Raw genomic sequence first — 114,586 nt, forward strand, 5'->3', positions numbered from 1 at the left:
GCTGATCGGACGTGAAATGTCCGCCGGTATCGTCGCGCTGGGCACAGATCACCCCGATCACCCTGTCCTGCACCACTATCGGTGACGCCAGAGTGCGTGTGGCCACATGCGGGACACCGCTGGAGGCAACCAGCCGGACCAGCTCGCCGTCATAGCTCGCTTCGGTCGAGCGCTCGTCGAGGATCGTGGCGGCGCCGTGCTCGTAGAAGGCGCGCACACCCCAGGATTCGTCGGCGGCTCTGGTGAGCAGCTGTACGCGGCGGGCCCCGGTGGTGTCGGCGACCGAGCCCAGAATGATGCGAGCCACACCATCGGCGGTCCGCGCCCCGGCCAGGGTCCGCAGCAACTGATGGGCGCTGACGGGGTCGATACCGACCGCACCCGGATGTACCAGGTCCCGGCTGAGCAGCCAGGGATGTTGCTGGGCAAGCCAGTCCGTGCGGATCGCCACCCCGAGACTGAGCCAGCGTTGGTAGGCCGAGCGCAACATGTGATCGCGCAGCGTCATTCGCCCGGTCTCGGCGTACAGCAACGCCGCCTCCTCGTGGGCACGGGCGCCGATCATGGGTAGCTGGTGTGTCTCGGCGAGCGCAATTGCCCGGTGCAGATGGCGCTCACCCTGGCCGTAGTGACCGCGGGCGCGCGCCCATGAGCCCTGGAGCAGCTCGTAGGCCGCCGCGTAGTTCTCCGGCGCGGTCTCGGCGCAGGTCCGGTGCAACTTCATCGCCTGGCGGACGAAGCGGGCGGTCGCGCGGTCGCGCGGCGCGTTCTGCATCAGGCTCAGCGCACCGATCAGGTAGACCAGCTGGGAGACGGAGGTGCCGACCAGGCCGTCGATGTGCTCGACGGCCTCCTCGGTGAACGGGATGGCGCCCGCGTGGTCGCCGGACCAGAAACACAAACCCTGCTTCATCGCCGCCACGATCCCCATGACGACCTCGTCGCCCTCACGCTGTGCCGCGGCCAGCACCTCCCGCTCGTCGTAGCCGCTCTCGCCGGCGAGCAGCAGCGGATCCTCGCACCTGCCCATCAGGTTCAGCGCCATCTGTTGTTGCGCCTGACAGAGCATGCTGGGTGCGCGTTGTGTACGGAACTGGGGGATCAGGGACTGTGCCAGTGCGTCGATCTCGGCGAGGGGTCGGCCCACCCAGAACGACTGGGAGATCAGGGTCGCGGCAAGAAATCCGGCATACTCCTGATCGCCCTGGTCGAGGGCCTCGGTGACGGCGCCGCGGAGCAGGCCGAGCCCGTCGCGCAGGGGATGACGCCAGTGGTGGATGAAGTTCAGATGCATGAACAGCGTCTGCGGCCTGGCCTCCCGGAATTCCGGCCGCTCGGCCAGCTGCAGCCCGACCTCCCCGAACCGCTGGGCGCCCGAACGATCACCGAGTATCACCAGCAAGAGCCCGTAGCTGGCCAAGACCAGGGGCGAGGACGGGGTATGGCCGTAGGCCAGGGTGAGTTCGAGCTGCTTGCGCACCAACAAGGGGAAGAGATTCGGCCGGACGATATAGGAGATGCTGCGCATCTCGGTGAGGATCCGCTGAACCTCGATGACGCGCGGATCCTGGCAGGACGGCAGGTCCAGCAGCCGGTCGTTGCTCCAACGGCGCATCGTCAGCCGCATCCGGACCATCGCATTGGCCATCCGTGGCTTGCCGGCCTGGGCAGGCAGCGGCTCGCCCAGCTCGTCGAGCGCGGCCAGCCCGATCTCGATCGCCTCACGCAACCGGTTCTGCGCGACGCGACCTTTGAGCCGCAGGTACGCGAGCCGGGCGCGGTCGGCCGGGTCGGACAACGCGTCGTCGGCCTCGTCGAGCAAGGCGAACAGCGCCGGGACATCGCCGACGAGCAGTGCGGCGTCCGCGGCGTCGAGGTGCAGTTCCCTGGCCAACGGGAAGTTCGTGGCCCAGCGCTGCGCGCCGAGCAGCCGCAGGGCATTGCGGCAGTACTCCAGCGCCAACGGGAATGATGCCTGGACCCGGGCTTTCCGGGCGGCGCGGTGAAGTACGTCGACGAAGCGGATTCGCTCGGCGCCGTCGGTGCCGGTCAGGCCGCCGATCCCGACGTGCCGCGCGGCTTCGAACAACCGCTCGTCGCCCAGTTCGATCAGCCGCCTGCCCAGCCGTAGGTGCACCTCGAGCTGTGCGTCGTCGGACAGATGGGCCCGGGCCGTTTCGGCGACCCGGTCGTGGCTGAAGCGGTAGCGCGCGTCACGGCTGATGGCGTTCGCGATGCGCCGGCCGCCGCTGTCGACCGCCTCGATGAGCCGCAGTTCCATACACGCCCAAAGGGCTTGTGCTGCAACGTCTGAGGGTTGTGCAGAGGCTACTGCGGCGTCGGCCAGGTCGAACTCGCCACCGATGCAGGACACCGAGCTCAACACCGCAAGATCGGATGGACGCAATTGGTTCAGGTAGCTGCCGAGAAATTCCGCCTCGGTGGCGGAGACCTCGATCGAGGACAGCGCGCGCAGGTCCCACACCGGGCTCTGTCCGTCGCCTGCCGGGTTCAGGGCTCCTTCGCGCTGCGCGCGGTACAGCAGTTGGCGGATCTGGAGGGGATTGCCCCCGGTGCGGTGTTGGAATTCGGCGGCCACTTCGGCCAGCTCAAGGCTCCGGCCGGTGACGTCGGTGAGCAGTTCCTCGACGTCCTCGGGGCCCAGCGTGCCCAGCTCCAGACTGCGTACGTGGGGCGAGGTGATGCCGGCTGCGCCGGCGTCGAACTCGCCTTCGCGGTACGCGCCGAGCACCAGGACACTGCGGGGTGCCACCGCGAGCAGTTCCGACAGCAGTAACAGCGAGTCCTGGTCCGCCCATTGCAGGTCATCGATGGCGAGCACGACCATCCGGTGGGCGGCGGTGATCGAAAGCAGACGGATGACGGCGCGGTGCAACCGGCGGCGGGTCTCGGCGGCATCGAGGTCGGCCACCGGTGCGGCCCCGCCGAGCGCGTCGGTCAGCTCTGGCACGAGATCCCCGAGAACGCCTGTCAGCGGCGAAGTCTCGACGCTGAGATCCGCGCGCCATTCGTCGCGCTCCGCCGGGGCGGCTGCCACCATGGAGTGGACCAGCGCGGTGAGTGCATCGCCTATCGCCGAATACGGGGCCGGAGCCCCGTCTCGACAGCGGCCGTAGGCGAACGTGCAGTTGCGATCTGCGAGTTCATCTCCGAAGGCCTGCAGGAGGGTCGACTTGCCCACACCGGGAACCCCGCTGATGAGCACGGATGTCCCGCCGTTCCGTTCGGCTGACGCCGCTGCGGCGCGAAGTTCGCCCAGCTCGCGTCGTCGGTCGACCACGCGGCCGCTGATGTCGAGCGTCGCCGATGTCACCGCACGTAGCGCCCCTCTCCGATTGGGCGGTCCGAGGCGAATTGACCGGATCGTCAGAGATAGCCAGGATCGCAGGAGCCCACCGTTTTCGGCGCGTTTTCACGGGTCTGGAACCGACCTGGGCCAGACATCGTGGAATAGAAGCGCCACCGGAGAAGCTGGAGAAGTCATGACCGAGATGGACAAGGGCAAGTTCTACACCGACACGGAATACCTCGATGACTTCAACCGCAACGTGGTCGAGGAATTCCGGGGGAACGGTGGCAAGGTCGGCGGCCCGTTCGAGCAGGCCGACCTGCTGTTGCTGCACACGACCGGCGCCAAGTCGGGCAAGCCACGGCTTTCGCCGCTGGCCTATCTGACCGTCGACGGCAAGATGCTCATCGTGGGGTCGTACGCAGGTGCGCCGAAAGACCCGGCATGGGTGCACAATCTGCGGGCCAATCCGAAGGTACGTATCGAGCTGGGCACCGACGCCTACGACGCAACGGCCCGGGAACTGCCCGATGCCGAGCGCGACGCCGCCTACCCGAAGATCACCGAGGTTGCGCCCGTGTTCGCCGAATACCAGGCCAACACCACTCGGTCCATCCCGTTGTTCGAAATCGTCCGCGCTTAGTCCCTCGGCGCCGAAACGGTATTCCAGCCGCCTGCGACTCGCACTTTCGCCGCTGGAATACCGTTTCGGCCGGGATCGGGCTACAGCCGTTCGATGATGGTGGCGTTGGCCATGCCGCCGCCCTCGCACATCGTCTGCAGGCCGTAGCGCCCGCCGCGCTGCTCGAGCGCATTGACCAGGGTGGTCATGATGCGTGCACCACTGGCTCCCAGCGGATGGCCGATGGCAATCGCGCCACCGTTGACGTTCGTCTTGCCCAGATCTGCACCTGTGTCATGCGCCCAGGCCAGCACGACCGGGGCGAACGCCTCGTTGACTTCGAACAGGTCGATGTCTGCCAGCGTCAGACCCGCACGCGCCAATACCTTTTCGGTGGCCGGGATGACGCCGGTCAGCATGTACAGCGGATCCGACCCGACCACGGTGGTGGTATGGATACGTGCCAGGGGCTTGAGCCCGAGCTTCCTGGCCGTCGCCCCGCTGGTGATCATCACCGCCGCGCTGCCGTCGGACAGCGGTGACGAGTTACCCGGGGTGATCTCCCAGTTGATCTGCGGGAAGCGGGCGGCATAGGCCTCGTTGTAGAACGCCGGCTTCAACCCGGACAGCGTGTCGACCGTCGTCCCCGGGCGGATGATCTCGTCGGTGCTCAGTCCGGCGATCGGCGCGAGTTCGGCCTCGAACAATCCGTCCTTGGTGGCCCGCGCCGCCTTCTCGTGGCTGCCCGCCGAGAACTCGTCGAGCTGGGCGCGGGAAAAGCCCCACTTGGCTGCGATCAACTCGGCGCTGATCCCTTGTGGGACAAGGCCTTCAGAGTAGCGCTCGGCGAAGGCCAGGCCGAACGGGTCGCTGCCCGGCAGTACCGAGCTGCCCATGGGCACCCGGGACATGGACTCCACACCCGCGGCGATCACGATGTCGTAGGCGCCGGCCAGCACGCCTTGCGCGGCGAAGCTGATCGCCTGCTGGCTACTGCCGCACTGTCGGTCCACCGTGGTCCCCGGAACGGTCTCCGGGAAGCCCGCGCCCAGCAGGGCATTGCGGGCGATGTTGACGGCCTGATCGCCGACCTGGGTCACGGCGCCCGCGATGACGTCGTCGACGAGTGCCGGGTCGACACCGGTGCGGGTGATCAGCTCCCGCAGGCTGTGGGCCAGCAGATCGGCCGGCAGGACGCCGTGCAGTGCGCCGTTGGCCTTGCCTTTGCCGATCGGGGTCCGGACCGCTCCGACGATGACTGCGTCCCGGTCTGCATATCCGGTCATCTGGGCCTCCTGATGCTCCACGCTGAGTATTGTGATGACTACCCAGGTATAACACCTGGGTATAGTGAGAACAACTCAGGGATGGGGTTTGATTCCGTGGGAATGCTGCAGGGCAAGCTCGCCGACCGGGACAGCTGGTCGGCAGTGGGTCATTGCCCGATCGAGAGGACCATGGCGTTCGCCGGCACCAAGTCGGCGATGCTGATCATGCGCGAGGCCTTCTACGGCACGACCCGCTTCGACGACTTCGCCCGCAGGGTCGGGATCACCAAGGCGGCAACCTCGGCACGGTTGTCCGACCTGGTGGCGGCCGGGCTGCTGGCAAAACGGCCCTATCGCGAGCCCGGTCAGCGGGAGCGCGACGAGTACGTGCTCACCGAATCCGGAACCGACTTCATGCCGGTGGTGTGGGCCATGTTCGAGTGGGGTCGCAAGCATCTCAACGACACCGGACTGCGGCTCGCACATGACGGGTGCGGTGCGCTGGCCGGAGTCGAAATCCGTTGTGACGAAGGACACCACGTGCCGGCCGACGAACTCGTCGTCCGCGTCGAGCGTCGCACGTCGTGACGGTGGGTGCGCGTGCGCTGGAGACGCTCGCCGAAGACGGCCGATGGCGTATCGAACCCGGACTCACCGAAGCCGAACTGAACGCCCTCGAGTCCCGGTTCTCTCTGCGGCTCAACACTGATCACCGTGACTTCCTGTCCGCCGGAGTGCCGGTGGGCTCCGGCTGGCCTGACTGGCGCAACGCCGACGAGGTGACCTTGCGGATGCACATCGGTCGGCCGGTTCGCGAGTTGCTGCATGCGGTGCGCGAAGGTCAACTGTGGCTTTCCGCCTGGGGCCACAACCCCGGTGGTGACGCGGCACTGAGGCTCGCCAGCGCGAAGCTCGCCGATCAGCCCAGGGTGGTACCGGTCTACGGCGTCGCGTTCCTCCGGCAGGGGCCCGACCTGGACCCGACCGTCTGGGCGATCCAGGACAACACTGTGGCCGCTGTGAGCGCGGACCTGACCGGGTTGGCCCGCGCCCTTACCGGCCGGGCCGTCGAAGCGTTCGCGCCGTCGTCCGCACGGCCGTTCCTTCCGGAATCCATTGCTACGGAACCTGTTCTGCCCCTTGCCCAGCCGCCCTTCAGGCCCGACCCGTCCGGCCCGCCACCAGCCGCGGTACGGCCGCCTACCGATCCGGCGGCCGCGCTGGCCTTGCTCGGCGTCCATCTCGGCGAACTGGAACGCCATGACGACGTGCTGGCCCACCGGGCACCCATGTGGTCGGTACCGGTGCCGCCCGGTGCACCCGCCGCCGCGGCATGGCTGGCAGTTCGTTCCCAGTTCCCGGCGACGGGCTTGTGGCCCGTGCTGCTCACCAAATCGGCCTGGCACCGGCTCGGGATGGACGGTATCGCCGATGACAGCCCCGTGCTTGCGGCCGAACTCGACGGAGTCCGCTGGCTGCAACGTGAATTCGAAGAGCGCACAGCCGAATACAACATCCCGAGACATCCGGCCGCCTTCGAGGCCGTCGACTCCGAAGACTGGCAACAGCAGTTCGCCGAGTTCGATTCTCGCAGTGAGTACACGCAGTTGGCCCTGGTGCCCACCCCTGCCGATTGGCTGGTACCCGGCCTGCTCCAATGGTCGGGCGCGATCAACTCGGACGTTCGCGGTGTCGAGCATGCAGCGATCCTGCGCCGCTGGTCAGACCGTTACGGGACCGAATTGCTCGCCCTCGACGACGAGTCACTACTGCTGACCGTCGACCAGCCGCCGCGTACCCGGCAGGAGGGTCTGGCGGCCGCGCTGGAGGCTTACCTGTACTGCGACGATTCGGTCAACACCCAGGCCGGCTCACTCGACGCGCTGGCGCGCATGCTGGCTCACCCCCTGTGGGCCTTCTGGTGGGACTGAAACCGCTAGTCTCGGCCGGTGCTGCACTTACGCGTCATAGCGCCGGCCGATCTGCGCGAGCCGATTCTCCGTGTCCTGCGAGAGCAGCCCGGCGTCGCCCACATCGTGTTGTTGGCCGGTGCCGCGGTTGATCCCGCCGGTGACCAGATCACCGCCGATGTCGCCCGGGAAGCGGCCGATGAGATTGTCCAGCGGTTGAAATCCCTTGATGTGCAGCACTTCGGCGCCATAACCCTCGAGCCGCTCGACACCGTGCTGTCGAGCGCGGCCTACCACGCCGAGGATGTCGCGGGCGGTGACGGAGCCGATGCGGTGATCTGGGATGAGCTGGTATCGCGGACCCGCGAGGAGTCCAGCCTCAGTGTCACGTTCCTGATGTTCCTGTGCATCGCGTGCCTGCTCGCGGCCATCGGAGTGGTGACCGACTCGGCGATCACCGTGGTCGGCGCCATGGTGGTGGGACCTGAGTTCGGACCGCTCGCGGCGCTCGCCGTCGCGCTCGTCCAACGCCGGGTCTCGCTGGCACGGCGGGCCGGCGCGGCGCTGCTGGTCGGATTCCCGGTGGCCATGGTCGTCACCGGGCTGGCAACACTCGGATTCGAAGCGCTCGGATGGGTGCAGCTGACCACGTTCAGCGAACTCACCCAGGTCGACTTCATCTTCCAGGTGGGACCGTTCTCATTCGTCGTCGCACTGCTGGCGGGCGCCGCCGGGATGCTGTCGCTCGTATCGTCGAAATCCGCCGCGCTGGTGGGTGTCTTCATCTCGGTGACGACCGTCCCCGCCGCGGGTTTCGCGGTGGTGGCCGCCACCGTCGGCGATTGGGATGTCGCCGCCGATTCGGTGCTGCAGCTGCTGGTGAACCTGCTGGGTATCACCATGGCCGGTGTGCTGACGCTCGCGGTCTACCGTCGCGCGAAAGTCGGCAGTCGCACGAAGGTTCGCCGCGCCGTCACAAGTGGCTGATGCCCGAGGCCAAGAAGAACACTCCGACCGCGCCGGCGATCACGGCCACCACCAGGCGATGGTGCCGGCCCATCCAGGCATACAGCCGCTCCACACCCGACCGGGTGGCCTCCGGCGCCACCCAGAAGCTGATGATCGGGATCAGCGCCGCCAGGAAACCGACGAGGTTGAACACGACCATTGCGGCCATCTGCTCGGCCAATGCGGCACCTGAGGTGAGGGCCGCAGCCATCGCGGCCAGGTAGTAGGGCGTGGGGAAACCGTTGATGAGGCCCAGCAGCGCGGCGGCCCACGGTGCCTCACCACGCAGGGCGGCCTGCATCCCCGCCGGCAGTTTCGACAGACCTGGCACCGCCTCCTCCGCGGGCGGCGTATCGGTGCCGTCACCCACTGCGACCGGTACGGCCCGTCGCGCGCGCACCCGGTTGACCAGGCGTTCGAGCTGTCCTGTCGCGGACAGGACAGCGATCACCAGCGCCACGGCGCCGATGCCGATCTCCAGTCCCGGCGGCATCGTGCTTCCGCCGTCGCCCGTGGCGTTCTTGAACACGAACACCACCGCGGCGCCCACTGCGACGTTGGCGGTGAAGGCGAAGAGAAAGAACGGGAGCAGCAAACGCAAGGGCCGTGACCGCGACAGCATGAAGGCAACGACCCCGATTCTCAGGGGATCGATTGCCGCCACGGCGGCCATCACCAGCACGGTGCTCCACATCGCGGGCGGCCACATCCCTTCACCTCAGTTACCTCACCGCTGAATTCAACCAGCGCTGACCGACTACGGCCGAATCCGGGCGCATCAACCGTGACCGCCCGCTGCACGCAGTGCGGGGGAGTTCGCCATGTGGTGGGATCTGTAGATGGGGATCAAAGTGGCGCTGGAGCATCGCACCAGCTACACCTTCGACCGGTTGGTGGAGCTGCATCCACACGTCATCCGGTTGCGCCCGGCGCCGCACTCTCGCACCCCCATCGAGGCGTACTCACTGACCGTCGAGCCGGCCGGCCATTTCATCAACTGGCAGCAGGACGCATTCGGTAACTTCCTGGCCCGCTTGGTGTTCCCGGACCGGACGCGCATGCTGACCATCACCGTCGGGCTCATCGCCGATCTCAAGGTGATCAACCCGTTCGACTTCTTCATCGAGGATTACGCAGAGAGCTTCGGCTTCGAGTACCCGAAAGCCCTGCTGGAGGATCTCAAGCCATACCTGCGCCCGGTCGACGAGGAGGCCGAGGGATCCGGTCCGGGCGAACTGGTGAAGGCGTGGGTGAGCAATTTCACCGTGCCGCCAGGCACCCGCACGATCGATTATCTGGTCGCGCTCAACCGTGCCGTCAATGCCGATATCGGCTACTCCGTCCGGATGGAACCCGGTGTGCAGACCCCGGACGTCACGCTGCGCACCGGAATCGGTTCGTGCCGCGACTCGGCGTGGCTGTTGGTGTCGATCCTGCGTCGGCTGGGGTTGGCGGCCCGGTTCGTCTCGGGTTACCTGGTCCAGCTGACCTCGGACGTAGAGGCCCTCGACGGACCGTCAGGCCCCGCCGCGGATTTCACCGACTTGCACGCCTGGGCCGAGGCATACATCCCGGGGGCCGGCTGGATCGGCCTGGACCCGACGTCGGGACTGTTCGCCGGGGAGGGCCACATCCCGCTCTCGGCGACCCCGCACCCGGAATCGGCGGCCCCGATCACCGGCGCCACCGGACCGTGCGAATCCGCGCTGGAGTACTCCAACGTGGTCACTCGGATCCACGAGGACCCGAGGGTGACGTTGCCGTACACCGACGCGGCCTGGACAGCGATCACGAAGCTGGGTGCCGAGGTGGATCAGCGCCTGGCCGACGGCGATGTGCGGCTCACCGTCGGGGGCGAGCCGACCTTTGTCTCGATCGACAATCAGGTCGATCCGGAATGGACCACCGACGCCGACGGCAAGCACAAGCGCGAACGAGCCTCGGTGCTCGCGGCGCGTCTCAAGGCGGTGTGGGCCCCGGCCGGGCTGATCCAGCGCAGCCAGGGCAAGTGGTATCCGGGCGAGCCCCTGCCGCGCTGGCAGATCGGCCTGGTCTGGCGTACCGACGATCAGCCACTGTGGAACGACGCGGCGCTGCTGGCCGATCCGTGGGGTGGTGCGGTGCCCGCCCTGGCCGACGACGCCGGTCAGCGCATCCTCGCAGCGGTCGCCGCCGACTTCGGGCTTCCCGCCGGTCAGGTTCGCCCGGCATATGAGGATGCGCTGAGCCGATTGGCGGCCGCCGCGCGGCAGCCGGCCGGCGAGCCGGTGGCCGCCGCCGACGACCTGGCCGATGACACCCCGGACGCCCGGGCCGAGCTGCTGGCCCGGCTCGATGCCCCGGTCGATCAGCCCGCCGCCTACGTCCTGCCCCTGCACCGCCGCGCCGACGGGTCCGGCTGGGCCAGCGCGGACTGGCAGCTGCGGCGTGGCCGGATCGTGCTCACGGAGGGTGATTCGCCGGCCGGGCTGCGGCTGCCGCTGAATGCGATCAGCTGGCATCCGCCGCGCCCGGCCTACGACGCCGACCCGCTGTCGCGGCGCACCGACGTGCGCGCCGAACCCGACGACGCCGCGCTCGAGCCCGCCGACGAAGCACCGACCACGGCGCTGGTCGCCGAGATCCGGTCCGGGTTCCTCTATATCTACCTGCCCCCGACCGAGGAGCTCGACGATTTCGTCGACCTCGTGGCCCGCGTCGAATCCGCAGCCGCCAAGTTGGACACGCCGGTGGTGATCGAGGGGTACGGGCCGCCGCCGGACCCTCGCATCGCGTCCATGTCGATCACCCCGGATCCGGGCGTCATCGAGGTCAACGTCGCACCGACCGCCGGCTTCGCCGAACAGAAGGCCCAACTGGAGACCCTCTACGAGCAGGCCCGGCAGGCCCGGCTGTCGACCGAATCGTTCGACGTGGACGGAACCCACGGCGGTACCGGCGGCGGCAACCACATCACCCTCGGCGGCATCACTCCGGCCGACTCACCGCTGTTACGCCGGCCCGATCTGCTGGTGTCGCTGCTCACCTACTGGCAGCGCCACCCCTCGTTGTCCTACCTGTTCGCCGGCCGGTTCATCGGCACCACCTCACAGGCGCCGAGGGTGGACGAGGGCCGGTCGGAAGCGCTCTACGAACTCGAGATCGCCTTCGCCGAGATCGCGCGGCTTTCCGCCGCAGGCGGCGCGTACGGCACGGTGGCCGGTTCCGCTAATCCCTGGGTCACCGACCGTGCCCTCCGGCATCTGCTCACCGACATCACCGGCAACACCCACCGTGCCGAATTCTGCATCGACAAGCTCTACAGCCCCGACAGCGCGCGGGGGCGCCTGGGGCTGTTGGAGTTGCGGGGTTTCGAGATGCCGCCACACTTCCAGATGGCGATGGTGCAGTCGCTGCTCGTGCGCGCGCTGGTCGCCAGGTTCTGGGAGGAGCCGTTGCGGGCTCCGTTGATCCGGCACGGTGCAAATCTGCACGGCCGATACCTGCTGCCGCACTTCCTGATTCATGACATCGCCGAGGTCGCGGCCGACCTGCGGGCGCATGGCATCAACTTCGACACCAGCTGGCTGGATCCGTTCACCGAGTTCCGGTTCCCGCGGGTGGGCACCACGGTCTGCGACGGCGTGGAGATCGAGCTGCGCGGCGCGATCGAACCGTGGAATGTGTTGGGGGAGGAGTCGACTGCCGGGGGCACCGCCCGTTACGTGGACTCGTCGGTGGAGCGGGTCCAGGTGCGGCTGGTCGGGGCCGACCGGCACCGCTACATCGTGACCGCCAATGGCTACCCGATCCCATTGCTGGCCACCGACAATCCCGACGTCCAGGTGGGCGGTGTGCGGTTCCGTGCCTGGCAGCCGCCCAGCGCACTGCACCCGACGATCACCGTGGACTCCCCGCTGCAGTTCGAACTGGTGGACGGCAGCACCGGGCAGTCCAAGGGCGGCTGCACGTACCACGTGGCACACCCGGGTGGACGGTCCTACGACACCCCACCGGTCAACGCGGTCGAGGCCGAGTCGCGGCGTGGCCGTCGATTCGAAGCGGCGGGATTCACCCCGGGCACCATCGACCTGGCGGATCTGAGGGAGAAGCAGGCACGCCAATCCACTGATGTCGGCGCGCCCGGAATTCTGGATCTACGTCGGGTGCGTACCGTTCTTAACTGATGGTTCTACGTGCGAACGGCTCACCGGAGTCAGCCCAAGCCACTGGTGTTGCCGCGGACACCGGTGTGGATGTTGACGGCGTACTGGCCGCCTATCGCAGTTCCCGGGCCCAGCAGGCGCTGTTCGACGTGCGCGACGACGGCGGCGGTGCCGGTTACGACGAGTTGGTCGATGCCTCGGGCGACGTCCGCCCGGCCTGGCGGGAGCTGGCCGAGGGCGTCGGCGAGCGGGGCCGTGACGGTCTGGACCGGCTCCGCGCCGTGGTGCGGGGCCTCGTCGACAACGACGGCATCACCTACATCCAGGTGGACCGTCACGGGGAGGTGGTCACCGACGGTGACGGCACCGCCGTACCCGGCCCCTGGCATCTTGATGCGTTGCCGCTGGTGATCTCGGCGCAGGACTGGGATTCGCTGGAATCGGGTCTGGTGCAGCGTTCCCGGCTGCTCGATGCGGTGCTCACCGATCTGTACGGTGCCCGCCGCTCGATCACCAGCGGGGTACTGCCCGCCCAGTTGCTGTTCGCCCATCCCGGATACGTGCGCGCCGCGCGTGGCGTCGTGGTGCCAGGACGCCATCAGTTGTTTCTGCACGGCTGCGACGTCAGCCGCGGCGACGACGGCTCCTTCATGGTGAATGCGGACTGGACGCAGGCACCCTCGGGCGCCGGCTACGCGTTGGCCGACCGCCGCGTCATCGCCCACGCGGCCCCCGACCTCTATGAGCGGATCGGCCCGCGGCCGGCCTCTCCGTGGGCGCAGGCGCTGCGCCTGGCCCTTCTGGACGCGGCGCCCGAGGCCGCCCAAGAGCCTGTGGTCGTGGTGCTCAGCCCCGGAATCCATTCTGAGACAGCCTTCGACCAGGCCTACCTGGCCGGTGTGCTCGGCTTCCCACTCGTGGAGAGCGCCGATCTGGTGGTCCGTGACGGCACGCTGTGGATGCGGTCGCTGGGCACCCTCAAACGCGTCGACGTGGTGTTGCGCCGTGTCGATGCCGATTACATGGATCCGCTGGATCTGCGCCCCGATTCCCGGCTCGGCGTGGTCGGCCTCGTCGAGGTGTTGCGCCGCGGCGCGGTGACGGTGGTCAACACGCTGGGCAGCGGGATTCTGGAAAGTCCGGGTCTGGCCCGATTTCTGCCGGAGTTGGCCGAGCTGCTGTTGGATGAGAAACCGCAACTGACGGCCGCTCCGATGTACTGGGGCGGCATCGACATCGAACGCTCCCATCTGCTCACCAAGCTGACCTCACTGTTGATCCGGCCCGTCAGCGGCGGTGAGATGATCGTCGGGCCGACGCTGTCGGCTGCAGATCGCGAGAATCTGGCGGCACGTATCGAGGCTGAACCGGTCGAGTGGGTGGGGCAGGAGTTACCTCAGTTCTCCACCGCACCAACCGATTATCGGGCCAAGGGGTTGTCGGCCGGAAATGTCGGCATGCGGTTGTTCACCGTGGCGCAACGCGGCGGGTATGCCCCGATGATCGGTGGGCTGGGCTACGTGGTCGCCCCGGGAAACTCTGCCTACCGGATGAACACGCTTGCCGCCAAGGATGTCTGGGTGCGGACCCCGCAGCGGGTCACAGCCGAGCGCGCCCCGGTGGTCTCGGTCGAATTGGTGGCGCCCGGCGCGATCCCCAGCTCTACCCGGGCGGTCAGTTCGCCGCGTGTCCTCTCCGACCTGTTCTGGATGGGGCGTTACGCCGAACGTGCCGAGAGCACGGCCCGGTTGCTCACCGTCACCCGAGAGCGCTACCACGAATTCCGCTATCGCCCGGATCTCGAAGAGAGCCAATGTGTTCCGGTGCTGTTGGCGGCGCTCGGATCGATCACGGGCACCGATACCGGCGATGCCGACGACGATCACGAGATGATCGCGATCGCCCCGGCCACACTGTGGTCGGCCACCGCGGACCGGCACCGGTCGGGCTCGCTCGCCCAATCGGTGGAGCGCCTCGCGCTGGCCGCCCGCTCGGTGCGTGACCAGATGTCCAACGACACCTGGATGGTGTTGGCCGGGGTCGAACGTGCCGTGCTGCGGCCATCGGCCGCTCCGCCCGAATCGCCCACCTCCGCGGACCTCTACCTCGCCAATGCGCACAGCCAGACCCTGGCCGGCATGCTGGCGTTGTCCGGGGTGGCGGCAGAGTCGATGGTGCAGGACATCGGCTGGACCATGATGGATCTCGGTAAGCGCATCGAGCGGGGCCTGGCGCTCACCGCGCTGCTGCGAGCCACCCTGACGACGATGCGCAGCGCGGAAGCCGAACGCGCGGTGACCGAGTCGGCCTTGGTCGCCTGCGAATCGTCGGTGATCTACCGACGGCGCAATCCCGGCCAGATCAAGATCGCAGCGATCGCGGAACTGGTGTTGTTCGATGCCGAGAACCCCAGATCGTTGATCTACCAGTTGGAGCGGATCCGATCCGGTCTCAAGACCCTGCCCGGATCGTCGGGCTCGTCGCGTTCAGAACGTCTGGTCGACGAACTGGCCACCCGGTTGCGCCGGCTCGACCCGGCCGACCTCGAGGAGGTCACCGGCGAGGGGACCCGCGCCGAGTTGGCTGCCCTGCTCGACGGCATGCATGCCGGCCTGCGGGACCTGTCCGGAGTGATCACCGCGGCCCACCTGTCGCTGCCCGGCGGCATGCAACCGTTGTGGGGACCTGACGAACGGCGGGTGGTGCCATGACCCAACCCGGCACCCGCTGCTACGACATCACCCATCGCACGGTCTATCGCTACTCCGACGACGTCACGAGCTCCTACGGCCGTGGTTTTCTCACGCCTCGTGACCTGGACTGGCAACGTTGCCTGTCCCACGAGCTGGTGCTCGAACCGGACGCGGCCGATCGTTCCACCAGCCGGGACGCCTACGGCAACATCAGCTCGTATTTCCACGTCACCGAACGCCACCGCACGCTGAGCATCACGAGCCACTCCGTGGTGGAGGTGGATCCGCATACACCCGAACGCTATTCCGGTGCTTCGGCCAGAGCGCCGTGGGAGCTGGCCCGCCCGGTCGGCGGCGACGGTGCGCTGGCCGCCGAGTTCACCCTGGACCTGTCGCCGCCGGAGATCACCGACGCGGTGCGCGAATATGCCTCACCGAGTTTCGTGCCCGGACGGCCGCTGATCGATGTGCTGCGGGACCTGACGTCGAGGATCTACTCCGACTTCACCTACCGGTCCGGCTCGACCACGGTGTCCACCCAGGTGGCCGAGGTGCTGGCGGCGCGCGAGGGGGTGTGCCAGGACTTCGCCCGGCTGGCCATCGCCTGCCTGCGCGCCAACGGTCTGGCCGCCAGTTATGTCTCCGGCTATCTGGCAACCGATCCGCCGCCGGGCAAGGAACGCATGATCGGGGTGGACGCGACACATGCCTGGGCGTCGGTGTGGACGCCGCAGAATGTCTGGCTGGGAATGGATCCGACCAATGATCAGATGGTCGACGAGCGCTACATCGTGGCCGGGTTCGGCCGCGACTACGCCGATGTACCCCCATTGCGCGGCATCATCTACACGGATTCGGACAGTAGTGTGATCGAGGTGTCCGTGGATGTGGCACCGCACCCGCCCGTTCGAGGGGGATCGCTGCGTGCGTGATTTCACCTGTCCGAACTGCGGCCAGCACCTGGCTTTCGAGAACTCTCTGTGCCTTTCGTGCGGCAGTGCCCTGGGATTCTCGCTCGACGACATGGCGCTGCTGGTGATCACCGACACCGATCATAACGGTCACGCCGGTGCCGTCGATGAGGGCCAGTACGAGCTGTGCGCGAATCTGCATCTGGCCGAATGCAATTGGCTGGTGCACATCGGGCAGGGCGGCCGGCTCTGCGCCTCGTGCGCACTCACCCGGACCCGGCCGGCCGACACCGATACCGCGGCGATGTCGTCGTTCGCCGAGGCGGAGCAGGCCAAGCGCCGGCTGATCGCCGAACTGCACGAACTGAAGCTGCCGATCGTCAGCCGCGACCAGGACCCCCAGTTCGGGCTGGCGTTCGACCTGCTTTCCAGCGAGTCCGAGAAGGTCTTCACCGGCCATCACAACGGCGTCATCACACTGGATCTCGCCGAAGGCGACGATGTGCACCGCGAGCAGCTCCGGATCGCGATGGACGAGCCGTATCGCACCTTGCTGGGCCACTTCCGCCACGAGATCGGCCACTACTACTTCTACCGGCTGGTTGCCCCGTCGGCGAGCTACTCCGCGCGGTTCCGTGAGTTGTTCGGGGATCCGGACGCCGACTATCAGGCCGCCCTGGACCGGCACTACCAGAGCGGTCCGCCCGCGGGCTGGGATGACGAATTCGTGTCGTCGTATGCCAGTATGCACGCGGCGGAAGACTGGGCCGAGACGTTCGCGCACTATCTGCACATCCGCGACACCCTGGATACTGCAGCGGCCTATGGATTTGCTCCGTCCGGGGCAACCTTCGAACGGAAAATACTGGGGCCCAGCGGTTTCGACACGATCATCGAGATGTGGCTGCCACTGGCATGGTCGCTGAACATGGTGAACCGGTCGATGGGACACGACGATCTCTACCCGTTCGTGTTGCCCCCGGCGGTGCTGGAGAAGATGCGGTTCGTTCACACCGTCATCGACGAGCTCACCGCCTAGACCCCCGGCGGACTACCGGGATCGAGAATCCCGTGGGCGAGCCGGGAGAGCGCGCCCTTGATCTGTTCGACGCTCAGTCCACGCGCGCGCTGGTGGGCGAAGCTCTCTGCCGCCAAGGGCGCCAGTAACACATCGACCAATGGATCCGGTTCAGCCGCACCGGCTTCCATCAACAGTGCGCGTACATGGGCGGTCCAGAAACCATATGCACCGGTGGTGAACCGCGCGCCCCCGGTCTCGGCGCCGAGCGCCAGATCGGCGTGCGTCTCCAGGAGTTCGATCATCGCCGCGTAGAACGCCGCGAGTCGCTCGGCCGGTGGCGCACCCGGGCCCAGCGGCGGCTCGCCGGACAATAGCTGCTGCTGTAGTGCGCGTTCGTGTTCGTCGAGCAGAGCCTCGGCTATGGCGCCGGTGCTCGGGTAACGGCGATAGAGCGTGCCACGCCCGACGCCGGCTGCCGTGGCGATGTGGTCCATCGTGACCGTTCGCGGATCGCGGCCGGCGAACACCGTGGCCGCCGCGGCAAGGATTTTCGCGCGGTTGCGGGCCGCATCGGCCCGCAGCGCGCCGACCCGTTCGGAGCCGGCGTCGTCGGACGCAAGGAGGTCTGCGCCGATGTCCATCACTGCACTGTAGCCGATCCGGGAAATAAATGGACGAAATGTCCGGTTACCTGCGATGCTGAACCGGACGTATTGTCCACTTAACTCGGAGGTAGGCATGACCACGCTTCTTCACATCGACGCGAGCGCCCGCAATCGGTCCGTCAGTCGTCAGATCGGCGCGGAGTTCGCCCGGTCCTGGCAGGCCGCACATCCGGACGGCCGATACCTCTACCGGGATGTCGCGGCCGATCCGGTGCCGTTCATCGGTGAGGGCTGGACCGAACTCTGTGACGCGGTACTGGCCGCAGGCAATACCGATCTGGACCGGCTCGAAGAGCTGGCGCGCACGCCGGAGCAGGCCGCGGCCTGGGCGATCGTGAAACCGCTGCTGGGTGAACTGCGCTCGGCCGACGTCGTGCTGATCGCCACGCCGATGTACAACTACTCCATCCCGGCCTCGCTCAAGGCCTGGCTGGACCAGGTGACCTTTCCGCGAATGTCCCTGGCGCCGAGACGATTCGTCGTGGCAACTGCCCGTGGTGGCGCATACTCACCCGGCTCGCCGAAAGCCGCGTTCGACTACCAGGAACGGTTCCTGCGGGATTTCGTCGCCGGGCACTACGGCGTGACCGACACCGTGTTCATCAATGCCGAGATGGCCAACGCCCGGGTAGATCCCGCGCTGGCGAAGTTTCGGTCGACACACGACGAATCGCTGGCGCAGGCCCTTGCAGTGGCCCGCACCCTGGCCGTGGAGTACGCGAAATGAGTTGGCTGATACTGGGTTTGGCGGGCCTGGTGGAGGTCGCTTGGTCGCAGAGCATCAAGCCGACCGAAGGATTCACCCGGCCACTGCCCACCGTGGTGTGCGTTGCGGTCGGTGCGCTGTCGGTGTACCTGCTGTCGTTGGCCATGCGCGGTCTGCCGGTCGGCACCGCGTACGCGGTCTTCACCGGCATCGGCGCGGTCGGTGCGATCGCTCTGGGTGTGCTCATCCACCGGGACCCGTTGAGCGCGGGGCGCGCCCTGGCGCTGTCGATGATCGTGGGAGGCATCGCGCTCGCCCGGTTCACGAATCCGGATTGACCCTGGTGGCCGCCAAGTAGGCACGCCCCCGTGGGGCGAGCCGGTAGCCGACGTCGAGGCTGATGGTCAGGCCCAGCCCCTTGAGCTGACGGACCCGTCGCTTGAACCGCGGCACTTCGAGGCCGACGCGCGCCGCAAGATCCGGTGCGCGGACGGCCTCGTTGGCCGCGATCATCGTCAGGTACCTGCGGGTCCACGCGCCGTCACCGCTGGCCGTGTCCCAGCGGTCCAGCCGGGCATCGATCAGCTGGATGTCGGCGTCGGTAAGTGTGTCGTCGGCGGCCAGATCGGGCCGCTCGTCCGGGCCCAGGTAGGAGACTGCGACGAGGTAGGTGTGCGCGGCGGGTCTCCGGTCGAGCTGGGCCTGCGCTGTTGCAGCATCCGGATATCCCGCGGCGCGGGCCTGCGCGGTGCTCACGCGGTAACCGCCCGGGTGTTCGGTGACCGACTCGATACGAATCGTGCCGGCCTGGGTCCGTTGGGTTCCGCCCGGTTTGGCCCGGGGCTTGTCCCAACGCCGTAGCACCAGCGAGATGGTCCCGTCGGCAATGCCATCGGCAGTCGGCCGATCTAACAGCACGATCACGATCGTATGTCGCAACCCTGCTTTCGCCGCAGGCGTTCCTAGGATCGCCGCGTGACTGATCGCTACGGTTCCGACATTCTGGCCCGAAATCCGCACACCCCGAAGCTGACTCGATCGAAGGAGCAGCCTGCGGAGAAGGGCCTGGTCGTCGAGGATGCCCAGAGCGGTTACGTGGGTGCGGTGGTGCGGATCGAGGGCGGCCGGGTCGAACTCGAAGACCGCCGGGGCAAGGTGCGGGCTTTCCCGATGGGGCCGGGGTTCCTGATCGACGGCAAGCCGGTGAGCCTCGTGGTGCCCAAGCGGACCACGGCGCCGGCACGCACGGCCTCGGGATCGGTCGCGGTGCCGAATGCCAAGGCGCGGGTCGCGCTGGCCAGCCGGATCTATGTGGAGGGCCGCCACGACGCCGAGCTCGTCGAGCAGGTCTGGGGCGCTGATCTACGTATCGAAGGTGTCGTCGTCGAATACCTCGGCGGCGTCGACGACCTGGCCGACATAGTGGCCGAGTTCGCGCCCGGACCGGGCTGCCGGCTGGGCGTGCTGGTCGATCACCTGGTGACCGGCTCCAAGGAGGCCCGCATCGCCGAGGCGGTGCGCCGCGGCCCCGGCGGTGAGCACACCCTGGTGGTCGGGCACCCGTTCGTCGACATCTGGCAGTCCGTCAAACCGGCCCGGCTCGGCATGAAGGCCTGGCCGACCATCCCGCGCAACGTGGAGTGGAAGCACGGCATCTGTGAGGCTCTGGGCTGGCCACACCAGGACCAGGCCGACATCGCGCGGGCGTGGCAGCGTATCCGCGGCCGGGTCCGGGACTGGAACGACCTGGAGCCCGCACTGATCGGCAGGGTCGAGGAACTGATCGACTTCGTCACCGCGCCGGCGTAGTCCGTCGTGCCGGCGTGGTAAGCAGAAGGCGTGTCAGACGGTTTGTTCGACGTGCCAGGTGACCCGGGGCCGGGTGACCCCGGCGCGCTTGCCGCACCCGGCACGGCGCCGCTGGCGGTGCGGATGCGCCCGGCGGGCCTCGACGAGGTCGTCGGCCAAACCCATCTGCTGCAGGCCGGTTCGCCGTTGCGCCGCCTGGTGGAGGGGTCTGGGGCGGCATCGGTCATCCTGTACGGCCCGCCCGGCACCGGCAAGACCACCCTGGCATCACTGATCTCGCAGGCCACCGGCCGCCGGTTCGAGGCGCTGTCGGCGTTGAGCGCGGGCGTCAAGGAGGTCCGCGCCGTGATCGATGTGGCACGGCGCGCGGCTGTCCACGGCGAACAGACCGTGCTGTTCATCGACGAGGTGCACCGTTTCTCCAAGACCCAGCAGGACGCGCTGCTGGCGGCGGTGGAGAACCGGGTCGTGCTGTTGGTGGCGGCCACCACGGAGAACCCGTCGTTCTCGGTGGTCGCGCCGCTGCTGTCACGGTCATTGATCCTGCAGTTGCAACCGCTGACCCCGCAGGACGTCGAGATCGTGCTGCGCCGCGCGATGACCGACCCGCGCGGTTTGGGTGGTGCTGTCGCGGTCACCGACGAGGCCGTCGACCTGCTGGTGCAGCTCTCGGCGGGTGACGCGCGGCGGGCGCTGACCGCGTTGGAAGTCGCTGCCGAACCCGGTGAACAGGTCACCGTGGAGATCATCGAGCAGTCGCTGGACAAGGCGGCCGTGCGCTACGACCGCGACGGCGATCAGCACTACGACGTCGTCAGCGCCTTCATCAAGTCGGTCCGCGGATCCGACGTCGACGCGGCCTTGCACTACCTGGCCCGGATGCTGGTGGCGGGGGAGGACCCACGCTTCGTGGCGCGCCGGCTGATGATCCTGGCCAGCGAGGACATCGGGATGGCCGACCCGACCGCGCTGCAGACCGCCGTAGCCGCAGCCCAGACCGTGCAGCTGATCGGGATGCCCGAGGCCCAGCTGACATTGGCTCATGCCACGGTGCATCTGGCCACCGCACCCAAGTCCAACGCGGTGACCACGGCGTTGGGTGCGGCGATGGGCGACATCAGGGCCGGCAAGGCCGGGTTGGTGCCCCCGCAGCTGCGGGACGGTCACTACTCGGGAGCGCAGAAACTCGGCAACGCCGTGGGCTACAAGTACGCCCATGATCATCCCGATGGTGTTGTGCCGCAACAGTATCCGCCAGACGATCTGGTGGGGGTGGACTACTACCAGCCGACCGGGCGCGGTTTCGAACGCGAGCTGGTCACCCGGGTGGACAAGCTACGGGCCATCATTCGCCGGCGACGCTGATACCGGCCGCGCCAAACGAAAACCGGGGCGGGTCAGGCCATCTCGGGCACTCGCAGGTGGGCGAGCACGAGTTCGAACTCTCCGACATCGATCTGATCGGCACTCAGGTCGCGGAGCCGGGCGGTGCGCAACGCCCGTGCCTCATCGCGGTTGCGGTCCATCGCTTCGGCGCTGTCGAAAGTGGCCGAGGACACCGCACGTCCCGTCCCGCGGTCGAGCATGAGGCTCGCGCTGCAGAAACCCTCGAGATCCTCCATCGCGGGCAACACCGAGGTGCGGTAGAAGTCCACGGCCCGGTCGAACAGTTCGGGGCGGGTTCGCAGCCACGTCGCCCGTACGCATGCGCCGGGTCGGGAGTACTGCTCGCGGTGCACCAGCGCGATCTCCCATTCGTCGACGGTGGCAGCGCCCTCGAATGCCTCCACCACTCGATGGCGCATCGGCCCTACCGCGTCGGCACTGGCATGCATGGCATCTTCAGACCGCCAGGCCGTGGTGAGGACACACTCGCCCGATTCCCGGTTCACCATCAGCGACAGGCCCACACAACCGTCGATGGTGTCGATGGCGGGCATGACCTCGTCGCGGACATGGGCGATACCGGCGTTGACGGCCCGGGTGCGCGCCGCAATCGTGGTTGAACGTGCGAACACGGTCCACCCCTTCCTGCCAGGGCGGCGCCCCGGTGGCGCCACCGGTTCCACTCCCAACCATCCTCCGGTGTGTCGCAGGTGGCAATGGTGTGGCGCGAGGCTCGTAGGCTGGGCCGATGGACACCGATGTGATCGACGTGGACACCTCACGGCGCCGCATCGTCGATCTCACCGACTCGGTACGCAGGTTCTGCGGCGCGCACCGCGATGGCCTGTGCAACGTGTTCGTCCCGCACGCGACGGCGGGTGTGGCCATCATCGAGACCGGCGCCGGCTCCGACGACGACCTGCTCGATACCCTGGAACGGTTGTTGCCGCGTGACGACCGCTACCGGCACAGCCACGGATCGTTCGGCCATGGCGCAGATCACGTGCTGCCCGCCCTGGTGTCGCCGTCGGTCACGCTGCCGGTCCAGGCGGGCCGACCGTTGCTGGGAACCTGGCAGAGTGTGGTGCTGGTCGATCTGAACCGCGACAACCCGCAGCGTTCGGTGCGGCTGAGCTTTCTGGGGGCGTGAGGCTTGTCGCCCTTTTCGGGGTGAACGCGCAGAACGGTAATGTAAAGCGGTCGAACTGGTGGTTGCCTGCGCAACCCCAGCCACCCACGAACACGAGGACACGAGCAACGTGCAGACACACGAGATCAGGAAGCGCTTCCTCGATCATTTCGTGAAGGCGGGCCACACTGAGGTGCCCAGTGCCTCGGTGATCCTCGACGACCCCAACCTGTTGTTCGTCAACGCCGGCATGGTGCAGTTCGTGCCCTACTTCCTCGGTGCGCGCACGCCGCCGTGGGACCGCGCCACCAGCGTCCAGAAGTGCATCCGCACGCCTGACATCGACGAGGTGGGCATCACCACCCGGCACAACACCTTCTTCCAGATGGCCGGCAACTTCTCGTTCGGCGACTACTTCAAGAAGGGCGCCATCGAGCTGGCCTGGACCCTGCTGACCAACCCGGTCAGCGAGGGCGGCTACGGATTCGACCCGGAAAGGCTGTGGGCAACGGTCTATCTGGACGACGACGAGGCCATCGCGCTGTGGCAGGAAGTCGCCGGGTTGCCGCTCGAGCGCATCCAGCGCCGCGGCATGGCCGACAACTACTGGTCGATGGGCATCCCCGGACCCTGCGGACCGTGCTCGGAGATCTACTACGACCGGGGGCCCGAATACGGCATCGAGGGCGGGCCCGAGGCCAACGAGGACCGCTACATCGAGATCTGGAATCTCGTGTTCATGCAGAACGAGCGCGGTGAGGGCACCTCGAAGGACGACTTCGAGATCCTCGGCCCGCTGCCGCGCAAGAACATCGACACCGGTATGGGCGTCGAGCGCATCGCCTGCCTGTTGCAGGACGTGGACAACGTCTACGAGACCGACCTGGTGCGTCCGGTGATCGACCTGGTGGCCGGGATCGCCCCCCGCGGATACGGCGCCGGCGACGACGAGGACGATGTCCGCTACCGCATCATCGGCGACCACAGCCGCACCGCGGCGATCATCATCGGCGACGGGGTCAGCCCCGGCAATGAAGGCCGCGGCTACGTGCTGCGGCGACTGCTGCGCCGCATCATCCGCTCCGCCAAACTGCTCGGCGTCGAGGAGCCGATCATGAGTCGGCTGATGTCCACGGTGCGCGACGAGATGGGCCCGTCCTACCCGGAACTGGTCACCGACTTCGAGCGCATCAACCGGATCGCCGTCGCCGAGGAGACCGCGTTCAATCGGACCCTGGTCGCCGGGTCGAAGCTGTTCGACGATGCCGCCGCCGCGACCAAGAAATCGGGCGCCACGGTGCTTTCCGGCGACGACGCATTTACGTTGCACGACACCTACGGCTTCCCGATCGACCTCACACTGGAGATGGCGGCCGAGGCCGGCCTCTGGGTCGACGAGGAGGGTTTCCGGACGCTGATGGCCGAGCAGCGTCGGCGCGCCAAGGCTGATGCCGCCGCGCGCAAGCAGGCCCACACCGATCTGTCCGCATACCGCGAGCTGGTCGACGCCGGGCCCACCGAGTTTACCGGCTTCGACGAATTGTCCACTGAAGCAAGGATTCTCGGCATCTTTGTGGACGGCAAGCGGGTGCCTGTGGTGACCCACGACGGCCTGGACGCCGATCGTGTGGAGCTGATCCTGGACCGCACCCCGTTCTACGCCGAGTCCGGCGGCCAGATCGCCGACGAAGGCGCGATTTCCGGTACCGGAGCCTCGGCTACCGCCAAGGCAGCCGTCACCGATGTGCAGAAGATCGCCAAGACCTTGTGGGCGCACCGGATCACCGTCGAGTCCGGCGAGTTCGTCGAGGGCGACACCGTCACCGCCGCAGTGGATCCCAAGTGGCGCCACGGCGCCACGCAGGGCCACTCCGGCACCCACATGGTGCATGCCGCACTGCGACAGGTGCTGGGCCCCACCGCCGTTCAGGCCGGTTCGCTGAACCGTCCGGGCTATCTGCGGTTCGATTTCAACTGGCAGGGCGCGCTCACCGACGATCAGCGCTCGCAGATCGAGGAAGTCACGAACGAGGCCGTCGAGGCCGACTACCAGGTGAACACCTTCGTCACCGCACTGGACCAGGCCAAGGCGATGGGCGCCATGGCGATGTTCGGCGAGAACTATCCCGACCAGGTTCGGGTGGTCGACATCGGCGGGCCGTTCTCGCTGGAACTCTGCGGTGGCACCCACGTGCGCAACTCGGCCCAGATCGGCCCGGTGACCATCCTCGGGGAGTCCTCGGTCGGATCCGGCATCCGCCGCGTGGAGGCCTACGTCGGTCTCGAATCCTTCCGCCACCTGGCCAAGGAACGCGCCCTGATGGCAGGCCTGGCCTCGTCGCTCAAGGTGCCTTCCGAAGAGGTGCCCGCCCGGGTGGCCAACCTGGTCGAGCGTCTCAAGGCCGCCGAGAAGGAACTGGACAAGGCCCGCCTGGCCAACGCCCGGGCCGCGGCGGCCAACGCGGCCGCCGGCGCCGAGACCATCGGCAAGGTCCGGGTCGTCGCCCAGCGGATGGCCGGCGGCATGTCGGGCGGTGATCTGCGCACCCTGGTCGGCGACATCAAGGGCAAGCTCGGCAGCGACCCGGCGGTGATCGCACTGATCGCCGAGGGCGAGGACGACGCGGTGCCCTTCGTGGTCGCGGTCAACCCGGCCGCTCAGGATCTGGGGCTGCGCGCCAATGAGCTGGTGAAACCGTTCAGCGCGGCAGTCAACGGCCGCGGCGGCGGCAAAGTGGACATGGCACAAGGTTCCGGTAAGGGGGCGGCGGGTATCGACGCGGCATTGGCCGCGCTGCGCGCCGAGATCGGCCGGGGCTAGCTTCGTGTCCGACACGGTCGACGACCGGCTACCGGACCGCCCAGGGGACGACGACCCCGGACGTGGGCGGCGCATCGGCATCGACGTCGGCACCGTCCGGATCGGCGTGGCCAGTTGCGATCCCGACGGGATACTGGCCACCCCGGTCGAGACCGTTCAGCGGGACAAGCGGGACCGTTCGGGCAAGCACCTGCGCAGACTGGTGAACCTGATCGGCGAGTACGAGGCGGTCGAGGTGGTCGTCGGGCTGCCGCGCACGCTCGCCGACCGGGCGGGCACCTCAGCAGTCGACGCCATCGAACTGGCCGATGTGCTGGCCCGCCGGATCGCCCCGATACCGGTGCGGTTGGCCGACGAGCGGCTCACTACTGTGTCGGCTCAACGGTCGTTGCGCGAAGCGGGGGTTCGGGCAAAGGGACAGAAAGCGATGATCGACCAGGCCGCTGCGGTTGGCATTCTGCAGAGCTGGCTGGATCAGCGACGTGCGGCTCTGGCTGCGCGCGGAGAGGGCATGGATGGCTGAGAAGTGGGGTGCCGACAAAGCGAAGCCCGAGGCGGTCGGACCACCGCGGCGCGGGCTGAGCAAGGCCGACCGGGCCCGCAAAGCCCGCAACGACCGCAAGCGACGCACCACCCGGGGCTTGTCCATCGCAGCGCTCATCGTGGTGGTGATCGGCGCGGTGTTCCTCGGCTCCAAGTTCTGGCACGGCATGTCCGGCACCGCCAACGACTACGCGGGTGACGGCGTGGCCGATGTCGTCGTCCAGGTCCACGACGGCGACTCCACTACGGCCATCGCCAAGACCCTGCAGGACAAGAAAGTGGTCGCCACGGTCAAGGCCTTCGTCGACGCGGCGCACGAGAACGAGGCGATCTCGGCGATCCAGCCCGGCTTCTACAAATTACGCACCGAGATCCCGGCCGCCAATGCCGTTGAGCGCCTGGCTGATCCGGAGAGCCGAGTGGGCAAGCTCACGATTCCGGAGGGGCGCCAGCTCGACGACACGGCCGATGTCAAGACCAAGGCCGTCACCGAAGGCGTCTTCACCCTGATCTCGCAGGCCTCCTGCGTCGAACTCGACGGCGAGAAGCGCTGCGTACCGGTCGACGCGCTCCGCGCGGCCGCGCAATCGACACCCGCCGCGGCGCTGGCCGTACCGGACTGGGCCGCCGCTCCCGTCGCGGCGATGCCCAACGACCACCGGCGGCTGGAGGGGCTGATCGCACCCGGCACCTGGAATGTCGATCCCGCAGGCGCCCCGCAGGACATCCTGTCCACCCTGATCGCCAGCAGCGCCACGCACTACACCCAGAGCGGTCTGCTCGACACCGCTGCGGCAATGCAGATGTCGCCGTATCAGATCCTCACCGTCGCATCCCTGGTACAACGCGAAGCCAAGCCACAGGACTTCGCCAAGGTCGCGCGGGTGATCTACAACCGGCTGGCCGAACACCGCAAGCTGGAGTTCGACTCGACCGTGAACTACCCCCTCGATCGTCAGGAAGTGGCGACCACCGACGATGACCGGGCCAGGACCACGCCGTGGAATACCTATATGAGTCAAGGGCTTCCACAGACTCCGATCTGCTCGCCCGGCACCGAAGCGCTGGCCGCCGCCGAGCGGCCGGCGGAGGGCGACTGGCTGTACTTCGTGACCATCGACCTACAGGGCACCACGCTGTTCACCCGCGACTACGACCAACACCTGGCCAACATCGAACTGGCGCAACACAACGGTGTCCTCGACAGTGCCAGATAGGCGGCCCGCCGCCGTGCCAGACAGGCCACCCGCCGCCGTGCCAGACAGGCCACCCCCCGCAGTGCCAAACAGCGGGCGCAAAGCCGCCGTTCTCGGCTCGCCGATCGCCCATTCGCGCTCGCCGCAGCTGCATCTGGCCGCCTACCGGGCACTCGGGCTGCCGTCGTGGACCTATGAACGCATCGAGTGCACGGCCGAACAACTGCCCGGCCTCGTCGGTGCCCTCGGCCCGGAATGGGTCGGACTGTCGGTCACCATGCCGGGCAAGTTCGCCGCACTGGAGTTCGCCGATCAGCGCACCGAACGCGCCGAGCTGGTGGGCTCGGCCAACACCCTGGTCCGGATGCCGACCGGTGGCTGGCGTGCCGACAACACCGACATCGACGGCGTGATCGGTGCGCTCGGCACGGCCGGTGACTCGGCGCTGGTGATCGGATCCGGCGGTACCGCCCCGGCCGCCGTGGTCGCCCTGGCCGAGCTCGGCGTGCAGCGGATCACCGTCGTGGCACGCGATGAGGGCAAGGCGTCACGGTTGGTGGAGTTGGCCGGGCGGTGCGGAGCGCAGGGCAGCTGGTGCGACATCGGCAGCACCGCGCTGACCGACGCGGTAGCCACCGCCGATGCGGCCGTCAGCACCATTCCGGCCGAGGCGGCCGCCGCCTATGCGGACACGCTGGCCGGGGTGCCACGCGTGCTCGACGCCATCTACGATCCGTGGCCGACACCGCTGGCCGAGGCCGTCCAGGCGGCGGGCGGTGAGGCGATCAACGGGCTGCAGATGCTGCTGAACCAGGCCTTCGCTCAGGTGGAGCAGTTCACCGGGATGCCCGCCCCGAAAGAGGCGATGCGCGCCGCGCTGGGCTGAGCCGTCACGGGACGAACGTTCCCAGGTGGTAGGAGCTGTAGAGGTATTCCTTGGATCCGACCAGGCGCGCCAGCGGGGTCTGGACGGGGAGCGCGTCGGGCGAAGACAGCGGCAGCGTCCGTCCGCAACTGCGCCAGTGTGCGCACAACACGACCGTGTCATACGGCCGCAAGCGATTTTCCAGGCGGCGCCGGGGTAACCGTAGGGTGGCGAACATGATCCGAACCGGCCACCCGCCCCGCGTCGGGGTGGTGTTTCGTCCCGACCGCTCACCCGAAGCCCTGCCCCGCAGTGCGGCAGCTGCGCAACGGGCGGGCGTCGACGAACTCTGGTTGTGGGAAGACTGTTTCCTGCAAGGCGGCATCGCGCAGGCGGCGGTTGCCTTGGCTGGTACCGAAACTCTCGCCGTCGGTATCGGTGTGCTCCCGGCGCCACTGCGCAATGTGGTGTCCACTGCGATGGAGATCGCGACCCTGGCCACGATGTTCCCCGGCCGGGTCCGGGTGGGAATCGGTCACGGTGTGCAGGCCTGGATGCGCCAGGCCGGGGCCGCCGTGCCCTCTCCGCTGACGCTGCTGCGTGAATACCACAGTGCGCTAAGGGAATTGCTGGTCGGCCGGACGGTCTCCACCGAAGGCAGGTTCGTGCGTCTTGATGGGGTGAAGCTGGACTGGGTGCCGCCCCAGCCCGTTCCGGTGCTCATCGGCGGGATCGGCGCGAAGACGCTGCGGCTCGCCGGTGAGATTGCCGACGGCGTGATCATCGACAGCGGGAACACCCCTGACTCCGTCCGCGCAGCGCTCGGACACGTGGCTGCCGGGCAGGCAGACCGGGTCGTCTCCGCACCATTTGAGTCGGTGCAGTACCTGGCGTGTGTACCCGGTGCGACCGGACGGCAGCGCCTCGACGATGTGGCCGCGGAACGCGGTTTGGCACCCGGCGGCTACGGCGTCAGCGGGACGGTCGACGAGATCGTCGCGGGACTCGCCGGCTATCCAGCTCAGACGCTGGTGCTCCAGCCGTTGGGGCCGGACGTAGATTTCGACGGATTCGCCGAAACGGCGGGTGCGGTGTCCGCTTCGCTGCGCGCGGGCCGACCCGCGAAACAGGCGCGTTCCCGCGCACCCGGCCGCGCTTAGCCTCGGTGGATGGGGCTGGGGGTGACCGTCGTCGTGTCCGCCTGGCTGCTGGCACTCAGCGGCTACGACATCGCCGAACGCAGGCTGCCGAATTGGCTGACGCTTCCGGGCGCGGTGCTGGTCTTGGTGGCGGCGGCGGTGGCCGGGCGCGGTCTCGCAGCGACAGTCGGGGCCTTGGCGTTGACGGCCGCGTACCTGGTGGTGCATCTGCTCTCCCCGCGGGCCCTGGGTGGCGGTGACGTCAAACTGGCCATTGGTTTGGGCGCGATGACCGGGGCGTTCGGTGCGGACGTCTGGCTGTTGGCGGCGCTGGCGGCACCGGTGTGCACCGCGGTGTTGGCGTTGGGTGCAGCCCTACGCGGGATTCGGACGGTGCCGCACGGCCCCTCGATGTGTGCGGCGAGTGCCGCCGCGGTGGCTTTGGTTCTGGTGTAGCCGAGTCGTGGTCGCGATTTTGGTGCGAAGGACCCGCGGAATCCGCGTTTACGCTCATCACCGGTAGCGATTCGTCCCGGGGGAGTCCGCATGTCACAACCGAATTGGCCGCAGGCCGCGCAGCAGTATCCGCCGCCGCCCGCGCAGCAGTATCCGCCGCCGCCCGCGGTTCCGGTTTTCCGGGTGGAGACGACTCGGCACACCGGCTTGCTGGTCTTGTGGTTCAACCAGACCCGTGTGGTGACCGGGACCGCCGAGCAGTGCGAGGCCGCTTTGACCAGCGCCCAGCGGCACAACCTCGTCCTGGGCTGGTGGAGCTTCCTGTCGATCCTGTTCATGAACTGGCTCTCGCTGCTGAGCAACGCGGGTGCGCGGGCCAAACTGCGCGAGGAAGTCGAGCAGGCGCGGGCCTACGCGCAGTGGTGGTATCAGTACGGTCAGCATCAGCAGGCGCCGCAGCAGCCTCAACAGCGCTAGCGTTCGTCACGATTGACCACGGATTTCGGGAGGCAAACCCCGACGTGGGAGAATGACACCCGTGTTGCGTTGGACCACAGCTGGTGAATCCCATGGCCGCGCCCTGGTGGCCATGCTCGAAGGGATGGTTGCCGGCGTGCCCATCACCTCCGACGAGATCGGGGTGCAGCTCAGACGTCGTCGTCTCGGCTACGGCCGGGGCGCCCGGATGAAGTTCGAACAGGACCAGGTCACCATGCTGGCCGGGGTGCGGCACGGCACCACCCTGGGCGGGCCGATCGCCATCGAGATCGGCAACACCGAATGGCCCAAGTGGGAGACCGTGATGTCTCCGGACCCGGTGGACCCGGCCGAACTCGATGTCGCCCGTAACGCCCCGCTGACTCGCCCCCGCCCGGGGCACGCGGACTACGCCGGCATGCTCAAGTACGGCTTCGACGATGCCCGCCCGGTGCTGGAACGTGCCAGCGCACGCGAGACGGCTGCACGGGTGGCGGCAGGCACCGTGGCCCGCGCCTTCCTGCGTGCTGCGCTCGGTGTGGAGGTCGTCTCGCACGTCATCTCCATCGGCGCGTCCAAGCCCTACGACGGTCCGCCGCCGCAGTTCTCCGACCTGGAGGCGATCGACGACAGCCCGGTGCGCGCCTTCGACAAGGACGCCGAGGCAGCGATGATCGCCGAGATCGAGGACGCCAAGAAGGACGGTGACACCCTCGGCGGTGTCGTCGAGGTCGTCGTCGCGGGTCTGCCGATCGGGTTGGGCTCGTTCACCAGTGGCGACAACCGCCTCGACAGCCAGCTCGCCGCCGCAGTCATGGGTATCCAGGCGATCAAGGGTGTCGAGATCGGCGACGGCTTCGAGACCGCGCGCCGTCGCGGCAGCGTCGCCCACGACGAGATGTACCCCGGCCCCGACGGAGTCCTGCGCTCGACCAACCGGGCCGGCGGCCTGGAAGGCGGCATGACCAACGGCCAGGCGCTGCGGGTCCGGGCCGCGATGAAGCCGATCTCGACCGTCCCGCGGGCGTTGGCCACCGTGGACATGGCAACCGGTGAGGAAGCCGTCGCCATCCACCAGCGCTCCGACGTGTGCGCGGTGCCGGCCGCCGGTGTGGTGGTGGAGACCATGGTCGCACTGGTGGTGGCCCGCGCCGTGCTGGAGAAGTTCGGTGGGGACTCGCTGGCGGAGACCCGGGCCAACATCGACGCCTACCTGCGGGCCGTCGCCGAGCGCGAGCCGGCGGGGCAGGCCCTGGGCTGATGGCCCCCAAGGCGGTACTGATCGGCCTGCCGGGTTCGGGCAAGTCGACCATCGGCCGCCGGCTGGCCAAAGCGCTGAACCTCACGATGCTCGACACCGACGCCGCGATCGAGGAGACCACCGGCCGCACGATCGCCGACATCTTCGCCACCGACGGCGAGGCGGAGTTCCGCCGGATCGAGGAAGAGGTCATCCGTTCGGCGCTGGCCACCCACGACGGCGTGCTGTCCCTGGGCGGCGGCGCGGTCACCACCCCTGGAGTGCGGGCCGCACTGGCCGGGCACACCGTCGTCTATCTGGAGATCAGTGCGGCCGAGGGGGTCCGCCGCACGGGCGGTTCCACGGTCCGGCCACTGCTGGCCGGGCCCGACCGGGCGGAGAAATTCCGTGCCCTGATGTCCGAACGGGTGCCGCTCTACCGTCGGGTCGCAACGATGCGGATCAACACCAACCGGCGCAATCCCGGTGCGGTGGTGCGCACGATCGTCACGCGACTGGAAAGCCCCCCGCCCCAGAAGCAGGCTCAGCAGCCGCGGGCGATCAAGCGGCGCCGGCGTCGCCCGCCGTGGCGGCGCGGTTCGGCCCCCGCACAGTCTTCCGGTTCGGAAGCCGAGGGCGGCAACACCGTCCCGGCCACCTCTGATGCCGAACCTACAGCCATACCCACCCCCGCGGCCCTGGCCGCTCGCAACGCGGAGCGTAATGATGACTGACCCGGTAATCGTCGAGGTACTGGTGGACCGGCCGTACCCGGTCATCATCGGAACCGGCCTGCTCGGCGAACTGGGCAATACGCTCGAGGGCCGGCACAAGGTGGCGATTCTGCATCAGCCGGTGCTGACGCAGACCGCCGAGGCTGTCCGGCAACACTTGGCCGACAAGGGAATTGAAGCCCACCGGGTCGAGATTCCGGATGCCGAGGCGGGCAAGGAGCTGCCCGTCGTCGGCTTCATATGGGAAGTGTTGGGGCGCATAGGTATTGGCCGGAAGGATGCTGTCGTCAGCCTGGGCGGGGGAGCGGCCACCGACGTAGCGGGCTTTGCCGCCGCCACCTGGCTGCGCGGCGTCGACATCGTGCACGTGCCAACCACCCTGTTGGGCATGGTGGACGCGGCGGTGGGTGGCAAGACCGGGATCAACACCGACGCCGGCAAGAACCTCGTCGGCGCCTTCCATCAGCCGGCTGCGGTGCTGGTGGACCTCGCTACCCTGGAAACGTTGCCGCGCAACGAGATTGTCGCCGGGATGGCGGAGATCGTGAAAGCCGGCTTCATCGCCGACCCGGTCATCCTCGACCTGATCGAGGCCGACCCGGAAGCAGCACTTGATCCCACCGGGACGGTCCTGCCCGAGCTCATCCGCCGCGCAATTGCGGTCAAGGCTGAGGTGGTTGCTGCTGACGAACGAGAGTCGCAGTTGCGTGAGATCCTCAACTACGGCCACACCCTTGCGCACGCCATCGAGCGTCGTGAACGCTACAAGTGGCGCCACGGCGCCGCGGTGTCGGTGGGCCTGGTGTTCGCGGCCGAACTGGGCCGGCTCGCGGGACGTCTCGACGACGAGACCGCCGACCGGCACCGCACAGTGCTGACCGCGCTCGGGCTGCCGGTCACCTACGACAGCGACGCGCTGCCCCAACTCATGGATTACATGGCAGGCGACAAGAAGAACCGTTCGGGAGTGTTGCGGTTCGTCGTGCTCGACGGGCTGGCGAAGCCGGGTCGTCTGGAAGGCCCGGATCCATCGCTGTTGGCGGCCGCATACGCAGAAGTGGCGCGGGCCTGACTGCCCGCGCCACTCGCGCCTGAATCTTCTGCCCTCCCGGGCAGGGGCCCGTTACTGCTTGGGTTGCTCGGGGTGGTCGACCGGGGTGGTCTGCTCGGTGTCTGCGTTCTCGGTGGCTCCATTGGCGGTCACGGCGGCGAACACATCGGTGTCGGCACGCTCGTCGGCCGCCAGGCCGTGGTGGCGTTGGCGGGGCATCGGCGGGGCGTGGCGGTCCACCAGCCAACGGCCGATGGTCACACCGGCGACCGCGAGCAGGAACACCAGCAGGGCGGTGAACGCCGCGAACGTGGTGACCTCGTTGAGCAGCGCATCGGTGTAGAGGCTCTTGTAGAACATCCCGATGAGCCACGCCACGGCGCCGCTGACGATGCCGGCGAACAGGCCGGCGATCAGCCAGGTCATCGCCATGTCGGCACGACGGTCCGGGTCCGGATTGGCACGTGCGTCATTCTGGCCGTCGAGTAGACCCCAGATCAGCACTCCGATACCGAACAACGTGACCAGCCCCAGGCTGAACCAGGTGGCATTACCCGGCGAGGCGTTGATCAGTGCTCCCTGCAGTAAGCGCACTATGACCATCGCTGTTGCGAACACCACTCCGCGCAGTAACCACTTGCTCATGGGGGCACACTGTAGCGAGTAGCGTCACAGACCGTGACTATTTCCCAGCGCAGGGATCGGCTGCGGCGTCGGATGACCGACTTGAGCCTGGACGCGATGCTGGTGACAGACCTGGTCAACGTGCGGTATCTGTCCGGATTCACCGGTTCGAACGCGGCGCTTCTGGTCCTCGCCGAGGATGCCACCCCGGTGCTGGCCACCGATGGGCGCTACCGCACCCAGGCCGCGCAGCAGTCCCCGGACGCCGAGGTGGTCATCGAGCGGGCCTGCGGGTCGCATCTGGCCGGGCGCGCGGCGCGTTGCGGGGCGCTGCGGCTGGGTTTCGAAAGCCACGTGGTGACCGTGGATTCCTTCGCCGCCCTGAAGAAGGCTGCCGGCGACACGGTCGAGTGGGTGCGCGCGGCGGGCACCGTGGAGGCCCTGCGCGAGATCAAGGACGCCGGGGAGATCGCGATGCTGCGGTTGGCCTGTGAGGCCGCCGACGCGGCGCTCACAGATCTGCTGGAGCTCGGTGGCCTGCGGCCGGGCCGCACCGAACGTCAGGTGCGGAACGAGCTGGAAGCCCTGATGCTCGATCACGGCGCCGACGGGCCGTCCTTCGAGACGATCGTGGCGACGGGCGCGAACTCGGCCATCCCGCACCACCGGCCCACGGATGCGGTGCTGGCCGCGGGGGACTTCGTGAAGATCGATTTCGGGGCCCTGGTGGAGGGCTACCACTCCGACATGACACGCACGTTCGTGCTGGGCCCGGCGGCACAGTGGCAGCGCGACATCTATGACCTGGTGGCCACCGCTCAGCAGGCCGGCTGCGAAGCGCTGGCCCCCGGGGTTTCGCTGAGCACGGTGGATGCCGCATCACGCCAGGTCATCGCCGATGCCGGCTACGGCGACAACTTCGGCCACGGCCTCGGACACGGAGTGGGGCTGCAGATCCACGAAGCGCCGGGAATCAATGCCGCTGCCGCCGGTACACTGCTTGCTGGCTCTGCGGTCACCGTTGAGCCAGGTGTCTACTTGCCCGATCGCGGCGGTGTCCGGATCGAGGACACCCTGGTCGTCGGAGAGGCGGCACCCGACCTGCTTACCCGGTTCCCCAAGGAACTGGCCATTTTGTGACAAAAGCTTAGGAGCTACACCCTCATGGCATCGACTGCCGACTTCAAGAACGGGCTCGTCCTGCAAATCGATGGACAGCTGTGGCAGATCGTCGAATTCCAGCACGTCAAGCCGGGCAAAGGGCCGGCCTTCGTGCGGACGAAGCTGAAGAACGTGGTGTCCGGCAAGGTCGTCGACAAGACCTACAACGCCGGTGTGAAGGTGGAGACCGCCACCGTGGACCGCCGTGACGCCACCTACCTGTACCGCGACGGCAACGACTTCGTCTTCATGGATTCCGAGGACTTCAATCAGCATCCGTTGTCCGAGGCGCTCGTCGGCCGCTTGGCCGACTTCCTGCTCGAGAGCCTGCCGGTGCAGATCGCCTTCCACGAGTCCGCGCCGCTGTACCTGGAACTTCCGGTGTCGGTCGAGCTCGAGGTTTCCCACACCGAGCCCGGCCTGCAGGGTGACCGCTCCAGCGCCGGCACCAAGCCCGCCACCATGGAGACCGGCGCCGAGATCCAGGTGCCGCTGTTCATCAACACCGGTGACAAGCTCAAGGTCGACACCCGCGACGGTAGCTACCTCGGCCGCGTGAATGGCTGACCATGCCTGACCGCCGTGGTGACCGGGGCCGTCACCAGGCCCGCAAGCGCGCCGTCGATCTGTTGTTCGAGGCTGAGGCGCGCGGTCTGACGCCGGAGGCGGTGGCCGATGGTCGTGCCGCGCTGGCCGAGGATCAGGCCGACGTCACGCCGCTCAACCCCTACACGGTGTCGGTGGCGCGCGGCGTCACCGAGCACTCTGCCCACATCGACGATCTCATCTCGGCGCACCTGCAGGGGTGGACGCTGGAGCGGCTGCCTGCCGTGGACCGGGCCATCCTCCGCGTGGCCGTCTGGGAACTGCTGCACGCCGAGGACGTCCCCGAACCCGTCGCTGTGGACGAGGCCGTCGAGCTCGCCAAAGAGCTGTCCACCGATGAGTCGCCCGGATTCGTCAACGGGGTGCTGGGCCAGGTGATGCTGGTGACCCCGCAGATCCGGGCCGCCGCCGCGGCCGTGCAGGGCGCGATCCAGGACCGCCCCGAACAGTAGGGACTGTCCCGGACATCGGGATCATCGATGCCGTTCGGTGCCACGATGTTGTTACGTGTGTTTTCACCCGTACCGACATCCGGAGGCCTTGATGGGACACGAGCCGAGAAGCATTGCGGACGTCGGCGAGGACGGCCTGCACCTGCACGCCTGCCCGCTGTGTGAGGCCATGTGCGGCTTGGAGATCCAGGTCTCCGGCGGCAAGGTGGCGAGCGTTCGGCCGAACAAGTCCGACCAGTGGAGTGCGGGGCACATCTGCCCGAAAGGCGCCTCGCTGGCAGCGCTGCACGACGATCCCGACCGGATCCGGCGGCCGATGATCAAGGTCGACGGCGAGTGGCACGAGGTCGACTGGGACACCGCGTTCCGTCGCTGCACCGAACTGCTCGCTCCCGTCATCGAGAAGCACGGTATCGGCGCGGTCGCGGCGTACACCGGAAATCCGCTGGCGCATTCGTTCTCGCTGTCCCGCTACTCGGCCATCCTGCTCGGCCTGTCCGGTATGCCGATCACCTACTCGCCGGGCACCATCGACCAGTGGCCGAAGAACCTGTCGTCGCACCTGATGTACGGCAGCTGGTGGGCCTTCCCGACACCGGACATCCAGCGCACCGACCTGCTGGTGGTGATGGGTGCCAACCCGGCGGCCTCGCAGGGATCGCTCTTGGCCGCCCCCGACGTGATGGGCATCATCGCCGGTATCCGTAAGCGCGGCAAGGTGATCGTCATCGACCCGGTGCGGACCCAGACCGCCGCCAAGGCCGACGAATGGCTGCCGATCACGCCGGGCACCGACGCGGCGCTGCTGCTCGGGATCGTCCACACCGTGTTCGACGAAGGGCTGGTCAATCTCGGCGAGCTGGAACAGCACCTCGACGGGGTGCCCGAGCTGCAGCAGGCTGTGGCCGATTGGTCACCCGAAAGGGTCGCTGCCGCAACGGGTATCGATGCGGAGCGCATTCGTGGCCTGGCTCGCGAGCTGGCCAGTACGCCGCGCGCGGTGGTCTACGGTCGGATCGGCACCTGCAATCAGGAGTTCGGCAGCCTGGCCAGTTGGCTGGTGGATGTGGTCAACATCGTCACCGGGCATTTCGACACCCCCGGCGGCGCGATGTTCGCCCGGCCGACGGCATGGACGATCACGAGCCAGCCGATCCCTGGGCTGGAGGACGGGGCGCCGAACTTCGGCCGTTACCGCACCCGGGTCCGCGGGGCCAAAGAGGTGCTCGGTCAGGTCCCGGTGTCATGCATGCTCGAAGAGATCACCACCCCCGGCGAAGGGCAGCTCAAAGCCCTGATCACCGTCGCGGGCAATCCGGTGCTCTCCACTCCCGGTGGCGACAAACTCGACGAGGCGCTGCCGCAGCTGGACGCGATGATCTCGGTGGACCTGTGGCTCAACGAGACAACCCGGCACGCCGATGTCATCCTGCCCGGTGCCTCGGCGCTCGAGCAGCCGCACTCCGCAGACCTGCTGCTGGGCGCGGCGATCAACAGCTTCGCCCGGTACTCGCCGCCGGTGTTCCACCGCGAGGATCCCGACGCACCGGAGGAATGGGAGATCCTGATCCGGCTGACCGGGCTGTGCACCGGAACCCCGGCCGAGGATGTCGACATCGCCGCGCTCGACGACGGTTGGTTCGACTACCTGTGCTTCACCCAGGGGCTCGACGGGGCCGAGATCCGTAAGCATTACGACCACGGCGGTCCCGAGCGGATGCTCGATCTGACACTGCGGACCGCCGCGTTCGGCGACCGGTACGGCGAGAATCCCGACGGTCTGACCCTGGACAAGCTCAAGGCCCAGCCGGACGGAATCACCTATGGGCCGATGGTGCCTCGGGTTCCAGAGGTGCTCGGCACCGCCGACCAGAAGATCCGGCTGGCCCCGCAGTATCTGCTCGACGACCTGCCGCGGCTGGCCGATCGTCTCGATCGCGCCCCCGACCAACTGGTACTGGTGAGCCGGCGGCATCTGCGGTCCAACAACTCCTGGCTCCACAACGTCGGCCCGTTGATGAAGGGACGCGACCGATGCACCCTGCTGATGCACAGCCAGGATGCGGCATTGCGGGGCATCGCCGATGGCGACAGCGCGGAAGTGGCCTCGGGCGCCGGGAAGATCGTGGTGCCGGTCGAGGTGACCGACGCGATCAAGCTCGGCGTGGTGTCGATGCCGCACGGCTGGGGCCATGGTCAGCCCGGCACGCGGCTCGGCGTCGCGAACGCGTCACCCGGGGTGAACACCAACATCTTGTCTTTGCCCGACTTCATCGATGAGCCGTCCGGAAACGGTGCGCTCAACGGCATCCCGGTCACGGTCAGCCGGACGACGATCTAGCGTTCACTACTCACGGAACATATCGAGTGCGCCCTGATGGGAGTCAATCACGTTGTATGACAGCGTGATTGCGATGAGGGCAGTGGGTCGCGGGTTGGTCCCGTCAACCACTTGGTTCCGGGGGAACGAGTAGTTCTTCTGGGTGGAAATGGTGGTTGAGGGTGTCTTGACCGGTGTTCATCAGGGGTGGTGGGTGCCAGTGGGTGCGGCCGGTGTTTGGGTCGATGGTGGTGGTCCAGCCGAGGCCGGCCAGGCGGTTGTCGGGTCCGCAGCTCAGTGCGAGGTCGGGGGCGTTGGTCTGTCCGCCGTGTTGCCAGTCGGTTTTGGCGTGGTGGACCTGGCAGTGGTCGGCTGGTGCGGTGCAGCCGGGGCGGGTGCAGCCGCGGTCCCGGTTGTAGAGCAGCAGTCGTTGGGCTTTGGTGGCCAATCGTTGGGTGCGGGCCAGGTACAGGGGTTCTGCGGTGTGGTGGGTGTAGACGGTGAGGTAGTGAAAGCTGTGGGATGCCAAGCGAATGAGGTCTTTCATCGGCATCCGGATGCCTGAGCCGGTGACGGCAATTCCGGCGCCGGCTTCGAGTTCGGCGAGTGTGGTGGAGACGACCACGGTGACCGGAAGGCCGCCGTGTTGGCCGAGTCGTTTGGACATCAGCAGTTCCCGCAATGCGACTTTGAGCGCGTCGTGATTGCGCTGGGCCTGGGTGCGGGTGTCACGGCGGGCCGCCTGCTCCTGCCGGGTTTGGGAGACGTCGAGTTCAGCCCCGGTGTCGGCCTGGGTGTCGGTGGCCTCGGGACCGTCGGGGGCCTGCGGGTCCTCGAGCGGGTTGGGCGAGGGGTTGTGGATCGGTTCGGGATCGGCGGGGTTGTTGATGCCCGGTGCGCCCCACACGCCGGTGACGGTGGTCAGGTATGCCGCGGTCTCGGGATCCAGCCAGCCCTGGACGTGTACCAGTCCGTCGGCGTCTTGTGTGCCGATCCGCAGCCCACGCAGGTGTGCTGCGACATCGGGTGAGTCGCCGTCTTGATTGAGCAGATACAGCAGTTTGTCAGCGGCGGCTTTCAGTGTTTCGGGGGTGTCGCGGGTCGCCGCGGTGACCAGGTCGGATTCGATCTGGGCGAGTTCGGCGGTGTTGACGTAGTGGGCCGCTTTGCCCAGGGTGTCGCCGATGATGGTGATGTGTTCGGTGTTGATCGTGCCGGCCAGCAGTGCTGTGGCGCAGGCGGGCAGTCGCGGTGCCAGTACCTCACCGCCGATGGCATAGCGCGGGCCCAGTTCGGCGGCGGCGGCCACGCGGCGTGTGGCTTGCTTGCCGCTGATCCGCATCCGGGTGGCCAGCACGTCCTTCCAGGACTTGCCGCCGATCTCGTGCGGGGCGGCCGCAGCCATCAGGGCGGCTTGGATCCGGTGATCGATCATCGCCTCGGTGCGGGCCTGCCGTTCCCGTTCGGACTGGAGCGCCAGCAACTCCGCGGTGGCGAACCCGGTGAAATCAGCATCGGCCAGCGCCGCGGTGGCGGCGCGGTGGCCGGCCTGGGCGGCCTGCACCACACCCCGGTCCTGCGCCAACCCGACTACCATGATTCGAACACTAGTTCGACACCCTGACAAGGATCCCCGAATTGGGACTCACGTGGTCAAAGTGGCCAAAGTTTTTCGGGCCCGCGTCGGGCTGACTCAATCGGATCTTGGCGACGTTTCGATCATCGCGATTTGTAAATTCTTGTCCGGGCCGAGGTGGCGCAATGCGAGCCGCAACGGCGGTTTCGCCAGGTACGGCTCGTCGGTCGGCGGCGCAATCAGTTAACCTGGGCAAACGGCAGATTCGCCGCACTGCGACACGCATGAATCGCCCCTTACCTTGAGTGCGTGTCGTCCCAGCCCGAAGCCCATCCTGTATCGCTGCCGAGTCGCCGTGCGCGTGCCGATCAGGCGCGCCAGGTGGCCGATGTACTGCGCCACCAGATCTACGAAGGCACGTATGACGGGGCCCTGCCGGCCGAGGCAGAGCTGGCCGCCGAGTTCTTCGTCTCCCGCAACACCATCCGTGAGGCTCTCGCCGTCCTCAAGACCGAAGGCTTGATCGACCGCGGCACCAAGGTGGGCACGCACGTAGCGGCCCGCAAGTACGACCACGGCCTCGACGCATTGGTGGGACTCAAGGAGACCTTCAAGGACTACGGCGACGTCCGCAATGAAGTCCGTGCCGTGCAGCGCCTCTCGGCCCCGCCCGCGGTGGCGCGCAAGCTCGCGCTGGAACCCGGCGCCCAGGTGGTGTTCATCGAGCGTCTGCGCTACCTCGCCGACCTACCGCTGTCGTTGGATCTGACCTACCTGACTCCCGAGATCGGCGAGCAGGTGATCGGTCATCCGCTGGAGAGCAATGACATCTTCGCGCTCATCGAACGCGTCAGTGGTCGCCGACTGGGTGGGGCAAGCCTTGCCCTGGAAGCGGTTTCGGCTGACCCGCATTCCGCCGCGACGCTGCAGGTACCGGCCGGATCGGCGCTGCTGATGGCCGAACGGCTCACGAGTCTGGACGACGGCACGCCCGTCGACTTGGAGTACATCAGGATGCGTGGTGACCGAATCACCATGCGCGGCAACCTCGTTAGGAGAGACGCATGACACTGGTCAATCAGCGCGCCGATGTCCCGGTGACCATCGACGAGTCACTGTGCATCGAGGGCTGCACATTGTGCGTCGACGTGTGTCCACTGGATTCGCTGGCCATCAATCCCGAGAACGGCAAGGCCTTCATGCACGTCGACGAGTGCTGGTACTGCGGCCCATGCGCGGCCCGCTGTCCCACCGGCGCCGTCACCGTCAACATGCCCTATCTCATCCGCTAGAGGACCCGATGTGAAAACAGCCCTGATCGCCCTCACCGCCGGTCTCACGCTCGCGACCGCCGGCTGCTCCCTGGACTCGGCGACGAAATCGGCCGACACCGTCGACGTCGTCGTCGGCTACCAGTCCAAGACCATCAACACCGTCACCGCCGGAACGTTGTTGCGCGCCCAGGGGTACCTGGAACGCCGTCTCGCTGACATCACGACCCGCACCGGCACCAAGTACAACGTGACGTGGCAGGACTACGACACCGGCGCGCCGATCACCGCGCAGATGGTGGCAGAGAAGATCGACATCGGCTCGATGGGCGACTATCCGATGCTCATCAACGGGTCCAAGACACAGCCCAACGAACGCGCCAAGACCGAGATCGTGTCGGTCACCGGGTACAACCCCAAGGGTGCGCTGAACATGGTTGTGGTGGCACCGGATTCGCCGGCCAAGTCGTTGACCGACCTGGCCGGCAAGAAGGTCTCGGCCAGCGTCGGATCGGCAGGCCACGGCATGCTGGTGCAGGCCCTCGGTAAGGGCGGGATCGACGCCAAGACCGGTGTGGAGGTGCTCAACCAGCAGCCTCAGGTCGGCGCGTCGTCGCTGGAATCCGGTCAGGTCCAGGCACTTTCGCAGTTCGTCGCCTGGCCGGGTCTATTGGTCCACCAGGGCAAGGCCAAGCTGCTCTACGACGGTGCCGAACTGAACTACCCGACCCTGCACGGTGTGGTGGTTCGCCGGGCGTATGCGGCTGAGCACCCTGAGGTGCTCGACGCGTTCCTGCAGGCGCAACTCGATGCCACCGACTTCCTCAACACGAAGCCGTTGGAGGCGGCCCGCCTGGTGGCCGAGGGCAGCGGGCTGCCGCAGGAGGTTGTGTACCTGTACAACGGGCCAGGCGGCACCTCGTTCGACACCACCCTCAAGCCGTCGCTGGTCGAGGCGCTCAAAGGCGATGTGCCCTACCTGAAGTCGATCGACAATTTCGCCGACCTCGATGTGACCGGTTTCGTGCAGGACGGACCCCTGCGGGCGGCGTACTCCGCGCGCGGTCAGGACTATGACAAGGCATTGAACTCGAACGCCAACCCGTCGGCGTTGGGCGGCACCGACCCGGTGTGCCACACCGCCGTCGACAATCCCGCCACGGCCGGCGAGCTCTGGCTCGACGGATCGGACACCACCACGGCGGCCGCGACGCCGGTCTGCCTGCTCAAGGCGATCCGGCAGGCGGAAGGCGAGGGCAAGAAGGTCCGCGCCGCCTATGTCTCCGACGCCGAGTTGGGCACCCGGTGGTTCGCCGACAAGTCCGTGTGGGTGCGGCTGCCCGCACCGGGCGCCGAGGGCTTCCTGCCGTTCGGAACCCAGGCCGGTGCCGAACGCTATACCGCTGCGCATCCCGGCGCTGCGATCGTCGACTACCGCCAAGCGCTGGCAGGTGCGGTGTGACCACCACCGATACCCCGCCCGTCACGGTCGGCGACCCTCCCGTCGACCCGGCGGAAACGCATCACCGCCGCACGCCTTCGGTCTGGCCGCATCGTCTGGTGCGGCTGGCCTCGGTGGTCGGCGCGGTCGTCCTCTGGCAGCTGCTGACCGCCAACAACGTGCGGGTGGGGCTGCGGTTCGACACTCTGCCGACCGTCACCGAAATCACCGCGGCCCTGGTGAACCGGCTGGGCACGCCGGAGTACTGGCTGGACCTCGGCCAGTCGCTGATCCGGATTCTCACCGGGTTCGGGATCGCCGCGGTGGTCGGTGTGATCACCGGAATCCTGCTGGGGCGCACCGCCTGGTTCGCCGACATCTTCGGTCCGCTCACCGAGTTGGCCCGGCCGATACCGGCGATCGCCATCGTGCCGGTGGCGATCCTGCTGTTCCCCAGCGATGAGGCGGGAATCGTGTTCATCACGTTCCTGGCCGCCTACTTCCCGATCATGGTCAGCGTCCGGCATGCGGTGCGTGCGCTTCCGACCATCTGGGAGGACTCGGTGCGCACCCTCGGTGGCGGTCGTCTCGACGTGCTGCGCCAGGTGGTGCTGCCGGGCATCCTGCCCGGACTGTTCGGCGGGCTCTCGGTCGGCATGGGGGTTGCCTGGATCTGCGTGATCTCGGCCGAGATGATCTCTGGCCGCCTCGGTGTGGGTTACCGCACCTGGCAGGCGTACACGGTGCTGAACTATCCCGACGTGTTCGTCGGCATCATCACGATCGGCGTACTCGGTTTCGTGACCGCCGCGGCGGTCGAGTTCATCGGCCGGCGGGCGACGCGTTGGTTGCCGCGCGGTGAGGAGGTGACGCGATGAGCCCCACCGACACCGCTACCCGGGCCGCCACCGGAATGCGATTGGAACTCGATCGAATCCGGTTGTCCTACACCGGCACTCCGGTGATCGACGATCTGAGCCTCACCGTCGAGCCCGGTGAGATCCTGGTGCTCACCGGTCCGTCGGGGTGCGGGAAGTCCACGGTGTTGCGCGCGTTGACCGGGCTGCTGCGGCCCGACGCCGGCCGGGTGCTGGCCGACGGCGATCCGGTCACCACCACCTCACGGGACCGCGGCATGGTGTTCCAGGACAGTGCGCTGCTGCCGTGGCGCACGGTGCGGTCCAACATCGAGCTGGCCCTGCAGCTGCGGGGTGAACCCAAGGCGGGTCGCCGCGAACGTGCCGACCGCTGGATCGCCGAGGTCGGCCTGTCCGGATTCGCCGAGTTCCTGCCGAAGAACCTGTCCGGCGGTATGCGGCAGCGGGTTCAACTCGCGCGCGGGCTGGCCGGTGCGCCCCGTGCGGTCATGATGGACGAACCGTTCGCCGCGCTGGACACCCAGACCCGGGCGGCTATGCAGCGGTTGCTGATCGACACCTGGCAGGCCCATCCGACCACGATCGTGTTCGTCACCCACGACGTCGACGAGGCGCTCACGCTCGGTGACCGCGTTGCGGTGCTCGGCCGTGCCGGACAGCCGCTGCGCACCCTCATCGAGGTGGCCCAGCCCCGAACCGACCATCCCGAACGATCCGCGCTGCGCGCCGAGATCATTGCCGCCCTGGAGCAACCGTGACCGAATTGACCCAGATTCCCGATATTTCAGACGCGATTCGAATCGACTGCGACGTGCTGGTGATAGGCGGTGGCACCGCGGGCACCATGGCGGCGTTGACCGCCGCCGAGAACGGCGCCCAGGTGCTGCTGCTGGAGAAGGCCCACGTGCGGCACTCCGGAGCGCTGGCCATGGGCATGGACGGCGTCAACAACGCCGTCATCCCCGGCAAGGCCGAGCCCGAGGACTATGTCGCCGAGATCACCCGGGCCAACGACGGAATCGTCAACCAGCGCACCGTCTATCAGACCGCGACCCGTGGGTTCGCGATGGTGCAGCGGCTCGAACGGTACGGGGTCAAGTTCGAGAAGGACGAGCACGGTGAGTACGCCGTGCGGCGTGTGCACCGTTCGGGCTCCTATGTGCTGCCGATGCCCGAGGGCAAGGACGTCAAGAAGGCGCTGTACCGGGTGCTGCGCCAACGCTCGATGCGCGAGAAGATCCGGATCGAGAACCGGCTCATGCCGGTTCGCGTGCTCACGCATGAGGGACGAGCGGTGGGTGCGGCCGCATTCAACACCCGCACAGGAGAATTCGTCACCGTCGCCGCCAAGGCGGTGATCCTGTCCACCGGCGCGTGTGGCCGCCTCGGGCTTCCGGCGTCGGGATATCTTTACGGCACCTACGAGAACCCCACCAACGCCGGCGACGGATACGCCATGGCCTACCACGCCGGCGCCGAACTGTCGGGAATCGAGTGCTTCCAGGTCAATCCGCTGATCAAGGACTACAACGGGCCGGCGTGCGCCTATGTGGCCAACCCATTCGGTGGCTATCAGGTCAATGCGCTGGGGGAGCGGTTCGTCGACTCCGACTACTGGTCCGGGCAGATGATGGCCGAGGTCAAGGAGGAGATCGAATCGGCCCGCGGGCCGATCTACCTCAAGGTCAGCCATCTGCCCGATGAAACACTGACCACGCTGGAGAGCATCCTGCACACCACGGAGCGACCCACCCGCGGAACGTTCCACGCCAATCGCGGACACGACTACCGCACCCACGACATCGAGATGCACATCTCCGAGATCGGGTTGTGCTCAGGGCATTCCGCCTCCGGAGTGTGGGTGGACGAGCATGCCCGCACGACGGTGCCCGGCCTGTACGCGGCCGGAGACCTGGCGTGCGTTCCGCACAACTACATGATCGGTGCCTTCGTATACGGCGATCTCGCCGGCGAGCATGCCGCCTCGACACTGTCGGATGTGGCTGCGCCGGTGGAGCTTCCGGACGATCAGGTGGCCCAGGCCCACGAGCTCATCTATCGTCCGCTGCGGCACCCGGACGGTCCGCCGCAGCCGCAGGTCGAGTTCAAGCTGCGGCGGTTCGTCAACGACTATGTGGCACCGCCCAAGACCGCCACCAAGTTGTCGATCGCGGTGCAGACCTTCGAGCGCATGACCACCGAGGTCGAGGGCATCGGGGCACGTACCCCGCACGAGTTGATGCGCGCCGCGGAGGTGTCCTTCATCCGGGACTGCGCGGAGATGGCGGCCCGGTCCTCGCTCACGCGCACCGAGTCACGCTGGGGGCTGTACCACGAGCGGGCCGATTTGCCGCAGCGCGACGATGCGCAGTGGCGCTACCACCTCAACCTCTACAAGGACGCCGACGGCGCCATGCAGTTCGTGAAGCGGCCGGTGGCACCGTATTTCGTCGCGGTGCCGGAGTTGGACCACCTGACTTCCCACGATCCGGTGACCACCGTCGAACAGCCCCACCTGCACGGCGGCCGGGCGCCTGCCGCCGAACGCTCCCGGGTGCGCCCGGCCGGATCCGCGCAACCGCCGTCACCACGTATCGCGGCGGTCCTGGCGTTGGAGGAGCCCTCCCTGGAGGATCTGACTGCCTACCTGGCAGATTCCGACCCCGGCGTGCGCAGAACCGCGGTCGCCACTCTCGTCGAGCATCTGCCCGACGGGTACCAGCCCGTGCTGGTTGCCGCACTGGCTGATGGCGACGCCGAGGTGCGACGGGAAACCGCGGATGCGGTACGTGAACTCGTCGAGGTCCTGCCCGACCCGGGCGCTTTCGCCGACCGGCTGGAGTCCGCGGACCCGGTGGTCCGTGCGGTCACGGTCTACCTGTTGAGTTCCCGGCGGGTCGGCGACGCCCAGGCGTACCGCCTCGCGTCGACCGATTCCGATCACCGGGTGCGGATCGAGGCGGTGCGGGCGCTGGTGTCGGTCGACGACCACACCGGGGTGGCGGCAGCCACCACCGACGAGAACCGGGAGGTCCGGATCGCCGCGGTAGGCGGACTGGCGACCCTGCGTGCCGGCGCCGATGCGGTGCGCGTGGCGCTCGATGACACCGATCCGCTGGTGCGGGCGGCGGCCCTGGCGGCACTCGGCGCGGTCGGCTGCACCGGGGACGACGTGGTCAGTGTCGAGAAGGCGTACACGGAGTCGGCCTGGCAGATCCGTCAGGGCGCGGCACGGGCGTTGGCCGGGGCCCTACCGGAAGTGGCGGTTCCCACCCTGTCGCGGGCGCTGAACGACCAGCATCTCGATGTCCGCAAGGCCGCTGTGCTGAGCCTGAGCCGGTGGGCGGGTTCGGAGTCGACGGCCCGTCAGGCACTCACCGTGGCCTTGGACGACAGTGATGCCGATGTGCGGGCCTATGCGCGTCAGGCGTTGGCGCGCACAGGCCCGCACGTTCCGGGCTAGAACTCTCCGCAGTTGGGAGCGGTGGGCACCCCGTTGAACCGGTCGGTGAGCCAGTCCATGGTTGGTTCGCCGTCGACGTACGGTTGCAACAAGCTGGTGGTGGCCATCTTGTTCAAGAACGGTGCCATTTCGTTGGTCCGGAACGTGACGTCGCCACCCTTCGCGCACCAGTCGTTCGCAGTGTCGACGGCCGACGCATAGGGCGCGAGGGAATCCCAGCGGTTGTGGGTGACCAGGACCGGGCCGGTGGGCTTGAGGCTGCCGATGCGTTGAGCCGCCAGCAGACTCCGGATCGGATCGTTGCCGACCAGGTCGTTCAGGTCGGTGTTGAACCACGGCTGCACGTGCCGGAAGGCGTAGTCGACACTGCCCTGGACCAGGCAGGTGTGGCCGCTCCAGTCCAGCATCTGCAGACCCCGCGGTGTCAGTGAGTTACGCAGTGGTTCTTCGGTTTGGGGGTAGGACGCGATGATGCCACGCAACATGTATCCGGTGAGCACTGCCAGGAAGTTGCCGTCGATAGCCGGAAGCGCTGCCGCGATATCAGTGACGGCCCCGGCGGCGTAGGTGCCCACAACCCGGAGTTCAGGCGCGTAGCTGCCGGCCAGTTCGGCGGCCGACATCGAGGCCTGTCCACCGGATGCCCAGCCCCAGAACGCCACCGGCCCATTAGGATTCAGCGACGTGTCGGGGAGTTTCATTGCCGCGCGGGCGGCGTCGAGCATCGCGGTACCGGCCGCGACTCTGTTGAGGAACTGCGGTGACTCCGAACCATGAACACCCATGCCGACGCCATCGGTGACCACGACGGCGAAGCCACGGGCCAGCAGGGTGGCGATGAACCCCTCTTCGTAGTTGAACATCAGGTCGAACCCCTGAGAGAAGTGGATGCCCTGGTTGAACAGTCGCGACGGCGCACACTGTTCACCTGTCCCATACGGCCCGGTCGCGTACGCGAGCAGCGGACGCGGGCCCTTGCCCGTCCATGGGGCGTCGGGTTCGATGTAGGTTCCGGTCACGGCGACCGGCTTTCCCTGAGCGTCAGTGCTGCGGTACATGATTCGCGTACCACCTCCCACGAACGCGCCGAGTTGACCCGAGGGTTCGAGCACCAAACGTGACGGTTCGCTACGGATGAGATCGCCTGGTCGGCTATCGGGCAGAGGCGTCGGCGGTGTGTAGAATTCTTCGTAGTGCTGGTCGTCGGCCCGGGCAACGGGGTTCATCAGCGTGGCCGGCCAAGCGGTCCACGCCAACGCCGCGATCACCAGAGCGGTTGCGAGTCGGGTTCTGGTGCGGCAGTGGGGGATTAGTGGCATGGGACGTCCTAGGTCGAAGTAAATGGGTGTGCGCAAGTGCTGGCGCCGCGCACCCGCGGCGTCAGTGAGTCAGTCAGTTGTGCGGTGAAGTGGAAGCGTCAGGTTCTGGACGCAGCAGCACGCGGTGCGCTGTGCCGGGCCCCTGTCTTGTCGTCGATCCGGCGGTGCAGCTTTCGGGTGGCGGCCCGGTAGGCGGCCGGCCTGATCGGCAACAGCCACTGCCGAAGCTGGGTCCACCGTCCGACGTTCACGCCGGCCTCATCAAGGATTTCGTCGATCTGGCGCACAGAGAACGGGATGATGTTGGTTCCGCGAGCGTGCTTGCCGTCGGTCCGTTCGATCATCCACTTCAGCCGGCGCTCGGCGAATGCGCGCTGCTGCTCGACCGGCGGCAGCTCGGCGTACCCGGCCAGATAGTTGACCACCCAGATCGCGGCGGCTTCGGCGCTGATCGGGCTCAACAACGACGACCCGTAGCCGACGAAGAACAGCCGGGGTACATCGACGGGCAGAATCTGGCGGTACAGCTGGAAATTGCCGTCCGCGTCGGTGATACGCGACTGTAGGTCCTCGGCCAGGAACGGTGTCCGCTGCTGGTAGCCGGTCGCACAAACCACGGCGTCGACGCGACGGGTGGTGCCGTCGGAGAACTCGACCGTCGGGGCGCCATCCTTGTCGTAGAGCCCGATGATCGACACGCCGCGACGAATGTCGATGACGCCGTCGCGAATCTTCTCGTAGAAGCCCTCGGTGGCCAGACTGACCGCATGCCGCACGATCCGTTCGAACGGACCCTCCGGCACCAGGCCGAGCCGGTCGAACATCAACTGGCGCCGAGCGACCCGTCCCACCATGCCGAGCATGGCATTGCGGGCGAACCGGCCGGGGCCGGTGATCATGCGGGCGATGCCGCGCTGGTCGAGGTGGTCGAACAGTCCCTCAGAGAGTCGGGTCAGCAACACGTACTTGTAGTTGATCACCCCACCGACCTTGCGGGGCATCTTCCAGGTGACCTCGCGGGCCGCGACGGTGGTGGACCGCGCCACGTCGCTGAGTGCCTCGGCGATATCGCATGACGACTTGCCGTAACCGATGACGACGATGTCCTTGTCGGCGGCGTCCTGCAGGTCGTTGAATTCCGAAGCGGCGCAGATGCGCCCGCCCGCCCGAGTGAAATCCTCGATGCCCGGGTAGTCCGGAATGAACGGGTCGCAGAAGATTCCGGTGGCCACGATCAGCTGATCGAATTCGGTCTGCTCGACCGTCCCGGTGATGAGGTCACGGGTGGTCAAGGTCCAGCACCCTGCTACCTCGTCGAGTTCGGCCGAGACCACCTCGGTGTTCAGCCGGACCAGGCGCTCCAGGTTGAAGTGCCGGGCGTACGCGGCGAGGTACTGCTGCACCTGCGCGCCGGTCGGCCACTCCGGATACGCCTTCGGCATCGGGAAGTCCGAAAAGGCATAGGTGTCCTTGCCGTTCTGCGTGGTCACTCCCGGGTACAGGCGGGTGTGGCTCCACACGCCGCCGACGTCGGGAACTTTGTCGAAAATAGTTACGTCGAAACCGAATTCCGTCAGCAGTTTGGCGGAGCACAGGCCGGCGACGCCAGCGCCGATGATGGCGATCTTCATCTGGGTGGTCCTTCGATCGTGTTCTAGACGGGGCTGAGTTCTGAAGTGGCGGTGTGGGATTGGCTGCGTTCGCGCTGGAGGTCGATGGCGATGTCGATGATCATGTCTTCCTGGCCACCCACGTAACGTCGTTCGCCGACGCGGTAGAGGATTTCGTGAGCGGGTACTCCGTAGCGTTGCGCGGCCCGTTCGGCATGCAGCAGGAAGCTGGAATAGACCCCGGCGAAGCCCTGCACGATAGACGACCGGTCCATCACCGGGAGCCGGGAAATATAGGGTTTGACAACATCTTCGGCGGCCGCCAGGAGCTGGTCTTTGTCGACTCCGGTGGCGATGCCCAGCCGATGGAACACGGTGGCCAGGACCTCGGTGGGCGAATTGCCTGCCCCGGCGCCGAGCGCTACCAGCGAACCGTCGATCTGGCGTGCGCCGGCGCGATAGGCGAGAACCGAGTTGGCAACGCCGAGGCTGAGATTCTGGTGGCCGTGGTAGCCGACCTCGGCGTCGTTGCCCAACTCCGCGACCAGGGCCGAGACTCGGTCGGTGACGTCGTCGAGGATAAGCGCTCCGGCCGAGTCCACCACATACACGCATTGGCATCCGGCGTCGGCCATGATCCGGGCCTGGCGGGCCAGATCCTCCGGGCTCGACATGTGCGAGAGCATCAGGAATCCGACGGTCTCCATACCCAGCTCGCGGGCAGCTCTGAAGTGCTGAATGGCGATGTCGGCCTCGGTGCAATGGGTGGCGATCCGCACCGCGCCGGCCCCCAGATCATGGGCGACCTTGAGGTCCCTGACGGTGCCTAGGCCGGGCAGCAACAGCACCGCGATCTTGGCCTGGCGGGCCTGGGCCACCGCTGCCGAGATGAGTTCGGTTTCGTCGACCAGCGAAAAGCCGTAGTTGAAGGTCGATCCGCCGAGTCCGTCGCCATGGGTGACTTCGATCATCGACACCCCGGCCGCATCGAGGGCGGCCACGGTGTCACGGACCTGGGCGATGGTGAAGCGGTGCGCCATCGCGTGGCTGCCGTCGCGCAGCGTGGTGTCGACGAGGCGTACATCGCGTGCCCCGGTGTCCCAATTGTTCATCGTGCTACCACCTGATCTTGTGCGGCCAGCAGTGACGCGGCGATCCGTTCGCCGGCCTCGGCGGCGGCTGCCGTCATGATGTCGAGGTTGCCCGCGTAGGGCGGCAGGTAATCTCCCGCTCCATGTACTTCCAGAAGCGTTGTCACACGCGCCTTTCCGTTCCAGTCCGGGCGGGGGTCGTCGAACTGCGGGTCGGCCTTGAGCGCGTAACCGGGTACGTAGGCGGAGACCGTGCGGACCATGTCGTGGATCGATTCGGCGATCCGGTCGCGATCGGCATCGGGATCGATGGCGCAGAAAACGGTGTCGCGCATGATCATCGGCGGATCGACCGGGTTGATGATGATGATCGCCCGGCCACGGGCCGACCCTCCGACATCCTCGATGGCCTTGGCGGTGGTTTCGGTGAATTCGTCGATGTTGGCTCGGGTTCCCGGGCCGGCCGACCGCGATGAGATCGACGCGACGATCTCGGCGTAACTCACCGGGGTTACCCGGTTCACCGCGTGCACGATGGGGATGGTGGCCTGGCCGCCGCAGGTGATCATGTTGACGTTGGGCGCCGTGGTGTTGATGTCGAGATTCACCGCTGGGCAGACGAACGGCCCGATCGCGGCGGGGGTGAGGTCGACGGCACGGATCCCCGCCTCGGCGTACCGGGGGGCGTTGGCGGCGTGCGCCTTCGCCGAGGTGGCCTCGAACACGATGTCGGGCAGATCATCCTGGGCGAGCAACCAGTCGACGCCACCGGCCGAAGTGGTGACCCCGCGGGCCGCGGCGCGCGCCAGCCCGTCCGATGCGGCGTCGACGCCGACCATGTAACGCACGGTTATCCGGTCACTGTTCGCCAGTTTGGCCAGCAGATCGGTGCCGATGTTGCCCGGCCCGACGATGGCGGCAGAAATTGTGGACATTGTCTCTCCTCTGGGTGTCGGAGTGCTCACTCGGCGGCGAAATGGGCTGTGACGCTGCCGAGTGCGGCGAATTCGACGTGGAAGCTGTCACCCGCCCGAACCGGCAGTGCCGCGGTCATGGAGCCGGGGATGACCGTCTCGCCCTCTTCGATCGCGACGCCGCGGGCGCCGAGGACGTTGGCCAGCCAGGCCAGCGCGTTGAGCGGAGAACCCAACACCGCAGCACCGGCGCCGGTGGCGACCAGTTCACCGTTGCGGTGCACCAGCACGCCCATCAGGCGCAGGTCCAGCTCGTCGAGCCGCCGTGCCGTGCCGCCGAGTACCACGCCACCCGAGGACGCGTTGTCGGCGATCGTGTCGATCAGGCGGATATCCCAGTCCCGGATTCGGGAATCGATGATTTCCACTGCGGGCAACACGACGTCGACCGCACGCGCCGCGTCGGCCACCGTCACACCCGGTCCGGCCAGGCGGCGGCCCATCACGAAGGCGATCTCCGGTTCCACCCGGGGCTGCAGGAATCGGTCGACGGGGATCGGAGTGCCTTCGGGCAGGAACATCGATGCGGTGAGCCGCCCGTAGTCGGGGCAGTCGACGCCGAGCTGGGACTGCATGGCCTTGGATGTCAGACCGACCTTGTGGCCACGGACGGGGTCCCCGGCCTGCATCCAAGCCGAAACCTGGTGCTGTTGAATCGCATACGCATCGTCGATGGTGAGGTCGGGTTTCTCGGCGGTGATCCGGCCGATCGGCGTTCCGTCGGTGTAGGCGGCCAACAGCTGGTCGGCCAGCTCGGTGTGCGCTGTCATGCGCTCGTGGCTTCGCGGAGGAACTGCGCCACCAGCTGCTGGAACCGTTGCGCGTGCTCGATCTGGGTCCAGTGCCCGCACCGACCGAACACATGCAGCTGGGCATTGGGGATCTGTTCGAACATGTGCTGGGATGCCCGCACGGGAACCACCCGGTCCTCGCGGCCGTGCAGGATCAAGACCTCGTGTTCGATGCGGGCCAGTGCCTCATCCGGCACGATCTGCGCATCCAACCAGCGCTGCCGCGGCGGCGGGAAGACCTTCTCGAAAACCTCTTGCGCGCCGGGGCGAATGGTGGCCCGATACCGCAGCTCGGCGAGTTCGTCGGTCACCAGCGACCGGTCGAAGGCCATGATGTCCATGACCTTCTTCATGTTGGCGACCGACGGGGTATAGCCCCACAGCTGGTCGAGCTCGTCGCTGAGCGGCATCGCCACCCCGCCGGGGCCCATCAGGGCGATCCGGTCGAGCCGGTCGGGGTGCCTGGTCGCCAAATGCAGCGCCAGCCCACCGCCGAAGGAGTTACCCACGATGTGGGCCTTCTCGATGCCCAAACCGTCCAACAGCGCCAGGATCTGGTCGATCCAGGTGTCGAAGATGGTGAACTGCAGGGAATCCGGAACCTCGGTGTATCCGAATCCCACCAGATCCGGTGCGATCACCCGGAAGTCCTGCGAGAGCACCGGGATGAGGCCGCGCCAGTTGGCCCACGCGGACACCCCGGCGCCGGATCCGTGCAGCAGCAGCACGGGCGCGCCGTCGCCCACATCGTGGTAGTTGGTGTCGTAGCCGCAGGTGTTCTGGGTGCGGCCGATCTCGGGATTGTCTGTCGACATGGTGGTCTCCTGATTGGTCGGTGTTACGGCAGGGCTGGGGTGACGGCGCTGAACAGGTCGTCCTGGACGAGCGCCGGCGGCGGGTAGGCCCGCTTGCTGTGGGTCAGTCCGGTCAGCACAAGCAGCTCGCACATCTTGTAAGCGATGACACCAGGGTTGATCACCGGGACATCGAGGGTCTTCTCCAGGTACGCGTGGGATTGATGCATGGTGGTGGACCCGAGAATGATCACGTCCGCACCGTCTTCCGCGATGGCAGCCCTGGCTTGGGCCTCCAGCGCCTCGAAGATGAAATCCTCCTTGCCGGCGAGTAATTCGCTGGCGTTGGGCGAGACGCCGACATCACGGACCGAGGCCAGCCGGGCGGTGAGGCCGTGCTCGCGCGCGGCCTTGTGGTAGAGCTCGTGCCATTGCGGCCACATGGTGATGACGGAGAACTTCTTGCCCAACAATGCGGCCGCCAACATCGACGCCTGATTCGGCGCGACCACCGGAATGCGCAGCCGGGAACGCAGTGCCGCCAGTGCCGAATCACTCATCGAATTGACACAGACCGCGGCATACCCCTGTTCCTCGGCGCGGCATCCGGCGTCGAGCACGAAGGCGTCGGCGAGGGTGGTCTCATACGCGCTGTCGAGGGTGGTGCCACCGGCGCGGGCGGACACGAAAACGTTCTCGAAGCCGGGGAACACTGCTGCGGCCGGAATCTGGGCCGCGAACGCGTCGAGTGCCGGTTGCGGCACCGGCACCGGCACGATGTTGAGGATCTTGCGGTGCCGTGTCACAGGTCGAGTTCCTCTCGGGTGCGGGTCAGGGTGTCTACGATCGCGTAGGCCACCGCGCGGGCGGCGGTCATCACATCGGTGACCGATGCGACACCCATTCCGCCGAGTCCCTCGTTGAGTTCCGCGGGGGCGGTGGCCGGTGGCCACGGGTATCCGATCCGGGCGGTGGGCACCCCGAGGCGGCGGATGAGGGTGCCGTCGGTCTGGCCACCCAGCATCGGGGTCGACTCATAGGGCCGACCCTCGACTTCTTCCCAACCGCGCCTGCAGGATTGGATGATCCAGTTGTCCGGGTCGGTCATGCCGCCGGGCAGCGAACCGTACATCTCCCAGTCCAGCTCGATGTCCGGTTCTGCAGCCCGGATTCCGGCGATCATCTCGGCGAACTGGTGGCGGACCTCGCCTGGGGTGGTTCGGGGGTTGACCCGGACGTCCAGGTAGATCTCAGTGGTGGCCGATGGGAAGGCCGGTTTGTCGGGGGAGCCCGAGCGGACCGCCGAAATCCAGCCTTCGGGGATGGTGGTTCCCGCTGTGTTGCGCGCGGTGTACTGCGGCAGCCACGCCTCGATGTGCTGGATCACCGTTGCGGCCGGCACGATCGATGACCGGAAACCCGGTGTGCCCCGGGCGATTCCGGCATAGCCATAGGTGCCCCGCACCGACACCTTGAACCAGCACATGCCCGGCTCTTCGGGGAAGACCGCCCACCAGGGTTTGAACACGATCGCGTGATCGGGCATGGCGCCGTGGGTCAGCAGATGGAAGATCCCGTTGCTCATTCCGGCCTGACCTCGACCGCTCATGCTGACTGGCATGCCGCCGCCGGCGAAACCGATTGCCAGATCGCCGATTAACGGTATTCCCGACTCGATGACCGCATGGGCAACCTCGGTCAGCCCGGCCACCATGCATTTGGGGTTCGAGGCGCCCAAGCCGATCACCAGATCGCCGTCGATCTGGGCCTGTGGCAGCATGTCCGGGCGTAGCCGGGGGCCGACCCAGGGCACATCGGACTCGGGATCGATGTGAGTGTCGATGGGGGCGTACAACAACAGCCTGCTGCCGCCGCCGCTGCCGAGCCGTTCACCGAATGCGTTGCCGCTGTGTTCGTTCATCGGCTGGTAGCCGGCTTCGATGCCCACGGTGTCGCGCAGATAACCGGCCATGAATTCCGACGCCGGGCGCTCCAACCCGGTCGGGCTGTGAATGTTGATCAGATTGACCAGGAGGTCGCGAAATCGGTCCGGATCCAACCGATCGCATACCGCTTCGTACATGGCGCGCCGGGTATCGGTTTCGGTTGTGCCCATCATGGCTCCTCGGGTAGTGCGCAGCGCGCGGTCAGGCCGGCGCGGTCGGTTAGGCAGGTGGCGATGCGGACCAGTGCGTGGTCGGCCTGCGGGGGCCCGACGATCTGCACGCCCAGCGGCAGTCCGGCTGCCCCGACGCCGACCGGCAGGCCGACCGCCGGCAGCCCGGTCACGCTGGCGAGCTTGTTGAACACCGGATCGCCGGTGTTGGTGAGACCTTCCGGGGCTTCCCCGGTCGCCGCCAGCGTGACGAGCACGTCGACGTGGTGCAGCGCCGCCGACACGAACCGGGTGCAGGCCTGTACCACCGCGCGCGCCTGCTGAAGATCGTTGGGAGTCGCCGTCCGGCCGGTGGCCAGGAACTCGGTCAGCTGGTCGCTGACCTGCCCGCGACCTTCGCGGTGCAGGCGTGGTTCGAGCGCGGTCGCCGCCTCGGCGGCCATGATCAGCGTGTGACCGTCGTCGAGATCGGCGAGTTTACTCGGGACTTCGATGTCGATGACCTGCGCGCCCAACCCTGCGAGCCCGGAGACGAAGCGATCCAGGGCCGCGGTTGCCGATGGCGTGGCCCGGTCGCGCCACGGCGGCCGCAGTACCCCGATCCGGAGCCTTTCGGTGGCCGGCAGGGCTGCCGCATCGGGACGGCGGGTCAGGACCGCGTCCAACTCGCCGAGCCACGCCGGGTGGCGCGCGAATGCACCCACGGTGTCGAAGCTCAACGCCACCGGTAGCACACCGTCGAACGGCCAGCGGCCGTACGTCGGCTTGAGGGTGAACACACCGCAAAAGGACCCCGGTCGCAGCACCGAGCCGGCCGTCTGTGTACCGAGTGCGATCGGAACCTGCCCGTCGGCCACGGCCGCTGCGGATCCGCTCGACGAGCCGCCAGGCGTGTGGCCGGGATTGTGCGGATTGCGGGTTGCACACGGCCGGTAGGTGGCGAACTCGGTGGTGGCGGTCTTGCCCAGGATCACCGCTCCGGCATCACGTAGCCGTGCGATGACATCGGCGTCGCGCACCGGGCGATGACCCGCCCACAACTCGCTGCCGTACCCGGTGGGCTGATCACCGGTGTCGATGATGTCCTTGACCCCGATCGGAACACCATGCAGGGCGGTGCGTGGTGACTCCGTGTCACGCGCACGAGCCTGCGCGCGCGCCAGCTCGGGATCCAGGTGCGCCCAGGCGCGGATCAGGTTGTCGCGCAGGCTGATCCGGTCCAGGTATCGCTGCAGGGTGGCAGCTGCGGTCGGCGGGGAGTCGTCGGGTGCGCTCAGCATCAGCCTGCCTTCTGCACAACGTGGCCCCAGCGGGCCGGGGCATCGTAGGTCTTCACCACCCAGTCATCACCGACGACGGCACCGCCCCAGCCGATCTCGATCCCGAACCCGGACGGCGTGGCCAGGTAGAACGAGGTGACGCCGTCATTGGTGTGTCGACCCAGCGTCATCTTGAGGTCGATGCCCGCACCACAGATCCGGTCGTAGGCACGCCCGACGTCATCGAGGGTCGCGGTTTCGATCATGAGGTGGTTGAAGTCGCCGCCGCGGAATCCGAAGCACTCGTTCATCAACGCCACGCTGTGGTGCCGCGGATTGCAATGTAGGAAGGTGGCGTCCGCGCCGTCCCAGACGATGTAGTCGGTCAGGCTGAAGCCCAGTACCCGGGTGTAGAAGTCCACCGAGGCCGGATAGTCCTTGCACATGTAGACGACATGGCCCAGGCCCAGGTCGCCGGTGACGAAGCCGCTGATCACCCCGCCCTGGGTGACGGGCGAGAGCTCGGAGACCGCCCCCACCACCACCTCGGTCGGGAAGCCGTCGGGGTCGTCGAATCGAAAGGCCGACTGCGCTTTAGGGGGTTCCGGGGTGTCCTCGTCGACCCAGTTGACCGCGATGATCTCCGCAGAAACCGTCTCGGCGAGCCGCTGCAGTTCGGCGGGTGTGTCGACCTCCCAGGTGACCCGACGGATCTCGTCGGTCGAGCCGGGATACAGCGCGATCCGGTGGTGCCGATCGTCGAGTCGGACCAGCAGCGGGTCCTGTGGGGCCGTGCGTGGGCGCACGTCCAGCTCGAGCAGGTCGACGAGCAGATGTTGCCAGGCGTCGATATCAGCGACGGTGGCGGCGAAGGCGCCAAGCCTCGAAATGCTCAATTTTGTTTCCAATCACTTTGTGAAAAGGGATTTTTCAGCTGGGAAGAAACTGCTCGGTGTGGATGTTTTCGCGCGGCAGGCCGAGCTCCTGTAACCGGGCGAAGGCGGCGTCGATCATGGCGGGCGGCCCGCACAGATACGCCGACGTCGCAGGGTCGCTGACATCGTCGGCGGTCAGGACGCTGACCGGATTGCCGACCAGCACGCCGGGCTGCTGATGCGGCTCGTCGGCGGTCACCCGCACCGACAGGTTCGTCATGAAGCTGGCCCGGCCCTCGAGCTCGTCGAGGTGAAAGAGGTCGCTGGTGCGGGTACATCCGAAGACCAGCCGGATCGGCTCCTTGCCCCGGGCGGACTGCAGCTTGTCGAGCATCGACAGCATCGGCGCCAGGCCGGTTCCGCCGGCCAGCATCAACACCGGGCCGGCGTCGGAGACCAACCCGAATGACCCCAACGGACCTTCCACGTCGATCTGCTCACCGATCGTGGCGCGGTCGCGCAGGTAGTCCGACATCGCCCCGGTAGGCAGCAGCCTGATGGTGAAGGTGAGCTGACGCTTCTGCCGTTCCCCGGATGCCATCGAATACGAACGCCACTCTTCGGTTCCCGGGACGCGCAGCCGCGCGTACTGTCCCGGGCGGAACGCGAATGACACCTGCTTGGGCAGTCGTACGGTGAGTTCGACGACGGTCTCGGCGAGCTGCTGCAGGCCGGTGACCTTGGCCGTGACCTGCCGCCGCGGGTAGTCGTCGAATACCGAAGCCGGATAATCCAACTCGACCTCGGTATCGGCCACCGCATGTGCCTGGCAGAGCAGACGATTGCCGTCGGCGATCTCGTCTTCGCTCAGTGGGTAGATCCGGTCGTCCGGCATGACGAGCGCCCCGTCCCGGACCCGCCCGACACAGGTGCCGCAGGTGCCGATGCCGCACTGGCTTGCCAGCCGGACGCCTGCGGCGGATGCCGCATCGAGCACCGACTGTCCTTCGGGAACCAGGACTTCCTTGGTGGTGTCGGTGTACTGCAGTCGCACACAGTGGGTGCGCGCAACGGCGCCGGAGTCGGGCTGACGATCGCTTGCGACGATGGTCATGACCTAGTCCTCGTCCTGGTAGGGCGACTCGAAGAAGCCCCGTAGATGGCGGGCTGCTACCTTGCGCCAGGCGATGATCGAGTAATCCATGTCGCAGAGCACCTCGTTGTTCCAGCCGTCGAAGCGGGTGTAGTGCTCTTCCGTCGCCTCACGAGCGAACACATCGCTGTTGTTGAATCCCTCGAGTGCAAGCGGTTTGAAGAAGTTTTCGTACTTGAACTCGAATTCGCGCCGGTCGGCGTCGTCGGTGACGCGGGTCGCCACCACCTCCCAGTACTCGTGATGGTGGTCGTCGATCGGGACGTAGAACTCGTACTGGACGTGATCGGTGATCGGCCAGTGCTCGACCATCAGCGTGCCCGGAACCCACAGCGACGTGCGGAAGTAGTGCGGCACCGACCCGCGTGCCTTGATGTCGACCTTGGGGTTCTCCAGCACCGGCTGGTAGAGATCCGGCCGGTCGTACCGATTCATCACGCCCTTCGGGCCGTCCGGGACATCGATCTCCTCGGTGGCCTCATTGGACAGCGCGTTGACACCAAGTGGCAGTGCGCGATCGAGCGCCACCAGGATCTGGTTGTCCCAGTGCACCAGCAGATGGCCGGGGTCCAAGCCGTTCTCGGCTGCCAGCCGCCAGTTGCCGACCAGCTTTCGGTGGATCCCGCGGATGATGATGCCCTCGTCGGCCAGGTGGGGCACCGGCTTGTCATTGGGGTCGTTGGTGACATGCGCCGGCAGGTCCGAGGCCAGCGGAGGAGGGGTTCCGTAGTCGGCGTCGCCGACGAAGACGAAGATCATTCCGTTGACCTCTTCGACCGGATAGGTGCGTACACCCACCCGCCCGATGAGCGAATCCTCCGGATTGCCAACGATTGTCGTCAGTTTGCCGTCGGAAACGTCATAGGTATAGCCGTGGTACCAACAGCTGACGGTCCCCTCGGACAGACACATCGGTTTCGCGGACAGTTTCACGCCGCGATGGATACACCGGTCCGACAGGGCGTAGACCTTGCCGGCCGAGCGACGCAACGCGATGTCGTGACCACCGATGGTGATGCCCTTGAGACCTCCGTCAGCAAGCTCGTGCGAGAACAACGCGGGGTACCAATGGTTCGCGTAGCCCCAGTTCGCCTGGACGTAGGGGGCGTAATGCCTGGTTACCGCGGACGAGTTTCCGCTGTGACTATCGACGGACATCAATGACCTCCATGGGGTATGGCTCGGCGCCGTCGGCGCGGCCGAGGTTGGTGAGGCAACCGGATCGACGAAAGACGCTGTCCGGAGGGCCCAGGGGTGAAACACGCTTACGTGTCTGCGGTCACAGTACCGATATTTGATGGAAAATCAATTGAGAATCCATAAATTAACAATGGTCCACGTTGCGGTCCGGTGCGGCGACGTGTTGAGTGGAGGCCGATGAGCGCTAGTGACGCACAGGCGGATACGGGGGCAAGCGCCGGTCAACCGCTGCCGCTTGAGCCGGAACGGCGTTGGCATCTGGCCCAGGATGGCTACGAAGAGGCCCTGACGGCTTTCGAATTCGCCCTATTGCAGGTTGACGGCGAGTTTCAGCGGTTCGCCGTTCACGCCATGCAGGTGGCCGGCGACCTCGACCTGACCGTCAACGAGGTCGTCGCGATGCACGTGGTGCGGATGCAGGAACGGCCCAAGGACACCGCCACGATCGCCCAGTTGACCAACCGCGAGGATCTGCCCAATCTGCAGTACAACCTGCGCAAGCTGGTGACGATGGGCTTGCTTGAGCGCACCAAGTCTGGGACGTCGGCGGTATTCCGGGTGACCGAGAAGGGCCGTGAGATCACCGATCGCTATGCGGCCCTCCGGCGTCAGATGCTGACGTCCAACCTGACCGAGCTGGCCGACGTCACCGCGAAACTGCAACACGCGGTGCGCTCAATGCACGTGCTGACCGGTCTGTACGCGGCCGCGAGCCGAGACCTGGCGACCATCAATCCGGCCGTCATGTTTCCGTCGGACGGTTCCGGCTCGTCGGCGCATGGCACCGCCGAGCCGTAACCGGATTGTCGGGCCGAACTACTCGTAGTCGGCCAGCAGGGCCTTCTTCTGCGTCTTGCCCATCGCGTTGCGCGGCAGCGCATCCACGAAGCGGATCTCCCGCGGGGCCGACATGACCAACGCCTTCTGAATATCGGTCCATATGGTGAACCGATGGACTATATTGCGGACCGCTGTAGGGCGTGCGTTCTATGCCGTCACGTGAGGTAAGGAAGTGGAACGGGCAGCGATGAACAGTGTGCTGACCGCCCTGCGGGTGTTTGAGGAGGTCGCCACTGCGCAACCGGTCGGGCTGAGCGAACTGGCCCGGCGGCTCGGTATTCCGAAGGCGACCGTGCAACGCAACCTAAAGACCCTGCACCACGCCGGCTGGATCAGGCCGGCGGCCGACAGTGGGCGTTGGGAGATGACAGGCTTGGCGTACCGGCTGGGTAGCTCGGTGGCCACAAAGCACAACCTTCGCGAGACGGCCCTGCCCGAATTGGCGGCGTTGCAGTCGATTACCGGGGAGACGATCCATCTTGCCGTTCCCGACGGTGATGAACTCGTGCTTGTCGAACGACTCGACAGTTCGCACCAGCTACGGGCGTTCCTACCATTGGGGACCCGGCTGCCGTTGCATGCTGCCGCGACCGGTAAGGCGTATCTGGCGACGCTGGACGACGACCGGATCGCCGGCTACCTCGCTGACGCGCCGGCCAAGGTCGCCGCCAACACGATCACTGACCCGGAATGGCTATGGGACGAGGTACGGGCCACGCGGGAGCGTGGCTACGCGATCATCGAGCCTGTGCTTGTTTCAGTATTTCGGGGCCATCGGCACGGATGACCGCCGATCGGCTAATTGAGTACGCGGAAGCGGCGCTGGAGGCTCAGGCGGCTATTGAACGTTCTCTGGACTGACGCCCGGCGTTGAGTCTGACCAGCCGTCCATTTTTATGGACGGCTGGTCATCGCGATGTCGTTCTCTAATTCGGCAGGTAGTCCTCACCTTGGCACTGGACGGCGATGCCGACGTGCGGGCCCATGCGCGTCAGGCCCTCGCCGGTTGAGCGCCACCGTCGCTGTGGCCGGCGACTCGCCGAGGAAGCGTCACTGCTTGAGTAACTGGGAAAGCTGGATGTATTCGTCGGCCGCGATCGAGGCCGGCCGTCCGGCGCATATCCCACCGTCGATGGCAATGTCTTGGCCATTGACGAAACTGGAGGCATCGCCGGCCAACCAGAGCAAGGCGGCGGCGACGTCGTCGGGCTGGCCGACCCGTTTCATCGGCTGCCACCTAGGCAAGGCCGCGGCGAACGCGGCTTGCAGCGCCGGGGCAGCCTGTTCGGCCGCGTCAGAGTCGAGACCAGTGGTCTTGAGCTGGATGCCGGTGGGGATGGGGCCAGGGGAGATGCTGTTGACCCGCACGCCCCGCTCGCCCAACTCGACAGCGGCGCATCGCGTCAGCTGCAGCACTGCGGCTTTGGCCACCGAGTAGTCCACCGGGGTCCACCCGGCAACATGTCCGCCGACGCTGGCCACATTGACAATGCTGCCCGTCCCTTGAGCGCTCATAGGTCTGGCTGCGTACTTGATCCCGGCGGCCATCGCCAGCACGTGCACCCGCAGGGTGTCCGCGAAGGCGTTCAGGTCGAGTTCCTCGATCGGGCCCAGAGTGCCTGAGTTACCCGCGTTGTTGATCAACACGTCGAGCCGGCCGAATCGCTCCAGCGCATGTTCGATCAACCCGCGCATTTGCGATTCGTCGGCGACGTCGGCGCGGTGAAACGCTACCGAGGACCCGAGCCGGGCAGCCAGCGATTCGCCGCGATCCACCTGACGCCCGCTGATGAGCACACGTGCGCCGTGAGTCGCGAAGACCTCCGCCGCCGCGGCGCCTAAGCCGCCGGTAGCGCCGGTCACGACAGCCACCTTCCCGGCCAGCGGCGAATCGATCTTAGGATCGGTCAGGTGGTGGACGGCCGGCGTCCGTCGCGGTTCTGTAAACACGTTGTCGAGGATCGCGTGACAACCGTGAGCGGGCAATTACCTGCCGGGTAACCGCTGCTGTGGCTGGTTGAGCGGCACCTTTGCCCGAACGGCAAGTTCCGTGCCTCAGCGCGCCAAAGCGCTGATACTGGGCACCGTGCACACAAGCCGGCAACGAAAGCACGACAACCCGCCGCCGCGTACTGCGAACAGCGAAGCCGAGGTCCTGCGGGGATTCCTCGAATACCTCCGTACCTCGATCGCCGCGAAGGTCGACGGCGCGCCCGAACCGATGGCACGGACGTTCTCAGTGCCGTCGGGCACCACGCTGCTCGGCCTGCTGAATCACCTGACCCACGTCGAACGGTGGATTTTTCTCGGGGAAGACGTCTCCAACTGGCAGGCGACGTTCACTGTCGAACCGACGGACAGCATCGCCGATGTGGTGGCCCGCTACCGAAATGCCGTCGGGCGCGCCAACGAGGTGCTCGACGACTGCACGGATCTCGGGGCGCCGTTACCTCGGTCGCGGCCGGGCAGGCCTGCGGCCAGCGTCCGTTGGTGCCTCACCCACATGATCGAAGAGACCGGCCGCCATGCAGGTCACGCCGACATTTTGCGTGAGCTGATCGACGGCACGACCGGTCGGTGACCACGCTCGGGCCGGTCCGGATTTCTGAAGGCATCGAAGTTTGTCGTTACCCGTGCTAACGACCTTGCCTCGGCTTACTCTCGTTGCGTGCGACTGGCCTGGCCGCTGACGGGGCGTTTGGAGGAGACCCGACTGATCGACGCCGCACTGGCCTCCACCGAACTGTCCGGGATCGTGATCTATGGAGCTGCCGGAGTCGGCAAGAGCCGTATCGCCCGTGAAGCACTCTCGACCGTGGGCGCCAACGGTCACGAAACCCGCTGGGCGGTGGGCACATCAGCTGCCCGAGCGCTACCGCTGGGGACATTCGCGCGGTGGGTGGGAACCTCTGACGCCGACAGCGTCGCGCTGGTCGGCCGGGTGATCGACGGTCTGACCGCCGCCTCGAACGGCCGGCCGGTGCTGGTGTGCGTCGATGACGCGCACCTGCTCGACGGGTTGTCGGGTTTCGTGTTGCAACAGATCGTGCAACGCGGTGCCGCCAAGCTACTGCTGACCGTGCGTACCGGTGCACCGGTACCCGCCGAGGTTCTGACGGCGTGTGACCGTGGCCGGTTCGAGCGACTGGACCTGCAGCCGCTGTCCCGGGACGAGTCGACCCGGTTGCTGACCGCCTCGCTCGGCGGCCCCCTCGATCCAGAAGCGGCACAACGGTTATGGCGGCTCACCCGCGGAAACGTGCTCTACCTGCGCAACATCGTCGAACAGGAAGTCACCCAGGGCCGGCTCGCCTGCGAGGAGGGCCGCTGGCGGTGGACCGGAGATCCGGTGATGCCGCCCGGGCTGGTCGAACTGATCGAGACGAGGATCGGCGCGCTACCGCCGGCGGTGAGTGAGGTCGTCGATGTACTGGCGGTGGCCGAGCCCATCCAGCTGGACCGGCTGACCGCGATCACCGATGCCGATTCGGTGGCTGCTGCCGAGACACGTGGCCTGATCACGATCGATGCCACCGACCGCGAGGTCCGCGTCGCCCACCCGCTCTACGCCGAGGTGCGACGCAACCGGGTGCCGGGTTCACGCTTGCGCCGGCTGCGCGGGATGGTGGCCACGGCGCTCGGTGACCGGGAGGACCGCGACGCCATGCGGGTGGTGGTGCGGCGGGCCGCGCTGATGCTCGATTCGGATCTGGCGCTGGATCCCGAGTTGTTGACCCGGGCCGCACAGGGCGCGGTGTGGATGTCCGATCTGTCGCTGGCCGACCGGTTGGCCCACGGGGCGATCGAGGCCGGAGCTGACGCGGAGGCGAAATTCATTCGCGCGCATGCCTTGTCGTGGCTCAGCCGGGGTGAGGAATCAGACGTCGTGCTCGACGCCATCGAGACCGCCGATCTCACCGACGACGGGCGGGCCCGGCTCGCCTTCCTGCGTGCTTCCAACATGCTGTGGTCGCTTGCCGATCCGGTCGGCGCCAAGCGGCATGTCGACGAGGCGGCGGTGGGCATCCCTGCGGAAGCCCGCGCCGCGATCGACGCGTTCTACACGGTGTACTGGGCCGCGATGGGCGATCCAGAGCGGGCCAGGGCCGCGTTCGGCGGCCTCGATCTGGACGCTCTGCCCGCCATCGTGGGCGCGGTGACCACGTGGGCGGTGGCCGCATCGTGCGGCGATGCCGGCCGGGCGGACGAGGCCGTCACAGCCGCCCATGTCGGTTACCGCATCACGGACGGTTCCTTCGATGCCGCGCACACGCGGTTCGTCATCGCCGACGCACACATCGGTGCGCTGTTGCTGGCCGGAAGGATCCGTGAGGCGCGCGAGGAGGCCGATCAGTTGAGCCGGCACGCCGCGAACCTGCCCGGCGCAGCCCAGTTGTTCGGCGCCGCGCTGACAGGTCGTGCCGCGGCGGGAGCCGGTCAGCTGGGCGTCGTGGCCGAACTGTTGGATCCGGTGGTCGAGATGATGCGGGCCGCGGGGGAGAGGAACGGGTTCGGCTACCGTTTCCACCTGCCCCGGGTCACGGCGCTGGCCATCCGGGGTATGGCCGACGACGGCACCCTGGCTGAACTCGACGAATACCGTCATGCCAGCTGGCGCTATCTCGCCTACGAACATGCCTTGGTGCGGGCCTGGGTCGCTGCGACCCAGGGCGCGGTATCGGAGGCCGTCGACATCGCGCTCGAGGCCGCCGACACCGCCGGGGCCAACGGGCAGTTGGCGGCCGAGGTGTGGTGCCTACAGACCGCGGCACAGTTCGGCGACCATTCCCGTACGCGCCGGCTCGACGAGTTGACCGGGATGGTCGAGGGACCGCGGGTCGGTGCCGCCGCCGCACTGTCCCTGGCCCTTGCCCGAGACGACGGTGACGGGTTGGCAAAGGTCTCAACCGCATTCGAGGAGTTCGGCGACCTGGTGGCGGCCGCCGACGCTGCTGCTCTGGCAGCGGTGGCGTACCGGCGCAAAGGCATGCGCGGATCGGCGATGGCGTCCGCGACCCGGGCCACGGCGCTGGCCGAGGCGTGCGGCGGTGCAACCACCCCGGCATTGGTCGCCACCGCCGAACGTCTGCCCCTGACCGACCGGGAGCGCGAGATCGCCATGCTGCTCGGCACCGGGGTGTCGAGCCGGGTGATCGCCGACCGGCTGCGGCTGTCGGTGCGCACCGTCGAGGGACATATCTACCGCGCGATGGCGAAAACCGGGGTGTCCACCCGGGCCGAACTGGTCGCGCTGCTACCCCTACGGCACCGCTGATTCGAGTATGGGGTTACTCGCTTCGGCTCGGCTGATCCATCGCATCCTGGATCGCATGGCCGACGAGGGCGAGAAACGCGAGCAGGCGCTACGCCAACTGCCATTGCCGTACTCGCTGGCATTGCGGTTGCGCGACGCCGGGGTTGCCCGCGAGGTCGTCTGTGAATACCTCAGTATCGAGGAGTCCGCACTCGACGGCCTCTACCGGATCGCCGAGGCGAAGCTGGCGGCAGCGTCTGCTCGCCGAGGTGCTTGGCGGGACCTCAGCCCACCGGCAACGGGTAGTCCGGCAGGTTGATCGAGTCGGCGGTGGTGAACCATTTTCGCTCGGCATACCGACGAAAAGGCCAGCGCTGCATCCATTTCATCATCTGAGCCATTACCGCTACGTCGCTGGACGACCTGGGGAGGTAGCCGTCGATACCCTGCGCCAGGGTCTGGCACCGGTCGATGTAAGGCCTCATCACCGCCTCATAGCGCATCAGCGCGCCTGGGATCCGTTTGGCATCAAGGGATTCAGCCGGGCCGAGTTCGCAGGCCAGGACGTAAGCGCCGACCAGCGCCAGGCTGGTGCCCATACCCGACAGCGGTGAGGCGCAGTAGCCGGCGTCGCCGACGAGCGTCACCCGACCGTTCGAGATCGTCGGCATGTGCACCTGCAGGAAGGCATCGAAATAGAAGTCGTCTGCATGTTCTGCCGCCGCCAGCAACGCCTCGCAGTGCCAGCCGGCGTCAGCGAAATACCTTGCCAGCAACGCCCGTTGCTCATCAGGGTCGCGGCGGTCGAACGACAGCGGCTCAGATCGGAACGCCAATCCGGCTTTGCAGAGCGCCGAGTCGTGTGCTGGGCGCATCGACGCGTTGAGCCCGGGCTTCTGATACATGAGATACCAGCCGTCCAGTCCGGCGGTGTCCGGGCCGGTGAACCAGGCGTTATAGCCGCCGAGCAGTTTGACGAATTGCTCCTCGGGACCGAACGCCAACCGGCGAACCGAGGAGTGTGGCCCGTCGGCCCCGACCACCAGATCCGCAGTCACCGTGGTGCCGTCGCTCAATACCGCCTCCATACCGCCGGGGCTTTGATGCAGCACGGTGATGCGGGTGCCGAATCGGTATTCGGCGCGCGCCCTGGTGGACTCGTACAGTGTGTCCACCAGATCACCGCGCAGGATCTCCAGCTTCGACACCACGCCGTTGCCGTGAAACGCCGTCACCGGCATCTCCGCGCGGCGGCTGCCGTCGGCGCGTACCCAGGCTATCCCTTGCTGGTCGATCAACCGGCGCTGCAGTTCGGCCATCAGACCCATCCGGGTCACCACGTCGCGACCGGCACCACGCAGGTCGACAGTCTGTCCGCCTGGCCGGATCCCTGGCGCGGATTCCACCACGATCACCCGGTATCCGAAATCGCTCAGCCAGTGGGCCAATGCAGGTCCGGCGATTCCGGCGCCGCTGACAAGAATGGTGGGCTGCTCCATGCGCCACAGCGTATGCGCCGCTGTGACGGTGAGCCGATCAGTCGCTCAGAGATCGAGCGCCTGATACGTGCGGCGGACGAATCGGGGTTGTGCGGTCTGCAGTTTGGCCGTTGAGGTGTTGCCGCTGACAGCGGCGGCGTCCACCGACAGATTCGGATGGTTCTGAACCAGATAGATCAGGATCAGATCCGCCGAAGGGTCGGCCTGCCACCAGGTTCCATAGGCGCCGGGCCAGCTGAATGTGCCCGGTCCGCCCGGCCCGAACAATTGGCGCGACTTCGCCGTGTCGGTCACCACCGAGAGGTTCAGGCCGAAGCCCCGGCCGACCCAGAACGGCGCCCCGAGGAACTGGAACTGCTTCTGTTCGGCGGTCAACCGGTCGGTACGCATCACCCGTACCGACTCCTCGGACAGCACGCGTACGCCGTCGGCCGTGCCGCCGCCCAACAACATCCGGGCGAACTTCAAATAGTCGTCGGCGGTGGAGAACAACCCCGCCCCGCCCGTGCAGAACGGGGGATCGGTGATCGGTGCCGGACCCATCACATCGTGGGTCAGGGTGTTGTCGGCGGTCAGTTGGTACATCGTCGCCGCCCGCCGCCGGCCGGCCGCGTCGACAGAGAAGCCAGTGTCGACCATGCCGAGCGGGGCGAAAATGCGCTCGGACAGCACCTGGGCCAACGGCTTGCCCTCGATCCGGGACAGCGCGATTCCCAGCACATCGGTGGAGTGACTGTAGGTGAGCCGGTCACCGGGCTGATGCGCCAGTGGCAGCTTGGCCACCTCGGCCAGCCAGCGGTCCTGGTCCTGGCGCAGCGACAACTTGCCGTATGCCGACGCCAGCGGACCCAGCACCGAGAACACATAGGCCAGGCCGCTGCGGTGGGTCATCAGATCATCGAAGGTGATGGGCCGGCGCGCGGGCTCGGTGCGGTCGAGCGGACCGCGCGGATCACGCAGCACACGCATGTCCGCCAGTTCGGGCAGCCATTTGGTCACCGGCTCGTTCAGGGCCAGCTTGCCCTCCTCAGCCAACGCCATCGCCGCGGCCACCGTCACAGGCTTTGTCATCGAGGCGATCCGGAAGACGGTGTCGCGCTGCATCGGCAGCCCTGCGTCGACGTCGCGGTGCCCCAGGGCGTTGACCTGCAGGACCTTGCCTGCCTGCCACACCAGCGTTACCGCGCCGGCCAGCAGTCCGGCGTCGATGGCCTCACGGATGGACGATTGGTTGCCGTCGAGGTTCACCCGGGCCACGTTAGCGGCCCCCTGGAAGGCTCGGCAGTCCAGTCTCCGGGCCCTGCCGGGCATTCCCCACAAGAATCGCCGCGGCTTGGGCGATACTTCCCTGGCGGATATGGCGTGAGAAGAGGCTGATGACCCAGCAGGACCAGATCGACGGCGACCCGAGCTCGGGCTCCACACCCGAGCCCCACCCCATGAAGCGGGTGGCATTCGCCAGCTTTGTCGGCACCGCGATCGAGTTCTACGACTTCTACATCTACGGCACCGCCGCGGCGCTGATCTTTCCTCACGTGTTCTTCCCGAACATGGGTCCCACGATGGCGACCATCTCCTCACTCGGCACGTTCGCGGTCGCGTTCCTGTCCCGCCCGATCGGTGCCGCGGTGTTCGGCCATTTCGGAGATCGACTGGGCCGCAAGAAGACTCTGATCGCGACGCTGTTGATCATGGGTCTGTCGACCATCTGCGTCGGGTTGGTGCCCAGCGCGGCGACGATCGGCGTCGCCGCGCCGATCATCCTGCTGGTGCTGCGACTGATGCAGGGCTTCGCCGTCGGCGGAGAATGGGCCGGGTCGGCGCTGCTGAGCGCCGAGTACGCGCCGGTCGGAAAGCGCGGCATGTACGGGATGTTCACCCAACTCGGTGCGGGCGCCGGGCTCGCGGTGAGCAACCTGGTGGTCTTCATCGTCAGCCTGACCGTCGGCGAGAAGAGCGCGGTGTTCCTGGACTGGGGCTGGCGGCTGCCGTTCCTGTTCAGCGCAGTATTGCTGATCGTGGCGCTGTACGTGCGGCTGAGCATCGACGAGACGCCGGTCTTCGCCCGCGAGCAGGTGACCGGCGGTGTGCCCAAGGCGCCGCTGAGCGAACTGTTCCGGACTCAGAGCCGACAGGTGGCGCTCGCGGCGGGCTGCATGGTCGGCATCTTCACCATGAGCTTCCTGGGCGGCACCTACCTGATGAGCTACGCCAGCACCCGCATCGGGCACCCGCGCAGCCTCATCCTCGGCGTCGGCGTGCTCGCCGGCGTCGCGCTGATGATCTTCTCGGCGATTTCGGCGGTGCTGTGCGACCGGTACGGCCGCCGGCGCGTCATTCTCGCCGGCTTCGGGCTGGCCCTGCCATGGGCGTTCGTGGTGATGCCGCTGATCGACTCCGGTTCACCGGTGGGCTTCGCGGTGGCGATCGCCGGCATCTTCTGCATCTTCGGCCTGTCCTACGGGCCGATCGGGTCGTTCCTGCCTGAGATCTTCGCCACGCGTTACCGCTACACCGGCGCGGGTCTCTCGTTCAACCTGGCCGGCATCGTCGGCGGGGCAATTCCACCGTTGGTCGCCGGAGTGCTGGTGGCCACGCTGGGTAGCTGGGCTGTCGGGGCGATGATGGCGGCTTTCGTCGTCGTCAGCATCGTCTCGACCGTGCTGCTGCCCGAGACAAAGGGAACCGAACTGGACGCCGTACCGAGTGACTCTGCGAGGTGACCGTGGCGGGCCGGGTGTTTGCGGCCTGCTAAGCTACCCCGCAGTTCGACGTCCTTTAACGATCCGTCCCGAGAGGCGGAGAAGGAGGTCAGGGTCACCTTATGGGCTCTTCAAGTGCCGACCGGGAATTGTTGTCTGCGGCGGACGTCGGCCGCACCATTTCCCGGATCGCCCATCAGATCATCGAAAAGACCGCTCTTGACGATCCCGCCGAACGTGAGCGGGTCGTTCTCCTCGGCATCCCCACGCGGGGCGTGACGCTGGCCACGCGCCTGGCCGCCAAGATCAATGAGTTCGCCGATGTGGCGTTGCCGGTCGGTGCCTTGGACATCACGCTCTACCGCGACGACCTCAACTTCAAGCCGCCGCGGCCATTGGCGGCAACGTCCATCCCGCCCGGCGGCATCGATGACGCCGTGGTGATCCTCGTCGACGACGTCCTGTACTCAGGGCGGTCGGTGCGCTCGGCGCTGGATGCCTTGCGCGACATCGGCCGTCCGCGGGTGGTGCAGCTCGCGGTACTGGTCGACCGCGGCCACCGGGAGCTGCCGATCCGCGCCGATTACGTCGGCAAGAACGTGCCGACGTCCCGCACCGAGAGTGTCCATGTGCTGCTGTCCGAGGATGATGACCGTGATGGGGTGGTGATTTCGAAATGACGACACGTCATCTCCTATCGGCGCAGGACCTCACCCGGGATGACGCGACGGCGATCCTCGATGACGCCGACCGCTTCCGTGAGGCGCTGCTGGGCCGTGAGGTCAAGAAGCTGCCGACATTGCGCGGCCGGACCGTCATCACGATGTTCTACGAGAACTCCACCCGGACCCGGGTGTCGTTCGAGGTCGCGGGCAAGTGGATGAGCGCCGACGTGATCAACGTCAGCTCCTCGGGATCCTCTGTGGCCAAAGGGGAGTCGCTGCGCGACACCGCGCTGACCCTGCGTGCGGCCGGGGCCGATGCCCTGATCATCCGCCACCCGGCCTCGGGTGCCGCTCAGCAGCTCGCCGAATGGACCGCCGAGGAGGGCGGCGGCGGACCCAGCGTGATCAACGCCGGCGACGGTACGCACGAGCATCCGACCCAGGCGTTGCTCGACGCCTTGACCATCCGCCAACGCCTGGGCTCCATCGAGGGCAAGCGTGTGGTGATCGTCGGCGACGTGCTGCACAGCAGGGTGGCCCGGTCGAACGTGTCGCTGCTGGCAACCCTGGGTGCCGAGGTGGTGCTGGTCGCGCCGCCGACGCTGCTGCCGGTCGGGGTGTCCGGGTGGCCGGTCACGGTGTCGCACGACCTCGATGCCGAACTGCCCGCCGCCGACGCGGTGTTGATGCTGCGGGTCCAGGCCGAGCGGATGAACGGTGCGTTCTTCCCGTCCGCACGTGAGTATTCGGTGCGCTACGGGCTGTCGGAGAAGCGTCAGGCCATGCTGCCCGGCAACGCCGTGGTGCTGCACCCGGGACCGATGCTGCGCGGCATGGAGATCGCGTTCCCGGTCGCCGATTCCTCGCAATCGGCTGTTCTGCAACAGGTTTCAAATGGTGTCCACGTGCGGATGGCGGTGCTGTTCCATCTGCTGGTGGGCGCGGATCGGGAGGCGATCAGCGTATGACGAAACACATCGCAGGCTCGAATCCGCCGGTCCTCATCCGCGGGGTCCGTCTCTACGGTGAGGGTGACGCGCTCGACGTGTTGATCGCCGATGGGCAGATCGCCGAGATCGGTTCGGCCCTCAAGGCTCCCGGGGATGCCGAGGTGATCGAAGCTGCCGGCCAGGTGCTGCTGCCGGGCTTCGTCGATCTGCACACCCATCTGCGCGAGCCCGGCCGCGAATACGCCGAGGACATCGAAACAGGTTCCGCCGCAGCGGCTCTGGGTGGCTACACCGCGGTGTTCGCGATGGCCAACACCGATCCGGTCGCCGATTCCGCGGTGGTCACCGACCACGTGTGGAACCGCGGCCAGCAGGTGGGCCTGGTCGATGTGCACCCGGTCGGTGCGGTCACGGTCGGCCTCAAAGGCAAGCAGCTCACCGAGATGGGCCTGATGGCCGATGGTGTCGGCCAGGTGCGGATGTTCTCCGACGACGGTTTGTGCGTCGACGATCCGCTGGTGATGCGGCGGGCGCTGGAGTACGCCACCGGCCTCGGCGTGCTCATCGCCCAGCACGCTGAAGAGCCGCGGCTGACCGTCGGCGCCGTCGCCCATGAGGGGCCGAACGCGGCCCGGCTGGGTTTGGCGGGTTGGCCACGCGCGGCCGAAGAGTCGATCGTGGCCCGGGACGCGATCCTGGCCCGTGACGCCGGCGCCCGGGTGCACATCTGCCATGCGTCCACCGCCGGCACCGTGGAGTTGCTGAAATGGGCCAAGGCACAAGGTATTTCCATCACCGCAGAGGTCACCCCGCATCATCTGCTGCTCGATGACGGCCGGTTGGCCAGCTATGACGGACGCAACCGCGTCAACCCGCCGCTGCGGGAATCCAGTGACGCCGTGGCGTTGCGTCAGGCCCTGGCTGACGGCGTCATCGACTGTGTGGCCACCGACCATGCCCCGCACGCCGAGCACGAGAAGTGCTGCGAGTTCTCGGTAGCCCGCCCGGGCATGCTCGGCCTGCAGACCGCGCTGTCCGTGGTGGCCGAAACCATGGTGCGTCCCGGCCTGCTGACCTGGCGCGGCGTCGCCAAGGTGATGAGCGAGGCGCCCGCTGCGATCGTCGGTCTGCCCGATCAGGGCCGGCCGCTGGAGGTGGGGGAGCCCGCCAACCTCACCGTGATCGATCCCGACGCGACCTGGACGGTGGAAGGCGACGAGCTGGCCAGCCGCTCGGACAACACGCCTTTCGAATCGATGACGCTGCCGGCGACCGTGACCGCCACGCTGCTGCGCGGCAAGATCACTGCCCTGGACGGGAAGTGTCCGCGTTGAACACTCCCACGCTGATCGCGTCGCTGGTGCTGGCCGCCGTGCTGGCCGTGCTGATCGCGTTCCTGATCCGGCAGATGATGCGCGGCTGGTTGCATCGTGCGCAGCGCCAGGCCGAGCTGATCGGCACGCTGCCGACGCTGCCCGACACCGTCGGTGCGGCGACGATCGCGGCCACCAAAGGGATGTACGTCGGCAGCACGCTGGTACCGCACTGGAACGACAAGGTCGCCGCGGGGGATCTGGGCTTTCGCACCAAGGCGGTGCTGACCCGCTATCCCGAGGGAATCATGATGCAGCGCAGCGGTGCCGGGCCGATCTGGATCCCTGCCGAGTCGGTCACCGCGATCAGGACTGAACGCGGAATCGCAGGCAAGGCACTGACTTACGACGGAATCCTGGCCATCAGGTGGCGGCTGCCCTCGGGCACCGAGATCGACACCGGGTTCCGCGCCGACAATCGCGCAGAGTACGACCGCTGGCTGGAGGAAGAGGCATGACGAGCAACAAGAGCAACGAAAAGGCGGTCCTGGTACTCGAGGACGGGCGCGTCTTCACCGGTACGACGTTCGGGGCGGTCGGGCAGACCCTCGGCGAGGCGGTGTTCTCCACCGGCATGTCGGGCTACCAGGAGACGCTCACCGATCCCAGCTACCACGGCCAGATCGTGGTCGCGACCGCTCCGCAGATCGGCAACACGGGCTGGAACACCGAGGACGGCGAAAGCCGTGACGACAAGATCTGGGTGGCCGGTTACGCCGTGCGCGACCCTTCGCCGCGCGCGTCGAACTGGCGGGCCAGCGGAACCCTCGACGACGAGTTGGTCCGGCAGGGCATCGTGGGCATCGCCGGGATCGACACCCGGGCGGTGGTGCGCCACCTGCGCACGCGCGGGTCGATGAAGGCCGGGGTGTTCTCCGGCGCCGCCTTGGCGGGGACCGACGAGCTGGTGGCCCGCGTTCTCGACCAGCCCTCGATGCTGGGCGCGGATCTGGCCGGTCAGGTCAGCACCGAGAGCTCCTACATCGTGGAACCCGAAGGCGGTCACCGGTTTACGGTCGCCGCGGTTGACCTGGGCATCAAGACCAACACCCCCCGCAACTTCGCCCGGCGCGGGATCCGCAGCCACGTCCTGCCGTCGTCGGTGACCTTCGATCAGATCGCCGACCTCAAACCCGACGGGGTGTTCCTGTCCAACGGCCCCGGTGACCCGGCCACCGCCGACCACATCGTCGCGGTGACCCGCGAGGTACTCAGTGCCGGAATCCCGTTGTTCGGCATCTGCTTCGGCAACCAGATCCTGGGCCGTGCGCTGGGCAGGTCCACCTACAAGATGGTGTTCGGCCACCGCGGCATCAACATCCCGGTGATCGACCACATCACCGGCCGGGTAGCGATCACCGCCCAGAACCACGGCTTCGCGCTCGAAGGCGAAGCGGGCGAGACCTTCGACACCCCCTTCGGCGCAGCCGAGGTCAGCCACACCTGTGCCAACGACGGTGTGGTGGAAGGGATCCGGCTGGTCGACGGCCGGGCGTTCTCAGTCCAGTACCACCCGGAGGCCGCGGCCGGACCACACGACGCGGAGTACCTGTTCGACCAGTTCGTCGACCTGATGGCAGGAGAGAAGTAGATGCCACGTCGCTCTGACCTCAACCACGTGCTGGTGATCGGGTCCGGCCCGATCGTCATCGGCCAAGCCTGCGAGTTCGACTACTCGGGCACCCAGGCCTGCCGGGTGCTGCGCTCCGAGGGCATCCAGGTCAGCCTGGTCAACTCGAACCCGGCGACGATCATGACCGACCCCGAGTACGCCGACAACACCTACGTCGAACCGATCACCTGGGACTTCGTCGAGAAGGTCATCGTTCAGCAGGCCGAGCGCGGCAACAAGATCGACGCCGTGCTGGCCACCCTCGGCGGGCAGACCGCGCTGAACACCGCGGTGGCCCTGCACGAGAACGGTGTGCTCGAGAAGTACGGGGTCGAACTCATCGGCGCCGACTTCGAGGCCATCCAACGCGGCGAGGACCGGCAGAAGTTCAAGGACATCGTCGCCAAGGTGGGTGGTGAATCCGCCCGCAGCCGTGTGTGTTTCACCATGGACGAGGTCCGCGACACCGTCGCCGAGCTTGGACTGCCCGTCGTCGTCCGCCCGTCGTTCACCATGGGTGGGCTGGGATCCGGCATGGCGTACTCGGCCGAGGACGTCGAGCGGATGGCCGGTGACGGCCTGGCCGCCTCGCCTTCGGCGAACGTGCTGATCGAGGAATCCATCTATGGGTGGAAGGAATTCGAGCTCGAGCTGATGCGCGACAGCCGCGACAACGTCGTGGTGGTCTGCTCGATCGAGAACTTCGACCCGATGGGCGTGCACACCGGTGATTCGGTGACCGTCGCGCCGGCGATGACACTGACCGACCGTGAATACCAGAAGATGCGCGACCTGGGTATCGCGATCCTGCGCGAGGTGGGCGTCGACACGGGCGGTTGCAACATCCAGTTCGCGATCGACCCCAGCGATGGCCGCCTGATCGTCATCGAGATGAACCCGCGGGTGTCGCGGTCCTCGGCGCTGGCATCGAAGGCCACGGGCTTCCCGATCGCCAAGATCGCGGCGAAGCTGGCCATCGGCTACACGCTCGACGAGATCATCAACGACATCACCAAGGAAACTCCGGCCTGCTTCGAACCCACGCTGGACTACGTCGTGGTCAAGGCACCGCGGTTCGCATTCGAGAAGTTCCCCGGCGCCGACGCCACGCTGACCACCACGATGAAGTCGGTCGGTGAGGCGATGTCGTTGGGCCGCAACTTCATCGAGGCCCTCGGCAAGGTGATGCGGTCGCTGGAGACCAGCCGGGCCGGGTTCTGGACCGGCCCGGACCCCGATGTCACGGTCGAGCAGTTGCTGACCGGTCTGCGCACCCCGGTGGACGGCCGGCTCTACGACATCGAGCACGCGTTGCGCCTGGGCGCCAGTGTCGAGCAGGTGGCCGAGGCCTCCGGTGTCGACCCGTGGTTCATCGAGCAGATCGCCGGTCTGGTCGCGCAGCGGGTCGAGCTGCTGGAAGCGCCGGTGCTCGACGCGGACCTGCTGCGGCGGGCCAAGCACAGCGGGCTCTCGGATCGCCAGATCGCCGCGCTGCGGCCGGAGCTGGCCGGCGAGTCGGGCGTGCGCGCGCTGCGCCGCCGCCTCGGTATCCACCCGGTGTACAAGACCGTCGACACCTGCGCTGCCGAGTTCGACGCCAAGACGCCGTACCACTACAGCAGCTACGAGCTCGACCCCGCCGCGGAGACCGAGGTCGCCCCGCAGACCGAGAAACCCAAGGTGCTGATCCTGGGTTCCGGCCCGAACCGGATCGGCCAGGGCATCGAATTCGACTACAGCTGCGTGCATGCCGCGACCACGTTGAGTTCGGTCGGGTTCGAGACCGTGATGGTCAACTGCAACCCCGAGACGGTCTCCACCGACTACGACACCGCCGACCGGCTGTACTTCGAGCCCCTCACATTCGAGGACGTGCTGGAGGTCTACTACGCCGAGGACGCCTCGGGTAAGGGTGAGGACGGGACCGGTCCCGGTGTCGTCGGTGTGATCGTGCAGCTCGGCGGACAGACCCCGCTCGGCCTGGCCAAGCGCCTGGAGGACGCCGGAGTCCCGATCGTGGGCACCGGACCCGAAGCGATCGACCTGGCCGAGGACCGCGGCCTGTTCGGTGAGGTTCTGGTCAACGCGGGCCTGCCGGCCCCGCGGTTCGGCACCGCCACGAGCTTCGAGCAGGCCCGGCGGATCGCGTCCGAGATCGGTTACCCGGTGCTGGTGCGTCCCTCCTACGTCCTGGGTGGGCGCGGCATGGAGATCGTCTACGACGAGGCGACCCTGGAGGGCTACATCGCCCGTGCCACCCAGCTGTCCCCGGAACACCCGGTGCTGGTCGACCGGTTCCTGGAGGACGCGATCGAGATCGACGTCGACGCGCTGTGCGACGGCAACGAGGTGTACATCGGCGGCATCATGGAGCACATTGAGGAGGCCGGTATCCACTCCGGTGACTCGGCTTGCGCATTGCCCCCGGTCACCTTGGGCCGCAGCGACATCGACGCGGTGCGCCGCGCCACCGAGGCCATCGCCCATGGAATCGGCGTGGTCGGACTGCTCAACGTCCAGTACGCGCTCAAGGACGACGTGCTCTACGTGCTGGAGGCCAACCCCCGCGCCAGCCGTACCGTGCCGTTCGTGTCCAAGGCCACCGCGGTGCCGCTGGCCAAAGCCTGTGCCCGGGTGATGCTGGGTGCCACCATCGCCGAGTTGCGTGCGGAAGGGCTGCTGAACAAGACCGGCGATGGGGCCAACATTGCCCGCAACGCTCCGGTGGCGGTCAAGGAAGCCGTGCTGCCGTTCCACCGGTTCCGCCGTGCCGACGGGGCTCAGGTCGATTCGTTGCTGGGACCGGAGATGAAGTCGACCGGCGAGGTGATGGGCATCGACCACGACTTCGGCACCGCCTTCGCCAAGAGCCAGACGGCGGCCTACGGGTCGCTGCCGGCCGAGGGCACCGTCTTCGTCTCGGTGGCGAACCGCGACAAGCGTTCGCTGGTGTTCCCGGTGAAGCGCCTGGCCGATCTCGGATTCCGGGTGCTGGCCACCGAGGGCACCGCAGAGATGCTGCGCCGCAACGGTATTCCCTGCGATGAGGTGCGCAAGCACTCTGAGCCACCCAGTGGAAGCCGCGATCTGCCGTCCGCGGTCGACGTCATCAAGGCCGGCGAGGTCGACATGGTCATCAACACGCCGTACGGAAATTCCGGGCCGCGCGTCGACGGGTACGAGATCCGTTCGGCCGCAGTATCGATGAACATTCCTTGCGTGACGACGGTGCAGGGCGCCTCGGCCGCGGTGCAGGGTATCGAGGCGGGTATCCGCGGCGATATCGGCGTGATGTCACTGCAGGAACTGCACAGCGAGCTGGAATCGCGCTGACCATGGAGGCTTTCGGGCAACGGCTCGCCGATGCGGTGTCCGAGCGGGGGCCGTTGTGTCCCGGCATCGACCCGCACCCCGGGCTGCTGCAGGCGTGGGGGCTGTCCGCCGACGCCGACGGTCTGGCCGCGTTCAGCGACATCTGCGTGACGGCATTCGCCGGCTTCGCGATGGTCAAGCCGCAGGTGGCGTTCTTCGAGGCCTACGGCTCGGCGGGTTTCGCGGTGCTGGAGCGCACGATGGCTGCCCTGCGCGAGGCCGGGGTGCTGGTGCTGGCCGATGCCAAGCGTGGGGACATCGGCTCGACCATGGCTGCCTATGCCGCGGCCTGGGCGGGTGACTCGCCGCTGGCGGCCGACGCGGTGACCGCATCGCCGTATCTGGGCTTCGGTTCATTGCAGCCGCTGCTGGACACCGCCGCGGCCCATGGCCGGGGCGTGTTCGTGTTGGCCGCCACCTCCAATCCGGAGGGGGCGAGCGTGCAGCGCGCCATGGCCGGGTCACGCACCGTGGCGCAGTCCGTCGTCGACGATGTGGCCGCGGTGAACCAGGCTGCCGGCCGGCCCATCGGCTCGGTGGGTGTGGTGGTCGGGGCGACGGTGACCGAACTGCCCGATCTCAGCGCGCTCGGTGGACCGGTGCTGGTGCCCGGCGTCGGAGCCCAGGGCGGGCGCGCCGATGCGCTGGGCGGATTCGGCGGGGCCCGGCTGGTGCTGCCCACGGTGTCGCGCGAGGTGCTGCGGGCGGGCCCGGCGGTGGCCGATCTGCGTGCGGCGGCCGAGCGCCTGCGCGACGAAGTTGCCTATCTCGCCTGACGGCGGCCGCCGACCCTCACCACCCGTACGACGACGGCCACGGCACCGATGCCGGCAGCCACCAGCAGGGCCAGGCCGGTGAGGTCGCCCCGATCCCGTTCGCGGTAGATCACGGCCCGGTAGTCGTCGTCCGCCGCGGCAGCGGCGAAGCCGTAGTCGCCGTCGATCGACGCGGGGGAGTCGATCGTGTCGGTCCAGCGCGTCAGGTAGTCGCCCGCTTCGAGATACGGGTCGAGCTCGCGCATCCGGCTCGAGATGCGTCCGGCGAACTGCAACTCGGGGTTGTGTCCGGAGACCGGGAGGGCGGTCGGATCCATCCGGTGGTCGGCCAACAGGTACAGGTCGACGGCGAGCGGAAGTTTCGCCGCGCGAGACAGGCGCATCGGGTAGATCACGGTGTCGGAGGCGAACGACAACCGTAATGGCTGCAGATTGCCGGTGAGGGACTGGCCGGCGGCGTCGGGAAACAGCTGAATCGCGACGATCTCCCAACCTCCGGCGACGTAGGGCGTGAGGTTGTCGGCCAGGCTGGGCGGCTGCGGAAAACCTTTCTCGGACAACCACGAGGCAAGAGCATGGGGATCGTCAGAGGCCAGCCGGGTGACGTTGAACGGCCCGAGTCGCTGCTGGCTGCGCACCGTCACCCCGTCGGGAGCGGCAGCGCTGACAAGGCCGCCGGCGCGCTGGGAGAACAACGTCGACAGCCAACCGAACCTCGGCCACCAGGAGTCGTGGTACTCGATACGTGGTGCCGACAGTGCGGACAATGCGCTGAAGACCGCCGGTTCGCCGAGCGTGACTTCGGCTTCCGACGGCACCGGCATGATCCAGGCCGCCTTCGATGAGCTGCCCCGCACGTTGAACGACATCAGGATGTCCTCGGTGACACCGTCCCACGCGACCAGGGCGCGCTCGTCGGCGACGCTGGCGCCCTCACGGTCGGGGATGTATGCGCCGCATCCACAAGCCCAGGCCGGGGCCGCGACGTTCGCTGTCAGCCCGATCAACAACAGGATGAGGACCGCACTGACAGACCGGATCACGGTCATATCGTATGGGGTCGCAAGGCATCAACAGAACGGAAAAAGCGGACCGCGTGGGTGGCGGTCCGCCTTTTCGTCAACACTGCACGGTTTGCCGCACTGGGCGGCCCGGTCCCTCCGACGAGAATTGCTCGGATACAACCGGTTTGGTCAGCGCGCTGCCAGATACGGTGCGGCGCACCGGGTCACAGTGGAATCCAGATCCCGAACAACCAGAAGCCCCAGTTGTTGAACTGCGGGTTGAAGAACGGTGACACCCAGTGGCCGTTGTAGTTGAACGGCTGGTGATCGAAGCGGCCCTGGTCGATCCCGCGCCAGGCCATGTCCGGCGGAGGTGGGGGCGGGTTGTCCCATGGGCCCGGCCCGCCGGGTCCACCGGGCCAGCCGGGTCCGCCCGGCCCGCCAGGCCCACCGGGCCAGCCGGGTCCGCCTGGACCTCCCGGTCGGTCGTGGCCGCCCGCTCCGCCCGGCCAGCCGGGTCCACCGGGGCCTCCCGGTCCACCCGGGCCGCCGGGTCCGCCGCCTGGGTGATCAGGTCCGCCTGGTCCATCTGGGCCGCCGGGACGATCGGGTCCTCCCGGTCCACCCGGTCCACCGGGACCGCCTGATCCACCCGGCCCGCCCGGCCCCTGGCAATTGCCGAAACTGCACGGCGGCCCGGGTTGGGCCGCTGCCACGCCGGCTCCCGCCGCCAAGGTGGCGGTTCCGAGCGCTACGACGAGGGCAGAAGCGCAGGTCAGACGCTTGATGTTCATATCCAGCTTCCCTTCGGGGGTCATGGATTCCCGACCCTGTGAAGGCTATTTAGCCAAGCTGTGTAATTGCTTTGTGGCAATTAGGCGCGGGCTAGGCGTTGTGAAATGCACCCACCCGACGTGCGCGTCACCGGCTCCGACACGCCCGACACGCCGTGACCAGCGAAAATTTTCTCGAATACCCGGCGGTAACCGGGTCCGGTGGTGTCGGAACCGGTACCGGGCGCCTGAGTAGTTAGCTGTCGATCGCTCGAAAACCATTGACTTGCAGGAATATCCGGCCCGATGTGGTGGCCGGGGCGATGCCAGACGGCGTTTTCGGACGGAAACGGGGTGTCGCGTGCGCGCACTACACGCTGGGCTTTTAGCGCCGTAACCAGGGGGTGGCGTTCGCTTTCGTCAGCCAGCGTGGGTAGGTTCGTCGTCGCTGGCTGGTTTGCACTCCAGCCGTAAAAAACAAGAGATGGCCGAAGAAGAATCGCCAGGAGACGGAGGAACCCGTGGCCCTTCCCCAGTTGACCGACGAACAGCGCGCGGCAGCGTTGGAGAAGGCTGCCGCCGCACGTCGAGCGCGAGCCGAGCTCAAAGATCGACTCAAGCGCGGCGGCACCAACCTCAAGCAGGTGCTCACCGACGCCGAGACCGATGAGGTCTTGGGCAAGATGAAGGTTTCCGCGCTGCTGGAGGCCCTGCCCAAGGTCGGCAAGGTCAAGGCGCAGGAGATCATGACCGAGCTGGAGATCGCCCCGACCCGCCGTCTGCGCGGCCTCGGTGATCGTCAGCGCAAGGCCCTCCTGGAGAAGTTCGACCAGTAGAGGCCCCCGCATTGACCGCTGGTAGAGGGGCTGGACAACACACAGCGACGGCTCCGGTCGTCGTGTTGTCCGGTCCCTCCGCCGTCGGGAAGTCCACCGTGGTCCGCTGTCTGCGGGAGCGGCTTCCCGACCTGTATTTCTCTGTCTCGGTCACGACCAGGGCACCACGGCCGGGAGAGGTCGACGGTGTCGACTACACATTCGTGTCCGCGGAACGATTCCAGCAGCTGATCGATGACGGTGAGCTGCTCGAATGGGCCGACATCCATGGCGGATTGCACCGCTCCGGAACGCCGGCCCAGCCTGTGCGCGACGCCACCCGGGCCGGGCGCCCGGTGCTCATCGAGGTAGATCTGGCCGGGGCGCGAGCCGTCAAGCAGGCCATGCCCGAGGTGATATCGGTGTTCCTGGCACCGCCGAGCTGGGACGAACTGGTCAGCCGATTGTCCGGCCGGGGCACCGAGACGCCCGAGGTGATGGCCAGGCGATTAGAGACGGCGCGGGCCGAAATGGCCGCGAAATCCGACTTTGACCAGGTAGTCGTAAACCGCCAGTTGGATACCGCATGCGCTGAATTGGTATCCTTGCTGGTGGACAGCCGATGACTCATCGTGCCGGGACCGACGCGATCGGGTCCGCGAGCCACCTGCACGCTGTCCACTAAACGCATTTTCGCTAACCGCCAGGAGACTTTTTCGTGAGCACCCCGCACGCCGACGCGCAGCTGGCCGCTGCGGACGACTTGGGTATCGATTCGTCCGCCGCCAGCGCCTATGACACACCGTTGGGCATCACCAACCCGCCCATCGACGAGTTGCTGTCCCGCGCGTCGAGCAAGTACGCGCTGGTGATCTACGCAGCCAAGCGCGCGCGTCAGATCAACGATTACTACAACCAGCTGGGTGACGGCATCCTTGAGTACGTCGGCCCGCTGGTCGAGCCCGGTCTGCAGGAGAAGCCGCTTTCCATCGCGATGCGGGAGATCCACGAGGACCTGCTCGAGCACACCGAGGGCGGCGAGTAGCCAGGCCAGGGCCGGGCACGTGAGCGCGCGCAAGCGAGTCGTCGTCGGTGTGGCCGGCGGCATTGCCGCCTACAAGGCGTGCACCCTGGTCCGTCAACTCACCGAGGCCGGTCATTCGGTGCGTGTGCTGCCCACCGAGTCGGCTCTGCGCTTCGTCGGAGCCGCCACGTTTGAGGCCCTGTCGGGCAATCCCGTGCACACCGGTGTGTTCACCGACGTGCACGAGGTTCCGCACGTCCGTATCGGCCAGGAGGCCGATCTCGTTGTCGTCGCACCCGCCACCGCCGATCTGCTGGCTCGCGCGGTGGCCGGCCGGGCTGACGACCTGCTGACCGCAACGCTCCTGACAGCGCGATGTCCGGTGCTGTTCGCCCCGGCCATGCACACCGAGATGTGGTTCCACCCGGCCACCGTCGACAACGTGGCCACTTTGCGCCGTCGGGGCGCGGTGGTGCTGGAACCCGCATCCGGCCGGCTCACAGGGGCCGACAGCGGCGCGGGGCGGCTACCCGAGGCCGAAGAGATCGTTACTTTCGCGCAGCTCCTGCTGGAGCGGGCCGACGCACTGCCCTACGACCTGAACGGGGTCAAGGCCCTGGTGACGGCCGGCGGTACGCGCGAACCGCTCGATCCGGTGCGGTTCATCGGCAACCGCAGCTCCGGCAAGCAGGGATATGCCGTGGCCCGGGTCCTGGCCCAGCGCGGCGCCGACGTGACGCTCGTCGCGGGTAACACCGCAGGTCTGATCGACCCGGCGGGTGTCGACGTGGTGCACATCGGCTCGGCCGCGCAATTGCGTGACGCGGTGACCAAGTACGCCCCGGAATCCAACGTCCTGGTGATGGCCGCGGCCGTCGCCGACTTCCGGCCCGCGCAGGTGGCCACCAGCAAGATCAAGAAGGGCGGCGCGTCCGAGCCCAGCTCCATCGACCTCGTCCGCAACGACGACGTGCTCGCCGGGGCGGTGCGGGCCCGCACCGATGGGCAGCTGCCGAACATGCGGGCCATCGTCGGTTTCGCTGCCGAGACCGGCGACGCCAACGGCGATGTGCTGTTCCATGCCAGGGCCAAACTCCAGCGCAAGGGATGCGACCTGTTGGTGGTCAACGCAGTGGGGGAGAACCGCGCGTTCGAGGTCGACCACAATGACGGTTGGTTGCTGAGCGCCGATGGTGCCGAGGTCGCACTCGAGCACGGTTCGAAGACTCTGATGGCCACCCGTATCGTGGACTCGATCGCGGCGTTTCTGGGCACGCACGACGGGTGATCCGACGTCCGTACCAAGATGCGGATAAGGGTTGCGCATTTGCGTCCCACGCGCTTGGGTGCAACAGGGCATAGATATTATTCGCCTAACTAAGTAGTTTTGAGACTGAGAACTTTTCAGATCGGCAAGGAAGGAAGCAGACCGTGAGCCAAGGTCGCCTGTTTACCAGTGAGTCGGTAACCGAAGGACACCCCGACAAGATCTGTGATGCGATCAGCGACTCGGTGCTCGACGCGCTGCTGGAGCAGGATCCCAAGTCGCGGGTCGCGGTGGAAACCCTCGTGACCACCGGCCAGGTGCATGTCGCCGGCGAGGTCACCACCTCCGCCTACGCCGACATTCCGAAGATCGTGCGTGACCGCATCCTCGAGATCGGCTACGACTCGTCGACCAAGGGTTTCGACGGTGCCTCGTGCGGTGTGAACATCGCCATCGGCGCCCAGTCGCCCGATATCGCCCAGGGTGTGGACACCGCTCACGAGGCGCGTGTCGAGGGCGCGGGGGATCCCCTGGACGCCCAGGGTGCCGGCGATCAGGGCTTGATGTTCGGGTACGCGATCAGCGACACCCCGGAGCTGATGCCGCTGCCGATCGCGCTGGCCCACCGCTTGGCGCGCCGGCTGACCGAGGTGCGCAAGGGCGGGGTGCTCGATTACCTGCGCCCGGACGGCAAGACCCAGGTCACGATCCAGTACGACGGTACGACACCGGTGCGCCTGGACACCGTGGTGCTGTCCACCCAGCACGCCGACGGGATCGACCTCGACGGTCAGCTGACCCCGGACATCCGGGAGAAGGTCGTCAACACCGTGCTGGCCGACCTCGGCCACGAGACCCTCGATACGTCGGACTACCGCCTGCTGGTCAACCCGACCGGCAAGTTCGTGCTCGGCGGGCCGATGGGTGACGCCGGTCTGACCGGCCGCAAGATCATCGTCGACACCTACGGTGGCTGGGCCCGCCACGGCGGCGGCGCCTTCTCCGGCAAGGATCCGTCAAAGGTGGACCGTTCGGCCGCGTACGCGACGCGCTGGGTGGCCAAGAACATCGTCGCCGCCGGGCTGGCGGAACGTGTCGAGGTGCAGGTGGCCTACGCGATCGGTAAGGCCGCCCCGGTCGGTCTGTTCGTCGAGACCTTCGGCACCGAGACCGTCGACCCGGCCCGCATCGAGAAGGCCATCAGCAGCGTGTTCGATCTGCGCCCCGGCGCGATCATCCGCGACCTGGACCTGCTGCGGCCGATCTACGCCCAGACGGCGGCGTACGGCCACTTCGGGCGTACCGACATCGAACTGCCGTGGGAGCAGCTGAACAAGGTCGACGAACTGAAGGCTTCGGTCTAGCCGCCTCTTTCGCAGAGCAGTAGCTCCTATGTCAAGCCGCCACTGACTGTGGCGGCTTGACTGCGTTTAGAGACCGGAACCACACGGGCGCAAGCAAACACGGATCTGACTCGACAGCTAGCTATACACGCGGTGACCGACAACGGCGTGCTCTACTCCAGCACCGCGAACTGGGCCTACTTCCTCCACGTCACCCGTGGCAGCACCAGCTGGAACCCGTTCGAGGGCACGCCACTCTTCCGCCGCAAGAGCTGGAGCCCTGGTGCGGTAGGCCCTACTCTCGGTCCCCGATCAGCGTTGCCACGTGATCATCGACATATCGGGCCAGGTCGCGCGACGGGCGTCGGTAATCACCGCTCTGCACGGGCCGTTCCGGCAGTGTCACCTGCGGCCGCTCTACGTCATGGTGGTCGATGGTGGACAGCAGATGCGCCATCATGTTGAGCCGCGCGTGCTTCTTGACATCGGATTCGACGATGTACCAAGGGCTTTGCGGGGTATCGGTGTGAACCATCATCTGGTCCTTCGCCCGCGAGTAGTCCTCCCAGCGATACACCGATTCCAGATCCATCGGCGAGAGCTTCCACTGTCGGACCGGGTCGTCCAGCCGTGACCGGAACCGACGCAACTGTTCATCGTCAGATACCGAGAACCAGTACTTCCGTAACAGGATCCCGTCCTCGACCAGCATCTGCTCGAAAATCGGCGTCTGGCGCAGGAACAGTTGATGCTCCTGCGGCGTGCAAAAACCCATCACCTGTTCGACACCCGCGCGGTTGTACCAAGACCGGTCGAACAGCACGATCTCGCCCTTGGCGGGCAGGTGCGCGATGTATCGCTGGAAGTACCACTCGCCCCGCTCGCGTTCAGTTGGCGCCGGCAGTGCCGCCACCCGGGCGACGCGGGGGCTGAGATACTCGGTGATCCGCTTGATGGTGCCGCCTTTGCCGGCGGCGTCGCGACCCTCGAACACCACCACGACGCGGGCGCCGGTGTGTCTGACCCACTCCTGCAGTTTCACGAATTCGGTTTGCAGCCGGAACAACTCGGCTTCGTACACCTTGTTCGACAATTTCTTCTTGGCGGCGGTTTCATCGTCGGATCCTGCACCCATGTCCAAATCCTAAGACGCCGGTCACCGCGAACCGGCCAGTACGACATCTACTACGCCTGTCGGTAGCGCTGTACGACGCCGCCCGCGAGTCCACGTGCCCACTCCAGCCCGGTATCGGTGCCGAACAGCTCGCGGCGTGTGTTGCCCGCACAGAGGTAGGCGTCGACCCGGAAGGCGTCTTTCGCAGGATCAGGTGAACCCGCCACGGAGAACTCGTTTTCCAGCAGATCCAGCCACTCCCGCTTCAGGTTCCGCACCGCGTCGGCCACCGCTCCGGTGCGATGCCCGAACTCGACCGAAGTCGCCGATACGAAACAGCCCCCGGGGAACACCTCGGCGCGCAGGTATGCCAGCCACGAATCAAGAAGGGCGTCGAGCCGTGCGACTCCCGGCGCAGAGCTCAGTGCGGGACGGATGACGACGTCGATATAGACCTGGCGCGCCTCAGCCACCGCGGCCAGCTGAATCGCCTCGCGGTTGCCGAAGACCGTGAGGATTCCACTCTTGCTCAGCCCGGTCGACGCGGCCAGACCACCCACGGTGATCCCGTCCAGACCGTGCGTGGTCGCAACGTCCGCTGCGGTACGCGCGACCAGTCGGCGGGTGGCGTCACCGCGCACCCGGCGCCCGTCAGCTGCAGGCAAGGCTGTCATCAGTTCACAGTAGTCAGACCGTGGACGTGGGACGGCCTGGTCGCGTACGGTCGGCACGAACCCATTCACGACCGATCGGTCGTATAGATTGGAGAAGCAATGGCCACCGCCTTCAAGGCGCTACTGGAACGCCGGATCACCATCGATACGACACCTTCCGCGCTCTGGGACGTCATCCGTGATGTGCGTCGCATGCCGGAGTGGAGTCCGCAGGTGGTATCGGTGAAGTTGCGAGGTCCCGACGATGACATCCGGCTCGGATCCACGTTCACCAACCTCAACCGCCTCGGCGAGCTCGAGTGGATCACACATGGTGAGGTGGTGCGGTATGCCCCCGAGAACGAGATCGCCTTCAGAATCGCCGAGAATTACACGATCTGGTCGTTCTCGATCACCGCTGACGACGACGCCGCCGTGCTCATGCAACGGCGCGAAACCCCCGACGGGATATCGGAATTCTCGCTCGAACTGACCGAGTCGCACCTCGGCGGACAGCAGGCGTTCACCGACTTGTTGGAAGTCGGAATGGAGCAGACCCTCACCGCCATCAAGGCATGCGCCGAGTCCTGAATGGCTACGAGGTGAACGCGTAGTCGTCCAGCGGGAAGCTCCGGCTGCGCCAGTACGCCTCGAATGTGGTGGCGGGCCGCAGCGGCACATCCCCGTTGCGGTCGAAGTAGTAGCTGTTGGCCAGGCTGCAGCTGTCCTGCCAGAAGATCTGGCGGTGACGCTTGCGCATCATCTCGGCGAAGTACCGGTCGTTGGCCTCCTGGCGGACCTCGACGCGGCGGGCGGTCCGGCGGTCGGCCTGCTCGATGCACCGCACCAGATGGCGGGTCTGGGCCTCGATCATCGCGAAGTACGACGACCCGACGTAGCCGTATGGGCCCATCACGGAGAAGAAGTTCGCGAAACCGGGAACGCTGACGCCTTCGTAGGCCTGCATCCGGTGCCGCTCCCAGAACTCGCTCAGCGACTGTCCGCCCGACCCCACGATGTCGAAGGTCAGCGCATCGACATCCATCACCTTGAAGCCGGTGGCCAGGATGAGCACGTCGACGTCGTGGCTCTCACCGTCGGTGGTGGCGACACCCGAACCGGTGACCTTGTCGATCGGTTCGGTGACCAGCCGGACGTTGTCCCGGTTGAATGTGGCCAGATAGGTGTTGTGGAACCCGGGTCGCTTACATCCCACCGCGTACCGCGGTGTGAGCTTGTCGCGCACCTCCGGATCGCGCACCTGCTGGCGTAGGTAGGCGCGGCCGGCCGCGCCGGCCCGCTTGGCGAACGGGTTGATCGTGAAGTACTGCGCGGCCAGCGGGAACGTGAACTCCACGTACGCCTGGCTGATCAGCCGGTGCAGCGTCCGGCCGCCGGGCAGCCGCATCAGCCTGCGGGCGACCGGCGGGATCGGCACGTCGAACTTCGGGAAGCACCAGATGGGCGTGCGTTGAAACACGGTGAGCTGCTTGACCTTCGGGGCGATCTCGGGGATCACCTGCACCGCGGACGCGCCGGTGCCGATGATCGCCACCCGCTTGCCCGTCATATCCAGGGTGTGGTCCCAGCGGGCGGTGTGCACGGTGACCCCGGCGAAGGAGTCCACACCGTCGATCTCGGGCAGCTTCGGGATGGTCAGCACCCCGCTGGCATTGATCAGGAACCGAGCCGTCAGTGTCTCGCCCGAGTCGAGATCGAGCCGCCACAGGTTCTCGTCGTCATCGAAGACCGCGCGGGCGACGGTGGTGTCGAACCGGATCCGGGACCGCAGTCCGTACTTGTCGACGCAGTTGTCGGCGTACGCGCGCAGCTCACTGCCGGGGGCGTAGGTGCGGGACCATTTTCGCGACTGCTCGAACGAGAACTGATAGGAGAACGACGGGATATCCACGGCCACACCGGGATAGGTGTTCCAAAACCAGGTGCCGCCGGCTCCGTCCCCAGCCTCCAGGATCAGATAGTCGTCCAGCCCCGCCTTGTCCAAGGCGATCGCGGCGCCGATGCCGGAAAAGCCGGCGCCGACGATGAGGGTGTGAAAGTCGGGCATCAAGCCACCTCCCGGCTGCGTCCGATCATGTGGACGCCGTGTTTGGGTCGCAACGTCAACGTAGCCTCCAACTCCACCGAGTGGCCAGGATTGAGATCGAATACGAACCGTCGGCTCATGATCGCGGCGATCAGCGCCATCTCCATCAGAGCGAAACTCTGTCCGATGCAGATGCGGCGTCCACCGCCGAAGGGGAGATAGGCCGAGCGTGGGCGGCTCTTGGTCGCATCGCCGAGGAAACGGCTGGGGTCAAAGGACTCCGGATCGGGCCACCACCTTCTGTCGTGGTGGATCTGGTGAATGGGGATGATCACCGTGGTACCCGGACGGATGTGGTGGCCGTCGATGTCGTCGGGCTCGACGGCCTCGCGAGCGATGATCCACACCGCGGAGTAGTACCGCTGTGACTCCTGTAGGCACGCGGTGGTCCACGGCAGCCGGGTCAGGTCGGCGGCCGTCGGACGACTTGCACCGACAACCTCGTCCACCTCGGTCAGCATCCGGTCCCGGGCCTCGGGATGGCGTGCCATCAGATACCAGAACCAGGCCATCGCGTTCGCCGTCGTCTCGTGCCCGGCGAGCATGAACGTCAGTGCCTCGTCCCGGACGCGTCCGCGTGGCCAGGTTCCGTCGTCGGCGCCGAACAACACATTGAGTAGGTCGGCCGATTCTGTGGGATGGGCGATTCGATCGTCGAGCACGGTGTTCACCGCGTCATCCAGAGCCAGGGCGATCCGTTGGCCTTCGCGCAGCGGTGGTGGCAGCCGGATTCCGGAGAACGTGCTCGAAGCGATGGCGTCGTAGACCGGACGGGGGAGCAGGCCCAAGAGCCCGAGTCTGGCCAGCAGTTCGGTACGCCTGAGTCCACGCGTCGTGAGGTCTCGCATGCTGTGCACGATCGGGCCGAAATCCTGGCTGAACAGTGCGTTGGAGACCACCCGCAGGGTTGTTTCCACCATCGCCGCGTGCATGTCGAACTGCACACCGTCGCCCTGTTCGGTGAGCTCGGTCGTCGCCCGTTCGATCGGGTCGATCATCAGGTCGACGATCGTGTTGAGGTGACGGCGTGCGAACGTCGGATTCAGGACCATTCGGTGGCCCGCCCAGGAGTCGCCTTCGTCAGTCAGCAGGTTGATCCCCGCTGCGGCCCGAATCGGCTCGTACTCGTTGGATTTGACGTAGCGGAGACGTGCCTGGTGGAGTACGTGGTCGATGTATTCGGGATGGGTAATCGATACGAAACGTCTTCCTGCGCAGCGGAATCGGGTGATGTCCCGGCCTTGGGTCCGGCTCAGGAAGCCGCCGTCGGTGCTGAATCCGACCGTGATGGCCTCGCGGGTCATCGTCCACGTGTTCAGTCGCGCCGCCGGAGCCGCCATGAATCCAGCGTATGAGTGACAGGACCGACGGGGAATGGGACTATCGGACACGGAGTTGGGATTTTGGGACAACGACTGGAGGTCCATGGCCGGGTCAGGTTCAGCGTGGTCAGCCGATGTATGCCATCCGATTCATGCCACCCGGGTGCTGTGTGAGGTGGCCGTGGAGCGCGGCGTCCCGGCGACACAGGTCCTGGCCGGAACCGGTTTGACGCCCGCAGATCTCGATGATCCCGATGGTGTGATCAGCGCCCACGACGAGATTCTGGCGGTGCGCCACCTGCAGGCCCAGTTGCCCGATGCACCCGGACTGGGCGTCGATGTCGGTGGTCGGTCGGCCCTGACGCACATGGGTCTGTTCGGGTTCGCGGTCATGTCGTGTGCCACGCTGCGCGAACTGTTCAGCATCGGGATGCGGTACTTCGCCCTGACCACCCTGCAGATCGATCTGCAGCTGTTCGAGGGTGCCGAAGACTGCGTACTGGAACTCAACGCCGGCCATCTGCCTCGCGATGTCCAGCGCTTCTTCGTCGAACGGGATATCGCTGGAATAATCGCCACCACAACCAGTTTCGCGTATCCGGTGGTGGCGCAGTACGCCGACCGCATAACCGCCGAGGTGTCGATCGACGAGGAAGTGCTGCAGCCGCTCTTGACCTTGATGCCACTCCCGAATGTGGCGTTCGGCCGTGCCCACTCCCGGTTGCACTTTCCCCGCGCCATGCTCGACGAGCCGTTGCCGCAAGCCGATCCGTATACCCTCGATCTGTGCATCGCCCAATGTGATGCGCTGATGCAGCGTTATGAGCACCGTCGCGGTATCACTGCTGTGGTGCGTAGCAAGCTTTTTCGCGATACCGGCGGGTTCCCGGCCCTGCCCGAGGTGGCAGCCGAACTCGATATGCATCCACGCACGCTACGGCGCCGGCTCGCTGAGGAGGGCACCTCATTCCGCGCACTGGTGAACGAGGCACGCTCGGCCCTCGCGCGCGATCTGCTGTGCAATGTCGGGCTGACCGTCGACGAGGTATCGCGGCGCCTCGGGTACACCGAGACCTCGACGTTCTGCCACGCCTTCAAGCGCTGGCACGGAGTGCCACCCAGCACGTTCTCACAGACACGCTGACGAAATGAACGCCCGAGTGACCGAGGCCGCTGAACATGAGCCAACCCTGGACGTCCAAATCTCTGTGGAATTACTTGCACCAGTTGATAATTGGATTAGGCATACCTAGCATGCGTGGCGAAAGGTCATTGTGAGTTTCATCTTCGACGTCGGGGACGTCACTGTGTGGAGTCCGGCCCTGCAGGTTGGCGAACTGTACGTTCGGTTTGTTGAGCAGGTCGGAGATCTACTAGGTGTCCCGACTGGGCTGAACAAGATGGCATCGGATTACTACTACATCGACCTTGACGTTTTCGAGGTGCTGGTCAAGACGGTATTCGAAGCGAATTTCCGTAGCACCCACCGAATTCGGCGCGCAATGCTTGAGTCGATACTGGCTCCATCGGTGGTCATTCTGGACCGTATCGACCGCCCACTGTCTGCCGGCACACCAGAGCAACTCGCATTCCTCGAAACGGCGCGCACCCTGCCAATGGCGCGGTGATCCTTGTCCGCACGACCGGGGGCTCGGTTGCCCTAGCTCGGTGCTTGGAAGCTGCCGATCTCCTGTTCGAGTAGTTCGGCCAGCCGCAGCGGGGTGCGGTCCTCGAACATCGGTCCGATGAGCTGCACTCCCACCGGCAGACCTTCGGGGGATCGGCCCGCCGGTATGGCGGTGGCGGGCAGTCCGGGCATGGTAGCCAGGCCAGCCCAGACGAGCTGGTCGAAGTACGGGTACTCGACGCCGTCGATGTCGATCCGGCGTTCCAACAGGTCGGGGTCGTGGTCGTGCGGGAAGGCGGGAGTCGGCGTGATCGGACACACCACAGCATCGAACTCGGCGAAAAACTGCCGCCAACCGTGGCGGTGGAGCTCGCGACGGTTGTTCACCTCGATCCAATCGCGGTGGCTCAACGCCATCCCGCGCAGCCGCGCCGCATCGAGACTCTGGTCGTCTGTACTCAGTCCGGCGGCGCGGGTCTGCAGCTGCTCGTACGCGTCGACGGGAAAACGTGCAACGGAGCCAGAAAACAGCAACTGCGTGTAGAGCATCGCGGCCTCGGTCAGATCAGGAAACAGCAGACTGTGTCGTTCGACGCGGGCACCGCTGTCGACGAGCGCGTCGGCCACGCGGTTCACGCCTGCCTGCACCGCGGACCCGGTCGGAATGAGCGGATGCTGGTCGAGGACCAGGACACGGAAGTCGCGGAGCCGCTCGTGGCGCGCGGGCGGCAGCGTCACGTCGTACGCGACGCCGAGCGTCAGAGGGTCCGGTCCGGCCATGACGTCGAGCAGGAGGGTGAGGTCGCGCGCGGTGCGCGCCATCGGACCGGCGACGGCGAGGTCGAGATCGGTCGGCAGGGCCGGCGCGGGCGGCGCGACCATACCGCGGGTCGGCACCAGCCCGACTGTCGGCTTGTGGGCGTAGACACCGCAGAAATGCGCGGGGGTGCGCAGCGAACCGGCCAGGTCGGAGCCGACGGACAGCGCGCCGAATCCGCACGCCAGGGCAGCCGCCGATCCGCCGGAGGATCCGCCCGACGTGCGCTCGTTATCCCACGGATTGTTGGTCGTGCCGTAGATCTCGTTGAAGCTCTGGATATCTTGCAGCCCCAACGGCACATTGGTCTTCCCGAGCACCACGGCACCAGCGGCCTTGAGCCGCGATACCTGTACCGCATCCTCGGCCGGCACAAAATCGCGGTACTGCGGCATGCCCCAGGTCGTGGGCAGGCCCGACATGTTGTAGGACTCCTTGACAGTCACCGGAATACCCAGCAGCGGCCGATCCTCACCCCGGGCACGCGCCTGGTCGGCATGCCGCGCAGCCTCCCGCGCCCGATCGAAGTCCGGCACACAAATCGCGTTGGTGGCCTCGTCATCTCGCTCGATCCCAGCGATCGCCGCCTCAGTCAATTCCACCGAGGACACCTCTCCAGCACGCAACGTGACAACCAACTCTTCAGCCGACCGAAAACTCCACTCCATGAATCCGACGCTAACGACCCACCGGAGAGGCCATAAAATCCCGCTTCCCGCAACGGAGAAGTCCGGGTATGACGTGTTGGCTCCGCTGCCGTCAACAGAATTGGGCTTTTGCTCAATCTCGCCTTCGGTTGTGCCATGCCAGAGAATGGGGTCACGCCTCTTGTCGGATCTTCGGCCGCGTGGCATCGGCCTTCGCGCCTGGTCCGTGCCCAGTTGGGCCGCGCCCTTTACCGTCCAGTTCGTTGTCGGCGTGCACTTCATCGCCCTGGTGATGTTGGGGAAGGAGCAACCGACTGCACACCGCCGCCGCAAAAGGCCGTTCCGGCAAAGGAATCAGCGACTCCTCACCAATCACCGATGCTGAGACCGCCGCATCTGGCATTCGATGCTTGAGACAACTAGTCCACCTGCCACGGCCACCACGACGGGGTGCCGGTGGGGCAGAGTTCGGTTGGGACGGCGTTGTATTGGGAGTTGATTGCGTAGACGACCATGGCCGCTGCGACCAGGAAGGCTGCGGCGACTGCGACGTATATCGACCAGTCACGCTCAATGAGTAGGTGAACAACTGTGTAGGTGACCGCAGTGGCGGCGATGGTGAGCACGGCTGGTCCCAACAGAGTGACGACGATGAAGGTGTCACCCGCGTCGACTTCTTGGAAGCAGGTCTCCAGCATGGCGACCACGATTTTTGTGGAGACGCCGTAGGCGAGGAGGCCGAGGATCGGACTGAGGGCAAGTCCGACGAGGATGCTCACCCAGCGGGGCATCAGTTGCGCCCCAAGCGCATCGATGCTTGTTTCCCGGCCGCCGACGCGTTGTAGCGCTCGATCGTGTCGGCACCACCTTGTGTGACGATCATGTCGGAAGTTCACTGCTGAACTCGCTGCGCTCGGATACGACCTGTACGGCTACCCAAATCCGTCGTAGCGGCCAACGAGGATGACAGCGACGCTGGCGGCCAACGATTTAGCCCCGATCACGACCGCATTTGTGCCCATCGCGCAGATCCACCTCCCTCAGAACCCATTCCGATCATTTGATTTCCACCCAGGATGGTTCCGGTCCAAGAGCGGCGTTGAACTCGGCGATCTGCGTCGGGGTTGTGTATGTGATGTCCAGATTCTCGCTATCCCACACGAGGTAGAAGCGTTCCGCGCGTTCGGGTGGGGCAAAGATGGGCGCCAGCTGTTCAATCAGCCCGTCGGGCAGGTACTTGGCGTACCTGATGAAGGGCAGAGAGTGTCGGGCGGTGCCCATCTGGAATTCGATGACGGCGTTGGGTTCACTGTCCAAGTCGGCACCCCGCGCGTAGTCGCCGCTCATGTCGCACTTGAACTGGCGCAATGGGCCGGTATATCCGCTGATTCGGGCAAACTCGCGCACGATCTCGAATGCATCGTCGTCATAGAACTCCACCTGGTTGGTGAAGAACGCGAGGTGGCGAAGCGGCGGGTCTCGTTCGTCCCCCAGCATCTCCAGAACCATCGTCACGGAGTGGAAGTCCATGTCCTCGAATACGTCGGTGGTTTCGGCACACTCGACGACCTCGTCATCGGATACTTCGCCGGGGTCGAGAATCCCGGCGGTTTCCAGCAAAGCGAATGTGGACAGCAGTTGTTTCCGCAATTCAGGCGCAAGCGGGTGCCGCCACGGGGTCGACGCCGTTTGGTACGGCTCGGGCGGCCAGGATGGCGGCTCTTCATCGCGGGCTTTGCGAAACTCTTTGTAGGACTGCCGTAGGCAGCCGAGACCGAACGCTAGAAATCCCCACCCGAGTAGTTGGTTCGGCATGGGGGTGTGCGGAATCCATCGAATCGCCTGCCAGATCATGTAGAGACCGAGGCCGAAGTAAATGGGCGGGCCAATCCAGCGCAGCCGGTACAGCGCCAGGTCGAAGAACCTCCACCACCGCGAGTTCACCGCGCAATCATGCCCGAACGGCAGATGCGGATTCGAGGATTCGGGTGGAGTTGACTCCTGGCGGTGAAGAGTTGGCGAAACGATCGTCGAGGTCGGCCGCCAAGACATCGTGCTGTGAAAGCTGACTCGGTGTCGGTGCAGCCTCGTACACTCCTGCAAATAAGGCATCTATCGCACCGACGATCCCGTCGGGCGATGGAAGCTCGGAGCAATACGGACTCGAAGTAGTGCCGTACCAGTGTCCATGACCCCGAAGGAACCAGCGATGTTCCGTGCCACCCCGGGGCGGCTGCCCGCGGCCGACGCAGGCGACTTGGCGGGGATTGCCCTGCCGCTCGGCCGGATCGTGGTGGCGCGGGAGGGTATGGGCGTGGCCGTGGCCTGGATCAGCGTCGATCTGCTGCCTGCCGCGCAGCTGGAGGACTTGGTCCGTGCGCTGGCCGCAGTCTTCCCGCAGACCGGCCTTTGGCCACTGCATGCCGAGGGCCACCCCCAAGGTCGGCTCGACCAGCCGTGGGCCTTCGGCGAGATGGATGGCCCGGAGGACGAGATCCCTGACGTGCTCGCCGTTTTGACCCGTGACGACGACGAGGATCCGACGGTGCCGGCCGTCACGGAACTAGCGTCCCCGCAGCCTGGCACGGACCTGGACGCACGGGCGCTCGGAATCGGGGTAGGTGGCAGGCTGCTGCTGGTATCTGTCGCCCGGCCCGCAGACGTTCCCGCGGCGCTGGGTTGGTGGGGCGGAACGAACTACGGTTTGTCCGGTGCGGATTTCAGCGCCGTGTTGCGCTCATGGGAGGACCGATTCGGCGCGGTGCTGATCAGTATCGGGTTCGCCACGATGGCGGTCCAGGTGGGGCGTCGCCCGGTATCGAAGGAGCAACTCGACGCTCTACTCCGAGAGCACTACGCATTCTGCCCCGATAATATCGAGCAGGGCCTGCCGCCGGAAGTGTTCCGCGACGGGTTGGGCGAGTGGAGTTTCTGGAACTTCTGGTGGGACTGAAATCCCGATCCGCGCAGCCGCTTTCGTGGATGGCGTCGAAGATCTCCTGCTCACGTTTGGCAACCAGTCCACGAGTATGCCCCGGCGTTGTGCGCGTGGCCCAGGACGATGACCTGGACACGCTGACCGTGCTCGGCGGGGCTAGGTCGACGGCGTAGACGTCGACGCGTCACTGTCCGCAACTCAGGCACGCCTAGCGGCAATCGGTTAATTCGGAGATGTCTTGCCAGACGGCTTTGGTGCGCTCCAGGCGCGAAACGAGTATTCCGGCGGCAGGTGGATCAACCTGCAATAGCACTCGGAAACGCACAGGCGGAACCGAATCGGATTTCCAGTATTCTGCCCAGAGTTCATCGATGCTCTCGATCAAAATAGCGAACCCAGACGGATCGTCTATTAGAAGTAATTGCGCCTCGTAGATCACGATCAGATATTCCTCACCGGGGCCAAACCAAAATTCATCTCGCATCCAGTCGTCAAGTGCATCCCAGTTGAGTCCGGTACCGTAAGGGTATTGGAATGCGGCCCCGAACTCGTGAAGCGTCAACTCGGTATTACGCATGTACGTGGCTTGCAGATATTTCGTCACCCGATGTTGTGGCTGCGAAACAAGTTCACGGATACCGAGCGGGAGGGACGCGATGACGCCTAAGGCAGGTACTGCAAGTTCGCCAGGGTTCATCCATTTTGCAAATGATACTTTTCCTGGCACCTCGACCTCATCTTGAGAAAGAATTCTGCTCCGGGCTGGCGGTTGACTATTCTAACCAGTTATGGGTCGTGCAGACATTGGAACTCGGCGCCGAATTTGACTGCGGCAACCTCGTGTCGATGTAGCCTCGGCGAATGATCGAGTTCACTGCCGAATCGTGGTTCACGATCACCGGCCGCGGTCGATGCGCCGTGGTCGACCTGGAACAGCTCGGAGACCAAACGTTCCAGATCGGCGATCGCATCAGGATCGACGGAACTGAATACATAGTTGTGAACTGGGACGTACCACGGCAGGCAGACCCCAACGCTGAGATGAGATTGGCGATGATGGTTCGCGAACCCCCGCACGGCAACACCGTTTGACGGTGGTCGCTCCTGTGACCGTGCAAGAGCTGCCTCGACACTCGTCCCGCGGCCTGATTCCAGCCCTTGCCGTCGTGGGTTGGCGCTACGATCCGCGGCATGATGGATGCTTCACCTCGGCGACGACGAGTGAAGCTCCGGGGGGTGATCGGCTGGATTCTGCTTGCAGTCCTGTTGGTGGTGGTAGCCCTTGTGATGCTGTTGCGCAACGGCGACTCAGGACCCAGCCCTTCCTATACGGTTCCCTCGACGAGTGGGCGCCCTCCCGTGTCGTCCTGTAAGGACACGTACCGCCGTGACATCCCCATGGGTGATCGGGACTATGCGCCTTGGCTCGACGGTGACCGCAACGGTCTGGCCTGCGAATCCCGTAAGCCCAACTAGCTGCAGTACGGGCGCAGCTCGGACGTCACGCCGGGCAAATGCGGCATCGATTGCATCCCAATCAGGCAGCCGAATCATCGTCGTAGTCATCACGGTGGTCGAAACGTTCACCAAGCGGCTTGGAGGGCAGCATGCCGAAGACGATCGGGAACACGGATCCGATGTAGGGCAACAGGAATAGCAGGGACATCCATCCTGGCAAGTCGGCGTCATGGAGCCGGCGGACCAAGAGTGCCCAGCTTGGAACCGCGCACACCAGTACGAATACCGCCACCGGTACCAGGGACATGCGCCCGAGCGCGCTGGGATCTCCGGCTACGGCGACGATTGCCACGCAGAAAAGGGTGACTACTGCGACTGCCAGCTGGACCCACCAGTACTCACTGCGCGACGCGCGGCCGGAGAAGCGCGCGTAGCTGCGGAAGAACCGCGACACCGCCTGGCCGAATGTGGCTCCGTACAGCGGCAGGGTGAGGTCACGGGGATCGGTCGCGCCGAGTGGCTCGGATGGGTACTGCGTGTCGGACCAGGTTTCCTCGCTGCGGGTCATTGGTTCCTCTGCTCGATTATTTGGTTGTGTACGGAGCCGCCTGAGTTTCACTGTCCCGCCTATTGACGGGCTGAGTTCAACGCGGACGGTACAGCGTTGCGTCAAGCAATGCCTGCAATATATGTGGAGTAGAAGTCCACGTCGGAGCAGGTGATTACTCTGTCGGTGCGCGGTCTTGGTGGATGACCGTTTGTGGGCGGGAGGATGGCACGGAATGGCTGTAGACCCTCAGCTTCTGGCTGCGATCGACGGCGCAGTGCGCGCCGACCCGGCCAACCGCGCACTGCGCCTGCACCTGGCAGACCTGCTCGTGGACGACGGGCAGTACGTGGCCGCGCTCGGTCATTGTGAACTGCTCCTGCAGCAGACCCCTGGGGACGCCGAGGTCCTCGCGCGTAAGAGCGCGGCACTCGATGGTTTCGGTATGCCCACTCGCGCACCGCAACCGACCATCCCCGAGCGGGTTTCTGCCGCGCCGCCGCCACCTGCACAGGTGCCGCAGGCCGAAGCATGGGCCACGGCCGACGACGATGACGACGCCATCCCAGTCAGTGACCTGATGGAGATCGTCCGCCCGGAGCTCACGCTCGACGATGTGGCCGGCATGGACGACGTCAAACAGCGGCTGCGGATGAGCTTTCTCGAACCCATGCGTAACGAGGAACTGCGCAAGTCGTTCGGGCATGCACTGCGATCCAGCCTCCTGTTGTGGGGTCCGCCCGGATGCGGCAAGACGTTCCTGGCCAAGTCGCTGGCGGGCGAACTCGGGCTGTTCTTCATCCATGTCGGCATCGCCGACATCCTCGACAAGTGGCTCGGCAACAGCGAGCGAAACATCAAGGGTGTCTTCGAAGAAGCCCGGCAGATGCGCCCGACCGTGTTGTTCATCGACGAGCTCGACGCACTCGGCCACAAGCGCGCCCAGACATCGAGCTTCATCCGCAGCATTGTCAACCAGTTGCTGCTCGAACTCGACGGGGCGACCAGCGACAACGAGGGGCTACTGGTACTTGGGGCCACCAACCAGGTGTGGGACGTCGACCCCGCCCTGCTGCGTCCGGGCCGGTTCGATCGCAAAGTGCTGGTGCTGCCGCCCGATCGGCCCGCCCGAGAGGCGATCCTGGCGCACCACCTGCGCACCAGCCCGACTGAGCGGCTGAACCTGGCCGCTGTGGCCGAGCGCACCGACGGGTACTCGGGCGCGGACCTGGCCGGCCTGTGCCGCCGCGCCGTCGAGTTCGCACTACACGACTCGGTGCGACGCGGCTCCACACAACCGGTCAACCAACGTCACCTCGACGCGGCACTCAAGGACACCCAGGCCAGCACGGCGTCGTGGTTCAGCCTGGCGCAGAACTATGTCGCGTTCGCCGAAAACAAGGAGGACTACACCGAACTCGAGCGCTACCTCGTGAGGAGAAAGAAGCGGCGATGACGTCGACGGCCGAGCGTGCGGCGGAGAAAGTACGCGTACTTCTCGATCTCGACCGCAACGAGGACGCGGCACAGGCAGCGCGCGTCGGATTGCAGAGCGATCCGAACAACGCCGAGCTGCTGGGGCTCCTGGCGTTCGCACTCCAAGCGGGGGGTCACGCGCGCGATGCCCGGATGTGGGCCCAACGTTCCCTGGCCATGAACCCACGCCAGGCTCAGGTACTCGACACCCGGGCCCGCGCGATCCTCGATGGCGCCGGAGAACCCCAGGAAGCGATCGAATCCGCCTATGCGGCCACGCAACTCGCGCCAACCAACCCCTTTTACCGTTTCACGCTGACGCAGGCCTACCTCGAGGTCAAGCAACGCAAAAACGCGCGGTCGACCGCACAGTCGATCCGCGCTGTCGACCCCGCGTCTCCCGTGGGACCACTCGCGGAAGCGCTCGTCGAGATCGACCGCGCCAGATTTTTCCAGGTTCGCCCGTGGTGGGCGGTGTTCGCAGTGCTGGTGACCAGGGGCGTCGCGCTGATTGTCTACGCCCTCGCGTGGCTGGTCTTCTACCTCCAGCGGCGTGGCCCGCTGCGGCGCGCCGATGCCCTGCTCTTGGAGGCGTTGCGGCTGGATCCCGGTGACGCCGGTATGCATGCAGTCGCCGCTGAGGTCGCCCGATTCCGGTTTAGGTTTATCCGGGCTGTCGATTCGACGCTGGCCGCGGCGGCGATCGACGGGGGCATGGTCGATGCGAACGAGCTGGCCCGCGGCATCGTGCGCAGAACCTCGGTGCTTGTGGCGGTCACCTTCGCCTTCTGGTGCATGCTTCTGTTACCCGTGCTCACCGCCATCGCGGCCCCGGTCATGGCGGCCATCCTCGGTGCGGCTCTAGCGATTACCGCCGCGGCGAGCGTTGCATGGATCTACAGGGAACAGACGGTACGGCTTCCGCCCGGCGCTCTGCGGCTCGTCCACCGCCGGTGGGACTTGCCGGCCACAGTGTTCGTGATCGCGACGGGGGTATCCGCCTATAGCCTGGCCGGGCTGGACCAGCCGAACATCGCAATTCCGGCCGCTACGGGCGCGGCGATCCTGCTGGCCGGCTTCTGCGTGTTGACCGCGAAACTGGTGTCCGCCAGGCGTATTGGCTGACCCGCGAGATGGCAATCTGTGACTCACCGGCGTTATGGCTGAGGCTGATACCAGTGTCGGCCCACTGCCCATCCGAGGAAACGTCGGCCCGTACCCGCCGGCACGGTGCCGGTCGCTGCGAATGTCTTTCCGCCGATGACGTGGTCCAGTCCGTCGATCGCTGGCCGGAATTGGTTGTGGATGCCGGCCGCAAGGGCTTCGTCGTGCAGCAGCCCCACCTGTGACTGTTGCACCACAGGATCGCAGAAGCAGAGCAGGAAGATTGCCTGACGCCAGGCGTATGCGGCGTTCTTGATTTGGATCAGTGCAGAGTGCCAGTCATGGGTGGGTTGTGCGAGTCGTCGGATAACCCAGGTGAATGTGTTGCGGACCAATTGGGGTGAGCTATCGCGCAACTGGTCAAGGAGGTCGAGCTCGTACACGAGTGTCGCAAGGTTATGGGTGGTAAGTATCTGGCTTTGTTCCAGAATGGCGCCGTTGCGAGCGACCCAGGAGCCGTTGCGGGCTTGGTATTCCGTGGCGCCTGCCTCTTCGGCTCGCCTAGCGCATACCTGAGCGAAGTCCTCTGCTGTCGGCTTTCCCCATCGTTTCGGGGCGTCGCTTCGGGCCGCCCAGAACCAAGCAGGCGGGAGATCGTAGTAGTCGGCGTAGAGGGTGCCGGCCATGGTGCGGCTAGCGATAGCAGCGGCGCTACGCCATTTTGAGGTGAAGGTGCCCATGAAGATGTCAGCGGCGACTTCCTCCACCAGCGGCAGTTGCAGCCCGGATTTGGTCGCCAGCGTGCCGAGTTCGCGGATCAGTGAGTTGGGCAAGATGGTGTGGGGAAACGCAGTCAGGGCAAGCATGCTGGCTTGTCGCAGAGATTGCCGGGCCGCCTTGGCGTTGTCCGCGTGCCGAGATCGGCATGGTTGCAACGCAGCGATCCACGGCAATTCCTCAAAGCGCACCTGGTGTTCGAGGTTGAGGAGCAGCAGGCTACGACGGCGGCGGAACGCGGTGTAGGTCTGCTCGTAGAGGCCGGCCAGCACCGGATCGCCGATGCTTGCTGCAGTAAGCCGTGACGTCAGCTGCGGCAGCACGATCGCGAGCACCTCGCTGGAGCTGATGACACCACGGCTCACCAACTCATCCACGGGCGCTTCTAGCGCGCGAGTTGCCTTCTGCAGCAAGTGTTGCGGGATCGGTGTCCCCGTGGGGATGCTGTCGACTGGCTCATCGGCTTCGGTGACGTCGGCGGCGATCGAATCTAGCGAAGGCACACCTGCGTCCGTGGGGTAGCGGTCCAAGCGTCGGGCGAGCACGCGGGCCAGTGCGGCGTATGTTGGCGCGTTGGCGATTCTGAGCTGAGTCGCTCGGAGTGTGTCTCGGTGCTGAGAGCCGGCGGCTCCGTGCCGGGTGATCGTGTTCGCTAGAGCGCGACGGATCCCGCCGACCTCATGGGCGGGCAGTGTTTCACCCCCGTTGGGGCAGCTTTCAAGAGCGCGGTGCAGCGTGGCGAAATTGCTCTTGGGGTGGGCGTGGCGACCAACGAATTCATCACTGCTGCATGCTTGCGCGAAGTCGGCGAGCCAGCGGGCCCTATCGTGCGCCCACTTTGGCGGCCATTGTTGGCAGGGCCAGCCTCCATGCACGGCCCGAGTTCCGTCGCGGTGAGGCAATTGACCCTCAACTGTGGTGGACCACAGCGCTACGAGTCGGTCATACAGTGGGTTCCATACGGCCAGCGTTGCCCCCATCGTAGCGATCTGGGGCGGCACTGACACCGCTCGTAATGACTGTGCCGTCTGCGTGGCAGAGGCCAGCCGCACCGCAGCCCCCGACAAGCGGGCCACCGACTCGAACCGTGGGGTGAACCTGAGCCGGTTCATGAACGGCCCCAGTTCTGCGACGAGGTCCAACGCTTGTTCCGGGAAGTCGTTGTCCAACAACAGCACTACGACGCTGAGAGCGGCCTCTTCAGGTATCTCCACGCGGTAATGGCCGCTATGCAAGGCCTCGCGCAGCTGCGTCTGACCGGCATCGCTTAGAAACCATAGATTGAGCCGTTCACGCTCATTCGCACCCGGGGTATCGCCGGGCAGCGTTGTCAGCAGCGCCATTTCGTCGTCATCGAGTGCGCTCTCCGCCAGATACCGTCCGGTGGCGAAGCCCCCGTGGGTGACCTCCAAGGTCACCCAAACCGGAGTGTCGGCGACAGGTGTGCGATTGCCCACGGAAATCTGGCCGCTGGCGATCCCGAACACGACATCTTCCCAGCGTCGTACTTTCTGCCGCACCCGCTCACGGTCCGCGGCATCGCCCAGCTCAACTGCCCGGGCCATCGCGCGCTGCAGCTGCTGGGTCGCGTACCTCATAGACGCGGCGGGGTAGTGCTCGTCGGGCACGACAGTCTCCAGAATTAAGGGGTGACCTGGTGGTGAGGTTCGAACTCACGCCCTCCCGGTTACGAGCCGGATGCTCTGCCGCTGAGCTACACCAGGTTGCGACATGGCGGTCGCGTCGACATGGAGGCGGGGATCGAACCCGCGCCCTCCCGGTCCGAAGCCGGGCGATCTACCGCTGATCTACTCCATGATGGCGAGTCGACGCTAACAGAAGGGACCATTGGTGGCCGGCGATTTCGGCGTGGCGTTGGGCGACTTGGTAGCTGTAACTGGTCAGGGCTCGACCCGCAGTGGGCTTCGCGTGGCGGCTGAAAGACACGTATCAGCCTCGGGATGCAGATCCCCGAGCATCCCGTAGTGGTCAACCAGAAGTCAGGATTGCAATCACTTCCTGAATTCGGCTGCAGCCTGATTGCGACCCTGTTGCATCTTGGCGAGGTCAACCAGCTCACCGTAACCCTTGGACAGTGCTGCAGGGTCCGCGGCGTTTGTCGCCACCCACGAAAGAAGCTGGTCGGCAATGAGATCTACCATCTCGCGACGCGATTGATCCCGCAAATCAAGTATCAGGACATTGTTTTCATTCAGCTCGTGAATTTCCTGGCGCGCTGGCCCCTCCGGCAATGTGTCCTCAAGAAAATCGAACAAGAAGCTGGTCATCGAACTCTTCCATGACCAGTTACCGTCCTGGAGACGAACAAAACCGCCCATGCAGTCCTCTCATGTCACCGCGGATCCGCAGCATGCACACCCCGTGACACAGTCGGTCATCCAGCCTGGCGCATACCGTTCAAGTAAGTGTGGACCCAGTACGCGGATCTTTGAACAACGTATGCACAACCGCATCATGAGTGTGCCGAGTTCCGGTTTCTGAGTCCACCCGTTTCTAGAGTCAGGCTTGCTTGATCGGATTCAGTGGATGCGGCAGGCCATGAAGAAACATGCGCTTGCTGTTAAGTCGATCGTCGATGGACGTCACGACGGTATAGGCATTTGGCCGACCTCGGGCACACCTGGACTTCCTTTTATTCACAGACTTCTGCGGTTGCATGGCAGCCGACACACAGACTCGGCACCGCGTTCGGCCGATTGAACGGCGCGCGCCCGCATACCGTTTCACACTGGACAGCGTCCGGCGTCGAAGAGGGGTGCGACCACGATGAAATCCGATGATGTTCCGCCGCTCAACCGCAGGAGAGCATTGCTCGGCCTGGCCGCGGTCGGTGGTGTCGCGGCGGTCGGTGTCGGTGGACTCGCCGAGGCCGCCGGCTGGCTGCGGCCCGATGCGCTGACGCCGGCCGACTTCGTCGACCGCTTCGAACAGATCGCCGGCCGGCACGACGGATTCCGGCGCAACCATGCCAAGGGACTGGCCGCCACCGGAACGTTCACCAGCACGGGTGCAGGTGCTCAGGTGAGTCGGGCGGCGGTGTTCAAACCCGGCGCGGTGCCCGTCGTCGGCAGGTTCTCACTGTCGGGCGGCCTGCCCGACCAACCTGACAAGCCCGACACCGGCCGGGGACTGGGCCTGATGTTCCGGCTTCCAAACGGCGAGCAGTGGCGCATCGCGATGGTCAACATCCCGGTGTTCACCGACAACACCCCGCAGGGCTTCTACGACCGGATGCTCGCGTCACGCCCACAACCGCAGACCGGCAAGCCGGACCCGCAGGCGATGGCGGATTTCCTGGCCGCCCATCCGGAGACCGCCGCGGCGATGAAAATCATCAAGCAGGACCCGCCGAGCTCCGGATTCGCCGACAGCACCTACCGTGGGCTGCACGCCTTCCGTGCCATCAACGACAAGGGTGAGACGACGTTCATCCGGTGGACAGCCATGCCGGAACAGCCCGTGTCACCCGAACAGCTCGCCGAACCGCCGGACAACGACAAAAACCGCCTCTTCGATGCACTGATCGACACGGTGGCCCGCGGCCCGGTCAGTTGGAAACTGATCCTCACGCTCGCCGAACCCGGTGACCCCACCAACGACCCGACGTTGCCATGGCCGACGAACCGCCCCACGATCGAGGCGGGCACCATCACCATCGACGCCGTCCACACCGAGGCCCCCGGAAACGCCCGCGACATCAACTTCGATCCGATGGTGCTGCCCGACGGTCTGGCCGCGTCCGACGATCCGCTGCTGAGTGCGCGATCCGCGGTCTACGCCCGCTCGTTCAACCGGAGGGCCCGAGAACCCAAGTCGCCCAGCGCAGTCGTCGTCCCCGCGGGTGAGCAATGACCACCGAGACGAAACCGCCGATCACGCGGTTCAACCTGCCGGCCAGACTGCTGCACTGGGCCATGGCGGTCATGGTGATCGCGCAGTTCTTCATCGGGGTGACGATGATCGCCGCGCTCAGCTACTACCCGCTGCTGCTGGCGATCCACCGACCGCTGGGCATCGCGATCCTGGTGTTCGCGATCGTGCGGCTGATCAACCGGCTGACCCATCGGCTGCCGCCGTTCCTGGGCACGATGGGACCGGTGGAGCGGCGGGTCGCCAGCTATTCCGAATACCTTTTGTACGCACTGCTTTTGGTGCAGCCCCTGATCGGATGGGCCATGCTGTCGGCCGCGCAGTCCCCGGTGGTGATGGTGGGGGCGTTGCACCTGCCCGCGATCGCCCCACACAACATCACCCTCTACGCGGCGCTGCGCACGGCACACACTGTGGCCGCCTACGTGTTGTTCGCGACGTTCACCGCGCACATCTGTGCGGTGCTGTTCCACACCCTGGCTCTGCGCGACGGAATTCTGCGTCGAATATCATTGTGGCCCAGCAGATGATGACCCACGGAGCGCAAGCATGAGCGACAACCTCATCCGGAATTCATGGCGTGCACGGTTGACAGATACGGAATGGACATCGCTTTCGCACGCCTACGGTGATGCCGGGGACGTGCCAGGCTGGTTGGAAGGCGTGACGGACTCGGCGACCGTCGAGGAGTCGGTTCAAGAGTTGTGGGCCGCGGTGCTGCACCAGGGCACGATCTACGACTCGACGCCACCGGCAATGGAGGCACTGGCGTCGATGCTGGGCGCCCGGTTGACCGCGAACCCGGACCTGGTGGCCTGGCTGTTGCTCATGTACGCCATGTCCGTGGAGCAGTACGCGGCGGTCGAGGATTTCGAGGCCGACATGACCGCACTTGTTCGCGACGCCCAATCGTCGCTCGCGACCATCGCGGAATCGGTGCGGCCGCTCGTCGCCTTGGATGTGCCTGAGGCCGGTGCCGCCGCACTGCTGGTGGGCGCCGTCGGTCCGGTGGATGACGACGCGGTCTCGATGCTTGTCGCTCGGGCATCGCGACGTCCGGCGGAGGCCGTTGAATGGGCGTGCACGGCGACGCTCGTGCGCTGGGGCTGCGACGTGTCCGCCCTCCTCGCCGACGGGGATCCGGGAATGGTGATGGCCGCGACGCTCGCGCGGATCGAGGGCGGGAGCACCGAGCAGCCCGTTGTCGAGGCGTTGGTCGCTGACTGGGCGCTCGCGGTCGAGGTTGCCCCGGTTGCAGCGGTCGGTGTCGAGGATGTCGCCGAGTGGCTGAGCGGTGTGAACCCCACTGCTGCGATGCGGGTGTTCGAGGAGTTGCCGTCGGCGGACGAGTCGACCGTGAATGCGCTGGTCGATGTTGTGCTCACATCCCGATCGAACGCACCGGGCGCAATCCGCCGTCTGCTCGCCTTCGCCGCGATGCCGGACGCCAACCCTGTTCTCATGATCGGGGCCCTCCGCCAGCTGCCCGCGAGTGAGGGAGTACGGGACGCGCTCGTCACTGTCGCCGACCGCGTCCAGGGCGGGTATCGAGCGCAGATCGGTTCGAACGCCCATGATTCCGATGCGCGAGCGGATGCTGCGCTTGCGCTGCTCCGGTCGGGCGATGATCGCTGGTCCACATTGCTTGCGCGTGCTCTGATCACCAATCCCGCGGCACGTGCGGTCATGGTGGCGGCATCCGCGAACGGCTTGATGAGTCTCGGCTATGCCTTTGCACGCGAGCGGAGTTCAGGCACAGTACCGCTTGTCGAGGGTGTCCGTCAGGCGCTCCGACAGGCGTCGCCAGCCGAATCGAAGTCGGACTGCGCCGCGAGTCTCGTCGATTGGATCGGCACATGGCCCGCCCGCATCGCGTCCGCCGCGATCCCCGACGTCCGGGCCCTGCTGCCGGAGCACCCGAGAGCGGTTGCGGGGGCTCTCGCCGCATGGAACGACACCGACAGCATCGAACTTCTCCGCGAAGCCGCGCAGGGTGGCGACGCGATCGTCTTGCTCTCGCTCGCGCGACTCACCGAGAACATCGGCGACTTCCACCGGGTACTCGAAGCCGACCTCGAGTACGTGGAGTCCGACGTACTCGCGCACTGGGGCGACCGCTCGGACGCGCGGTTCCTCGATTGGTGTCGGGACCTCGTGGGTAGCGAGCCGGCCACCAGCAACCCTGGGCGTGAGAGACAGCTCACGGCGCTTCGCTGCCTCGCCGATTCCTCAGTGGAAGAGGCAGTGCAGAGTTGGCCGGTGCTCCGCGGCATCATCGACGGGGGTCGCGGCCCCATCGCCGACGCGATCAACCTCGCAGCCACCTGGCACGCGTCGAACGTCCTGACCGCTTCCGCCCGTGACGACCTGGAATCGCTCCTCGCGGATCTCGTGGTGACCGGCCGGAAGAACTGGAGTGGCACCGACTACAAGGTCAGTGCGCAGGCCGCTCTCGGAATGCTTGAGCTGGGCCTTGCCCTACCGGCGACACCTGCACGCATCACGAAGATCGTTACGGGAGCGATGGAAGACGGGTGGTCCCGCGAGGCGGGTATCAACCTCGCCGAACACTGTGCCACCGCCGATGCTCCCGTGAGAAGGGCGCTGGTGAAGAAGCTCCGCCTACTGGTCGAGCGGGATGAACGCTTCGACTCGACCGGCGACCCCGCGATCGAGGACGAACACGCACTCGCGTCCCTCCGCGCCGTCGTCACCCGCCTGGAAGGCGCGTGACCCGAAGGGGAGTGAACCGTCAGCCGTGCAGCGCCTCGCGCAGCGCGGCGATGGCCTTCTCGAACGATTCGGTGGAGGCGGGGACCACACCGACGTAGCCGAGGTAGCCGTGCACCAGGGTCTCGGCATTGTCCAGTTGCACCGGAACGCCTGCGGCGGAAAGCAATTCGGCGTAGCGGATACCGTCGTCACGCAACGGGTCGTGTCCGGCCACGGCGATGTAGGCGGGTGCGAGGCCGGACAGGTCCGCCGCGCGGGCCGGCACCAGCGTGGCCGGCGGATCGGACAGATCCACGTGTCCGGCATACCAACGGGAGAAGCCCTGGACGGCGTCGAGTCCGAGGATCGGCGCCTCGGCGTTCTCGGTGAACGACGGCAGGCTCGTGTCCCACGTGGTGGCCGGGTACCAGAGCAACTGGAAACGCAGCGAGGGAGCACCGGCGTCACGCGCCAGCAGCGCCACGACCGCGCTGAGGTTGCCACCCGCCGAATCCCCGGCCACGGCCAGCCGGTCGGCGTCGGCGCCCAGTTCTGCGGCATTGGCGGCCACCCACTGCGTCACGGCCCACACGTCGTCGACCGCCGAAGGGTAGGGGTGTTCGGGAGCCAGACGGTAGTCCACCGACACCACCACCGCGTCGGCGCCCACGGCGTGCTGGCGGGCGGTGCCGTCGTAGCTGTCCAGGTCACCCAGCGCCCAGCCGCCACCGTGGATGAACACGATCACCGGCAGCGTCGCGCCGTCGGCGGTCGGCGGCCGGTACACCCGCACCGGGATCGGGCCGGCCGGTCCCGGGATCACACGATCCTCGGCCTGCACCTCGGGGTGGACCGGCAGCCGCGGAATCTCACTGAACTGGCGCCGGGCCTCCTCGACACCTATATCGGTGGATAGTTGGAACGGCACCGCCTCCAGTACCTTCTGCAGGATGGCATCGACAGCTGGTTTCTCGTCAGCAACGGACATTCCGCCACCGTACGCACACCGCCGGACGGTGTGGTTGTGGGGCGCCGCCGCAGTCGTCGGCGCGGCTTACGGCGTGTTTCTGCTCGTGGTGGCTCTGCGATTACCGGCAGGCACCGATCTCACCGGCCAGTTCTTCGCCCAGCCCGCGGTCAAAGCGCTGCCTGCACTGCTGTTGGCGGCGGCCGCGTGGGCGCATCCGATCGTGCGGGAACGCCGCTGGCTGGTCGGTGCGCTGGTGTTCTCGGCGCTCGGTGACTTCCTGCTCGCGATCCCGTGGTGGCAGCCGTCCTTCGTGCTGGGGCTGGCCGCATTCCTGGTGGCACACCTGTGCTTCCTCGGCGCGCTGCTGCCCCTGGCACGGCGCTCGACGCCGCGGCTGATCGCCGTGGCGCTCACCATCCTGGCCTGCGTGGCGTTGCTGACCTGGTTCTGGCCCCGGCTCGTCGAACAAGGCATGGCCGTTCCGGTGGTCGCCTACATCGCGGTGCTGGGAGCCATGGTGTGCACGGCGCTGCTGGCCCGGCTGCCCACACCGTGGACCGCGGCCGGAGCGGTGTGTTTCGCGGTGTCGGACTCCATGATCGGCATCAGCCAGTTCATCCGCGGCGACCAGTTGCTCGCCGTTCCGATCTGGTGGGCATACGCCACGTCGCTGCTGCTGATCACGGCAGGCATGTTCTTCGGTCGGGCGTCAGACAAGTCTGCTAAAGCTGTGCGGTGACCATCATCCGCCGCGCCGCCGAGCATGAGCCCATCGCGCGGGTGCTGCCCCTTCTCACCGTTCCGCACCTGGACCGGGAGTTCGACTATCTGGTGTCGGAGGAGCAGTCCGACGACGCCCAGCCGGGCGTACGGGTCCGGGTGCGGTTCAACGGCAGGCTGGTCGACGCGTATCTCCTGGAGCGGCGGTCGGACACCGACCACACCGGCAAGCTGGGTTGGCTCGATCGTGTGGTCTCGCCCGAGCCGGTGCTCACCGCCGAGATCCGCAGGCTCGTCGACGCCGTCGCGGCACGCTACGCGGGAACCCGCGCGGATGTGCTGCGCCTGGCCGTGCCGCCGCGCCACGCCAGGGTGGAGAAGCAGGCTGTCGACGAGCCGGAACCGGTCTCGGCCGCCCCGGTCGACACCGGCGCCTGGGCTCGCTACGGCCGCGGCGAACAGTTCCTGACCGCGGTCGGTGAGGGCCGCGCGGCACGGGCGGTGTGGCAGGCGCTGCCCGGGGAGAACTGGGCGCAGCGGCTGGCCGAGGCGGCCGCCGTGGCGGTGAATGCGGGACTGGGCGTGGTGGCGGTGGTGCCCGATCAGCGCGATGTTGATGCGCTGTTTGCCGCGGCGACCGAACAGGTGCCCGCGTCGCGGGTGGTCGCGTTGTCGGCCGGGCTCGGCCCGTCGGCCCGCTACCGCCGCTGGCTGGCGGCGCTGCGGGGACAGGCTCAGGTGGTGATCGGCACCCGCAGTGCGGTGTTCGCCCCGGTGACAAACCTCGGGTTGGTCCTGGTGTGGGACGACGGTGACGACAACCTCGCCGAGCCACGCGCGCCCTATCCGCATGCCCGCGAGGTCGCCATGCTGCGCGCCCATCAGCTGCGGTGTGCCGCGATCATCGGCGGTTACGCGCGGACCGCCGAGGCGCAGGCCCTGGTGCGGACCCGTTGGGCGCACGACGTGGTGGCGGCCCGGCCGGTGATCCGCGCTGCCGCGCCGCGGGTAATTGCGCTGGAGGACAGCGGGTACGCGCAGGAGCGCGATCCTGCCGCCCACACCGCGCGGCTTCCGTCCATGGCGCTGCAGGCAGCGCGTTCGGCGCTGCAGGCCGAACACCCGGTGCTCATCCAGGTTCCGCGCCGCGGCTACGTGCCGGCGCTGGCCTGCGCGCGGTGTCGCGCCGTGACCCGCTGCAGACACTGCACCGGTCCGCTGGCCCTGCCGGACCGGGGCAGCGAGGCCGCGGAATGCCGGTGGTGCGGCCGGGCCGAGCCCGCATTGCGTTGTGCACGTTGCGGTTCGGACGCGGTGCGGGCGGTGGTGGTGGGGGCTCGCCGGACCGCGGAGGAGTTGGGCCGGGCGTTTCCGGGCACCTCGGTGATCACCTCGGGCGGCGACGCAGTGCTCGGTTCGGTCGGGGAGGGGCCGGCCCTGGTGGTCAGCACGCCCGGTGCGGAGCCGGTCGCACAAGGCGGTTACGGCGCGGCCCTGTTGCTCGACGCATGGGCGCTGTTGGGCCGGCAGGATCTGCGCGCCGCCGAGGACACGCTGCGCCGATGGATGGCCGCGGCGGCCCTGGTCCGGCCGCGGGACGACGGCGGCGTGGTGGCGGTGGTGGCGGAGTCGGCGATCTCGACCGTGCAGGCCCTGATCCGATGGGATCCGGTGGGGCATGCCGACGCCGAACTCGACGGCCGCGGTGAGGTGGGTCTGCCACCCGCGGTGCACATGGCGGCGATCGACGGGACGACGACGGCAGTCGAGGCACTGCTGGAAACCGCGCAGCTGCCCGATGTCGCGGAAACTCTCGGGCCGGTGGAACTCCCGGTCGGCGCACGCCGCCCACCCGGCCTTGCGTCGGATGCCGAGGTGAACCGAATGCTGGTCCGGGTGCCGAGGGGCGGGGGCCTGGAATTGGCGGCCGCACTCCGGCGGGCCACCGCCGTGCTCAGCGCGCGAAAAGATCAGCAACCATGTCGTATCCAAATTGATCCATTGCACATAGGGTAGGGCGAACACTTCACCCGGTACCGGTGAGTGCCGAACCAGGAGGCTGCGATGCGCCGGGTGTGGTCGTGGTTGTTTACGTTGGGGCTCATCGCCTTTGGCCTGCTGTGGCCGCTGCTGTTCACCGGCGGGTCAGGGTCGGGCGCCGGCGGGCCTGCCGATCCGGTGTTGATCACCGATTACCGTGCTGATTTCACCGTTGACACCGCCGGACGGATGACCGCGGTCGAGACCATCACCGGTAATTTCCCCAGCGGGCGGCACGGCATCTTCCGCTACTGGGACGTGGCCAACCAGAACAATTCCCGCCTCCGGCAGGTACCCGAGATCACGTCGATCACGCTGGACGGCGCGCCGGTGCCCTACCAACTGCTGTGGGAGAAGGGTGAGCGGTTCCGGGTGGCAAAGGTCGGTGACCCCGACACCACCCTGGACTACGGCAGCCACGTCTTCGAGATCCGCTATACGATCGCTGGTGTCCTGGATCCGGGCAGCGTCGGTGCCGGCCGTCAGTTCGCCGGGAGTACCGGGAATCCCGACGCCCGATCCGCCTTCTACTGGAACGTCGTCGCGCCCGCGTGGAACAACACGATCGAGCGGGCCGAAATCTCGGTCACGCTGCCGGCCGAGGTCACCGGCGCCGGTTGCAGTGTCGGATTCGGCGTCGGCAGCGCCTGCACGGATCTGCGCACCGACGGCAACACCGTACGACTCGAGGCGTACGGCCTCGAGCCCCACACCCCGGTGACGCTGCGCGCCGGCGTCGACGTGGCCACACCGCCGCAGACGACGTTGCCGTGGCCGTACACGTGGGACCGGATCCTCGGGCGGTCGGTAACCGCTCTGGTCTGGTTCGCGTTGCTGACCGCCGGGATGGGACTGCTCGCCTACTTCTGGTCGAGGACCACCGTCGAACCTGCACCGGGGTTCCCGGTGCAGTACGCCCCGCCGGAAGGGCTCGGGCCGGTGCAGACCGAGTTCATCCGCACCGAGAGCGTCCCCAAGAACGGGCTGAGCGCAACCCTGTTCCACCTCGCCGAGCGTGGACTCGTGGAGCTGCGGCAGGTCAATGCCCAACACTGGAAGATCAAAGGTCTCGCCAAGCCGGCCGAGTGGGCCGATGTCGATCCGGTCGGCATCGACGTGGGTGCAGCGCTCAAGGTGATGTCCCGCGGTGCCGAGTTCTCCGCCAACAACACCGCGACATCGGGCAAGAAGCTCAGCAAGGCCAAGGCGGACATGGTGGTCGCCGTGCGCAAATGGGCGTTCGACGGCGGCTTCATGGTCAAGCGCCGCAAGGAACTGTGGATATGCGTCGCCAACGTGGTGGCGTTCCTCGCCGCGGTGGCCGGGTTCTGGCTGTGGTTCGGGATACCGGTCACGTTGTGCGGTCTGCCTTTCGCCGCGTTCTTCGTGTTCTCCGTGGGTGTCTGGTCTGGCGGTGTGGGCACTCGCCGGACCCCCGCTGGCCGGGAATTGTGGTCGCGGGCAGAGGGTTTCCATCGTCTGTTGTCCACCGATTCGGCCGAGACCCGGTTCGACTTCGCCGCCCGCAAGGATCTCTACCTGGCCTACATTCCGTTCGCAGTGGCCGGCGGCGCCGCCGCACTGTGGGCCAAGAAATATCAGGACACGATGGGTGCCGGTGCACCCCAACCTGATTGGTACAACTCGTCGTCGTCGGACAACAGCCACAGCTTCACCGGTGGATCCGGCGGCGCAGACTTCGACAGTTTCGAATCGGCACTATCGTCATCGATCGGGGCGTACACCGCCTCGCAGTCGTCGTCCTCCTCTTCGTCGAGCGGCGGGTCATCGTCGTCCGGTGGAGGCGGCGGTGGTGGCGGAGGGGGAGGGGGCGGATCGTGGTGAGGCTGCTGTTGGTCGTGGTGCTGGCACTCGCGGTGGCGGTGTTGGTGGGCTTCGTCGTCGGCTACAACAAACTGCGGGTGGCCGACGTGCACGTCGCCGAGGCGTTGAGCGGCATCGACGTCGAGCTGACTCGCCGGGCCGCGCTGATTCCGGCGCTGGTGCAGACCGTGGCGACGTTCGCCAAGCACGAGACGGCGGTCCTCGGCCGGGTCAGCAGTGCCCAGGCGGCGCTGACCTCGGCGACCGGCGGCGCCTCGGTGGTGCAGCGCAGCACAGCCGAACGTGATCTCGACTCGGCCCTGACCGGGGTGCTGGCGCTGGGATCGTCCTATCCGCAACTCAATTCGTCGAACAACTTCCTGAACCTGCAGGAGAACCTGACCGACACCGAGAACAAGCTGGCGTTCGCCCGGCAGTACTACAACGACGCTGTCGCCACCCTCAACCGGCTGGTCGGAACGATCCCGTGGGTA

102 protein-coding genes, 2 tRNA genes and 1 pseudogene (2 of these 105 only partly in view) are annotated in these 114,586 nt (G+C 66.8%); 65 read left to right on the top strand and 40 right to left on the bottom strand.

All coding sequences use genetic code 11. The features are described 5' to 3' along the window. Window positions 1–3,334, bottom strand: partial view of an AAA family ATPase gene (locus ACZYZ7_RS03370; RefSeq protein ID WP_463740195.1) — the 5' portion only. Its footprint begins 959 nt before the window's first position; the window shows 3,334 of its 4,293 coding nt (coding positions 1–3,334); its start codon is at window positions 3,332–3,334; the stop codon falls past the left edge of the window. Between the two features lie 169 nt (window positions 3,335–3,503). On the opposite strand from ACZYZ7_RS03370, the gene ACZYZ7_RS03375 reads away from it, so the two are divergent. After that, window positions 3,504–3,953, top strand: a complete 450-nt coding sequence (locus tag ACZYZ7_RS03375) for a nitroreductase family deazaflavin-dependent oxidoreductase (protein WP_450069059.1) — start codon at window positions 3,504–3,506, stop codon at window positions 3,951–3,953. An 80-nt stretch (window positions 3,954–4,033) separates the two neighbouring features. Here the strand turns inward: ACZYZ7_RS03375 and ACZYZ7_RS03380 are convergent, their stop codons facing one another. Further along, window positions 4,034–5,218: a thiolase family protein gene (locus ACZYZ7_RS03380; protein WP_450069262.1), complete on the bottom strand. Its 1,185-nt coding sequence runs from the start codon at window positions 5,216–5,218 to the stop codon at window positions 4,034–4,036. Between the two features lie 81 nt (window positions 5,219–5,299). Here ACZYZ7_RS03380 and ACZYZ7_RS03385 point away from each other — a divergent pair, with 81 nt between their 5' ends. Genes ACZYZ7_RS03385 through ACZYZ7_RS03395 form a run of 3 tightly spaced genes read left to right on the top strand, consistent with a single transcriptional unit; the run spans window position 5,300 to window position 8,097 of the window. After that, a complete protein-coding gene (locus tag ACZYZ7_RS03385; RefSeq protein ID WP_450069060.1) occupies window positions 5,300–5,788 on the top strand; it encodes a winged helix-turn-helix transcriptional regulator in 489 nt (162 codons plus the stop codon). Next, window positions 5,785–7,131: a DUF4253 domain-containing protein gene (locus tag ACZYZ7_RS03390; protein ID WP_135454066.1), complete on the top strand. Its 1,347-nt coding sequence runs from the start codon at window positions 5,785–5,787 to the stop codon at window positions 7,129–7,131. Before ACZYZ7_RS03385 ends, ACZYZ7_RS03390 begins: the two co-directional genes overlap by 4 nt. 18 nt (window positions 7,132–7,149) lie before the next feature. Beyond that, a complete protein-coding gene (locus ACZYZ7_RS03395) occupies window positions 7,150–8,097 on the top strand; it encodes a DUF389 domain-containing protein (RefSeq protein WP_135454068.1) in 948 nt (315 codons plus the stop codon). Here the strand turns inward: ACZYZ7_RS03395 and ACZYZ7_RS03400 are convergent. Continuing rightward, window positions 8,084–8,827, bottom strand: coding sequence for a GAP family protein (locus ACZYZ7_RS03400; RefSeq protein ID WP_286174895.1), 744 nt, complete (start codon window positions 8,825–8,827; stop codon window positions 8,084–8,086). The two genes, ACZYZ7_RS03395 and ACZYZ7_RS03400, sit on opposite strands and share 14 nt — an antisense overlap. Before the next feature lie 130 nt (window positions 8,828–8,957). On the opposite strand from ACZYZ7_RS03400, the gene ACZYZ7_RS03405 reads away from it, so the two are divergent. From ACZYZ7_RS03405 to ACZYZ7_RS03420, 4 genes are read left to right on the top strand one after another with little or no spacing between them, the layout of a single operon-like run. Beyond that, window positions 8,958–12,284: a transglutaminase family protein gene (locus tag ACZYZ7_RS03405; RefSeq protein WP_450069062.1), complete on the top strand. Its 3,327-nt coding sequence runs from the start codon at window positions 8,958–8,960 to the stop codon at window positions 12,282–12,284. Next, window positions 12,284–14,974 carry a circularly permuted type 2 ATP-grasp protein gene (locus ACZYZ7_RS03410; RefSeq protein WP_135454072.1) on the top strand — a complete coding sequence of 897 codons (2,691 nt, stop codon included), beginning with the start codon at window positions 12,284–12,286 and terminating at the stop codon, window positions 14,972–14,974. The genes ACZYZ7_RS03405 and ACZYZ7_RS03410 overlap by 1 nt, the downstream gene beginning before the upstream one ends. Continuing rightward, window positions 14,971–15,888, top strand: coding sequence for a transglutaminase family protein (locus ACZYZ7_RS03415; protein ID WP_463740196.1), 918 nt, complete (start codon window positions 14,971–14,973; stop codon window positions 15,886–15,888). Before ACZYZ7_RS03410 ends, ACZYZ7_RS03415 begins: the two co-directional genes overlap by 4 nt. Further along, on the top strand, window positions 15,881–16,906 hold the full coding sequence (locus ACZYZ7_RS03420) for a zinc-binding metallopeptidase family protein (RefSeq protein WP_450069263.1): 1,026 nt from the start codon (window positions 15,881–15,883) through the stop codon (window positions 16,904–16,906). The genes ACZYZ7_RS03415 and ACZYZ7_RS03420 overlap by 8 nt, the downstream gene beginning before the upstream one ends. On the opposite strand, the gene ACZYZ7_RS03425 is transcribed toward ACZYZ7_RS03420, so the two are convergent. Further along, complete coding sequence (locus tag ACZYZ7_RS03425; protein ID WP_135454078.1) at window positions 16,903–17,529, bottom strand: TetR/AcrR family transcriptional regulator; 627 nt, start codon at window positions 17,527–17,529, stop codon at window positions 16,903–16,905. The genes ACZYZ7_RS03420 and ACZYZ7_RS03425 overlap by 4 nt on opposite strands. A 97-nt stretch (window positions 17,530–17,626) precedes the next feature. Between ACZYZ7_RS03425 and ACZYZ7_RS03430 the strand changes: the two genes are divergently transcribed. After that, window positions 17,627–18,280: an FMN-dependent NADH-azoreductase gene (locus ACZYZ7_RS03430; RefSeq protein WP_135454080.1), complete on the top strand. Its 654-nt coding sequence runs from the start codon at window positions 17,627–17,629 to the stop codon at window positions 18,278–18,280. After that, window positions 18,277–18,597 carry a DMT family transporter gene (locus tag ACZYZ7_RS03435; RefSeq protein ID WP_463740197.1) on the top strand — a complete coding sequence of 107 codons (321 nt, stop codon included), beginning with the start codon at window positions 18,277–18,279 and terminating at the stop codon, window positions 18,595–18,597. The genes ACZYZ7_RS03430 and ACZYZ7_RS03435 overlap by 4 nt, the downstream gene beginning before the upstream one ends. Here ACZYZ7_RS03435 and ACZYZ7_RS03440 read toward each other — a convergent pair. Continuing rightward, on the bottom strand, window positions 18,581–19,177 hold the full coding sequence (locus tag ACZYZ7_RS03440) for a hypothetical protein (protein ID WP_135454084.1): 597 nt from the start codon (window positions 19,175–19,177) through the stop codon (window positions 18,581–18,583). The two genes, ACZYZ7_RS03435 and ACZYZ7_RS03440, sit on opposite strands and share 17 nt — an antisense overlap. A gap of 57 nt (window positions 19,178–19,234) precedes the next feature. Between ACZYZ7_RS03440 and ACZYZ7_RS03445 the strand changes: the two genes are divergently transcribed. Continuing rightward, on the top strand, window positions 19,235–20,068 hold the full coding sequence (locus ACZYZ7_RS03445) for a DUF3097 domain-containing protein (protein WP_463740198.1): 834 nt from the start codon (window positions 19,235–19,237) through the stop codon (window positions 20,066–20,068). Window positions 20,069–20,098: 30 nt separating this feature from the next. Beyond that, on the top strand, window positions 20,099–21,433 hold the full coding sequence (locus ACZYZ7_RS03450; protein WP_463740199.1) for a replication-associated recombination protein A: 1,335 nt from the start codon (window positions 20,099–20,101) through the stop codon (window positions 21,431–21,433). Between the two features lie 32 nt (window positions 21,434–21,465). On the opposite strand, the gene ACZYZ7_RS03455 is transcribed toward ACZYZ7_RS03450, so the two are convergent. Continuing rightward, on the bottom strand, window positions 21,466–22,086 hold the full coding sequence (locus ACZYZ7_RS03455) for a hypothetical protein (RefSeq protein WP_463740200.1): 621 nt from the start codon (window positions 22,084–22,086) through the stop codon (window positions 21,466–21,468). Between the two features lie 128 nt (window positions 22,087–22,214). Between ACZYZ7_RS03455 and ACZYZ7_RS03460 the strand changes: the two genes are divergently transcribed. The 5 genes from ACZYZ7_RS03460 (at window position 22,215) to ACZYZ7_RS03480 (ending at window position 28,029) form a co-directional block, all read left to right on the top strand. Next, window positions 22,215–22,604, top strand: coding sequence for a secondary thiamine-phosphate synthase enzyme YjbQ (locus tag ACZYZ7_RS03460; protein ID WP_170856270.1), 390 nt, complete (start codon window positions 22,215–22,217; stop codon window positions 22,602–22,604). 109 nt (window positions 22,605–22,713) lie between these two features. After that, window positions 22,714–25,404: an alanine--tRNA ligase gene (gene alaS, locus ACZYZ7_RS03465; RefSeq protein WP_463740201.1), complete on the top strand. Its 2,691-nt coding sequence runs from the start codon at window positions 22,714–22,716 to the stop codon at window positions 25,402–25,404. A gap of 4 nt (window positions 25,405–25,408) precedes the next feature. Next, entirely contained in the window at window positions 25,409–25,927 is a 519-nt protein-coding gene (gene ruvX / locus ACZYZ7_RS03470; RefSeq protein ID WP_135454096.1) for a Holliday junction resolvase RuvX, read from the top strand. Further along, complete coding sequence (locus ACZYZ7_RS03475; RefSeq protein ID WP_463740202.1) at window positions 25,920–27,164, top strand: endolytic transglycosylase MltG; 1,245 nt, start codon at window positions 25,920–25,922, stop codon at window positions 27,162–27,164. Before ruvX ends, ACZYZ7_RS03475 begins: the two co-directional genes overlap by 8 nt. Before the next feature lie 37 nt (window positions 27,165–27,201). Next, window positions 27,202–28,029, top strand: coding sequence for a shikimate dehydrogenase (locus ACZYZ7_RS03480; protein WP_463740203.1), 828 nt, complete (start codon window positions 27,202–27,204; stop codon window positions 28,027–28,029). Between the two features lie 4 nt (window positions 28,030–28,033). On the opposite strand, the gene ACZYZ7_RS03485 is transcribed toward ACZYZ7_RS03480, so the two are convergent. Next, the gene (locus ACZYZ7_RS03485) at window positions 28,034–28,246 is read right to left on the bottom strand and encodes a hypothetical protein (RefSeq protein ID WP_463740204.1); all 213 of its coding nucleotides are present in this window, start codon (window positions 28,244–28,246) and stop codon (window positions 28,034–28,036) included. On the opposite strand from ACZYZ7_RS03485, the gene ACZYZ7_RS03490 reads away from it, so the two are divergent. The 6 genes and pseudogenes from ACZYZ7_RS03490 (at window position 28,245) to aroB (ending at window position 33,126) form a co-directional block, all read left to right on the top strand. After that, window positions 28,245–29,168, top strand: coding sequence for an LLM class flavin-dependent oxidoreductase (locus tag ACZYZ7_RS03490; protein WP_463740205.1), 924 nt, complete (start codon window positions 28,245–28,247; stop codon window positions 29,166–29,168). The genes ACZYZ7_RS03485 and ACZYZ7_RS03490 overlap by 2 nt on opposite strands. A 9-nt stretch (window positions 29,169–29,177) precedes the next feature. Next, a complete protein-coding gene (locus ACZYZ7_RS03495; RefSeq protein ID WP_135454104.1) occupies window positions 29,178–29,603 on the top strand; it encodes a prepilin peptidase in 426 nt (141 codons plus the stop codon). A 90-nt stretch (window positions 29,604–29,693) separates the two neighbouring features. After that, window positions 29,694–30,080 carry a hypothetical protein gene (locus ACZYZ7_RS03500; RefSeq protein WP_463740206.1) on the top strand — a complete coding sequence of 129 codons (387 nt, stop codon included), beginning with the start codon at window positions 29,694–29,696 and terminating at the stop codon, window positions 30,078–30,080. A 61-nt stretch (window positions 30,081–30,141) separates the two neighbouring features. Then, a complete protein-coding gene (gene aroC, locus ACZYZ7_RS03505) occupies window positions 30,142–31,341 on the top strand; it encodes a chorismate synthase (RefSeq protein ID WP_135460005.1) in 1,200 nt (399 codons plus the stop codon). Then, window positions 31,341–31,865, top strand: a pseudogene (locus ACZYZ7_RS03510) (shikimate kinase); the annotation flags it as partial. The gene aroC and the pseudogene ACZYZ7_RS03510, both read left to right, overlap by 1 nt. A 181-nt stretch (window positions 31,866–32,046) precedes the next feature. Beyond that, complete coding sequence (aroB, locus tag ACZYZ7_RS03515) at window positions 32,047–33,126, top strand: 3-dehydroquinate synthase (RefSeq protein ID WP_450069072.1); 1,080 nt, start codon at window positions 32,047–32,049, stop codon at window positions 33,124–33,126. 51 nt (window positions 33,127–33,177) lie between these two features. On the opposite strand, the gene ACZYZ7_RS03520 is transcribed toward aroB, so the two are convergent. Continuing rightward, entirely contained in the window at window positions 33,178–33,750 is a 573-nt protein-coding gene (locus ACZYZ7_RS03520; RefSeq protein WP_450069073.1) for a B-4DMT family transporter, read from the bottom strand. A 33-nt stretch (window positions 33,751–33,783) separates the two neighbouring features. On the opposite strand from ACZYZ7_RS03520, the gene ACZYZ7_RS03525 reads away from it, so the two are divergent. The 4 genes from ACZYZ7_RS03525 (at window position 33,784) to ACZYZ7_RS03540 (ending at window position 38,289) form a co-directional block, all read left to right on the top strand. Beyond that, entirely contained in the window at window positions 33,784–34,869 is a 1,086-nt protein-coding gene (locus ACZYZ7_RS03525; RefSeq protein WP_450069074.1) for a M24 family metallopeptidase, read from the top strand. 24 nt (window positions 34,870–34,893) lie between these two features. Next, complete coding sequence (gene efp, locus ACZYZ7_RS03530) at window positions 34,894–35,457, top strand: elongation factor P (protein WP_044518154.1); 564 nt, start codon at window positions 34,894–34,896, stop codon at window positions 35,455–35,457. Window positions 35,458–35,459: 2 nt separating this feature from the next. After that, window positions 35,460–35,948 (top strand): transcription antitermination factor NusB, encoded by a 489-nt coding sequence (nusB, locus tag ACZYZ7_RS03535; RefSeq protein ID WP_135454116.1) that lies wholly within the window; start codon window positions 35,460–35,462, stop codon window positions 35,946–35,948. A gap of 91 nt (window positions 35,949–36,039) precedes the next feature. Next, complete coding sequence (locus ACZYZ7_RS03540; RefSeq protein ID WP_463740207.1) at window positions 36,040–38,289, top strand: molybdopterin-dependent oxidoreductase; 2,250 nt, start codon at window positions 36,040–36,042, stop codon at window positions 38,287–38,289. A gap of 103 nt (window positions 38,290–38,392) precedes the next feature. Here ACZYZ7_RS03540 and ACZYZ7_RS03545 read toward each other — a convergent pair whose 3' ends face one another. Continuing rightward, a complete protein-coding gene (locus ACZYZ7_RS03545) occupies window positions 38,393–39,865 on the bottom strand; it encodes an HNH endonuclease signature motif containing protein (RefSeq protein WP_463740208.1) in 1,473 nt (490 codons plus the stop codon). A 288-nt stretch (window positions 39,866–40,153) separates the two neighbouring features. Here ACZYZ7_RS03545 and ACZYZ7_RS03550 point away from each other — a divergent pair, with 288 nt between their 5' ends. Genes ACZYZ7_RS03550 through ACZYZ7_RS03575 form a run of 6 tightly spaced genes read left to right on the top strand, consistent with a single transcriptional unit; the run spans window position 40,154 to window position 46,897 of the window. Beyond that, the gene (locus ACZYZ7_RS03550; RefSeq protein ID WP_286174902.1) at window positions 40,154–40,912 is read left to right on the top strand and encodes a GntR family transcriptional regulator; all 759 of its coding nucleotides are present in this window, start codon (window positions 40,154–40,156) and stop codon (window positions 40,910–40,912) included. Beyond that, on the top strand, window positions 40,909–41,136 hold the full coding sequence (locus tag ACZYZ7_RS03555; protein ID WP_003880761.1) for a 4Fe-4S dicluster domain-containing protein: 228 nt from the start codon (window positions 40,909–40,911) through the stop codon (window positions 41,134–41,136). The genes ACZYZ7_RS03550 and ACZYZ7_RS03555 overlap by 4 nt, the downstream gene beginning before the upstream one ends. Before the next feature lie 10 nt (window positions 41,137–41,146). After that, entirely contained in the window at window positions 41,147–42,577 is a 1,431-nt protein-coding gene (locus tag ACZYZ7_RS03560; protein WP_450069077.1) for an ABC transporter substrate-binding protein, read from the top strand. Then, on the top strand, window positions 42,574–43,434 hold the full coding sequence (locus tag ACZYZ7_RS03565) for an ABC transporter permease (protein ID WP_463740209.1): 861 nt from the start codon (window positions 42,574–42,576) through the stop codon (window positions 43,432–43,434). The genes ACZYZ7_RS03560 and ACZYZ7_RS03565 overlap by 4 nt, the downstream gene beginning before the upstream one ends. Next, window positions 43,431–44,192 carry an ABC transporter ATP-binding protein gene (locus ACZYZ7_RS03570; protein WP_450069079.1) on the top strand — a complete coding sequence of 254 codons (762 nt, stop codon included), beginning with the start codon at window positions 43,431–43,433 and terminating at the stop codon, window positions 44,190–44,192. The genes ACZYZ7_RS03565 and ACZYZ7_RS03570 overlap by 4 nt, the downstream gene beginning before the upstream one ends. A 5-nt stretch (window positions 44,193–44,197) precedes the next feature. Then, complete coding sequence (locus tag ACZYZ7_RS03575) at window positions 44,198–46,897, top strand: fumarate reductase/succinate dehydrogenase flavoprotein subunit (RefSeq protein WP_463740540.1); 2,700 nt, start codon at window positions 44,198–44,200, stop codon at window positions 46,895–46,897. Here the strand turns inward: ACZYZ7_RS03575 and ACZYZ7_RS03580 are convergent. The 12 genes from ACZYZ7_RS03580 to ACZYZ7_RS03635 form a co-directional block, all read right to left on the bottom strand. Beyond that, window positions 46,894–48,216 carry a lipase family protein gene (locus ACZYZ7_RS03580; protein WP_450069080.1) on the bottom strand — a complete coding sequence of 441 codons (1,323 nt, stop codon included), beginning with the start codon at window positions 48,214–48,216 and terminating at the stop codon, window positions 46,894–46,896. The genes ACZYZ7_RS03575 and ACZYZ7_RS03580 overlap by 4 nt on opposite strands. A 98-nt stretch (window positions 48,217–48,314) precedes the next feature. Beyond that, complete coding sequence (locus ACZYZ7_RS03585) at window positions 48,315–49,847, bottom strand: flavin-containing monooxygenase (RefSeq protein ID WP_450069081.1); 1,533 nt, start codon at window positions 49,845–49,847, stop codon at window positions 48,315–48,317. 23 nt (window positions 49,848–49,870) lie between these two features. Continuing rightward, complete coding sequence (dmpG, locus tag ACZYZ7_RS03590; protein ID WP_463740210.1) at window positions 49,871–50,938, bottom strand: 4-hydroxy-2-oxovalerate aldolase; 1,068 nt, start codon at window positions 50,936–50,938, stop codon at window positions 49,871–49,873. After that, on the bottom strand, window positions 50,935–51,852 hold the full coding sequence (locus ACZYZ7_RS03595) for an acetaldehyde dehydrogenase (acetylating) (protein ID WP_463740211.1): 918 nt from the start codon (window positions 51,850–51,852) through the stop codon (window positions 50,935–50,937). The genes dmpG and ACZYZ7_RS03595 overlap by 4 nt, the downstream gene beginning before the upstream one ends. 26 nt (window positions 51,853–51,878) lie before the next feature. Beyond that, window positions 51,879–52,661, bottom strand: coding sequence for a 2-keto-4-pentenoate hydratase (locus ACZYZ7_RS03600; protein WP_450069084.1), 783 nt, complete (start codon window positions 52,659–52,661; stop codon window positions 51,879–51,881). Next, window positions 52,658–53,497: an alpha/beta fold hydrolase gene (locus ACZYZ7_RS03605; protein WP_463740212.1), complete on the bottom strand. Its 840-nt coding sequence runs from the start codon at window positions 53,495–53,497 to the stop codon at window positions 52,658–52,660. Before ACZYZ7_RS03605 ends, ACZYZ7_RS03600 begins: the two co-directional genes overlap by 4 nt. A gap of 23 nt (window positions 53,498–53,520) precedes the next feature. Continuing rightward, the gene (locus ACZYZ7_RS03610) at window positions 53,521–54,282 is read right to left on the bottom strand and encodes an aspartate/glutamate racemase family protein (RefSeq protein WP_463740213.1); all 762 of its coding nucleotides are present in this window, start codon (window positions 54,280–54,282) and stop codon (window positions 53,521–53,523) included. Next, complete coding sequence (locus tag ACZYZ7_RS03615; protein WP_463740214.1) at window positions 54,279–55,592, bottom strand: M20 family metallopeptidase; 1,314 nt, start codon at window positions 55,590–55,592, stop codon at window positions 54,279–54,281. Before ACZYZ7_RS03615 ends, ACZYZ7_RS03610 begins: the two co-directional genes overlap by 4 nt. Further along, window positions 55,592–56,872 (bottom strand): amidase, encoded by a 1,281-nt coding sequence (locus tag ACZYZ7_RS03620; protein ID WP_463740215.1) that lies wholly within the window; start codon window positions 56,870–56,872, stop codon window positions 55,592–55,594. Before ACZYZ7_RS03620 ends, ACZYZ7_RS03615 begins: the two co-directional genes overlap by 1 nt. Continuing rightward, complete coding sequence (locus ACZYZ7_RS03625) at window positions 56,872–57,747, bottom strand: VOC family protein (protein WP_463740216.1); 876 nt, start codon at window positions 57,745–57,747, stop codon at window positions 56,872–56,874. The genes ACZYZ7_RS03620 and ACZYZ7_RS03625 overlap by 1 nt, the downstream gene beginning before the upstream one ends. Before the next feature lie 34 nt (window positions 57,748–57,781). After that, complete coding sequence (locus tag ACZYZ7_RS03630; protein ID WP_463740217.1) at window positions 57,782–58,840, bottom strand: FAD-binding oxidoreductase; 1,059 nt, start codon at window positions 58,838–58,840, stop codon at window positions 57,782–57,784. A 3-nt stretch (window positions 58,841–58,843) separates the two neighbouring features. Next, window positions 58,844–60,037: a Rieske 2Fe-2S domain-containing protein gene (locus tag ACZYZ7_RS03635; protein WP_450069091.1), complete on the bottom strand. Its 1,194-nt coding sequence runs from the start codon at window positions 60,035–60,037 to the stop codon at window positions 58,844–58,846. A 219-nt stretch (window positions 60,038–60,256) separates the two neighbouring features. Here ACZYZ7_RS03635 and ACZYZ7_RS03640 point away from each other — a divergent pair, with 219 nt between their 5' ends. Together ACZYZ7_RS03640 and ACZYZ7_RS03645 are read left to right on the top strand one after the other, a co-directional pair. Beyond that, complete coding sequence (locus tag ACZYZ7_RS03640) at window positions 60,257–60,877, top strand: winged helix DNA-binding protein (protein WP_450069092.1); 621 nt, start codon at window positions 60,257–60,259, stop codon at window positions 60,875–60,877. Between the two features lie 214 nt (window positions 60,878–61,091). Next, complete coding sequence (locus ACZYZ7_RS03645) at window positions 61,092–61,706, top strand: IclR family transcriptional regulator (protein ID WP_463740218.1); 615 nt, start codon at window positions 61,092–61,094, stop codon at window positions 61,704–61,706. A gap of 263 nt (window positions 61,707–61,969) precedes the next feature. On the opposite strand, the gene ACZYZ7_RS03650 is transcribed toward ACZYZ7_RS03645, so the two are convergent. Then, window positions 61,970–62,782 carry an SDR family NAD(P)-dependent oxidoreductase gene (locus ACZYZ7_RS03650; protein ID WP_450069094.1) on the bottom strand — a complete coding sequence of 271 codons (813 nt, stop codon included), beginning with the start codon at window positions 62,780–62,782 and terminating at the stop codon, window positions 61,970–61,972. A 223-nt stretch (window positions 62,783–63,005) separates the two neighbouring features. On the opposite strand from ACZYZ7_RS03650, the gene ACZYZ7_RS03655 reads away from it, so the two are divergent. The 3 genes from ACZYZ7_RS03655 to ACZYZ7_RS03665 all read left to right on the top strand — a co-directional run bounded on the left by ACZYZ7_RS03655 (window position 63,006) and on the right by ACZYZ7_RS03665 (window position 66,492). Then, entirely contained in the window at window positions 63,006–63,500 is a 495-nt protein-coding gene (locus ACZYZ7_RS03655; RefSeq protein ID WP_463740219.1) for a DinB family protein, read from the top strand. 87 nt (window positions 63,501–63,587) lie between these two features. Further along, window positions 63,588–66,194, top strand: a complete 2,607-nt coding sequence (locus ACZYZ7_RS03660) for a LuxR C-terminal-related transcriptional regulator (RefSeq protein WP_463740220.1) — start codon at window positions 63,588–63,590, stop codon at window positions 66,192–66,194. 55 nt (window positions 66,195–66,249) lie between these two features. Continuing rightward, window positions 66,250–66,492, top strand: a complete 243-nt coding sequence (locus tag ACZYZ7_RS03665) for a hypothetical protein (RefSeq protein ID WP_286174906.1) — start codon at window positions 66,250–66,252, stop codon at window positions 66,490–66,492. Here ACZYZ7_RS03665 and ACZYZ7_RS03670 read toward each other — a convergent pair. Together ACZYZ7_RS03670 and ACZYZ7_RS03675 are read right to left on the bottom strand one after the other, a co-directional pair. Then, a complete protein-coding gene (locus tag ACZYZ7_RS03670) occupies window positions 66,458–67,672 on the bottom strand; it encodes an FAD-dependent monooxygenase (RefSeq protein ID WP_463740221.1) in 1,215 nt (404 codons plus the stop codon). The genes ACZYZ7_RS03665 and ACZYZ7_RS03670 overlap by 35 nt on opposite strands. A 45-nt stretch (window positions 67,673–67,717) precedes the next feature. Then, complete coding sequence (locus tag ACZYZ7_RS03675; protein ID WP_135454135.1) at window positions 67,718–68,920, bottom strand: serine hydrolase domain-containing protein; 1,203 nt, start codon at window positions 68,918–68,920, stop codon at window positions 67,718–67,720. Between the two features lie 191 nt (window positions 68,921–69,111). Between ACZYZ7_RS03675 and ACZYZ7_RS03680 the strand changes: the two genes are divergently transcribed. From ACZYZ7_RS03680 to pyrF, 8 genes are all read left to right on the top strand, one after another. Beyond that, window positions 69,112–70,395, top strand: a complete 1,284-nt coding sequence (locus tag ACZYZ7_RS03680) for an MFS transporter (RefSeq protein ID WP_450069265.1) — start codon at window positions 69,112–69,114, stop codon at window positions 70,393–70,395. Between the two features lie 101 nt (window positions 70,396–70,496). Then, a complete protein-coding gene (gene pyrR / locus ACZYZ7_RS03685; RefSeq protein WP_029107510.1) occupies window positions 70,497–71,054 on the top strand; it encodes a bifunctional pyr operon transcriptional regulator/uracil phosphoribosyltransferase PyrR in 558 nt (185 codons plus the stop codon). After that, window positions 71,051–72,007, top strand: a complete 957-nt coding sequence (locus ACZYZ7_RS03690) for an aspartate carbamoyltransferase catalytic subunit (protein ID WP_135454140.1) — start codon at window positions 71,051–71,053, stop codon at window positions 72,005–72,007. The genes pyrR and ACZYZ7_RS03690 overlap by 4 nt, the downstream gene beginning before the upstream one ends. Then, entirely contained in the window at window positions 72,004–73,323 is a 1,320-nt protein-coding gene (locus ACZYZ7_RS03695) for a dihydroorotase (RefSeq protein ID WP_463740222.1), read from the top strand. The genes ACZYZ7_RS03690 and ACZYZ7_RS03695 overlap by 4 nt, the downstream gene beginning before the upstream one ends. Next, window positions 73,320–73,820 (top strand): PH-like domain-containing protein, encoded by a 501-nt coding sequence (locus tag ACZYZ7_RS03700; RefSeq protein ID WP_135454144.1) that lies wholly within the window; start codon window positions 73,320–73,322, stop codon window positions 73,818–73,820. Before ACZYZ7_RS03695 ends, ACZYZ7_RS03700 begins: the two co-directional genes overlap by 4 nt. Then, window positions 73,817–74,953: a glutamine-hydrolyzing carbamoyl-phosphate synthase small subunit gene (carA, locus tag ACZYZ7_RS03705; RefSeq protein ID WP_463740223.1), complete on the top strand. Its 1,137-nt coding sequence runs from the start codon at window positions 73,817–73,819 to the stop codon at window positions 74,951–74,953. Before ACZYZ7_RS03700 ends, carA begins: the two co-directional genes overlap by 4 nt. Next, window positions 74,954–78,307: a carbamoyl-phosphate synthase large subunit gene (gene carB, locus ACZYZ7_RS03710; RefSeq protein ID WP_463740224.1), complete on the top strand. Its 3,354-nt coding sequence runs from the start codon at window positions 74,954–74,956 to the stop codon at window positions 78,305–78,307. Between the two features lie 2 nt (window positions 78,308–78,309). Continuing rightward, the gene (gene pyrF / locus ACZYZ7_RS03715; protein WP_450069101.1) at window positions 78,310–79,122 is read left to right on the top strand and encodes an orotidine-5'-phosphate decarboxylase; all 813 of its coding nucleotides are present in this window, start codon (window positions 78,310–78,312) and stop codon (window positions 79,120–79,122) included. Here the strand turns inward: pyrF and ACZYZ7_RS03720 are convergent. Together ACZYZ7_RS03720 and ACZYZ7_RS03725 are read right to left on the bottom strand one after the other, a co-directional pair. Beyond that, window positions 79,110–80,171, bottom strand: coding sequence for a DUF2330 domain-containing protein (locus tag ACZYZ7_RS03720; protein ID WP_463740225.1), 1,062 nt, complete (start codon window positions 80,169–80,171; stop codon window positions 79,110–79,112). The two genes, pyrF and ACZYZ7_RS03720, sit on opposite strands and share 13 nt — an antisense overlap. Window positions 80,172–80,350: 179 nt before the next feature. Then, a complete protein-coding gene (locus ACZYZ7_RS03725) occupies window positions 80,351–80,920 on the bottom strand; it encodes a hypothetical protein (RefSeq protein ID WP_463740541.1) in 570 nt (189 codons plus the stop codon). 500 nt (window positions 80,921–81,420) lie between these two features. On the opposite strand from ACZYZ7_RS03725, the gene mihF reads away from it, so the two are divergent. From mihF to metK, 5 genes are all read left to right on the top strand, one after another. After that, entirely contained in the window at window positions 81,421–81,735 is a 315-nt protein-coding gene (gene mihF / locus ACZYZ7_RS03730; protein WP_003880790.1) for an integration host factor, actinobacterial type, read from the top strand. Window positions 81,736–81,746: 11 nt separating this feature from the next. After that, window positions 81,747–82,340 (top strand): guanylate kinase, encoded by a 594-nt coding sequence (gmk, locus tag ACZYZ7_RS03735; protein WP_463740226.1) that lies wholly within the window; start codon window positions 81,747–81,749, stop codon window positions 82,338–82,340. Window positions 82,341–82,432: 92 nt separating this feature from the next. After that, on the top strand, window positions 82,433–82,759 hold the full coding sequence (gene rpoZ, locus ACZYZ7_RS03740) for a DNA-directed RNA polymerase subunit omega (protein ID WP_135454156.1): 327 nt from the start codon (window positions 82,433–82,435) through the stop codon (window positions 82,757–82,759). A 19-nt stretch (window positions 82,760–82,778) separates the two neighbouring features. Further along, window positions 82,779–84,026, top strand: a complete 1,248-nt coding sequence (gene coaBC / locus ACZYZ7_RS03745; RefSeq protein ID WP_463740227.1) for a bifunctional phosphopantothenoylcysteine decarboxylase/phosphopantothenate--cysteine ligase CoaBC — start codon at window positions 82,779–82,781, stop codon at window positions 84,024–84,026. A 143-nt stretch (window positions 84,027–84,169) separates the two neighbouring features. Further along, window positions 84,170–85,369, top strand: a complete 1,200-nt coding sequence (gene metK, locus ACZYZ7_RS03750; protein WP_450069105.1) for a methionine adenosyltransferase — start codon at window positions 84,170–84,172, stop codon at window positions 85,367–85,369. 274 nt (window positions 85,370–85,643) lie between these two features. Here metK and ppk2 read toward each other — a convergent pair whose 3' ends face one another. Further along, entirely contained in the window at window positions 85,644–86,483 is an 840-nt protein-coding gene (gene ppk2 / locus ACZYZ7_RS03755) for a polyphosphate kinase 2 (RefSeq protein ID WP_135454163.1), read from the bottom strand. A gap of 50 nt (window positions 86,484–86,533) precedes the next feature. Beyond that, window positions 86,534–87,136 carry a TetR/AcrR family transcriptional regulator gene (locus ACZYZ7_RS03760; protein ID WP_463740228.1) on the bottom strand — a complete coding sequence of 201 codons (603 nt, stop codon included), beginning with the start codon at window positions 87,134–87,136 and terminating at the stop codon, window positions 86,534–86,536. A 99-nt stretch (window positions 87,137–87,235) separates the two neighbouring features. Here ACZYZ7_RS03760 and ACZYZ7_RS03765 point away from each other — a divergent pair, with 99 nt between their 5' ends. Next, on the top strand, window positions 87,236–87,706 hold the full coding sequence (locus ACZYZ7_RS03765) for an SRPBCC family protein (protein ID WP_463740229.1): 471 nt from the start codon (window positions 87,236–87,238) through the stop codon (window positions 87,704–87,706). Window positions 87,707–87,710: 4 nt separating this feature from the next. Here ACZYZ7_RS03765 and ACZYZ7_RS03770 read toward each other — a convergent pair whose 3' ends face one another. Then, the gene (locus tag ACZYZ7_RS03770; protein ID WP_463740230.1) at window positions 87,711–89,183 is read right to left on the bottom strand and encodes a flavin-containing monooxygenase; all 1,473 of its coding nucleotides are present in this window, start codon (window positions 89,181–89,183) and stop codon (window positions 87,711–87,713) included. Further along, window positions 89,183–90,562 carry a cytochrome P450 gene (locus ACZYZ7_RS03775; RefSeq protein ID WP_463740231.1) on the bottom strand — a complete coding sequence of 460 codons (1,380 nt, stop codon included), beginning with the start codon at window positions 90,560–90,562 and terminating at the stop codon, window positions 89,183–89,185. The genes ACZYZ7_RS03770 and ACZYZ7_RS03775 overlap by 1 nt, the downstream gene beginning before the upstream one ends. Before the next feature lie 85 nt (window positions 90,563–90,647). On the opposite strand from ACZYZ7_RS03775, the gene ACZYZ7_RS03780 reads away from it, so the two are divergent. Both ACZYZ7_RS03780 and ACZYZ7_RS03785 read left to right on the top strand, forming a co-directional pair. After that, window positions 90,648–91,688, top strand: coding sequence for an AraC family transcriptional regulator (locus tag ACZYZ7_RS03780; RefSeq protein ID WP_463740232.1), 1,041 nt, complete (start codon window positions 90,648–90,650; stop codon window positions 91,686–91,688). A gap of 130 nt (window positions 91,689–91,818) precedes the next feature. Beyond that, the gene (locus ACZYZ7_RS03785; protein ID WP_463740233.1) at window positions 91,819–92,172 is read left to right on the top strand and encodes a DUF6086 family protein; all 354 of its coding nucleotides are present in this window, start codon (window positions 91,819–91,821) and stop codon (window positions 92,170–92,172) included. Window positions 92,173–92,204: 32 nt separating this feature from the next. On the opposite strand, the gene ACZYZ7_RS03790 is transcribed toward ACZYZ7_RS03785, so the two are convergent. The 3 genes from ACZYZ7_RS03790 to ACZYZ7_RS03800 form a co-directional block, all read right to left on the bottom strand. Next, window positions 92,205–93,656, bottom strand: coding sequence for an amidase (locus ACZYZ7_RS03790; RefSeq protein ID WP_463740234.1), 1,452 nt, complete (start codon window positions 93,654–93,656; stop codon window positions 92,205–92,207). 398 nt (window positions 93,657–94,054) lie between these two features. Continuing rightward, the gene (locus ACZYZ7_RS03795; RefSeq protein WP_463740235.1) at window positions 94,055–94,426 is read right to left on the bottom strand and encodes a hypothetical protein; all 372 of its coding nucleotides are present in this window, start codon (window positions 94,424–94,426) and stop codon (window positions 94,055–94,057) included. 265 nt (window positions 94,427–94,691) lie between these two features. Next, window positions 94,692–95,579: a hypothetical protein gene (locus tag ACZYZ7_RS03800; protein WP_463740236.1), complete on the bottom strand. Its 888-nt coding sequence runs from the start codon at window positions 95,577–95,579 to the stop codon at window positions 94,692–94,694. 265 nt (window positions 95,580–95,844) lie between these two features. Here ACZYZ7_RS03800 and ACZYZ7_RS03805 point away from each other — a divergent pair, with 265 nt between their 5' ends. Further along, entirely contained in the window at window positions 95,845–96,588 is a 744-nt protein-coding gene (locus ACZYZ7_RS03805) for a DUF4253 domain-containing protein (RefSeq protein ID WP_463740237.1), read from the top strand. Window positions 96,589–96,781: 193 nt separating this feature from the next. On the opposite strand, the gene ACZYZ7_RS03810 is transcribed toward ACZYZ7_RS03805, so the two are convergent. Beyond that, the gene (locus ACZYZ7_RS03810) at window positions 96,782–97,300 is read right to left on the bottom strand and encodes a barstar family protein (RefSeq protein WP_463740238.1); all 519 of its coding nucleotides are present in this window, start codon (window positions 97,298–97,300) and stop codon (window positions 96,782–96,784) included. A gap of 134 nt (window positions 97,301–97,434) precedes the next feature. Here ACZYZ7_RS03810 and ACZYZ7_RS03815 point away from each other — a divergent pair, with 134 nt between their 5' ends. Next, complete coding sequence (locus ACZYZ7_RS03815) at window positions 97,435–97,665, top strand: hypothetical protein (protein ID WP_463740239.1); 231 nt, start codon at window positions 97,435–97,437, stop codon at window positions 97,663–97,665. Window positions 97,666–98,110: 445 nt separating this feature from the next. Here the strand turns inward: ACZYZ7_RS03815 and ACZYZ7_RS03820 are convergent, their stop codons facing one another. Then, complete coding sequence (locus ACZYZ7_RS03820; RefSeq protein WP_463740240.1) at window positions 98,111–98,599, bottom strand: DUF805 domain-containing protein; 489 nt, start codon at window positions 98,597–98,599, stop codon at window positions 98,111–98,113. Between the two features lie 214 nt (window positions 98,600–98,813). On the opposite strand from ACZYZ7_RS03820, the gene ACZYZ7_RS03825 reads away from it, so the two are divergent. Beyond that, window positions 98,814–100,034 carry an AAA family ATPase gene (locus ACZYZ7_RS03825; protein ID WP_463740241.1) on the top strand — a complete coding sequence of 407 codons (1,221 nt, stop codon included), beginning with the start codon at window positions 98,814–98,816 and terminating at the stop codon, window positions 100,032–100,034. After that, entirely contained in the window at window positions 100,031–101,179 is a 1,149-nt protein-coding gene (locus ACZYZ7_RS03830; protein ID WP_450069115.1) for a tetratricopeptide repeat protein, read from the top strand. Before ACZYZ7_RS03825 ends, ACZYZ7_RS03830 begins: the two co-directional genes overlap by 4 nt. Window positions 101,180–101,211: 32 nt before the next feature. Here the strand turns inward: ACZYZ7_RS03830 and ACZYZ7_RS03835 are convergent, their stop codons facing one another. The 4 genes from ACZYZ7_RS03835 to ACZYZ7_RS03850 all read right to left on the bottom strand — a co-directional run bounded on the left by ACZYZ7_RS03835 (window position 101,212) and on the right by ACZYZ7_RS03850 (window position 104,223). Continuing rightward, the gene (locus ACZYZ7_RS03835; protein ID WP_463740242.1) at window positions 101,212–103,533 is read right to left on the bottom strand and encodes a hypothetical protein; all 2,322 of its coding nucleotides are present in this window, start codon (window positions 103,531–103,533) and stop codon (window positions 101,212–101,214) included. A gap of 54 nt (window positions 103,534–103,587) precedes the next feature. Next, window positions 103,588–103,659 (bottom strand) — tRNA-Thr (locus tag ACZYZ7_RS03840). 22 nt (window positions 103,660–103,681) lie between these two features. Beyond that, window positions 103,682–103,753, bottom strand: a tRNA-Arg gene (locus tag ACZYZ7_RS03845). A gap of 194 nt (window positions 103,754–103,947) precedes the next feature. Then, the gene (locus ACZYZ7_RS03850; protein ID WP_463740243.1) at window positions 103,948–104,223 is read right to left on the bottom strand and encodes a hypothetical protein; all 276 of its coding nucleotides are present in this window, start codon (window positions 104,221–104,223) and stop codon (window positions 103,948–103,950) included. Window positions 104,224–104,722: 499 nt separating this feature from the next. Between ACZYZ7_RS03850 and ACZYZ7_RS03855 the strand changes: the two genes are divergently transcribed. The 3 genes from ACZYZ7_RS03855 to ACZYZ7_RS03865 all read left to right on the top strand — a co-directional run bounded on the left by ACZYZ7_RS03855 (window position 104,723) and on the right by ACZYZ7_RS03865 (window position 108,559). Then, the gene (locus ACZYZ7_RS03855; RefSeq protein ID WP_463740244.1) at window positions 104,723–105,808 is read left to right on the top strand and encodes a catalase family peroxidase; all 1,086 of its coding nucleotides are present in this window, start codon (window positions 104,723–104,725) and stop codon (window positions 105,806–105,808) included. After that, window positions 105,805–106,356 (top strand): cytochrome b, encoded by a 552-nt coding sequence (locus ACZYZ7_RS03860; protein ID WP_463740245.1) that lies wholly within the window; start codon window positions 105,805–105,807, stop codon window positions 106,354–106,356. The genes ACZYZ7_RS03855 and ACZYZ7_RS03860 overlap by 4 nt, the downstream gene beginning before the upstream one ends. A gap of 244 nt (window positions 106,357–106,600) precedes the next feature. Then, window positions 106,601–108,559 (top strand): hypothetical protein, encoded by a 1,959-nt coding sequence (locus ACZYZ7_RS03865; protein ID WP_463740246.1) that lies wholly within the window; start codon window positions 106,601–106,603, stop codon window positions 108,557–108,559. Window positions 108,560–108,578: 19 nt separating this feature from the next. Here the strand turns inward: ACZYZ7_RS03865 and ACZYZ7_RS03870 are convergent, their stop codons facing one another. After that, window positions 108,579–109,526 carry an alpha/beta hydrolase gene (locus ACZYZ7_RS03870; protein WP_463740247.1) on the bottom strand — a complete coding sequence of 316 codons (948 nt, stop codon included), beginning with the start codon at window positions 109,524–109,526 and terminating at the stop codon, window positions 108,579–108,581. Between ACZYZ7_RS03870 and ACZYZ7_RS03875 the strand changes: the two genes are divergently transcribed. The 4 genes in view from ACZYZ7_RS03875 to ACZYZ7_RS03890 are tightly spaced (at most 48 nt apart) and all read left to right on the top strand, a layout consistent with a single transcriptional unit that may run on beyond the window. Next, complete coding sequence (locus tag ACZYZ7_RS03875) at window positions 109,489–110,247, top strand: lysoplasmalogenase (protein WP_463740248.1); 759 nt, start codon at window positions 109,489–109,491, stop codon at window positions 110,245–110,247. The genes ACZYZ7_RS03870 and ACZYZ7_RS03875 overlap by 38 nt on opposite strands. Continuing rightward, window positions 110,244–112,244 (top strand): primosomal protein N', encoded by a 2,001-nt coding sequence (locus ACZYZ7_RS03880; RefSeq protein WP_463740249.1) that lies wholly within the window; start codon window positions 110,244–110,246, stop codon window positions 112,242–112,244. Before ACZYZ7_RS03875 ends, ACZYZ7_RS03880 begins: the two co-directional genes overlap by 4 nt. A 48-nt stretch (window positions 112,245–112,292) precedes the next feature. Beyond that, complete coding sequence (locus ACZYZ7_RS03885; RefSeq protein WP_463740250.1) at window positions 112,293–114,113, top strand: DUF2207 domain-containing protein; 1,821 nt, start codon at window positions 112,293–112,295, stop codon at window positions 114,111–114,113. Then, on the top strand, window positions 114,107–114,586 hold the 5' portion of the coding sequence (locus ACZYZ7_RS03890) for a LemA family protein (protein WP_463740251.1). The gene runs 57 nt beyond the window's last position; only the first 480 of its 537 coding nucleotides appear in the window; it begins with the start codon at window positions 114,107–114,109; its stop codon lies off the right edge, out of view. Before ACZYZ7_RS03885 ends, ACZYZ7_RS03890 begins: the two co-directional genes overlap by 7 nt.

The sequence above is a fragment of the Mycobacterium sp. IDUB_17 genome (genome assembly GCF_055419465.1).

What these genes read in the sequence shown, in the direction of transcription:
- ACZYZ7_RS03500 (WP_463740206.1), top strand. Translation starts at nt 29,694, where the DNA reads ATGTCACAACCGAATTGGCCGCAGGCCGCGCAGCAGTATCCGCCGCCG.
- ACZYZ7_RS03780 (WP_463740232.1), top strand. Translation starts at nt 90,648, where the DNA reads ATGGCCGGGTCAGGTTCAGCGTGGTCAGCCGATGTATGCCATCCGATT.
- pyrR (WP_029107510.1), top strand. Translation starts at nt 70,497, where the DNA reads ATGGGCTCTTCAAGTGCCGACCGGGAATTGTTGTCTGCGGCGGACGTC.
- ACZYZ7_RS03775 (WP_463740231.1), bottom strand. Translation starts at nt 90,562, where the DNA reads ATGGCGGCTCCGGCGGCGCGACTGAACACGTGGACGATGACCCGCGAG.
- ACZYZ7_RS03430 (WP_135454080.1), top strand. Translation starts at nt 17,627, where the DNA reads ATGACCACGCTTCTTCACATCGACGCGAGCGCCCGCAATCGGTCCGTC.
- ACZYZ7_RS03720 (WP_463740225.1), bottom strand. Translation starts at nt 80,171, where the DNA reads ATGACCGTGATCCGGTCTGTCAGTGCGGTCCTCATCCTGTTGTTGATC.
- nusB (WP_135454116.1), top strand. Translation starts at nt 35,460, where the DNA reads ATGCCTGACCGCCGTGGTGACCGGGGCCGTCACCAGGCCCGCAAGCGC.
- ACZYZ7_RS03850 (WP_463740243.1), bottom strand. Translation starts at nt 104,223, where the DNA reads ATGACCAGCTTCTTGTTCGATTTTCTTGAGGACACATTGCCGGAGGGG.
- ACZYZ7_RS03860 (WP_463740245.1), top strand. Translation starts at nt 105,805, where the DNA reads ATGACCACCGAGACGAAACCGCCGATCACGCGGTTCAACCTGCCGGCC.
- ACZYZ7_RS03540 (WP_463740207.1), top strand. Translation starts at nt 36,040, where the DNA reads ATGGGACACGAGCCGAGAAGCATTGCGGACGTCGGCGAGGACGGCCTG.
- ACZYZ7_RS03410 (WP_135454072.1), top strand. Translation starts at nt 12,284, where the DNA reads ATGGTTCTACGTGCGAACGGCTCACCGGAGTCAGCCCAAGCCACTGGT.
- carB (WP_463740224.1), top strand. Translation starts at nt 74,954, where the DNA reads ATGCCACGTCGCTCTGACCTCAACCACGTGCTGGTGATCGGGTCCGGC.
- ACZYZ7_RS03830 (WP_450069115.1), top strand. Translation starts at nt 100,031, where the DNA reads ATGACGTCGACGGCCGAGCGTGCGGCGGAGAAAGTACGCGTACTTCTC.
- ACZYZ7_RS03670 (WP_463740221.1), bottom strand. Translation starts at nt 67,672, where the DNA reads ATGGAGCAGCCCACCATTCTTGTCAGCGGCGCCGGAATCGCCGGACCT.
- ACZYZ7_RS03855 (WP_463740244.1), top strand. Translation starts at nt 104,723, where the DNA reads ATGAAATCCGATGATGTTCCGCCGCTCAACCGCAGGAGAGCATTGCTC.
- ACZYZ7_RS03680 (WP_450069265.1), top strand. Translation starts at nt 69,112, where the DNA reads ATGAAGCGGGTGGCATTCGCCAGCTTTGTCGGCACCGCGATCGAGTTC.
- ACZYZ7_RS03620 (WP_463740215.1), bottom strand. Translation starts at nt 56,872, where the DNA reads ATGCTGAGCGCACCCGACGACTCCCCGCCGACCGCAGCTGCCACCCTG.
- ACZYZ7_RS03600 (WP_450069084.1), bottom strand. Translation starts at nt 52,661, where the DNA reads ATGACAGCGCACACCGAGCTGGCCGACCAGCTGTTGGCCGCCTACACC.
- ACZYZ7_RS03820 (WP_463740240.1), bottom strand. Translation starts at nt 98,599, where the DNA reads ATGACCCGCAGCGAGGAAACCTGGTCCGACACGCAGTACCCATCCGAG.
- ACZYZ7_RS03885 (WP_463740250.1), top strand. Translation starts at nt 112,293, where the DNA reads ATGCGCCGGGTGTGGTCGTGGTTGTTTACGTTGGGGCTCATCGCCTTT.
- ACZYZ7_RS03865 (WP_463740246.1), top strand. Translation starts at nt 106,601, where the DNA reads ATGCTGGGCGCCCGGTTGACCGCGAACCCGGACCTGGTGGCCTGGCTG.
- ACZYZ7_RS03385 (WP_450069060.1), top strand. Translation starts at nt 5,300, where the DNA reads ATGGGGTTTGATTCCGTGGGAATGCTGCAGGGCAAGCTCGCCGACCGG.
- ACZYZ7_RS03825 (WP_463740241.1), top strand. Translation starts at nt 98,814, where the DNA reads ATGGCTGTAGACCCTCAGCTTCTGGCTGCGATCGACGGCGCAGTGCGC.
- ACZYZ7_RS03585 (WP_450069081.1), bottom strand. Translation starts at nt 49,847, where the DNA reads ATGAAGATCGCCATCATCGGCGCTGGCGTCGCCGGCCTGTGCTCCGCC.
- ACZYZ7_RS03635 (WP_450069091.1), bottom strand. Translation starts at nt 60,037, where the DNA reads ATGTCCGTCGATAGTCACAGCGGAAACTCGTCCGCGGTAACCAGGCAT.
- ACZYZ7_RS03545 (WP_463740208.1), bottom strand. Translation starts at nt 39,865, where the DNA reads ATGGTAGTCGGGTTGGCGCAGGACCGGGGTGTGGTGCAGGCCGCCCAG.
- ACZYZ7_RS03835 (WP_463740242.1), bottom strand. Translation starts at nt 103,533, where the DNA reads ATGAGGTACGCGACCCAGCAGCTGCAGCGCGCGATGGCCCGGGCAGTT.
- dmpG (WP_463740210.1), bottom strand. Translation starts at nt 50,938, where the DNA reads ATGAACAATTGGGACACCGGGGCACGCGATGTACGCCTCGTCGACACC.
- ACZYZ7_RS03595 (WP_463740211.1), bottom strand. Translation starts at nt 51,852, where the DNA reads ATGTCCACAATTTCTGCCGCCATCGTCGGGCCGGGCAACATCGGCACC.
- ACZYZ7_RS03870 (WP_463740247.1), bottom strand. Translation starts at nt 109,526, where the DNA reads ATGTCCGTTGCTGACGAGAAACCAGCTGTCGATGCCATCCTGCAGAAG.
- ACZYZ7_RS03695 (WP_463740222.1), top strand. Translation starts at nt 72,004, where the DNA reads ATGACGAAACACATCGCAGGCTCGAATCCGCCGGTCCTCATCCGCGGG.
- ACZYZ7_RS03475 (WP_463740202.1), top strand. Translation starts at nt 25,920, where the DNA reads ATGGCTGAGAAGTGGGGTGCCGACAAAGCGAAGCCCGAGGCGGTCGGA.
- ACZYZ7_RS03760 (WP_463740228.1), bottom strand. Translation starts at nt 87,136, where the DNA reads ATGACAGCCTTGCCTGCAGCTGACGGGCGCCGGGTGCGCGGTGACGCC.
- ACZYZ7_RS03615 (WP_463740214.1), bottom strand. Translation starts at nt 55,592, where the DNA reads ATGGGCACAACCGAAACCGATACCCGGCGCGCCATGTACGAAGCGGTA.
- ACZYZ7_RS03375 (WP_450069059.1), top strand. Translation starts at nt 3,504, where the DNA reads ATGACCGAGATGGACAAGGGCAAGTTCTACACCGACACGGAATACCTC.
- ACZYZ7_RS03570 (WP_450069079.1), top strand. Translation starts at nt 43,431, where the DNA reads ATGAGCCCCACCGACACCGCTACCCGGGCCGCCACCGGAATGCGATTG.
- ACZYZ7_RS03795 (WP_463740235.1), bottom strand. Translation starts at nt 94,426, where the DNA reads ATGCCCCGCTGGGTGAGCATCCTCGTCGGACTTGCCCTCAGTCCGATC.
- ACZYZ7_RS03875 (WP_463740248.1), top strand. Translation starts at nt 109,489, where the DNA reads ATGGCATCGACAGCTGGTTTCTCGTCAGCAACGGACATTCCGCCACCG.
- ACZYZ7_RS03770 (WP_463740230.1), bottom strand. Translation starts at nt 89,183, where the DNA reads ATGCCCGACTTTCACACCCTCATCGTCGGCGCCGGCTTTTCCGGCATC.
- ACZYZ7_RS03665 (WP_286174906.1), top strand. Translation starts at nt 66,250, where the DNA reads ATGGCCGACGAGGGCGAGAAACGCGAGCAGGCGCTACGCCAACTGCCA.
- ACZYZ7_RS03555 (WP_003880761.1), top strand. Translation starts at nt 40,909, where the DNA reads ATGACACTGGTCAATCAGCGCGCCGATGTCCCGGTGACCATCGACGAG.
- ACZYZ7_RS03640 (WP_450069092.1), top strand. Translation starts at nt 60,257, where the DNA reads ATGAGCGCTAGTGACGCACAGGCGGATACGGGGGCAAGCGCCGGTCAA.
- ACZYZ7_RS03490 (WP_463740205.1), top strand. Translation starts at nt 28,245, where the DNA reads ATGATCCGAACCGGCCACCCGCCCCGCGTCGGGGTGGTGTTTCGTCCC.
- ACZYZ7_RS03815 (WP_463740239.1), top strand. Translation starts at nt 97,435, where the DNA reads ATGATCGAGTTCACTGCCGAATCGTGGTTCACGATCACCGGCCGCGGT.
- ppk2 (WP_135454163.1), bottom strand. Translation starts at nt 86,483, where the DNA reads ATGGGTGCAGGATCCGACGATGAAACCGCCGCCAAGAAGAAATTGTCG.
- ACZYZ7_RS03380 (WP_450069262.1), bottom strand. Translation starts at nt 5,218, where the DNA reads ATGACCGGATATGCAGACCGGGACGCAGTCATCGTCGGAGCGGTCCGG.
- ACZYZ7_RS03435 (WP_463740197.1), top strand. Translation starts at nt 18,277, where the DNA reads ATGAGTTGGCTGATACTGGGTTTGGCGGGCCTGGTGGAGGTCGCTTGG.
- ACZYZ7_RS03605 (WP_463740212.1), bottom strand. Translation starts at nt 53,497, where the DNA reads ATGTCGACAGACAATCCCGAGATCGGCCGCACCCAGAACACCTGCGGC.
- pyrF (WP_450069101.1), top strand. Translation starts at nt 78,310, where the DNA reads ATGGAGGCTTTCGGGCAACGGCTCGCCGATGCGGTGTCCGAGCGGGGG.
- ACZYZ7_RS03485 (WP_463740204.1), bottom strand. Translation starts at nt 28,246, where the DNA reads ATGTTCGCCACCCTACGGTTACCCCGGCGCCGCCTGGAAAATCGCTTG.
- efp (WP_044518154.1), top strand. Translation starts at nt 34,894, where the DNA reads ATGGCATCGACTGCCGACTTCAAGAACGGGCTCGTCCTGCAAATCGAT.
- ACZYZ7_RS03790 (WP_463740234.1), bottom strand. Translation starts at nt 93,656, where the DNA reads ATGGAGTGGAGTTTTCGGTCGGCTGAAGAGTTGGTTGTCACGTTGCGT.
- ACZYZ7_RS03725 (WP_463740541.1), bottom strand. Translation starts at nt 80,920, where the DNA reads ATGAACATCAAGCGTCTGACCTGCGCTTCTGCCCTCGTCGTAGCGCTC.
- ACZYZ7_RS03400 (WP_286174895.1), bottom strand. Translation starts at nt 8,827, where the DNA reads ATGTGGCCGCCCGCGATGTGGAGCACCGTGCTGGTGATGGCCGCCGTG.
- ACZYZ7_RS03690 (WP_135454140.1), top strand. Translation starts at nt 71,051, where the DNA reads ATGACGACACGTCATCTCCTATCGGCGCAGGACCTCACCCGGGATGAC.
- ACZYZ7_RS03405 (WP_450069062.1), top strand. Translation starts at nt 8,958, where the DNA reads ATGGGGATCAAAGTGGCGCTGGAGCATCGCACCAGCTACACCTTCGAC.
- ACZYZ7_RS03520 (WP_450069073.1), bottom strand. Translation starts at nt 33,750, where the DNA reads ATGAGCAAGTGGTTACTGCGCGGAGTGGTGTTCGCAACAGCGATGGTC.
- ACZYZ7_RS03765 (WP_463740229.1), top strand. Translation starts at nt 87,236, where the DNA reads ATGGCCACCGCCTTCAAGGCGCTACTGGAACGCCGGATCACCATCGAT.
- ACZYZ7_RS03580 (WP_450069080.1), bottom strand. Translation starts at nt 48,216, where the DNA reads ATGCCACTAATCCCCCACTGCCGCACCAGAACCCGACTCGCAACCGCT.
- ACZYZ7_RS03415 (WP_463740196.1), top strand. Translation starts at nt 14,971, where the DNA reads ATGACCCAACCCGGCACCCGCTGCTACGACATCACCCATCGCACGGTC.
- ACZYZ7_RS03495 (WP_135454104.1), top strand. Translation starts at nt 29,178, where the DNA reads ATGGGGCTGGGGGTGACCGTCGTCGTGTCCGCCTGGCTGCTGGCACTC.
- ACZYZ7_RS03805 (WP_463740237.1), top strand. Translation starts at nt 95,845, where the DNA reads ATGTTCCGTGCCACCCCGGGGCGGCTGCCCGCGGCCGACGCAGGCGAC.
- aroB (WP_450069072.1), top strand. Translation starts at nt 32,047, where the DNA reads ATGACTGACCCGGTAATCGTCGAGGTACTGGTGGACCGGCCGTACCCG.
- carA (WP_463740223.1), top strand. Translation starts at nt 73,817, where the DNA reads ATGACGAGCAACAAGAGCAACGAAAAGGCGGTCCTGGTACTCGAGGAC.
- ACZYZ7_RS03425 (WP_135454078.1), bottom strand. Translation starts at nt 17,529, where the DNA reads ATGGACATCGGCGCAGACCTCCTTGCGTCCGACGACGCCGGCTCCGAA.
- ACZYZ7_RS03630 (WP_463740217.1), bottom strand. Translation starts at nt 58,840, where the DNA reads ATGACCATCGTCGCAAGCGATCGTCAGCCCGACTCCGGCGCCGTTGCG.